At 59.3% G+C, this 115,343-nt stretch carries 97 protein-coding genes (1 of these 97 running past the window's edge); 57 read left to right on the top strand and 40 right to left on the bottom strand.

The genetic code is table 11. The features are described 5' to 3' along the window. From SIAM614_RS22285 to SIAM614_RS22200, 18 genes are all read left to right on the top strand, one after another. Window positions 1-115, top strand: partial view of an extracellular solute-binding protein gene (locus tag SIAM614_RS22285; protein WP_040440841.1) — the final stretch only. It extends 914 nt beyond the left edge of the window; only the last 115 of its 1,029 coding nucleotides appear in the window; its start codon lies beyond the left edge, outside the window; its stop codon occupies window positions 113-115. Between the two features lie 20 nt (window positions 116-135). Further along, on the top strand, window positions 136-912 hold the full coding sequence (locus SIAM614_RS22280) for a carbon-nitrogen hydrolase family protein (protein WP_006938117.1): 777 nt from the start codon (window positions 136-138) through the stop codon (window positions 910-912). Continuing rightward, window positions 909-2,273 (top strand): aminotransferase class III-fold pyridoxal phosphate-dependent enzyme, encoded by a 1,365-nt coding sequence (locus SIAM614_RS22275; RefSeq protein WP_006938114.1) that lies wholly within the window; start codon window positions 909-911, stop codon window positions 2,271-2,273. Before SIAM614_RS22280 ends, SIAM614_RS22275 begins: the two co-directional genes overlap by 4 nt. Window positions 2,274-2,348: 75 nt before the next feature. Next, the gene (gene argE / locus SIAM614_RS22270; protein ID WP_006938113.1) at window positions 2,349-3,500 is read left to right on the top strand and encodes an acetylornithine deacetylase; all 1,152 of its coding nucleotides are present in this window, start codon (window positions 2,349-2,351) and stop codon (window positions 3,498-3,500) included. A 47-nt stretch (window positions 3,501-3,547) separates the two neighbouring features. Further along, on the top strand, window positions 3,548-4,798 hold the full coding sequence (locus SIAM614_RS22265; RefSeq protein WP_006938112.1) for a flavin-containing monooxygenase: 1,251 nt from the start codon (window positions 3,548-3,550) through the stop codon (window positions 4,796-4,798). Window positions 4,799-4,830: 32 nt separating this feature from the next. After that, on the top strand, window positions 4,831-5,247 hold the full coding sequence (locus tag SIAM614_RS22260) for a RidA family protein (protein WP_006938111.1): 417 nt from the start codon (window positions 4,831-4,833) through the stop codon (window positions 5,245-5,247). A gap of 34 nt (window positions 5,248-5,281) precedes the next feature. Continuing rightward, window positions 5,282-5,956 carry a DUF1028 domain-containing protein gene (locus SIAM614_RS22255; RefSeq protein WP_006938110.1) on the top strand — a complete coding sequence of 225 codons (675 nt, stop codon included), beginning with the start codon at window positions 5,282-5,284 and terminating at the stop codon, window positions 5,954-5,956. A gap of 68 nt (window positions 5,957-6,024) precedes the next feature. Further along, window positions 6,025-6,978: a LysR substrate-binding domain-containing protein gene (locus SIAM614_RS22250; protein ID WP_324294004.1), complete on the top strand. Its 954-nt coding sequence runs from the start codon at window positions 6,025-6,027 to the stop codon at window positions 6,976-6,978. 417 nt (window positions 6,979-7,395) lie between these two features. Further along, on the top strand, window positions 7,396-8,556 hold the full coding sequence (locus SIAM614_RS22245) for an acyl-CoA dehydrogenase family protein (protein ID WP_006938108.1): 1,161 nt from the start codon (window positions 7,396-7,398) through the stop codon (window positions 8,554-8,556). Window positions 8,557-8,559: 3 nt separating this feature from the next. After that, entirely contained in the window at window positions 8,560-10,611 is a 2,052-nt protein-coding gene (locus tag SIAM614_RS22240; RefSeq protein ID WP_006938107.1) for an acetate--CoA ligase family protein, read from the top strand. Then, window positions 10,608-11,393, top strand: coding sequence for a carnitinyl-CoA dehydratase (locus tag SIAM614_RS22235; protein WP_006938106.1), 786 nt, complete (start codon window positions 10,608-10,610; stop codon window positions 11,391-11,393). Before SIAM614_RS22240 ends, SIAM614_RS22235 begins: the two co-directional genes overlap by 4 nt. Window positions 11,394-11,410: 17 nt before the next feature. Then, window positions 11,411-12,328 (top strand): BKACE family enzyme, encoded by a 918-nt coding sequence (locus SIAM614_RS22230; RefSeq protein WP_040440840.1) that lies wholly within the window; start codon window positions 11,411-11,413, stop codon window positions 12,326-12,328. Next, window positions 12,325-13,758, top strand: a complete 1,434-nt coding sequence (locus SIAM614_RS22225; RefSeq protein ID WP_006938104.1) for a carnitine 3-dehydrogenase — start codon at window positions 12,325-12,327, stop codon at window positions 13,756-13,758. Before SIAM614_RS22230 ends, SIAM614_RS22225 begins: the two co-directional genes overlap by 4 nt. 15 nt (window positions 13,759-13,773) lie before the next feature. Next, a complete protein-coding gene (locus SIAM614_RS22220) occupies window positions 13,774-14,508 on the top strand; it encodes a class II aldolase/adducin family protein (RefSeq protein WP_006938103.1) in 735 nt (244 codons plus the stop codon). A 99-nt stretch (window positions 14,509-14,607) separates the two neighbouring features. Next, complete coding sequence (locus SIAM614_RS22215) at window positions 14,608-15,000, top strand: hypothetical protein (protein WP_006938102.1); 393 nt, start codon at window positions 14,608-14,610, stop codon at window positions 14,998-15,000. 284 nt (window positions 15,001-15,284) lie between these two features. Next, the gene (locus SIAM614_RS22210) at window positions 15,285-16,640 is read left to right on the top strand and encodes a PepSY-associated TM helix domain-containing protein (RefSeq protein ID WP_006938101.1); all 1,356 of its coding nucleotides are present in this window, start codon (window positions 15,285-15,287) and stop codon (window positions 16,638-16,640) included. Window positions 16,641-16,940: 300 nt separating this feature from the next. Further along, window positions 16,941-20,192, top strand: a complete 3,252-nt coding sequence (locus SIAM614_RS22205) for an AAA family ATPase (RefSeq protein ID WP_157140016.1) — start codon at window positions 16,941-16,943, stop codon at window positions 20,190-20,192. A gap of 196 nt (window positions 20,193-20,388) precedes the next feature. Continuing rightward, the gene (locus SIAM614_RS22200; RefSeq protein ID WP_006938091.1) at window positions 20,389-21,000 is read left to right on the top strand and encodes a LysE family translocator; all 612 of its coding nucleotides are present in this window, start codon (window positions 20,389-20,391) and stop codon (window positions 20,998-21,000) included. Between the two features lie 254 nt (window positions 21,001-21,254). Here the strand turns inward: SIAM614_RS22200 and SIAM614_RS22195 are convergent, their stop codons facing one another. After that, the gene (locus SIAM614_RS22195; RefSeq protein WP_006938089.1) at window positions 21,255-21,959 is read right to left on the bottom strand and encodes a Crp/Fnr family transcriptional regulator; all 705 of its coding nucleotides are present in this window, start codon (window positions 21,957-21,959) and stop codon (window positions 21,255-21,257) included. 1,019 nt (window positions 21,960-22,978) lie between these two features. On the opposite strand from SIAM614_RS22195, the gene SIAM614_RS22190 reads away from it, so the two are divergent. Beyond that, window positions 22,979-23,395 carry a GlcG/HbpS family heme-binding protein gene (locus SIAM614_RS22190; RefSeq protein ID WP_006938087.1) on the top strand — a complete coding sequence of 139 codons (417 nt, stop codon included), beginning with the start codon at window positions 22,979-22,981 and terminating at the stop codon, window positions 23,393-23,395. Between the two features lie 111 nt (window positions 23,396-23,506). On the opposite strand, the gene SIAM614_RS22185 is transcribed toward SIAM614_RS22190, so the two are convergent. Further along, window positions 23,507-24,538, bottom strand: a complete 1,032-nt coding sequence (locus tag SIAM614_RS22185) for an L-idonate 5-dehydrogenase (RefSeq protein ID WP_006938086.1) — start codon at window positions 24,536-24,538, stop codon at window positions 23,507-23,509. A 7-nt stretch (window positions 24,539-24,545) separates the two neighbouring features. Continuing rightward, entirely contained in the window at window positions 24,546-25,493 is a 948-nt protein-coding gene (locus SIAM614_RS22180) for a 2-hydroxyacid dehydrogenase (protein ID WP_006938084.1), read from the bottom strand. Window positions 25,494-25,577: 84 nt separating this feature from the next. Here SIAM614_RS22180 and SIAM614_RS22175 point away from each other — a divergent pair, with 84 nt between their 5' ends. From SIAM614_RS22175 to SIAM614_RS22155, 5 genes are all read left to right on the top strand, one after another. Further along, a complete protein-coding gene (locus SIAM614_RS22175; protein WP_006938081.1) occupies window positions 25,578-26,345 on the top strand; it encodes an SDR family oxidoreductase in 768 nt (255 codons plus the stop codon). After that, on the top strand, window positions 26,345-26,845 hold the full coding sequence (locus SIAM614_RS22170; RefSeq protein WP_006938077.1) for a gluconokinase: 501 nt from the start codon (window positions 26,345-26,347) through the stop codon (window positions 26,843-26,845). Before SIAM614_RS22175 ends, SIAM614_RS22170 begins: the two co-directional genes overlap by 1 nt. Further along, window positions 26,842-27,729, top strand: a complete 888-nt coding sequence (locus SIAM614_RS22165) for an NAD(P)-dependent oxidoreductase (protein WP_006938075.1) — start codon at window positions 26,842-26,844, stop codon at window positions 27,727-27,729. The genes SIAM614_RS22170 and SIAM614_RS22165 overlap by 4 nt, the downstream gene beginning before the upstream one ends. Next, window positions 27,726-28,058 carry a hypothetical protein gene (locus SIAM614_RS22160; RefSeq protein ID WP_006938074.1) on the top strand — a complete coding sequence of 111 codons (333 nt, stop codon included), beginning with the start codon at window positions 27,726-27,728 and terminating at the stop codon, window positions 28,056-28,058. Before SIAM614_RS22165 ends, SIAM614_RS22160 begins: the two co-directional genes overlap by 4 nt. 104 nt (window positions 28,059-28,162) lie before the next feature. Beyond that, a complete protein-coding gene (locus SIAM614_RS22155) occupies window positions 28,163-29,179 on the top strand; it encodes a LacI family DNA-binding transcriptional regulator (RefSeq protein WP_040440863.1) in 1,017 nt (338 codons plus the stop codon). 11 nt (window positions 29,180-29,190) lie between these two features. Here SIAM614_RS22155 and SIAM614_RS22150 read toward each other — a convergent pair whose 3' ends face one another. Beyond that, window positions 29,191-30,165 carry a LacI family DNA-binding transcriptional regulator gene (locus tag SIAM614_RS22150; protein WP_006938071.1) on the bottom strand — a complete coding sequence of 325 codons (975 nt, stop codon included), beginning with the start codon at window positions 30,163-30,165 and terminating at the stop codon, window positions 29,191-29,193. A 188-nt stretch (window positions 30,166-30,353) separates the two neighbouring features. Here SIAM614_RS22150 and SIAM614_RS22145 point away from each other — a divergent pair, with 188 nt between their 5' ends. The 6 genes from SIAM614_RS22145 to SIAM614_RS22120 all read left to right on the top strand — a co-directional run bounded on the left by SIAM614_RS22145 (window position 30,354) and on the right by SIAM614_RS22120 (window position 37,065). After that, the gene (locus SIAM614_RS22145) at window positions 30,354-31,862 is read left to right on the top strand and encodes a sugar ABC transporter ATP-binding protein (RefSeq protein ID WP_006938069.1); all 1,509 of its coding nucleotides are present in this window, start codon (window positions 30,354-30,356) and stop codon (window positions 31,860-31,862) included. 11 nt (window positions 31,863-31,873) lie between these two features. Further along, complete coding sequence (locus SIAM614_RS22140; protein WP_006938067.1) at window positions 31,874-32,896, top strand: ABC transporter permease; 1,023 nt, start codon at window positions 31,874-31,876, stop codon at window positions 32,894-32,896. Between the two features lie 23 nt (window positions 32,897-32,919). Further along, window positions 32,920-33,969 carry a substrate-binding domain-containing protein gene (locus tag SIAM614_RS22135; protein ID WP_006938065.1) on the top strand — a complete coding sequence of 350 codons (1,050 nt, stop codon included), beginning with the start codon at window positions 32,920-32,922 and terminating at the stop codon, window positions 33,967-33,969. Window positions 33,970-34,272: 303 nt separating this feature from the next. Beyond that, on the top strand, window positions 34,273-35,001 hold the full coding sequence (locus SIAM614_RS22130; protein WP_006938060.1) for a cytochrome b561 domain-containing protein: 729 nt from the start codon (window positions 34,273-34,275) through the stop codon (window positions 34,999-35,001). Further along, window positions 35,001-35,927 carry an SMP-30/gluconolactonase/LRE family protein gene (locus SIAM614_RS22125; protein ID WP_006938059.1) on the top strand — a complete coding sequence of 309 codons (927 nt, stop codon included), beginning with the start codon at window positions 35,001-35,003 and terminating at the stop codon, window positions 35,925-35,927. The genes SIAM614_RS22130 and SIAM614_RS22125 overlap by 1 nt, the downstream gene beginning before the upstream one ends. Before the next feature lie 259 nt (window positions 35,928-36,186). Further along, a complete protein-coding gene (locus SIAM614_RS22120; protein WP_040440833.1) occupies window positions 36,187-37,065 on the top strand; it encodes a GNAT family N-acetyltransferase in 879 nt (292 codons plus the stop codon). A 111-nt stretch (window positions 37,066-37,176) separates the two neighbouring features. On the opposite strand, the gene SIAM614_RS22115 is transcribed toward SIAM614_RS22120, so the two are convergent. Continuing rightward, window positions 37,177-38,496 (bottom strand): NAD(P)/FAD-dependent oxidoreductase, encoded by a 1,320-nt coding sequence (locus SIAM614_RS22115; RefSeq protein ID WP_006938057.1) that lies wholly within the window; start codon window positions 38,494-38,496, stop codon window positions 37,177-37,179. Window positions 38,497-38,703: 207 nt separating this feature from the next. Between SIAM614_RS22115 and SIAM614_RS22110 the strand changes: the two genes are divergently transcribed. After that, window positions 38,704-39,180, top strand: coding sequence for an Lrp/AsnC family transcriptional regulator (locus tag SIAM614_RS22110; protein WP_006938056.1), 477 nt, complete (start codon window positions 38,704-38,706; stop codon window positions 39,178-39,180). A gap of 136 nt (window positions 39,181-39,316) precedes the next feature. Here the strand turns inward: SIAM614_RS22110 and SIAM614_RS22105 are convergent, their stop codons facing one another. The 7 genes from SIAM614_RS22105 to SIAM614_RS22075 form a co-directional block, all read right to left on the bottom strand. Further along, on the bottom strand, window positions 39,317-41,020 hold the full coding sequence (locus tag SIAM614_RS22105; RefSeq protein WP_006938055.1) for an ABC transporter ATP-binding protein: 1,704 nt from the start codon (window positions 41,018-41,020) through the stop codon (window positions 39,317-39,319). After that, window positions 41,020-41,856 (bottom strand): ABC transporter permease, encoded by an 837-nt coding sequence (locus SIAM614_RS22100; RefSeq protein WP_006938054.1) that lies wholly within the window; start codon window positions 41,854-41,856, stop codon window positions 41,020-41,022. The genes SIAM614_RS22105 and SIAM614_RS22100 overlap by 1 nt, the downstream gene beginning before the upstream one ends. Continuing rightward, window positions 41,856-42,809, bottom strand: coding sequence for an ABC transporter permease (locus tag SIAM614_RS22095; RefSeq protein WP_006938053.1), 954 nt, complete (start codon window positions 42,807-42,809; stop codon window positions 41,856-41,858). The genes SIAM614_RS22100 and SIAM614_RS22095 overlap by 1 nt, the downstream gene beginning before the upstream one ends. Window positions 42,810-42,880: 71 nt before the next feature. Further along, window positions 42,881-44,494: an ABC transporter substrate-binding protein gene (locus tag SIAM614_RS22090; protein WP_006938052.1), complete on the bottom strand. Its 1,614-nt coding sequence runs from the start codon at window positions 44,492-44,494 to the stop codon at window positions 42,881-42,883. Between the two features lie 238 nt (window positions 44,495-44,732). Continuing rightward, a complete protein-coding gene (locus SIAM614_RS22085) occupies window positions 44,733-45,647 on the bottom strand; it encodes a 2-hydroxyacid dehydrogenase (protein ID WP_006938051.1) in 915 nt (304 codons plus the stop codon). Window positions 45,648-45,649: 2 nt separating this feature from the next. Beyond that, window positions 45,650-47,026, bottom strand: coding sequence for an aspartate aminotransferase family protein (locus tag SIAM614_RS22080; RefSeq protein ID WP_006938050.1), 1,377 nt, complete (start codon window positions 47,024-47,026; stop codon window positions 45,650-45,652). Window positions 47,027-47,038: 12 nt separating this feature from the next. After that, window positions 47,039-47,899 (bottom strand): GNAT family N-acetyltransferase, encoded by an 861-nt coding sequence (locus SIAM614_RS22075; RefSeq protein WP_040440832.1) that lies wholly within the window; start codon window positions 47,897-47,899, stop codon window positions 47,039-47,041. Window positions 47,900-48,230: 331 nt separating this feature from the next. Between SIAM614_RS22075 and SIAM614_RS22070 the strand changes: the two genes are divergently transcribed. Together SIAM614_RS22070 and SIAM614_RS22065 are read left to right on the top strand one after the other, a co-directional pair. Beyond that, window positions 48,231-48,896, top strand: a complete 666-nt coding sequence (locus SIAM614_RS22070; RefSeq protein ID WP_006938048.1) for a haloacid dehalogenase type II — start codon at window positions 48,231-48,233, stop codon at window positions 48,894-48,896. Between the two features lie 75 nt (window positions 48,897-48,971). Further along, entirely contained in the window at window positions 48,972-50,249 is a 1,278-nt protein-coding gene (locus SIAM614_RS22065; protein ID WP_040440859.1) for an NAD(P)/FAD-dependent oxidoreductase, read from the top strand. Between the two features lie 73 nt (window positions 50,250-50,322). Here the strand turns inward: SIAM614_RS22065 and SIAM614_RS22060 are convergent, their stop codons facing one another. Genes SIAM614_RS22060 through SIAM614_RS22050 form a run of 3 tightly spaced genes read right to left on the bottom strand, consistent with a single transcriptional unit; the run spans window position 50,323 to window position 54,315 of the window. Beyond that, entirely contained in the window at window positions 50,323-51,798 is a 1,476-nt protein-coding gene (locus tag SIAM614_RS22060) for an NAD-dependent succinate-semialdehyde dehydrogenase (RefSeq protein WP_040440830.1), read from the bottom strand. Between the two features lie 10 nt (window positions 51,799-51,808). Beyond that, window positions 51,809-52,843: a tartrate dehydrogenase gene (locus SIAM614_RS22055; RefSeq protein ID WP_006938045.1), complete on the bottom strand. Its 1,035-nt coding sequence runs from the start codon at window positions 52,841-52,843 to the stop codon at window positions 51,809-51,811. An 8-nt stretch (window positions 52,844-52,851) separates the two neighbouring features. Beyond that, window positions 52,852-54,315, bottom strand: a complete 1,464-nt coding sequence (locus SIAM614_RS22050; RefSeq protein WP_006938044.1) for an aldehyde dehydrogenase family protein — start codon at window positions 54,313-54,315, stop codon at window positions 52,852-52,854. 286 nt (window positions 54,316-54,601) lie between these two features. Here SIAM614_RS22050 and argE (SIAM614_RS22045) point away from each other — a divergent pair, with 286 nt between their 5' ends. Further along, window positions 54,602-55,792 (top strand): acetylornithine deacetylase, encoded by a 1,191-nt coding sequence (argE, locus tag SIAM614_RS22045; RefSeq protein ID WP_006938043.1) that lies wholly within the window; start codon window positions 54,602-54,604, stop codon window positions 55,790-55,792. A 32-nt stretch (window positions 55,793-55,824) separates the two neighbouring features. Continuing rightward, on the top strand, window positions 55,825-56,181 hold the full coding sequence (locus SIAM614_RS22040; RefSeq protein WP_006938041.1) for a cupin domain-containing protein: 357 nt from the start codon (window positions 55,825-55,827) through the stop codon (window positions 56,179-56,181). A 54-nt stretch (window positions 56,182-56,235) separates the two neighbouring features. On the opposite strand, the gene SIAM614_RS22035 is transcribed toward SIAM614_RS22040, so the two are convergent. From SIAM614_RS22035 to SIAM614_RS22020, 4 genes are read right to left on the bottom strand one after another with little or no spacing between them, the layout of a single operon-like run. Then, the gene (locus SIAM614_RS22035; RefSeq protein WP_006938039.1) at window positions 56,236-57,153 is read right to left on the bottom strand and encodes a LysR family transcriptional regulator; all 918 of its coding nucleotides are present in this window, start codon (window positions 57,151-57,153) and stop codon (window positions 56,236-56,238) included. A 4-nt stretch (window positions 57,154-57,157) separates the two neighbouring features. After that, a complete protein-coding gene (locus SIAM614_RS22030; RefSeq protein WP_006938038.1) occupies window positions 57,158-58,438 on the bottom strand; it encodes a TRAP transporter large permease in 1,281 nt (426 codons plus the stop codon). After that, window positions 58,435-58,929 carry a TRAP transporter small permease gene (locus SIAM614_RS22025; protein ID WP_006938034.1) on the bottom strand — a complete coding sequence of 165 codons (495 nt, stop codon included), beginning with the start codon at window positions 58,927-58,929 and terminating at the stop codon, window positions 58,435-58,437. The genes SIAM614_RS22030 and SIAM614_RS22025 overlap by 4 nt, the downstream gene beginning before the upstream one ends. 11 nt (window positions 58,930-58,940) lie before the next feature. Then, window positions 58,941-59,945: a TRAP transporter substrate-binding protein gene (locus SIAM614_RS22020; RefSeq protein ID WP_040440829.1), complete on the bottom strand. Its 1,005-nt coding sequence runs from the start codon at window positions 59,943-59,945 to the stop codon at window positions 58,941-58,943. A 295-nt stretch (window positions 59,946-60,240) separates the two neighbouring features. Here SIAM614_RS22020 and SIAM614_RS22015 point away from each other — a divergent pair, with 295 nt between their 5' ends. Then, the gene (locus tag SIAM614_RS22015) at window positions 60,241-61,071 is read left to right on the top strand and encodes a polysaccharide deacetylase family protein (RefSeq protein ID WP_208984074.1); all 831 of its coding nucleotides are present in this window, start codon (window positions 60,241-60,243) and stop codon (window positions 61,069-61,071) included. A 155-nt stretch (window positions 61,072-61,226) separates the two neighbouring features. On the opposite strand, the gene SIAM614_RS22010 is transcribed toward SIAM614_RS22015, so the two are convergent. From SIAM614_RS22010 to SIAM614_RS22000, 3 genes are all read right to left on the bottom strand, one after another. Then, complete coding sequence (locus SIAM614_RS22010; protein ID WP_006938027.1) at window positions 61,227-62,060, bottom strand: carbohydrate ABC transporter permease; 834 nt, start codon at window positions 62,058-62,060, stop codon at window positions 61,227-61,229. Beyond that, window positions 62,057-62,953, bottom strand: coding sequence for a carbohydrate ABC transporter permease (locus tag SIAM614_RS22005; RefSeq protein WP_006938026.1), 897 nt, complete (start codon window positions 62,951-62,953; stop codon window positions 62,057-62,059). The genes SIAM614_RS22010 and SIAM614_RS22005 overlap by 4 nt, the downstream gene beginning before the upstream one ends. A 142-nt stretch (window positions 62,954-63,095) precedes the next feature. Next, window positions 63,096-64,430, bottom strand: coding sequence for an extracellular solute-binding protein (locus tag SIAM614_RS22000; protein WP_040440827.1), 1,335 nt, complete (start codon window positions 64,428-64,430; stop codon window positions 63,096-63,098). A gap of 236 nt (window positions 64,431-64,666) precedes the next feature. Here SIAM614_RS22000 and SIAM614_RS21995 point away from each other — a divergent pair, with 236 nt between their 5' ends. Continuing rightward, window positions 64,667-65,281 (top strand): GNAT family N-acetyltransferase, encoded by a 615-nt coding sequence (locus SIAM614_RS21995; RefSeq protein WP_006938023.1) that lies wholly within the window; start codon window positions 64,667-64,669, stop codon window positions 65,279-65,281. A 74-nt stretch (window positions 65,282-65,355) separates the two neighbouring features. Here SIAM614_RS21995 and SIAM614_RS21990 read toward each other — a convergent pair whose 3' ends face one another. Further along, entirely contained in the window at window positions 65,356-67,107 is a 1,752-nt protein-coding gene (locus SIAM614_RS21990) for a glucosidase family protein (protein WP_407636312.1), read from the bottom strand. Between the two features lie 39 nt (window positions 67,108-67,146). Between SIAM614_RS21990 and SIAM614_RS32120 the strand changes: the two genes are divergently transcribed. From SIAM614_RS32120 to SIAM614_RS21955, 7 genes are all read left to right on the top strand, one after another. Next, window positions 67,147-67,449, top strand: a complete 303-nt coding sequence (locus SIAM614_RS32120) for a hypothetical protein (RefSeq protein WP_040440825.1) — start codon at window positions 67,147-67,149, stop codon at window positions 67,447-67,449. 75 nt (window positions 67,450-67,524) lie between these two features. Beyond that, a complete protein-coding gene (locus SIAM614_RS21980; RefSeq protein ID WP_006938021.1) occupies window positions 67,525-68,706 on the top strand; it encodes an ROK family transcriptional regulator in 1,182 nt (393 codons plus the stop codon). 97 nt (window positions 68,707-68,803) lie between these two features. Then, the gene (locus tag SIAM614_RS21975; RefSeq protein ID WP_006938020.1) at window positions 68,804-69,997 is read left to right on the top strand and encodes a Gfo/Idh/MocA family protein; all 1,194 of its coding nucleotides are present in this window, start codon (window positions 68,804-68,806) and stop codon (window positions 69,995-69,997) included. Between the two features lie 58 nt (window positions 69,998-70,055). Further along, window positions 70,056-71,192, top strand: a complete 1,137-nt coding sequence (locus SIAM614_RS21970; protein WP_006938019.1) for an ABC transporter ATP-binding protein — start codon at window positions 70,056-70,058, stop codon at window positions 71,190-71,192. A 62-nt stretch (window positions 71,193-71,254) separates the two neighbouring features. Then, window positions 71,255-72,043, top strand: a complete 789-nt coding sequence (gene nagB, locus SIAM614_RS21965; protein WP_006938018.1) for a glucosamine-6-phosphate deaminase — start codon at window positions 71,255-71,257, stop codon at window positions 72,041-72,043. 103 nt (window positions 72,044-72,146) lie between these two features. Then, window positions 72,147-73,481, top strand: coding sequence for a polygalacturonase PglB (pglB, locus tag SIAM614_RS21960; protein ID WP_006938017.1), 1,335 nt, complete (start codon window positions 72,147-72,149; stop codon window positions 73,479-73,481). A 323-nt stretch (window positions 73,482-73,804) separates the two neighbouring features. Next, window positions 73,805-74,152: a gamma-glutamyltransferase gene (locus SIAM614_RS21955; protein ID WP_006938016.1), complete on the top strand. Its 348-nt coding sequence runs from the start codon at window positions 73,805-73,807 to the stop codon at window positions 74,150-74,152. A 233-nt stretch (window positions 74,153-74,385) separates the two neighbouring features. On the opposite strand, the gene SIAM614_RS21950 is transcribed toward SIAM614_RS21955, so the two are convergent. The 3 genes from SIAM614_RS21950 to SIAM614_RS21940 all read right to left on the bottom strand — a co-directional run bounded on the left by SIAM614_RS21950 (window position 74,386) and on the right by SIAM614_RS21940 (window position 82,071). Next, window positions 74,386-75,711 carry an HlyD family type I secretion periplasmic adaptor subunit gene (locus tag SIAM614_RS21950; protein ID WP_006938015.1) on the bottom strand — a complete coding sequence of 442 codons (1,326 nt, stop codon included), beginning with the start codon at window positions 75,709-75,711 and terminating at the stop codon, window positions 74,386-74,388. Further along, window positions 75,711-77,483: a type I secretion system permease/ATPase gene (locus SIAM614_RS21945; RefSeq protein WP_006938014.1), complete on the bottom strand. Its 1,773-nt coding sequence runs from the start codon at window positions 77,481-77,483 to the stop codon at window positions 75,711-75,713. The genes SIAM614_RS21950 and SIAM614_RS21945 overlap by 1 nt, the downstream gene beginning before the upstream one ends. Window positions 77,484-77,550: 67 nt before the next feature. Further along, window positions 77,551-82,071: a VCBS domain-containing protein gene (locus SIAM614_RS21940; RefSeq protein ID WP_040440824.1), complete on the bottom strand. Its 4,521-nt coding sequence runs from the start codon at window positions 82,069-82,071 to the stop codon at window positions 77,551-77,553. 443 nt (window positions 82,072-82,514) lie between these two features. Here SIAM614_RS21940 and SIAM614_RS21935 point away from each other — a divergent pair, with 443 nt between their 5' ends. After that, a complete protein-coding gene (locus SIAM614_RS21935; RefSeq protein ID WP_157140015.1) occupies window positions 82,515-83,612 on the top strand; it encodes a helix-turn-helix transcriptional regulator in 1,098 nt (365 codons plus the stop codon). A gap of 146 nt (window positions 83,613-83,758) precedes the next feature. Here the strand turns inward: SIAM614_RS21935 and SIAM614_RS21930 are convergent, their stop codons facing one another. Further along, window positions 83,759-84,658 (bottom strand): alpha/beta hydrolase, encoded by a 900-nt coding sequence (locus SIAM614_RS21930; RefSeq protein WP_006938011.1) that lies wholly within the window; start codon window positions 84,656-84,658, stop codon window positions 83,759-83,761. A 234-nt stretch (window positions 84,659-84,892) separates the two neighbouring features. Between SIAM614_RS21930 and SIAM614_RS21925 the strand changes: the two genes are divergently transcribed. Together SIAM614_RS21925 and speB are read left to right on the top strand one after the other, a co-directional pair. Further along, window positions 84,893-85,831, top strand: coding sequence for an AraC-like ligand-binding domain-containing protein (locus SIAM614_RS21925; RefSeq protein WP_006938010.1), 939 nt, complete (start codon window positions 84,893-84,895; stop codon window positions 85,829-85,831). A gap of 359 nt (window positions 85,832-86,190) precedes the next feature. Beyond that, entirely contained in the window at window positions 86,191-87,243 is a 1,053-nt protein-coding gene (gene speB / locus SIAM614_RS21920; protein WP_006938008.1) for an agmatinase, read from the top strand. A gap of 108 nt (window positions 87,244-87,351) precedes the next feature. On the opposite strand, the gene SIAM614_RS30765 is transcribed toward speB, so the two are convergent. Continuing rightward, on the bottom strand, window positions 87,352-87,699 hold the full coding sequence (locus SIAM614_RS30765) for a hypothetical protein (protein WP_006938006.1): 348 nt from the start codon (window positions 87,697-87,699) through the stop codon (window positions 87,352-87,354). 817 nt (window positions 87,700-88,516) lie between these two features. On the opposite strand from SIAM614_RS30765, the gene SIAM614_RS21910 reads away from it, so the two are divergent. From SIAM614_RS21910 to SIAM614_RS21875, 8 genes are all read left to right on the top strand, one after another. Continuing rightward, window positions 88,517-89,668, top strand: a complete 1,152-nt coding sequence (locus tag SIAM614_RS21910) for an amidohydrolase (protein WP_040440821.1) — start codon at window positions 88,517-88,519, stop codon at window positions 89,666-89,668. A gap of 179 nt (window positions 89,669-89,847) precedes the next feature. Further along, entirely contained in the window at window positions 89,848-90,585 is a 738-nt protein-coding gene (locus tag SIAM614_RS21905; RefSeq protein ID WP_006938002.1) for an IclR family transcriptional regulator, read from the top strand. A gap of 16 nt (window positions 90,586-90,601) precedes the next feature. Further along, window positions 90,602-94,456 carry a hydantoinase B/oxoprolinase family protein gene (locus tag SIAM614_RS21900; protein ID WP_006938001.1) on the top strand — a complete coding sequence of 1,285 codons (3,855 nt, stop codon included), beginning with the start codon at window positions 90,602-90,604 and terminating at the stop codon, window positions 94,454-94,456. 53 nt (window positions 94,457-94,509) lie between these two features. Continuing rightward, window positions 94,510-96,084, top strand: a complete 1,575-nt coding sequence (locus SIAM614_RS21895; protein ID WP_006938000.1) for an ABC transporter substrate-binding protein — start codon at window positions 94,510-94,512, stop codon at window positions 96,082-96,084. A 66-nt stretch (window positions 96,085-96,150) separates the two neighbouring features. Then, the gene (locus SIAM614_RS21890; RefSeq protein ID WP_006937999.1) at window positions 96,151-97,158 is read left to right on the top strand and encodes an ABC transporter permease; all 1,008 of its coding nucleotides are present in this window, start codon (window positions 96,151-96,153) and stop codon (window positions 97,156-97,158) included. Further along, complete coding sequence (locus SIAM614_RS21885; protein WP_006937998.1) at window positions 97,155-98,051, top strand: ABC transporter permease; 897 nt, start codon at window positions 97,155-97,157, stop codon at window positions 98,049-98,051. The genes SIAM614_RS21890 and SIAM614_RS21885 overlap by 4 nt, the downstream gene beginning before the upstream one ends. A gap of 1 nt (window position 98,052) precedes the next feature. Beyond that, window positions 98,053-99,090 (top strand): ABC transporter ATP-binding protein, encoded by a 1,038-nt coding sequence (locus tag SIAM614_RS21880; protein ID WP_006937997.1) that lies wholly within the window; start codon window positions 98,053-98,055, stop codon window positions 99,088-99,090. Beyond that, a complete protein-coding gene (locus SIAM614_RS21875; protein ID WP_006937996.1) occupies window positions 99,083-99,898 on the top strand; it encodes an ATP-binding cassette domain-containing protein in 816 nt (271 codons plus the stop codon). The genes SIAM614_RS21880 and SIAM614_RS21875 overlap by 8 nt, the downstream gene beginning before the upstream one ends. A 143-nt stretch (window positions 99,899-100,041) precedes the next feature. Here SIAM614_RS21875 and SIAM614_RS21870 read toward each other — a convergent pair whose 3' ends face one another. The 9 genes from SIAM614_RS21870 to SIAM614_RS21830 form a co-directional block, all read right to left on the bottom strand. Then, window positions 100,042-101,721, bottom strand: a complete 1,680-nt coding sequence (locus tag SIAM614_RS21870; protein ID WP_208984073.1) for a methyl-accepting chemotaxis protein — start codon at window positions 101,719-101,721, stop codon at window positions 100,042-100,044. A 533-nt stretch (window positions 101,722-102,254) separates the two neighbouring features. Next, window positions 102,255-103,457: a glycosyl hydrolase family 8 gene (locus SIAM614_RS21865; protein WP_006937994.1), complete on the bottom strand. Its 1,203-nt coding sequence runs from the start codon at window positions 103,455-103,457 to the stop codon at window positions 102,255-102,257. Between the two features lie 224 nt (window positions 103,458-103,681). Continuing rightward, entirely contained in the window at window positions 103,682-104,494 is an 813-nt protein-coding gene (locus tag SIAM614_RS21860) for a PfkB family carbohydrate kinase (protein ID WP_006937993.1), read from the bottom strand. Between the two features lie 66 nt (window positions 104,495-104,560). Then, window positions 104,561-105,574, bottom strand: coding sequence for an SIS domain-containing protein (locus SIAM614_RS21855; protein ID WP_040440852.1), 1,014 nt, complete (start codon window positions 105,572-105,574; stop codon window positions 104,561-104,563). A 95-nt stretch (window positions 105,575-105,669) separates the two neighbouring features. Beyond that, the gene (argH, locus tag SIAM614_RS21850; RefSeq protein ID WP_006937991.1) at window positions 105,670-107,169 is read right to left on the bottom strand and encodes an argininosuccinate lyase; all 1,500 of its coding nucleotides are present in this window, start codon (window positions 107,167-107,169) and stop codon (window positions 105,670-105,672) included. Between the two features lie 234 nt (window positions 107,170-107,403). Further along, window positions 107,404-108,138, bottom strand: a complete 735-nt coding sequence (locus SIAM614_RS21845; protein ID WP_006937990.1) for an amino acid ABC transporter permease — start codon at window positions 108,136-108,138, stop codon at window positions 107,404-107,406. A 3-nt stretch (window positions 108,139-108,141) separates the two neighbouring features. Further along, entirely contained in the window at window positions 108,142-108,810 is a 669-nt protein-coding gene (locus SIAM614_RS21840) for an amino acid ABC transporter permease (RefSeq protein ID WP_006937989.1), read from the bottom strand. Between the two features lie 64 nt (window positions 108,811-108,874). After that, complete coding sequence (locus SIAM614_RS21835) at window positions 108,875-109,708, bottom strand: transporter substrate-binding domain-containing protein (protein WP_006937988.1); 834 nt, start codon at window positions 109,706-109,708, stop codon at window positions 108,875-108,877. Window positions 109,709-109,791: 83 nt separating this feature from the next. Next, on the bottom strand, window positions 109,792-110,544 hold the full coding sequence (locus SIAM614_RS21830) for an amino acid ABC transporter ATP-binding protein (RefSeq protein ID WP_006937987.1): 753 nt from the start codon (window positions 110,542-110,544) through the stop codon (window positions 109,792-109,794). Between the two features lie 290 nt (window positions 110,545-110,834). Here SIAM614_RS21830 and SIAM614_RS21825 point away from each other — a divergent pair, with 290 nt between their 5' ends. Beyond that, entirely contained in the window at window positions 110,835-111,854 is a 1,020-nt protein-coding gene (locus tag SIAM614_RS21825) for an asparaginase (RefSeq protein ID WP_006937986.1), read from the top strand. Between the two features lie 8 nt (window positions 111,855-111,862). Next, complete coding sequence (locus SIAM614_RS21820) at window positions 111,863-112,588, top strand: GntR family transcriptional regulator (protein WP_006937985.1); 726 nt, start codon at window positions 111,863-111,865, stop codon at window positions 112,586-112,588. 73 nt (window positions 112,589-112,661) lie between these two features. Here SIAM614_RS21820 and SIAM614_RS21815 read toward each other — a convergent pair whose 3' ends face one another. From SIAM614_RS21815 to SIAM614_RS21805, 3 genes are all read right to left on the bottom strand, one after another. Next, on the bottom strand, window positions 112,662-113,948 hold the full coding sequence (locus SIAM614_RS21815; protein ID WP_006937984.1) for a TRAP transporter large permease: 1,287 nt from the start codon (window positions 113,946-113,948) through the stop codon (window positions 112,662-112,664). After that, on the bottom strand, window positions 113,941-114,432 hold the full coding sequence (locus SIAM614_RS21810; protein ID WP_006937983.1) for a TRAP transporter small permease: 492 nt from the start codon (window positions 114,430-114,432) through the stop codon (window positions 113,941-113,943). Before SIAM614_RS21810 ends, SIAM614_RS21815 begins: the two co-directional genes overlap by 8 nt. Then, window positions 114,429-115,343: TRAP transporter substrate-binding protein (locus SIAM614_RS21805; RefSeq protein ID WP_006937982.1), on the bottom strand; the 915-nt coding region annotated here is incomplete at its 5' end. The genes SIAM614_RS21805 and SIAM614_RS21810, both read right to left, overlap by 4 nt.

The raw sequence follows: 115,343 nt of genomic DNA, 5'->3' as shown, positions 1-115,343 counted from the left end.
GGCCAACTCGCCTGAATCTAATCCGCCGGCAGACCAGAAGGGTGTCTTCGTCGAGGCCTGTCCGCAAGACGTCCAGGTTCTTTACGACGCCATCTGGACCAACCTGAAAAAGTAGAAACAAGGTATCGGAAGACCATGAAACTGGCGCTTTATCAGGGTCCTGCCACCTGCGGGGACATCGAGGCGGGCTTCAGCCGGCTCGAAACCCAGTTGACGGCAGCCGCCATGGCTGGCGCCAGTATGGTCGTCTTCCCCGAACTTTTTCTGCCCGGGTACAATCGCCCGGACATGCACCAATCCCTCGCCCAGCCTCTGGGCGGGGAGTGGTGTGAGCGACTGTCGAAACTGGCTCAAAAAGCCGGGTGCGGTCTGACGGTCGGTTGGAGCGAACGCTGCGATGAAGCCGTCTATAATGCCGCCACGGCCTTCGGCACCAGCGGCGAACAGCTTGGTCACTATCGAAAGATACAGCTTTTCGGCGAGATGGAAAAAGCCAGCTTCAACTTCGGGACGCAGTACACGGTGTTCGAGTTCGGTGGCCGCAAGACAGCACTCCTGATTTGCTACGATGTCGAGTTTCCGCAGCATTGCCGGCGACTGGCGGAGCAGGGGGTTTCCCTGGTGCTGGTGCCGACTGCCAATCCGCAGCGTTTCGAGCATGTGTCCCACACTTTCGTGCCAGCGCGTGCGGCCGAAGCCGGGCTGACCATCGTCTATGCCAATTTCTTCGGTGCCGATGGTGACATCACCTTTGGCGGCCACTCCCTGATTGCCGGTCCCGATGCGCGGGTTCTGGCAAGCGCTGGGGTCGGTGAAACTCTTCTGGTGGCGGACCTCGCGCCAGTTTCAGACATCCCGCGGGACCTTCTGTCCCGGCAAGACCAGGATTATCGGGAGGGAAATTTCCAATGAATATTAAAACGGATATCAGCACAGATGCGGTTTTGACCGCCGACACCCACCTGATTCAGTCCTTTGCTGACTTGAACCTGCTCAAACAGGACGGTGCCCGCACGGTGATCGTCGGTGCTGAAGGCGCCATGGTGCGTGACAGCGAAGGCAATGAGCTGATCGATGGTATCGGTGGGCTCTGGTGTTCCAACGTCGGTCACGGACGACGGGAAATTATCGACGCGATTACGAAGCAGTTGAATGAACTGGACTTTTATTCAACGTTCTACAACTTCACCCACCCGACGGCCGCGGCCTTGGCGGAAAAACTCGCCGAGTTGGCACCCGGCCAGCTCAACAAGGTCTATTTCGGCAATTCGGGTTCTGTCGCAAATGACAGCGCTGTGCGCATCCTGCACCATTACAACAATCGGCTGGGGCGCCCGAAAAAGAAAAAGATCCTGAGCCGCATCGGGGCCTACCACGGCTCGACCCATCTTGCGATTGCAATGACGACACCGGCCTATTCCGTGGGATGGGATCATGTGGAGGGCCTCGTTCACCACCTGAAAAGCCCGCATTACTGGCGCGAAGGCGACGGGATGACCGAAGCCGAATTCTGCGATGCGCTGGTTGAGGACCTGAAGGACACCATCGAGCGTCTGGGGGCGGAGAACATTGCCGCCTTTGTTGCCGAGCCTATCCAGGGGGCCGGAGGCGTCGTCGTGCCGCCTGAGGGGTATCACGCGCGCATGGCGAAAGTCTGCGCGGACAATGACATCAAGTATATTGCGGACGAGGTGGTAACCGCCTTTGGCCGCCTTGGCCATTTCTTCGCCTCGCAGGACGTCTTTGGTCACACGCCGGACATCATCAATACGGCAAAGGGTCTGACGTCAGGCTACCAACCCCTGTCGGCCACCATCGTGTCGGACGAAATCCATGAAGTCATTTCGCGCCCTGGCGGAATGTTCCTGCATGGCATGACGTATTCCGGTCATCCGGCGGCCGCTGCCGCGGGTCTTGCCAATATCGCTCTCATGGAAAAGGAGCAGATACCCGAGAAGGCACGTGTCACCGGCAAGTTGTTCGAGAACACCCTGCGGGGTCTGGCGGATCTCGACATCGTCGGCGAGGTGCGGGGCAGTCACTTCATGATGGGCGTTGAGTTCGTCAGGGACAAGGAGACCCGGGAAAGTTTCGCTCCCGAGGATGCCATCGGGTTGAAACTCGCCCGGGCCGCGCAGAAACGGGGGCTGATTGCCCGCCCGCTCGGGAATATTCTGATCCTCTCGCCAACGTTGATCCTCACCGAGGCACAAATCGGCCAGATTGGCGACATCTTGCGTGAGAGTATCGCAGACGTCAGTCGAAACTTGTGACACCTTCGAGCCGGGGCACCTTGAACAAAGGTGCCCCGCACCGTTCAAAGTGGGATTGTTTGCAAGTTTCAACTCATGTCCAACGCCTTCGCATTGCTGGAAAAACTCATCGCCTTTCCGACCGTGAGCCGGGATGGAAATATCGACCTGATCAGATGGGTGCAGGAGCTGCTGAGCCAGGCAGGGATCAGGTCCAGGCTTCTGCCGTCGGAAAGCGGTGACCGCGCCAACCTGTTTGCAACCGTCGGCCCGGAAGGGCCGGGCGGCGTCGTGCTTTCGGGGCACACGGACGTCGTTCCTGTGGATGGTCAAAGCTGGACCAGTGATGCCTTTTGCCTGCAGGAGCGGGACGGCCTGTTCTATGGTCGCGGCACTGCCGACATGAAGGGCTTCGTCGCCTGTGCCATCGAGGCCGTTCTTGGTGCTGTCCGCAAACCGCTCCACATCCCGCTTCATCTTGCGCTTTCCTATGACGAGGAAATCGGCTGCGTCGGTGTAAGGCCCATGCTGGAGGATCTGGCAAAAGCCGGACTGAAACCGGACTGGGTATTGATCGGCGAGCCGACCTCCATGAGTGTTGCCACCGGCCATAAAGGCAAACTGGCGGCGCGCGCGACCTGCTGCGGTCACACGGTTCATTCGGCCCTGGCGCCCACCGGACTGAACGCGCTTCACATGGCCGCGGATTTTCTGTCGGAAATCCGCGCCCTTCAGGAAGAGACCCAGGAAAAAGGGGTAAGGGACCAAGCCTTTGACATTCCCTACACCACCTTGCATGCGGGCATTCTGAAAGGAGGCACGGCTTTGAACATCGTGCCGGATAGCTGTGTGCTCGACTTTGAAATTCGCAATGTTGCAGAAGAAGATGCGCAGAGCTTTCTGGAGCAATTGCTTGAAAAAGCCACGCATCAGGAACGACGCCTCAAAGAGCGGTTTCCGGACGCGCGTATCCGGATAGATGTTCTGAACACCTATCCGGGACTGGAGACAAGAGCCGACAGTCCGCAGGTCTCCAAGGCGCGCGCCCTATCAGGAAGCAACGCACCGCTGAAGGTCGCTTTCGGCACGGAAGGCGGACTGTTCCAACAGCATTTGGGTGTCTCCGTTGTCGTTTGCGGACCAGGGTCCATGGATCAGGGGCACAAAGCCGATGAATTCATTGCCCGCGACCAGATGGAGCGCTGCCGGCAGATGCTGGCGCGGCTCGTCGAGACCCATATCGAATGACCGGCAATAACCGCATGACACGATAATCCGGAGAGGACCTGACCAAGATGGCGATCGAAAAGGTGGATGCACTGGTGGTAGGGGGTGGACAGGCTGGCATCGCGATGAGTGAGCACCTCGGCCTTGCAGGCCTGTCTCATCTTGTGCTGGAGAAAAATCGGATAGCCGAACGCTGGCGGTCCGAACGCTGGGATTCTCTGGTCGCCAACGGTCCTGCGTGGCACGATCGTTTTCCGGGTCTGACCTTCGATGACGCACCGGATGCTTTTGTCCATAAAGAGGCTGTGGCAGACTATTTCGAGGCCTACGCCCGTAAGATCAACGCTCCTGTCAGGACCGGTCTTGAAGTCACAAGAGTGACGCCACTTGAGCGCCGCCACGGCTTCCGCGCGGAAACGTCCGAAGGCATCATAGAGGCGGAAACGATTGTCGCGGCAACCGGTGCTTTCCAGGTTCCGGTCTTCCCCAAACTGATACCCGAAACGCCCGGGCTCACGCAGATCCATTCAACGGCCTACCGCAATCCGGAGCAGTTGGACGACGGCGCGGTGCTCGTTATCGGAGCAGGGTCTTCCGGTGTGCAGATAGCGGAAGAACTGATGAATTCCGGCCGCAAGACCTATCTTTCCGTTGGATCTCACAATCGGCCACCGCGTTCCTATCGCGGCCGGGATTTCTGCTGGTGGCTGGGTGTGCTGAACAAATGGGACGCCGAGTTTGTTCCCGGGTCCGAGCATGTCACCATCGCCGTCTCCGGCGCCAACGGTGGACACACGATCGATTTCCGCAAGCTCGCGGATCGTGGCATGACGCTGCTTGGCATGACCAGATCCTGCGAGAATGGCGTGCTGGCCTTTTCCGACGACCTTGCTGAAAACATCAACGCAGGTGACGAAAATTACCTGTCGCTGCTGGACGAAGCCGATGCCTATATCGAGGCCTACGGTCTCGATTTGCCACCTGAGCCGGAAGCCAAAATCATCGGTCCGGATCCGGAGTGCGTGGCGAACCCTCTTCTTGAACTGAATCTGAAAGAGGCAGGCATCAGCACCGTTATCTGGGCAACAGGGTTTGTCCGGGACTACAGTTGGCTGGAGGTGAATGCCTTTGATGAAACCGGTGCGCCGATCCATCAGCGCGGCGTTTCCTCTGTGCCGGGCGTCTATTTTCTCGGCCTGCCCTGGCAGACGCGGCGCGGCTCGTCGTTCATCTGGGGTGTCTGGTATGACGCTAAATACCTGACCGATCATATTGTCAAACAGCGAAACTACAGGCTCTTCGAACCCGCAGCCCAATAGCTTTCTTCATCCCTTCGAACATGGAGCCCGCAATGGCCCACACCCGTATCCGCAAATTCAATACCAAGGACACGTACCCGGAACAGAACCTGGACAACGACCTGTGTCAGGTCGTCTTGGCCAGAGGCACGATGGTGTTCGTCCGCGGCCAGATCGGTCAGGACCTGGACACCTCCGCGAATGTCGGCGTCGGTGACGTGAAAGCCCAGACAGAACAGGCGATGGCCAACATCAAGATGCTTCTCGAAGAGGCGGGATCGGAGCTCGATCACATCACGAAGATTACCATCTACCTCATCGACCCGCGCTACCGGGAGGATGTCTACCGCATCGTCGGCAAGTGGCTGAAAGGTGTCTACCCGGTCTCCACCGGTATCGTGGTTTCAGCTCTTGCCCGCCCTGAATGGCTGGTTGAAATCGACGCCACCGCCGTTATTCCAGATGCCTGACCCTGCACCCTGCCGATTTGATTGAGTACACAAGATGACCTTTTCCATCGCCGCCCGCTGCCCCGAAACGGGGACGATGGGCATCGCCATTTCCTCATCCTCACCGGCGGTCGCAGCACGCTGCGCCCATGCGCGCGCCAAGGTCGGCGTCGTGGCGAGCCAGAATATTACCGATCCGTCTCTTGGAAGCCGGGGACTGGACCTGCTTGAACAGGGTCTTGATGCTGACGCGGCCCTTGCTGCGTTGCTCAAGGATTATCCCACTGCCGACTGGCGCCAGGTAGTCATTCTCGACAGAACGGGAAAAGCTGCATTTCATTCCGGGCGGGAAACTCTCGGTGTCCATGCAACTGCCGCCGGGCAGGACTGCGTCGCTGCCGGAAACCTGCTTGCGAATACGGGTGTTCCAGCCGCAATGGTCGCAGGCTTCGAGGCTGCCCGGGGCGATCTGGGGGACCGGCTGATTGCGGCCATGGAAGCAGGATCAAAGGCCGGTGGTGAGGCGGGACCGGTCCATTCCGCCGGTCTTTACATGGTGCGTGACGTCAGCTGGCCAATTGCTGACCTGCGCGTTGACTGGATCGAAGAAGATCCCATTCAGGCCCTTGGAAACCTCTGGCGTCTCTACAAGCCGCAACTGGAGGACTATGTGACACGCGCGCTCGATCCGACGGCTGCACCCAGTTACGGCGTGCCAGGTGACGAGTAAAGACAGCCGCATTCGGACAAACGCACAAGCACCGTCGGCGGGGAGGCCGTCTTGATCGTCCAACCGCGCTGCGATATTCAGCGGGGGTAACCCGTTCTTTCTGTGAGGGCGCTATCAACCGTTATCCGTCGATCCAGGCCCTCAGGGCGATTGAGAGCGTCGCGCGCAATGGTGCACTGTGGCGTGCCGCTGCGGAGTTGAATGTCACCCGCAGTGCGATCAGTCATCAGCTCCGCCTTCTGGAGCGCGATCTGGGCTTCAAGATCATTGTGCGCAATGGCAACCAGACCGAGATCACGCCGCGCGCCATCGTCTATGCCGAGGAGGTGCGCCGCGCTCTCAGCATGATTGCCTCCTCGACGGCTCGTGTTTCGGAACACGGCTTGACGGGGCGATTGACCATCAGCGCGCCACCCGGCTTCGTCGCCGCCTGGCTGTGTCTGCACATGGGGGACTTTCTGGCGCAGAACCCGGAGGTGCTGGTGAATGTGATCAGCTCTCAGAACCTTGCCAGCACAGCCAACCCGGAGGTCGATACATTTATCACCTTCGGCAGAGAAACCCGTGCAAATGTGGTCGTCGAGCCGATGATGTCGGTCGACTTCACGCCGCTTTGCAGCCCGGCATATCTGAGCCGGTTCAAGACCTTCAACGACCTCAGCATCTTGAAGAACGCGACCCTGCTGCACATGCTGGATTTCAGCGACTGGGAAGACTGGATGCAATTGTCCGGCCTGCCGGCGAAAGATGCGCATCGCGGCATATGCTACTCGGACATGAATATCGTCCTCACGGCCATTCTTGCGGGCGAGGGCATTGCAATCGGCGACACGGTCCTGTGGCACAAGGAGTTGCAGGAAGGCAGGCTCATGCGCCCGTTTGCCCAGTCGCTGCACACGGATACGGGTTATTTCATTTGTACGCCGGAAGAGAATTTCGAAAACCCGATTGTGGTCGAATTTCACAAGTGGTTGAAAACCCGACTGGAAATAAGCCGCTTTCACCCAAAAAGCGAAGCGTGACAAATTTTGTTTGTCGGTGCACCCAATAAGTTTCATTTGCGGACGACCTCATCTCCTTTCTAACCTCGTGCCAAGAGTTACTCGATTGGAAAGGCGTAGCGATTGTGGCCAGCACAGCGCAGATTGAAGCACGTTCGGTCGGTAAGACGTCCGGCGCGTTCACTGCGTCTGACGATAATTCCCTGGACATTGCCGAAGGCGAGTTTCCGACGCTGCTGGGGCCTTCAGGGCAATGCGTAAATTCCCCATCTCACGGTCCCGCCCCATCTCACCGCCCCAGCGGCACACCGCGTTTCCGCTCAAGGCGCTGATGCGCCAGGCGCGCTGGGCTGGCTGACCTGCTTCTGAACCGGCTGCGCGGAACCTGTGCGGTCATGCTCGCTTGAAAAATTCAAGACTGAACGAAAAGGGTGCTCCATGCATTTTGGTCTGACCGAAGAACAGGAGATGATCGTCTCCACCGTTCGCAGCTTCGTGGAAAAAGAAATCTACCCGCATGAAGCTGAAGTCGAGCGCACCGGTGAAGTGCCGGCTGAGATCGCACAGGAAATCAAGCAGAAGGTCATCGACCTGGGGTTCTATGCGTCGAACTTCCCGGAAAGCGTCGGCGGTCCTGGCCTGAGCCATCTGGAGTTTGCGCTGGTCGAGCGGGAACTGGGCCGTGGCTCCATGGCACTCACCCACTTCTTCGGCCGTCCGCAGAACATCCTGATGGCCTGCAAGGGCGATCAGATCGAGCGGTATCTGATGCCGGCTGTGCGCGGGGAAAAGATGGATGCGCTGGCGATGACCGAACCGGATGCGGGGTCGGACGTGCGCGGCATGAAGTGCACGGCAGTGCGCGATGGCGGCGACTGGGTCGTCAACGGGTCGAAGCACTTCATTTCCGGGGCTGATCACGCGGACTTTGTTATCGTTTTCATCGCGACCGGTGTCGATGAAACACCGCGCGGTCCGAAAAAGCGGATCACCTGTTTCCTCGTTGATCGCGGAACGCCGGGCTTTGAGATCGCGAAGGGCTACAATTCGGTCTCGCACCGCGGTTACAAGAATTCCATCCTCTACTTCAACAACTGCCGCCTGTCGGACGCGCAGGTGCTGGGTGAAGTCGATGGTGGCTTCGACGTGATGAACGAGTGGCTTTATGCCACCCGCATCACCGTCGCGACGAATTCCGTTGGCCGCGCCCGCCGGGTTTTCGAGCATGCCCTGAACTATGCGGCAGAGCGCCAGCAGTTCGGACAGCCCATCGGCAAGTTCCAGGGTGTCAGCTTCCAGATCGCCGACATGATCACCGAAATCGATGCTGCCGACCTTCTCACCCTGTCGGCCGCATGGCGTCTCGACCAGGGGCTGCCCGCCAACCGCGAGATTGCGTCTGCCAAGGTCTATGCCTCGGAAATGCTGGCGCGCGTGACCGATGCCGCCCTGCAGATTCACGGGGGCATGGGGCTCATGGATGAGCTGCCGATCGAACGCTTCTGGCGCGATGCCCGCGTCGAGCGCATCTGGGACGGCACATCGGAAATCCAGCGACACATCATCAGCCGGGAACTCTTCCGGCCGCTGGGGGCCTGATTTATGACAGCATTCCGCCGCTTCTTTTCTCCCAGGAGCATCGTCGTGATCGGCGGCGGGGCCTGGTGTGAGAGCGTCGTGCGGCAGTGCCGTGCAACCGGTTTCGCCGGAGAGATCTGGCCAGTGCACCCGAAAAAGCCCGTTATCGGAGGCCTTCCGGCTTATCCGGATCTGAACTCTCTTCCCGGTGTACCGGATGCCGCCTTCATCGGGGTCAACCGGGAGCTGACGGTTCAGGTGGCCGGACAGCTTTCCGCTCTTGGCTGCGGCGGCGCGGTCTGCTTTGCGGCTGGCTTCAGCGAAGCTGTGTCCGAACTGTCCGACGGTGGCGTGCTGCAAGCCCGCCTTGTCGAGGCCGCGGGCGAGATGCTTGTTCTCGGGCCGAACTGCTACGGGATGGTCAATGCTCTTGACGGCGTGTCCCTGTGGCCCGACCGACATGGGCTCGACCCTGTGGAGACCGGGGTTGCCATCATCGGCCAATCTTCGAACGTGCTGGTCAATCTGACCATGCAGCGTCGCAGACTGCCTCTTGCCGCAGTGCTGGCGGCCGGCAATCAGGCGCAGACCTCGATCGGTGACCTGGGGATCGCACTCCTGGAAGACCCGCGCATCACGGCACTGGGGCTTCACATCGAGGGGATCAGCGATCTTGCGGCTTTCGAAGCGCTTGCCGCCCGCGCGGCAGAGCTGCAAAAGCCGATCGTGGCCCTGCGGGTGGGATCTTCCGAACAGGCGCAGGCGGCAGCGGTCTCGCATACCGCGTCGCTGACAGGCAGTAATGCCGGCGCGGTGGCGCTCCTCAAGCGGCTGGGGATCGCCCAGGTTGATACGCCGACGGAACTGATCGAGACGCTCAAGATTTTGCACGTCACGGGAGGGTTGACGTCCAGCCGGATTGCCTCTGCCTCCTGTTCCGGCGGTGAAGCCTCCCTGATGGCGGATATGGGGGACGTCGCCGGTGTTTCCTTTCCCGCACTGACCGAAGACCAGAGGTCCGGTCTCAGAGCGGCGCTCGGTCCCAAGGTCGCCCTGGCGAACCCGCTGGACTACAACACCTATATCTGGGGTGACGAGAAAGCGTTGGCAGCAACGTTCATAGCCCTGTGCACGGCCGACATAGGCCTTGGGTGCGTTGTTCTGGATTATCCGCGTGATGATCGCTTCGAGGCGCCGGACTACGATCAGGTGCTGCGGGCAGTTGCCCGCACCCGGGAACTTACCGGCACCCCGATGGCGTTGATCTCGCTCGTGTCCGAAGGTCTGCCTGAGCCTGTCGCCCGGCAGGCCATCGGGTTCGGCATCACGCCTCTCTGCGGCATGGGCGACGCTCTCAGAGCCATTCGGGCGGCTGCTCAGGTCGGGCTTGCCAGGAACACGAGCACCCGTCCCGTGCCGGTGATCCAGCCGAAGGCCGGGCAGGGGGCACCCCGTGTTTTCTCCGAGGCTGAAGCCAAGGAACTTCTTTCCGGCTTCGGGATACGTGTGCCGCGGTCCAGCCGTTCCTGCGCGGCTCAAGAAGCTGGAGAATGTGCTGCGCAGATCGGCTTTCCCGTTGTGCTGAAAGGCGAGGGCATCGCTCACAAGACTGAAGCCGGTGCCGTTGTCCTGAACCTTTCCAGCGCTGAAGCCGTGGCTGAGGCTGCCGCCGCGATGCCTGCGGAGCGATTTCTGGTCGAAGAGATGATCACCGGTTCCCTGGCCGAATTGATCGTCGGGGTGACCCGCGATCCGGCTCATGGTTTTGTGCTGACCCTGGGACTTGGGGGCATATTGACTGAATTGATCCGCGATACGGTTTCGGTTCTGGTGCCTTCTTCCCGGGACGAGGTACGCGAGGCACTGTCGGGCCTGAGGACCAGTGCCTTGTTGAACGGCTATCGCGGCCGGCCGGCTGCCGATATGGATGCCGTTCTGGATACGGTCATGGCCCTGCAGGACCTGGTGCGCACGCATGCGGATGCCCTGCACGAGGCCGAAATTAACCCGCTGATCTGCCGCGCCTCCGGCGCCATTGCAGCAGATGCGCTCATCAGAATGGATGAACGAGCATGACTTTTGAAAACGTACTGACAGAGCGCCGCGGAGCGGTGCTGGAAGTCACTCTGAACCGCCCCAAGGCCAATGCCATCGACATGGCCACAAGCCAGGAACTGGGCGAAATCTTCACCCAGTTCCGGGACGACCCCGACCTGCGGGTGGCCATCATCACCGGTCAGGGCGAAAAGTTCTTCTGCCCCGGTTGGGACCTGAAAGCCGCTGCTGACGGCGAAGCGGCCGATGCGGATTACGGCAAAGGCGGTTTCGGCGGTTTGCAGGAATTGCGCGGCCTGAACAAGCCGGTGATTGCCGCCGTCAATGGCATTGCCTGCGGGGGTGGACTGGAGCTGGCGATATCAGCCGACATCATCCTGGCGGCCGAACACGCCACTTTCGCCCTGCCGGAGATCCGGTCCGGCACGGTGGCGGATGCGGCAACGATCAAGCTGCCCAAGCGCATCCCGTATCACATCGCCATGGAGCTGCTGTTCACCGGGCGCTGGTTCGATGCGGAGGAAGCCAATCGCTGGGGCCTCGTCAACCGGATCATTCCTTCCGCCGACCTGATGAGCCAAGCGCGCAAGTTGGCCGACGAGCTGGCCAGTGGCCCGCCGCTGGTGTTTGCAGCCATCAAGGAAGTTGTCCGCGAGGCCGAGGACATGAAGTTCCTCGATGCGCTCAACCGGATCACCCGCAGCCAGTTTGAAACCGTAGAGCGGCTTTACCGTTCTGAAGACCAGCAGGAAGGCGCCCGCGCCTTTGCCGAAAAACGCGACCCGGTCTGGAAGGGCCGGTAAGACGAAAAGAGGGACCCATGCCACTTCAGATGAACCGAAACGTCTTTATCACAGCTGCCATAACCGGGGCAGGTGCCACCCAGGACAAGAGCCGCCTCGTGCCGCGCTCGCCGCAGGAAATTGCCGATGCCGCCATTGATGCCGCCAAGGCAGGCGCGGCTATCGTTCATTGCCATGTGCGCGATCCGGAAACCGGGGCGCCGTGCCGCGACCTCGGCTATTTCCGGGAGCTGACGGATCGTATTCGCTCTTCCGAGGTCGATGTCGTGCTCAACCTGACCGCCGGGATCGGGGGGGACCTGACGCTCGGCGAACCGGAAACGCCCATGGCCCTGGATGACGCCAACACCGACATGGCCGGCGCCACCGAGCGCATGGCCCATGTGCGCGAATGCCTGCCCGAGATTTGCACGCTGGATTGCGGTTCGATGAATTTCGGCGATGGCGATTACGTCATGATGAACACCACCAACATGCTGCGTGCCATGGGCACCATGATGACGCAACTCGGCGTGAAACCGGAAATCGAGGCCTTCGATACCGGTCATCTCTGGTTCGCAACCCAATTGGTGAAGGAAGGCGTGCTGGAGGATCCCGCCCTGGTGCAGCTTTGCATGGGGATCCCCTGGGGTGCGCCGAACGATCTGAACACCTTCATGGCCATGGTCAACAATGTGCCCGCCGGTTGGGCCTGGTCGGCCTTCAGCCTTGGCCGGGACCAGATGCCCTATGTGGCTGCTTCCGCCCTTGCCGGTGGCAATGTGCGTGTCGGCCTGGAGGACAATCTCTATCTTGAACGCGGCGTGATGGCGACCAACGCCCAACTCGTCGAAAAGGCGGCCAACCTGCTGTCCACCATGGGGGCGAACCTGATGGGCCCGCAGGAGGTGCGCGACCAGTTGGGTCTCGTCAAGCGCGCGCCGGCCTCCGCATGAGCGCGAGCCGCAAACGCGTTGCCGTCATCGGTGGTGGTGTCATCGGCGGCGGTTGGGCCGGCCGGTTCCTCCTGAACGGGTGGGACGTCGCAGTCTTCGATCCGGCTCCGGAAGCGGAGCGCCGGATCGGGACGGTGCTGGATCGCGCCAGGGCCTCGCTGCCCGCGCTTTATGATCGCCCGCTTCCGGCTGAAGGGACACTGACGTTCTGTTCCAGCATCGCCGAGGCGGTTGAAGGTGCTGACTGGGTGCAGGAAAGCGTCTCGGAGCGGCTGGAGCTGAAACACAAGGTTTATGTGGAGATTGCTGCGCATCTGCCCGAAGGCGGCTTCATTGCCTCTTCGACCTCCGGCTTCAAGGCATCGGATCTGGCCGCCAAGGGCGCGCCCGTTGTTGTGGTGCACCCGTTCAATCCGGTCTACCTCCTGCCGCTGGTGGAAATCTCCGGTGAACCGGCCTTGCGCCAGAAAGCAATTCCGGTCGTCACCTCTATCGGCATGCATCCGCTCGAGATGAAAACCGAGATCGACGCCTTCATCGGCAATCGTTTTCAGGAATCGGTCTGGCGCGAAGCGCTCTGGATGCTGAAAGACGGTATCGCCACGACGGCGGAAATCGATGACGCGATCCGCATGGGGTTTGGCCTCAGATGGGCCCAGATGGGTCTGTTCGAGACCTACAGGATTGCCGGCGGTGAAGCGGGTATGGAGAGTTACATCGAGCAATTCGGCCCGACGCTGCAGTGGCCCTGGTCGAAGCTGACAGATGTGCCCGAGCTCGATGCCGCACTGATCAAGGCGATAGGCGATCAGTCCGACGCCCAGTCCGGCCATATGACGATCGCCGAGCTGGAAACCCTGCGCGATGACAATCTGGTTGCCATCCTGAGAGGCCTGCGCCGCACCGGAAGCGGGGCTGGCGGTGTCATAACCCGCCATGAAGCACATCTGCAGACCGGCGGCGAGATCGACGGGCTTCCCATTACCCTCCGCCGGGTGGTGCCGGTCACATGGACCGATTACAACGGCCATATGAACGAGGCTGCCTATCTGGAGCTGGGCACCTGGGCAACCGATGGATTGATGCACCTTGTCGGGGCGGATGAAGCCTATATTGCCTCCGGAAAGAGCTATTTTACAGTCGACACCCGCATTCGCTACCTCGATGAGGTGCATCGCGACGAGCCGTTGACCGTGACGACGCAGGTGCTCGACGGGAGCGGCAAGAAGATGAAGCTGTTCCACAGGGTGCTGAAGCAGGACGGCGGGCTGTGCGCTACTCTGGAAACCTTGCTGTTGCACACAGATCTCACCACGCGCCGGGCCTGTGCTCCGGAAGCTCATGTTGCCGAAGTTCTGGAAAAGCTCGCCGCGGATCATGCCGGACGACCCGCCGAAGGGGCCGGCGGGGCCGTGGGAGACCGGGGTTGAAAACTGGAGAAGACGATGTCGCCTGAAGAAAGACAAACCCGTGAAGAGCTTGCTGCCTGTTACCGCCTTGCGGCGCTCCACAGGTTGACGGATCTGATCTACACCCACATCACCGCGCGTGTGCCCGGAGAAGACGGGCATTTTCTGATTAATCCATATGGCTGGCGCTGGGAAGAAATCACCGCCTCGTCGCTGGTAAAGATCGACTTGGATGGCAACAAGGTGGACGGCAGTTCGCACAGGGTCAATCCGGCGGGCTTCACCATTCATTCAGCCGTTCACATGAACCGGCACGATGCCGCCTGGATCATGCACACCCACACACGCGCCGGGGTGGCCGTGTCCTGCATGGAAGAAGGGCTGTTGCCACTGAACCAGATCTCCCTGCAGTTCCACAACCGGATCGCCTACCACGATTTCGAGGGCATCGCGCTGGACCTTGAAGAGCGCGAGCGCATCGTGAAGGCTTTCGGCAATCACCCGGTTCTGATCCTGCGCAATCATGGCCTGATCGCAACAGGCCGCAGCGCTGCCGAGATGTTCAACAATATGTTCTATCTGGAGCGGTCCTGCGAGATCCAGGTGGCTGCCACGTCCAGTGGCCGGAGCCTGCGTTTGGTGGACGACGAAATCGCCTCCCGTGTTCACAAACAATATGTCCAGATGAATGAGGAAGACGGCGATCTGGCGTTGGAATGGGCGGCCCACTTGCGCTCTATTGAAGGATTGGGCACAGACTACCGTGCCTGAACCATTGCGCCCGCGGCCGGATCGACCCTTGAGACTTAAAGGGCCAATAAGGGATTGCCAATGAGCTCGAATCCTTCATAAGAAGGCGAGGAGATTCACTTGGCCAGAGTCAGCGCAAAAAGCAGCAAAATACGTGAGGTCGGTCTGCCGTTGGCAGCACTGGCCATCTGGTTGCTGTGTCTCCTGGCGCCCTTGCACATGGCCGCCGGCGCTCTCCGGGGCCTCGCCGACGCCGGTGTCCAGATTACCACTTCATGGTCCATCTGCACCACCCTCGCCACCGGCAAGAACGATCCTGACAACTCGGTCCCGAATTGTGCCGTACAGTCCCTTGCCAAGATGGGACTGGCGCTTCCAGCGGTTCCCGCATCGATTGCGGTCGCCTTGCGGCAGATCGGGCGCATCGATGTTTCTGTCCGCGACAGGTCGGTTCATCGCCTTCAAGCCTTCAGGCCGAACCAGCCTCGCGCGCCACCGTTCAGGCTGGCGTAGCCGACCCCTTTTGCCCGTCCAAAAAACGCCAGACCCGCTCGATTGAGCGGAGGCATTGCGTGTGCGCGGACAACGGCTGAGACCCCGTAACCTTGCCCCCAATCGAGCTTCTGCCCAGCTTCGAAAGCGTGCGAGGCCTGTCAGGGCGGAGGCGCGGTCCTCCAGGCAATTCTCAAGATCCTCAGGGCGGAGATGACGCGGCATCGCGCAACGTCCCGCCTTTCCATTCATGCGGCCAGCGACGTCCAGGGAAGACGAGCGCGGCGCAAACTCTGGACTCATCCATGTCAGAACAGGTCAAACGCGGGGGAAACTCCGCACTCTATCGCGCCGTTTGGCGATGGCACTTCGTAGCGGGTCTTCTGATCCTCCCCTTTGTCATCATACTTGCCGTCACGGGCGGGATTTATCTCTTCAAGGACGAGATCAACGACGTTGCCTACAGTGAGCTTCGTTTCGTCACCCCGAGCAAGGAAGAGATGCTCGCTCCCTCTCAAATCACGAGCGCGGCTCTTGCGGTTCACCCGGGAACGCTGAAGGCCTATGGACCGCCCGCTTCATCCAACCGGAGTGCCGAGGTCAAGATCGTCGGCGATGACGGGCTGAAAGACACCGTCTACGTCAATCCCTATGACGCCACGGTTATCGGAAGCCTGTGGGATGGGGGCGCGGCCGGAAGTCCGGCCATGTATGAGGTGCGCAAACTTCATTCCCTGGAATATGTCGGCTGGCTCGGAAACCGTATCATCGAGGCGACCGCAGGCTGGATGGTGCTTCTGGTCGGCACCGGCATCTACCTGTGGCTGCCGCGTGGACGCAAGGTGGGCACCGTGTCGATCAAAGCAACGCGCGGTCGGCCCTGGTGGCGAGACCTCCACGCGGTCACAGGGCTTTATACCGGCCTGTTCATCGTGTTCCTGGCCATGACAGGGCTGCCCTGGTCGTCCGTCTGGGGTGGCAAGTTCTACGACTACGCCTATCAGCTTGGTCTCGGCATGCCGGATGGCTACTGGTCGAACAAACCGGTCTCGACCGTCCCGGTTGCCGATGCGGTGGACCGGGCACCCTGGATCATGGAAAAGCAGCCCATGCCGCTTTCCGAGGCCAGTGCAGGTGTGCCCCAGGCACTTGATGCCGTGGTTGCGACCGTCGAGGACCTGGGCATCGTTCCAGGCTACGCCATCTCCATGCCGAATGGCCCTGAAGGCGTTTTCACCGCTTCGGTCTATCCCGATGATATCACCGGCGAGCGCGTGATCCATCTGGATCAATACACCGGACAAGTGCTGTACGATGCCGGTCTGAACGACCTGGGTACGCTCGGCTGGGCCGCGGAATGGGGCATCAGCATTCACATGGGACAGGCCTGGGGTCTGACCAACCAGATCGTTCTGCTCCTGGCCTGTGCTGCGATGATCGGGCTGTGTGTCTCCGCAGCCGTCATGTGGTGGAAGCGTCGTCCGGTCGGCGGCATTGGCGCCCCGCAACTCCCCGTCGACTGGCGGGTCCCCAGAACGCTGCTTGTGATGGCAATAGCAGCGGGCATCTTCTTTCCCTTGGTGGGGCTTTCGATGCTGGTTATCGCCATGGTTGAGATCGTCATCTACCTTTCAAGGAGACAGCGCTTTCAGGCAACCTGACCGAACCGAAACGCCGGGCCTGTCCCGGCGTTTCCTTTTCTGTGGCGGGAGAAGATCGCCAGAGACATTCGGAACGAGAGGACGTCTGGAAGGGGGGCTGCCAGAGCGCCCTCTTCACAGGCTTCGTCGCCACCAATCCGCCCGAACCGTCTTCCGCAACGGCAATTTATATGGCCAGTCTGACTGTCTGGCGCGGAGCAACCTCAAGCTTTGCCTTTCACAAGTTGCCGATAGATCCTACAATTGAGGATATTTATTTCGTATTGCCCATGCCATTTGAAAAACCGGAGACAATTCCGCGTGCCATTGTTGAGCTGGTTGGAAGAAAGAGGGCTTGGTGATTACGGCGCTTTGCTGGAAAAGCACGGCGTCGACATGGATGTTTTGCCTCATCTGGAATACGCGCATCTGGCCGAGATGGGATTGTCCATCGGGGCACGCCTGAAACTGCTCAAGGAAATCGACAAGGGCCTGCGTGAAACGCAGCACCAGGACGCGAAAAAGCCGTCCGGACCCAGCGCAGAGCGACGCCAATTGACGGCGATGTTCTGTGACATCGTCGGGTACACGAGGCTTTCAGCCGATTTGGACCCCGAAGAAACCCGCCGGTTGCTGCGCGAGTACTGGAAAGCCGTCAAATCCATCACCGCGCGCTTTGGCGGACATATCGCCCAATATCTGGGCGACGGAGCTCTCATATATTTCGGCTATCCCGCCGCCCTAGAAGACGACGCCGAAAGGGCCGTCAACGCTGCCCTGGCTTTGCTGGCGCACAATCAGGAGGCGGAGGGTCATGGCGCTGCCGATCTGCACATGCGGATCGGCATTGCAACCGGTCCGGTTGTCGTTGGTCTGCCGTCGCAGCTCAAGAGCAGGCCGGAGGATGCGCTCGCAGTAGGATCGAATGTCAATTTGGCAGCCCGATTGCAGGCGATGGCAGCGCCCGACAGTCTCCTGATCGACGATGTCACCCGAAAGCTGGTGGGAGATCTGTTCGTTCTCGAACCGCTTGGCGAACAGACGATTGCCGGCCTCGAAAAGCCGAAGCTCGTCTTTCAGGTCATTGCGTCGCGGCTCGCGCGAAGCCGTTTCGAAGCGAAAAGCCGTTCCCGGAGTGGCATTTTTCTGGGGCGTGGAACTGAAACCACCCTGGCAATTGACGCTTGGCGCAAGGTGCAGGCAGGAGCGTGTCATGTCGTTTCGGTGAGGGGAGAGCCGGGTATCGGCAAATCTCACTTCGTTTGGCAATTGACCGATACGATCGCATCCGAGGGCTTTGAAGTGATCCAGCTTCAATGCACTCCCGGCCAGGCCAACACACCCTTTTTCCCCCTGGCTGAGGCGATCATGGAGCAGGCAGACGTGTCTCCTGGCGCCACAGACGAGGAGAAAGCCAGAAAGCTCAGAAAGCTTGTCGGTTCGCAGCTTGATCTTTCGAGCGAGCAACTGGTTGTCTTGGGTGGGCTTGTCGGCTCGGCAAGCAACAAGGTGGCGGCGCCTATGGCGAACCCCGCAGTGTGGCGCAAGCAGGCCTTCCAGATCCTGCGTCGTTTCTTTGTCGAAAAAGCAGCGGTGCGGCCGCTTGTTCTGGTTGTCGAGGATATGCATTGGTGCGATCCGACGTCGCTCGAGTTTCTGCAGAGCATTGTCTCCGATAGTGCACCGGCTCCCATCTTGATGATCACGACCTCACGGCCGGATGGCTGGCAGGCCCTGAATGCGCCTTCCGGAAAAGACACGAAGCTTTTCCTTGAGCGGCTGACTGCGGATGACACAACGGGCTTCGTCAAGGAACTGCTCGGGCGCGACGCCCCCAAAGCGATCGTCGACCTGATTTTTGAGCGGACCGATGGTGTTCCGCTTTTTGTTGAAGAGCTGACGAATGTCATTCTGGAAAAGGATTTGCTGCTGCGCACCGGGCACGGCGTCGAACTGAGCCGGCAACTCGACATGGGCGACATACCGAGCAACCTCCAGAGCATTTTGCTGGCACGTCTCGACCGGCTTGGAGAGCACAAGCGCCTGGCGCAGGTTGCCTCGTGTATCGGACGCAGCTTTTCCATTGATGTCCTGGCCGGCGTTGCCGATGTTGGCGAGACAGCTTTCAAGGAAGGGCTTGAGGTTCTTCAGTCTGCCGAGCTGATCCACTCTTCCGGGGGCTTGCCCAGCCGGCAATTCACGTTTCGCCATGCACTCATCCGCGACGCGGCTTACGGCACCCTTCTGGCTGCCGACCGGCGGGACATTCACGCCCGCATTGCCGAGGTGATGCCCGAGCTTCCGAATTTCGACAGCTTGCTGCGGCCGGAGGACATGGCTTTCCATCTCGCGCGTGCCGAACGCTTTGAGGAAGCGATCGTACGATGGCATGAAGCAGCGGTGGTTGCGAATTATCGCTCTGCCAGCGAGGAAGCGATTGCCTACCTGAAGAAGGGCCTGGAGCTACTTGAGCACGTGGAAGGCAAATCGCGCCGCGAAGCGCTTGAGTTCCTCCTCTTGATCGAACTGGTAGCGCCCTATCGGTCCGTGCGCGGCTTTGCAGCACCCGAAGTGGGGGAAACAACCCGGCGCGCCATTCAGCTTGCCGACCAGGCGCAGGACGTGGATGCAATTCTGCCTCTGCTCTACAATCAGTGGGTTTATGTATTCGTGACCGGGCACCGGGATGACGGGGATGCCCTCATCGATGAACTGTTCGCGCGTTGCTCATACGACCAGGGGAATTTGCTGCGCATGACGGCGCATCGCGCCAAGGCAGCCAATGAGTTTCTCCGTGGGCGGTTCTCCTCTGCAAGGCAGAACTTCGAGATCTCAGTTGGCTTGTATGACCCGAAATATCAGGCATCCGTCACCTATTCGATAGGGCTGGACGCACTGGTGGCCGCATCAGGCTACAACGCCCTGGTTTGCTGGTGTCTTGGTGACAGCGAGGCGGCGGAAGAGAACATGGACAGGGCACTTGCCCATTCCGCAAGACTGGATCTGGCCGGCAGCCGAGCCTTTGCGACCTATCATGAGGCGTTGTTGCGCGGTGTGCTGATGGAGCAGCAGGACATTCTGGTGAAAAATGGCCGCCTGCTGCAAAAGGTCGGGCTCGAGCATCACTACAACATGTGGCTGGCCTGCGGGCGGCTGCTCGAAGCAATGGGGATCTGCTGCCAGAAGCCGTCGGAACACTCCATCAAGCTGGTGGACAAGCGGCTTGAAGAGTTTCGCGACATGGGAGTGGTTTACCTGCCAACATACGAGACCTTCATCGCCAGGCGCTGGCTGGACCTTGGCAAGGCGCGCGAAGGTCTCGCGCACATTAAAAATGCCCGCATGCTGATGGAGCAGTTCGGGGAGGTCTGGAACGAGCCGGAAGTCGGCCGCGTGGAAGCGCAACTGCGGCTCTTCGAAGGCTGCGAGCCTGAGGTTGCCGAAGCAATTCTGCGCCAGGCAGTTGGCGTCGCGAAGCGCCAACAATCCCGGTCTTTCGGCAATCGCATCGAGAGTGATCATCGTGCGCTTCAGGAGAAAATAGTCTCCACGCGCAACGATTTATTCGCCTGAAGCAAGCAGCGCCCTTCTGTTTCAGACGGCACCCTTCCTGTCTTTATTACCCCACTTCATTTTCACGAGAACCTGATCCCGGCAGGGCCGCATATTCCGTGTGCCTCTCGGGCTCCGAATAATGCGCCCGATGTGAATACGTTCACATCACCCAGCGGAAATATTTGTTACGCCACTCCCAATACTGGGAGGAAAAATGTCTACCGAAATATGGTTTGCTCTTGCGGCGACAAATTTTGCTGCGTCGATAGCGCCCGGGCAGAACGTTGCCTTTGTCAGCGCTGCGACAACGCGTTCAGGTTTTTTAGGCGGTGTTGCTTCACTTGCCGGCATTCTTTTCGCCGAGCTCGTGTGGGTGGTTTTGGCTATTCTGTTTGCTATCGGACTGCTGGAGGTCAGTCCTCTTTTCATTCACGCCATGCAGTTGGCAGGCGGCTGTATTCTTGCGTATTTCGGTTTCAGCATATTGCGGGAAATGAAATTCAGTAAGATGGAGCAAGCTCCTGCTTTCCGCTTCACACACTACGCTGCCAAGGGTGCGTGGATCGGCCTGGCAAACCCTCTTGCTCTTATGTTTTTTGTTGCGCTTTTTCCCGGGTTCTTGCTTGAACTGACGGATAATTCCTACGCGACCACTTTGATGTTATGCGTCCCCGTTATCCTGCTTTCTTCAGCCTGTGGCCTCATCCCCTGGATGGCGGCCACCAGAGTGCTGACGGTGCACAAGGGCATCGCCAACGTTGTGAATTGTGTTTCCGGCACGACACTGTTGGTTATGGGTGCGCTAGTTTTTCTGCAACTCTTCTAGAGGCATGAATTTTACTTAACAAAGTCGCCGCAATATTTGGCGCGATCTTACAATTTTAGTCTGGGACAGACTGCGAGAAAATCGTCGAATGACGTGGTTAGGGCTGGATGGGACGGGCCGCATTTGAACGGACAAGAGTTTAAAGCGGTGCCCCAGTCCTCTCTCAATCGGTCAAAATTCAAGCAAAATCCGGTTTTGGAACCCGGTATGCGGAGCGCGGCGCGCTGTTGCATCCAGAAGTCACGCTGCAATTTTCATCGCCCTCGATTGAGCCTTTCAGCGGCTCTTGCGCGTGTTGCCAGGGCTTCCAGGTTGGGTATCGAAATCAGGCCGTTTGTCAGTGTGATCAACCCGTCATGAGCCAAGGCATTGAGCCTCTTGTTGAGCGCTTCGCGAGTAACACCCAGCATGTGCGCCAGTTCATTCTGAGAGAATTTTCGTTTGAACTTCGCCCCGTCGTCTTTCAGGTCCGCATATGACAGCGCGAGATCCAGAAGCTTTTGAGCAAGCCGGCCGTCGAGGCCAAGAAAGGCGAAAGCTCCCATCGCTTCCGTGTTGCGTCGCAGGATCTCACATAAGAGCTGGATGAGGTGATGGGCAAATTGCGGGCTTTTATCCAGCGCTATTTCCATAGCGTCCTTGGGCAAAAACAGACATTCGGAGTTTGCGAGAGCTGACGCATTTGCGGTTCGTGGCAGTTTGTCCAACACTGAAATTTCGCCAAACGGATCGCCTGGTTCCAGGAGCGCAAGGGTGAGTTCACGGCCTTCCGCATCGGAGATCCATATGCGAATTGAGCCTGTGATGATGACGCGAAGTCCGTCCGGTTCATCGCCGGCTGCGAAGATTGCGCTTTCCGCTTCGTAACGAGCGATGGTGCTCAGGCGGGTAAGCAGATCCAGACTGCCTTCGTCAATATTTGAAAAAAGATAACACTCTCGGATGACGTCTCTCAGCATGGGAGGCCTCAATCGGATTGCCGGCATGTGCCGAAGTTATTAAACGAAACGAATGTCTTGATTGAACTTCCAGTTCTCTGGAAATCCAAAAAATAGACTAGGAAAGATGTGTGGCGTCACATGGATAGAAAACGTGTGTAATTCATCTAATGTATTACGTAAAAATTTTTTGGAAATAGTGCGATCTGACTGGTTTCTCCTTTTTCAGAAAATTCGTTCCCGACACATGAGGCGCGGTCGAATTAGGAGCGCCTCCAGCGTCCGCTCAGTATGATGGGCAATATCCGATCTCTGTTGCAAGTGTCTTTTGAGTGCAAAATGAAGGAATTTTCAGAAAAAACTCTGCTGGTGTGAATTGGTTCACATACCTTTGGGTCCGATATTGGGAATATTCCTCTGCGTCATATGTCGAGAAAATTGAATCAGAAGGGATTAATTCTATGAATTATCTGATTTATCGCAGTATTTTCCACGATGGGGCGAGGCTGGCAGAACCGCATGCTCCTTGCGATCTCGTTTATCGTGGATGCCGTCACCATGGTGTGACCTCACCACGGGCTGCGAAGAAGACTGCAACTCCCATGTGCTACAGGAGTGTAAGCTACAATCTGTATTCGGGTGCGCCTGCGGTTGAAACACCGAGTGCCATATCTTCGGCCTCAACCAGACTGGCAGGCAGTGACACTGCCGCTCTGATGCGCGCCGTTTAAGCGGCTTCAGCGGAGCCGGGTTTCGCATTCTTCCATGCGGTCACGAAGTACGAAACGACGGAAGCACCGATGACGCAGTGTCTCGGTGCTCTGTTGCTGATGTGCAGACGGTGTCCACCGTCAAGCGGGACAAAGAAGGTCGTCCGGCTCGGAATTTGCCGGGATGCCAGATGCTTCTATTGCAAGTGGAACATGACATCCAGGGAGCTGTTTTTCCTAAATGATTGCCGGAAATGATTGCCATGAGAGATTGATTGTTGAGCATAGTTGTTTCAATATGTTATCGATAACTTTTTCGAAAGGCATTTCATGAACCTGGTCGAAACCTCAATGCAGCTTACCCATCGTGGCGCGCTGGCGATGATTGTTGCGGCGGTTGGAAAGGCTGAAGAAATCGGTCAACCGCAGTGTGTCGTCATTGTCGATGCAAGTGGCGTGGCCCTGGCTGAAATCCGTATGTCCGGTGCCAAGTTCCTGAGCCTGAAAAGCGCGAAGGCCAAGGCGCGGACAGCGGCCTCCATCGGAGCAAAAACGACGTCTATTCCGGAAGCCGTTCGTCCGCTGATTGGCCTGGCAACCGATGGAAATGTCACTGGCCTGGAAGGCGGCTTGCCAATTGTGGTGGACGGGCACCTCCTTGGAGGGATCGGAGTGGGGTCCGGCAGCGGCGATCAGGACACTGAGGTTGCCCGTGCCGGTCTTGCGGCCATTGGGGCGGACCTTTGAAAATGGCCTCTCGGGGAATGTGCCAGTTTATTGCCCAGTGATCCGGCGACCTGGGTGAAAGCAGTGAAGGCGGAGGGCAAGAGCACTCTGCCTCTTTCATGTGCTTGAGCCTCAGGCAAAGGCAATCTGGGCCTTGACGGCCCTGGACCGGTCCCCTGCAGTTTCGAACGCCTTAATGGCATCATTCAGCCGAAAGGTCTGCGTTATGAAGGGTTTGACGTCAATCAATCCCTTTTGCATCAGGCTGACACCGGTGAAGAATTCCTGATGGAACCGGAAAGATCCCTTCAGGCAGAGCTCCTTGGATGTCAGCGCCATCATGGGGACTGACATATCGCCACCCAGGCCCAGTTGAACAATGGTGCCACCCGGGCGGATGGCTGCGATTCCGGCAGAAAGGGCAGGGGCCGCGCCGGAGCATTCATAAAGGACATCGAAGGTTCCCTTGTCAGCGGAAAAGCGTTCCAGTGCCGAGGGGGCATTAGCCATGTTCACCGTTTCATCAGCACCTGCGGTTCTGGCCATCTCAAGCGTGAAGTCACTGAGATCCGTTGCAACGATGAAGTCGGCACCAGCCCTGCGGGCGGCAACGATGCACAGAATGCCGATCGGACCGCAGCCCGTGACGAGCACGGATTTGCCCAGCAGGTTTCCTGCGTGACGTGTCGCGTGCAGGCAGACCGCCAGTGGTTCGGCCATTGCAGCTTCGCCCGGTGTCAGGCCGTCGGCCGGCGCGCACTGGAGCGCATCGGCAACCAGGACCTCGCGAAAGGCCCCCTGAATGTGCGGAAACGGCATCGCGCTTCCGTAAAAGCGCATGTTGAGACACTGGTTGAAGGACCCTTCGTTGCAGAACCGGCATTGCCGGCAGGGCCTCGAAGGCGAAATGGCAACAAGCTGTCCAAGCGCGAGACCCGACACACCTTCCCCAAGTGCGGTGATGTGACCGGAAACCTCATGTCCGAGGATCATGGGTTCTTTCAGGCGCACGGGTCCAAAGCCGCCGTGATTGAAATAATGCAGGTCCGAACCGCAGATGCCTCCGGTCGACAGCTTGATTTGAACTTCGCCGGGGCCGGGTTGCTCTTCCTGCTGCTCTTCAATGCGCAGGTCCTTGGCAGCGTGAATGACGATTGACTTCATGGCTGCCTCACAGAACAGGGGTCGGAAGGTTGTTGCCGGCAAAATGCGCGGACAGATTGTCCCTGACGAGCTGGCCCATGGCCTTTCTCGTTTCGAAGGTTCCCGAAGCGTGATGCGGTTGCAGAAGAACATTATCCAGCTTCAGGAAACGGGGGTTGAGTGCCGGTTCTCCTTCGAACACATCAAGGGCTGCCGACCCAAGACGGCCGGTCTCAAGGGCGTCCAGCAGGGCGTCCTCATCGATATTCGACGCTCTGCTGATATTGATGATCATGCCTTCCGGCCCGACGGCTTCGATCACGCTGCGGCTGACGATATGACGTGTCTGTGCGGACGCTGCGAGGGTCACGAACAAGAAGTCGGAGTGAAGCGCGAGTTCGACCGGATCGGCAACAAAGGACCAGTCGGGTGCGTACTCCTTGGCAGCTACATCGCAATAAGCGATGTCAAGATCGAAACCGACCAGACGCTTTGCGACTTCAAAGCCGATACGTCCGAGGCCAAGCACACCCGCTTTCTTGCCCCAGACGCGGCTTTTGAGCGGGTAGAGGCCCTTTGCGGACCAGCTTCCGTCCCGCACCCAGCTCTCGGCACCGGTCATGCCGCGCGACTGGACGAGCATCATGGCAACACCGAGATCGGCAACGTCGTTGGTCAGAACATCCGGTGTGTTGGTCACCCGGATGCCACGCTCACGGCAGGCATTCAGGTCCACCGCATCAAAACCGACGCCATAGACCGAGATGATTTCCAGGTTCGGGCAGGCCTCGATCAGGGTGCGGTCTGCCCCCAGCTCGCCGCGTGTTGCGATAGCGCGAATGCGCTCACCGATCGAAGAGAGAAAGGCAGGCTTGTCGGGAGCCTCAAAATATTTGTGCATGGTAAAGCCGGCTTCCAGCGGAACCTGATCCCATTCGGGGTAGGGGCCGATTTGGAGAATATCGGGTTTGCTCATTTTGGGGCTCCGAGACTTGACAATATTTGTTATCGATAACATAAGAATGGGAGCTGTCAATCGCCATCTGAAAAGGAAGCCTGAATGAGCCTTGCCCTGTTCGACCTGTCCGGTAAGCGGGCCCTGGTCACCGGTTCCTCGCAAGGGATCGGCCTGGCCCTTGCTCGCGGCCTAGCGCGCGCCGGGGCAGAAATCGTTTTGAATGGCCGGGATCCGGAAAAACTCAAGAGTGCGGCAGAGGGACTGCGGGCCGAGGGGCTGACCGTCGCGGAGCTGGTGTTCGACGTGACCGACCATGAGGCTGTCCGCAAGGCCGTGGACTCGTTCGAAACATCCACAGGTGGCATCGACATCCTGGTCAACAATGCCGGCATGCAGCACAGAACGCCGCTGGAAGACTTTCCGGCAGACGCGTTCGAGCGCCTTCTTCAAACGAATATCGCCTCTGTTTTTCATGTCGGTCAGGCGGTCGCCCGTCACATGATCAAGCGCGGGGCAGGCAAGATTGTGAACATCTGCTCGGTACAGACCGCGCTCGCCCGTCCGGGAATTGCGCCCTACACCGCCACCAAGGGCGCGGTTGCGAATCTGACCAAGGGCATGGCGACGGACTGGGCAAAATACGGCCTGCAATGCAACGGCCTGGCCCCGGGGTATTTCGATACGCCCTTGAACGCGGCGCTGGTCAACGATCCCGACTTCAGCGCCTGGCTGGAAAAGCGCACCCCGGCGGGGCGATGGGGCAACGTGGAAGAGCTGGTGGGCACCTGCATCTTCCTGTCGTCCGATGCATCCTCTTTCGTCAACGGAACCACAATCTTTGTGGACGGCGGCATATCGGCGTGCCTGTGATGCCGGTTTTTGTTGTCATGGGCGTCTCGGGCTGCGGCAAGTCCCAAATCGGCAGGAAACTGGCGGAAGCCGTCGGCGGTCGCTTCATCGATGGCGATGACCTTCATCCGCAGGAAAACATCGAGAAGATGAGCAAAGGGATCCCTCTGACCGACGCCGACCGTCTGCCGTGGCTGGCACAGGTCGGTGAGGCCTTGCGGGATGTTTCGGACGTGACCTTCATCGCCTGCTCGGCTTTGAAGAGAAGCTACCGCGAGCTGATCATTGCCCATGCGCATCGTCCCGTTACCTTTCTGTTCCTTAAAGGAACGCGTGAGCTGCTGCGCGAGCGGATGGCGCACAGGGAAGGACATTTCATGCCAACGGCTCTGCTGGACAGTCAGCTTGAGACGCTTGAGCCGCCGGAGCCGGACGAGCGCGCTTTTGCCGTTTCAATCGACCAGACGCCGGACCAGATCGTCGCGGCGCTGCAGACATTCGTTCGGAAGGAAATCGCATGAGCGTGAACGTGGCCCTGATCGGGGCCGGAGCTATGGGCGGGGCAATCGGAACACGCCTCGCGGAAACAGGCAACACTCTCCGTGTCTTCGACCTCGATCCGGAAAAGGTCTCGGCACTTGTTTCAAAAGGCGCCATCAGCGCAGCTTCTGCTGCGGAAGCTGCCTCTGCTTCCGACTATGTCATCACAAGCCTCAACGCCCCGCATATCGTGGAGAAGGCGGTCTTCGGGGAAAACGGAGTTGCCGATGGCGCTCGTGCGGGAACCTTGATTATCGACATGTCGTCAATCGATCCCGGCGCGACCAAGGACCTTGCCGCAAAGGCGGAAGTCAGGGGATTGCGCTGGGTGGACAGCCCTCTGTCGGGAGGTGCGCCCAAGGCACTTGTCGGCGAATTGACGCTGATGGCAGGCGGCTCGGAAAAGGACGTCGCGGATGCGCATAACGTCCTGAAATTCGTCAGCTCCAATTACACCCACATGGGGCCGGTCGGTGCGGGCCAGACGACCAAGTTGATCAACCAGGTGCTGTGCGGCCTTGGCTTTCTTGCGGTGGCCGAAGCAACGCAGCTTGCACTCGATGCAGGCGTCGATGCCGCAAAGATACCGGCAGCGCTGAAGGGAGGACGCGCGGACAGCGCTATCCTGCAGGAATACATGCCCCGCTTCGTGTCGCGCGACTATCGGCGCACAGGCCGGATCGACAACATGGTAAAAGACCTGAACGGCGCCCAGGATCTGGCGCGGAAAACCAACACCGCCATGCCACTGACGGCTGTCTGCGCCGAAGTTCACAGAATGCTCACGGCAGCGGGTTTGGGCGGCGAGGACCAGGCTGCGCTGATGGAATACTTCAAGGGTCCTGACAAGGAGAAATTCGAATGATCACCCGTTTCGCGCTATTCGAAGGCAGCGTAAAGCCCGGCAAGACGGAGCAATTTCGCACGGCCGTGACAGACCGGCTGGTTCCGCTCTGGAGGCAGTTTCCCGGCAACAGCGATGTCAGGGTGATGTTCGGTGAGGAACGCGATGAAGGTGCACCCGAATTTCCGCTGATTTTGGCGATCACTTATCCGGACCGGGACACCATGGAAGGCGCTCTCGGCAGCGATGTCCGCAGCAGATCACGGGATGTCACCGGAGATATTGTCGCGGAGTTCTTCGATGGGCGGATTCACCATCACGTCACGCAGGCAAACCAGTACGAGGGATGAGCCTTCTAAATTGATCTGTTTGAAATTCCCGACGGTGGGCTCCGGCAATTGCGAATGCCGACCCGTATTGCGTATGTAAGCGCATGGTCAAAGGTGGGTTCAGCATGCAGCGAACGGTGACGATGAAGGATGTGGCGGACAAGGCGGGTGTCTCCGTCATGACCGTCAGCCGCGCTTTCAAACAGCATGCTTCCGTGGGTGAGGAAACGAGGAAACGTATTCTGCAGATAGCCGAAGAGCTCGGTTATGTGTTCGACAGCACGGCGGCCAACCTCCGCTCGCAGCGCACAGGCTTTGTTGCCGTATCCATCCCTTCAATCAACAATGCCAACTTCGCCGACACGGTTGGTGCCTTGTCGGAAAGCCTCAAGCTGGCCGACTTGCAGGTCCTCCTCGGATACAGCAATTACGACATCCACAAAGAGGAAGAGATCGTCGAGCAGTTCCTCCGGCGCCGTCCGGAAGCCATCGTTCTGACGGGTGGACGGCACACCGACCGGACCCGGCAGTTGCTCACCAGAGCGAATATTCCGGTCGTTGAAACATGGGATCTGCCCGAGAACCCGATTGGGCATGTGGTTGGGTTTTCCAATGCGGCCACGATGCATGACCTGGTCAAGCACCTGGTCGGGACAGGGCGAAAGCGCATTGCCTTCATCGGCGGCGACACGGATGGTGACACGCGCGGTGCGGATCGCCGCCGCGGGTTCATCCGGGCAATGTCGGACCTGGGCCTGTCGACGGAGCGCCTGATCGGGGCGGGCGAGCCTCCGATTTCCATGCGCGAGGGGGCCGACGCCATGGCCAGGCTGCTGCAGGACTTCCCGGATACGGGAGCGGTTATTTGCGTTTCCGATCTTTCCGCCTTCGGGGCGTTAACGGAATGCGCGCGCAAGGGCGTGAAGGTTCCCGAAGATATCGCCATAGCCGGTTTCGGGGCCTATGACATTTCCTCGATCTGCCTGCCGACCCTCACCACGATTGATCCTCACCCGGCGGATATCGGACGGCGGGCTGGCGAATTGATCGTCTCCCTGCTGAGGGGCGAGGGGAAGACGGAAAGGGACCCTGTCCATATTTCGATCGAGCCGAACTTGAGCGTGGGGGGATCGACCGCCTAGGCGCGTCCGGCTCAAACCGTTTCCCCTTCTATCAGCCGGAACCCCACATCCGTGACTTTCCTGGCGCTGTCGCCATTGATCCGCATCAGAAGTTTTTCAGAGGCGATCTGGCCGATCCGCAAGTGGTTCACCTGCACCGTGGTCAGCCGGTAGGGAAGAACGGAAGCAATGGGAAGTTCTCCCCACCCGGCAATGCCGAGATCCCTGGGCACCGAAATCTTCTGACTTTCGCAGAAGTGGATCGCTCCAACAGCCATGTTGTCATTCTGGAAAAACACGACCTCGGTTTCCGGAGCGCCGGAAAGCAGTTGTTCGATGCCGTAGTACCCGGTGTAAAAGCCCGGTACGTCCTTCAACAGAACCTGCTTCTTCAGAGAAGCCGAGCCGTCGGCTATCGCACGGTCGAAGCCGTTGAGGCGAGCGGCCGCCGCATTTGCCGCGTCGTGAGAGGTGCCGACATAGCCGAACCGGGTGTAGCCCTTGGTAAGCAGGTACCGGCCCATCTGGTAGCCGCTGTCAAAATGGTTGAGGCCGACGCACATGTCGAACGGGCTTGAGTTCAAATCCCAGATTTCGACGACGGGAATTTTTGCGTTTTCCAGGAGCTGAAGCGATCGGTTCGTATGAGCTCTGCCTGTCAGGATCAGTCCTGCAGGTTGCCAGGCGAGAACGGTTTCAATCCATTTCTCTTCTTCGCCCGCAGCCCGCTGTGTCATGCCCAGAACAGTCTGATGTCCGAAAGAACAAAGCTTCCGGTCGATGCCCTCCAGAACGTGCGTGAAGACCTCATTGCCAAGGTCCGGAATGCTGACGCCGATGAAGGTGGATTTCTGGTCACCGGAGAAGACGGTGGCAAGGCGGTTCGGCAGATAGCCCAGACGTGCGACCTCGGCCAGAACCCTTTCTCTGGTCTGCTCGGAGAACCCGCCTTCGTTTCGGAGGACCCGACTGGCCGTCATTTTCGAAACGCCCGCTGCTTCCGCCACTTCAGACAGGCTTATCTTTTTGTTTTTATTACTCAAAACACATTCCGCGCCGTAAAAAGTTATCGATAACTTTTTCGTTGACTTTCGAGTTTTTCGGACGGATGATATCTCTACGTTACCGGTAACTCAATCCTTGCCTTGTGGAGGAGGCGTACTGCGGGAAGCCGGTGACGACTGGGAGGAACACAGTGGCAGGTAATCTGAAAAACCGTCTGTTTTTCGACGGCATTCAGAAGCATTTCGGCGGAACTTATGCCGTCCGGGACGTTTCGTTGGCGGTCGACCGAGGCGAGATCGTTGCGCTTCTGGGTGAAAACGGCGCCGGTAAGTCGACACTCATCAAGATTCTCGGGGGCATTCACAAGCCGGATGCCGGCCGCGTGCTGATCAACGGTGAACCTTACGAGCATCGGCCGGGCGGCTTCGGTCAGCACCAGGCGGTCGCCTTCATCCATCAGGACCTCGGCATGATCGAATGGATGACCGTTGCCGAGAACATGTCGCTGGCGCTCGGATTCAAGAAACGGTTCGGCCTGATCGATTGGCAGGACGCCGAGGCGTTCGCCGCTGAGGCACTGCGCAGGGTTGGCTGCGATTTCTGTCCCACCACACGGGTGCAGGATTTGTCGCGAACGGAAAAATCGCTGGTGGCGATTGCCCGTGCGCTGGCTGTCGATAGCGATTTCCTGGTGCTCGATGAGCCGACCGCGTCTCTGCCGGCGGATGAAGTCGCGCGTTTGTTCGAAGCCTTGCGGCCGCTGAGGGATGCCGGGGTTGGCATGATCTATGTGTCCCACCGGCTCGACGAGATCTTTCAGATCGCAGACCGCGTGGCGGTTCTCAGGGACGGTGAACTCGTTGGGGTCCGGGCAATCCAGCACACCAACGCCGAAGAGCTGGTGCACATGATCGTCGGGCGCAAGACCAGGCAGGTGACCAAGCTGTCGGAGACGCCCGGAGCGCCGGTCCTGTCTGTAAAAGGTCTCGCGACCCGGGTCGCCGGTCCGGTCGACTTTACGCTTCACCGCAACGAGATCGTCGGTCTCGTGGGCTTGCGCGGGGCAGGGCACGAGACAATCGCGCGGGCGCTTTACGGACTGGAACCGCACGAAGGCGAAATAGAGCTCACTGGCATCGGCGCCCCGGATCTGCGCTCTCCCAAGACTGCGCTCGACAGCGGGATCGGTCTGGTGGCGCGGGATCGGACGGAGGAATCCGTCGCCATGCCGTTGACCATTCGCGAAAACACCTTCCTCAATCCCGCTGCCGTCGGCCGTAGCCTTTTTTCCTTCATGTCACCGGACACGGAATCCAGGGAAGCTGAAAGGATCGGCCGCGAAGTGGCGTTGTCCCCGAACGATCAGACACTCGCCATCGAGGCCCTTTCCGGTGGCAACCAGCAAAAGGTTGTGATTGCGCGCTGGCTGGCGACCAGACGCAAGCTTCTGATCTGCGAGGATCCGACCGCGGGCGTCGATGTGGGCGCGAAGGCGGAAATCTATGAGCTTTTGAACAAGGCGCTGCGGGAAGGCGTCGGCATCCTGCTGGTTTCGACCGATTTCGAGGAAGTCGCAACGATTTGCCAGCGCGCCATCGTCTTCAGTCAGGGCGCGATCGTCGGTGAGCTTTCTGGGGCGAAACTCTCGACGGAAAACCTCATTCAGGCCGCTTCGGCCAGCAACGTTGCCGCCGCTTAAGGGTAAGAACCATGCAGTCACTTGAATCCACCGCGCTTGAGCCGACCAAAACGGAAATGCAGGGCTTGACCACGCGCGCCAGACTTGTGCGCCTGCTGCCGGTCTATGGTCTCGTCATCTTGACGCTGCTGCTGATCCTGCTGTTCTCGATCCTGCTGCCGAAGACCTTTCCGACACTCCTGAACCTTCGGGCAATCGTATCGGACAAGGCGATCATCGCGCTGCTGTCCCTTGGGGCAATGATCCCCATGGCAGCAGGGCGGATCGATCTGACGGTCGGCTACGGCATCGTGCTCTGGCATATTCTTGCCATCAGTTTGCAGACCCTTCTGGGCATTCCCTGGCCAATGGCCGTCATGATCGTCCTGCTGCTCGGCGCGTTCACCGGATTCCTGAACGGGCTCCTGGTGGAAGTCGCCAAGATCGACAGCTTCATCGCGACGCTCGGCACAGGCACAGTTCTTTATGCGATAGCCCTTTGGCACACGGGCGGCCGCCAGATGGTGGGGGTCTTGCCGGATGGTTTCTTTTCACTCAGCACAACCTTCGTCTTCGGTCTGCCGATCACCGGGTACTATCTGATCGCGATCACCGTCATCTTGTGGCTGACGCTCGAATATACGCCGGTCGGACGGTATCTCTATGCAATCGGCGCGAACCAGCGCGCGGCCCATCTGAACGGCATTCCCACCCGCAAATATGTGATCGGCGCTTTCATGGCATCGGGCACCATGACAGCGCTTGCCGGTGTGCTTCTGGCGTCGAAGCTCCGCATCGGCCAGGCAAGCGTCGGGCTGGAGTTCCTGCTGCCCGCGCTTGTGGGTGCTTTCCTGGGCTCAACGACCATCAAGCCCGGCCGGGTCAATGTCTGGGGCACCATCGTAGGCGTCATGATCCTGGCAGTAGGTATTTCCGGAATTCAGCAGTTCGGAGGCTCTTTCTGGGTCGAGCCGCTCTTCAACGGCGTCACGCTGCTGATTGCAATCGGTATTGCGGGTTACGCGCAGCGCCGCAAGGGGGCGGTGAAAAAGTAACGTTGGATGCAATGGAGGAGACTATGCAAAAACGTACATTCCTGAAGACAATTCTGGCCACGACGATGCTGGCAACAGCCGGGATCCCGGCTCTTGCGGAAACGCCATGGGACGGGCCGACCACCGGTCCGGCCGGTGCGCCGGACAAGTCGATCGTCGTCGTTGCCGCCGACATGAAGAATGGCGGTATTCTGGGCGTATCGAAGGGCGTTGAGGAGGCGGCTTCGCAGATCGGCTGGACCATTCGTGTTCTCGACGGTGCAGGCTCCATTCAGGGCCGCACGGCGGCAATCGGTCAGGCCCTGGCCTTGCAGCCTGACGGGATCGTCATCAACGGCTTCGATGCTGTCGAACAACAGGCAGCGCTCGAAGACGTGGCGGCCGCGAACATTCCCATCGTTGCCTGGCACTCCGGGCCGAAGATCGGGTGCGACGCGCCAGGCGGGATCTTCGCCAACGTGTCGACCGACGCCATGACCGTGTCGGAAGTGGCAGCCAACTGGGCGCTTGAAGACGGTGGCAAGGACATCGGAGCGGTTATCTTCACCGATTCCACCTACCAGATTGCCATCGACAAGGCTGACCGGATCAAGGAAACGATCGAGGCTGGCGGCGGCAAGGTGCTGGAATATGTCGATACGCCGATTGCCGATACCTCCAGCCGCATGGGGCCGCTGACCACCAGCTTGCTGCAGAAATACGGTGACGACTGGACCCATGCACTGGCCATCAACGACCTTTACTTCGACTTCATGGGCCCCGCACTGGCAGCAGCCGGGATATCCAGCGAAGATGGTCCGCAGGCAGGATCGGCGGGCGACGGCTCGGAAGCAGCTTTCTTTCGCATCAAGACCGGCGCCTATCAGGCGATCACGGTTGCCGAACCCTTGAACCTGCAAGGTTGGCAGCTCGTGGACGAACTCAACCGGGCGATCCAGGGCGAACCGTGCTCCGGCTACGTCACGTCTCCGGCTCTCGTGACCAAGGAAGGGGTGGAAAGAATGGGTGACGCAACGGCCTTTGATCCCGATACTCCGTATCGCGACGCCTATTCGGCGATCTGGAAACAGTAATAGCCGATCACTGTGTTGGCGGGCCGCGCGGCGGGATAGCCGTGCGGCTCCACCTTTTTTGATCTGTTCGCCAACTCTGCTCGCCTGAAATGAACACGAAATGGCTTCACTACGTTTCTTCAGTGGCTCGACCAGCCGGAAGGCCCGCTCCACCCATTTCAATCGTGCTATCGCCAGTTTTCATGCGCATTGGGCTCCAAATATGGAGCCGGACCTGAGTATCGGCCGGGCGATGATTGGAAACTTGATCATCAAAGACGACGTTGTTTGCGGGCCGATCAGGACGGCCGGGACGGTCAACCAATGATGCTGGAGTGGCTGATCTCTCCGATGGACCCGGACCGGGTCCATGATGTCGGGCTTGCCCTGTCCTGGCACGCCCGCACCATGGTGCTCGGCTGGGGGATCCTTGCACCGTTGGCGATCCTGACAGCGCGCTATCTCAAAGTCCTGCCTTCGCAGAACTGGCCCCGGGAGCTGGATAACAAGACGTGGTGGCGCTGTCACTGGATGGGGCAAAGCGTGGTTCTGGTTCTGTCGGCAGTCGGCCTCTGCCTCGTCCTGCTGTCCAGTCAGAACACGGGCCATGAACAGATGCACCGTTCATTCGGTTATTGCGTGCTTGCACTCGGGTGCTTTCAAGGCCTGTCGGGCCTCTTGCGTGGCACCAAAGGCGGCCCGACCAGCCCGGTGCCGGACGGTTCCCTCCGCGGGGATCATTATGACATGACGCTCCGACGGCAGCTTTTTGAAAGTTTTCACAAAATCTTCGGCTACCTTGCTCTGGTCATGATGATGGGAGCAGTCGGCAGCGGACTCTGGGCAACAAATGCGCCGCGATGGATGTGGTTCGTGTTGTCGCTCTGGTGGACGGGATTGACGGCCGCCGCGCTTGTGCTGCAACGCAATGGGTGGGCCGTCGATACTTACCAGGCGATCTGGGGCCCTGACCCGGTCCATCCGGGTAACCGTACTGGAAAGTCCGCTCAAGCAGCCACCACGGCAATCTGCAGCAAGAAACGGGATATGTGATGTTTGGTGTTTTGGAAGGCACAGGCTTTGAGGTCATCGAGCCGGAATTCGAAGACTGCTTCATCGGTCATGCGCGAGTGGAGCGCCTCTGGACCGGCGCGCGCTGGTCGGAGGGACCTGCCTGGTTTCCGGCCGGACGATATCTGGTCTGGTCCGACATTCCCAACAACCGGCTGATGAGGTGGGACGAGACGGATGGCTCTGTGTCGGTGTTTCGCTCCCCCTCCAACAACGCCAACGGCAATACGGTCGACACGCAAGGACGGCTGGTTTCGTGTGAGCACCTGACGCGGCGTGTGACACGAACAGATCATGACGGTTCCCTCAGCGTGATTGCGTCGCACTGGAACGGAAAGCGCCTCAACTCACCAAATGATGTCGTTGTGAAGTCAGACGGCTCCGTCTGGTTCACGGATCCCTCCTACGGGATCATGATGGACTATGAGGGCGATCGTGCGGAGAGCGAAATTGGCGCATGCCACGTCTATCGCGCAGATCCCACGACGGGAGACGTGACAGCCGTCGCGACGGATTTCGTCAAGCCGAACGGCCTGGCGTTCTCAGCCGACGAGCAGCACCTCTTCATTGCGGACACTGGCGGTACCCACCAGAAAAACGGGCCGGCCCACATTCGCAAGTTTGAGGTTGCCGATGACGGCAAGAGTCTGCGAGGGGGCGACGTACTGGCGACCTGCACGAACGGTTTCTTCGATGGATTTCGATTGGACCGGTCCGGCCGCATATGGACCTCGGCGGCCGATGGCGTGCACTGCCTGAATCGTCAGGGAACCTTGATCGGCAAGGTGCATATCCCGGAAATCGTCAGCAATGTCTGCTTTGGCGGGGCCAAGCTCAACCGGCTTTTCATCACCGGGACGACATCTCTTTATTCTGTTTTTCTCAATGTAAATGGCGTTTCCAGATAGGCGCTATGTGCTCACACGCGTAAGTGTTCGCGTCATCTGACCCATCTGGAAAGTGTTTGTCGTCTGCCGCGCGATTGGTTTTCTCCAGATTTGCGCGCAGACGTATGTGATGAAGCGGTATCTGTTCCCGCTGCTTCCGCATGCCACACAGCAGTAAGTTGCAGATTTCAAAGGAAATCAGGTTATTGTGCTGCAGGATGGCACGTATGCTGAATATATGTGCAGAACCGAGACGAAACGACAGATAGGGAGGCCGGACTTGCAGGCCGACGCATCCATCATTCTGGATAGTTATCAGCTCACCCTGTCTCCGATGACTCTTGAAGACATACCGAAGCTTCATGAACTGTCCATCGGGGTGAACTGGCCCCATCGCCCCCATGACTGGGCTCTGCTCATTCAGCTTGGCAACGGATATGTGGCGCGGGACGAGATCGGCAGGGTCGCGGGATCGGCCATGTGGTTCCCCATGGGCTCTCACCGGGCCTCGGTCGCAATGGTCATCACGTCACCTCGGTTCCAGGACCATGGGGCTGGCAGTTGGCTTATGGGTCATATCCTTCGGGAAACCGGCAGCCGCGAGAAAATTCTGAATGCGACGAAGGCGGCCTACCGACTTTATATTTCGCTCGGGTTCACACCGCTGAAGACGGTATTCCAACAGAACGGGGTCGCCGTTCGTGTTCCCGATGCGCCTGATACGGCCACGCCGATGCGGGCAGAGCATCGTGATGAGATCGTCCGGCTGGACGCAAACGCCTATGGCGCAGACCGTGGGCACATCTTCGAGCGACTGTTTCAGGTCTCGCAGGGCACTGTCATTGAAAGAGGAGGACGTCTGGTTGGATTTGCCCTTTGCCGCGAATTCGGACGCGGGCGGCAAATGGGACCGGTCGTTGCAGAAACGGAAGAAGACGCAATCGCCCTGATCCATCCCTTTGTCAAAGAGTACAAGGACACATTCCTGCGCATGGACACCCGGGCAACCGACGGGCCGCTGCGGACCTATCTCACAGAAGCCGGCATTGTGCTTTACGACACGGTTACAACCATGACCCGTGATTTTGCAGGTGCAGCCGCCTTCATCGAAAAGGACGGGCCGATCACCTTCGGTCTCGTCAACCAGGCTCTCGGCTAATCCGAATTTCCCAACGCTTCCGTCTCGATTGCCAGCCACCGGTCGGGGGCGGCAGTCGACGGTCAAAGGCACGGCCTTACCAAAAAATGGCGAGGTGTTGATGATCCGGCGTCAGAATTCCGCGACCTTGCCCCAGGAGCTTTCGGCAAAGCGGGACGGGCGATAGTCCGTTGCGTCCATCACAGGCTCATGCCCCATGACAAGATCGGCGATCAGCTCGCCCGCGCCGGGGCCGATACCGAACCCGTGGCCACTGAAGCCGGCAGCCAGGACAAAGCCCGGAACCTCCGTTTCACCGATTGCGGGCACACCGTCGGGCGTGCTGTCGATGTAACCGGCCCACGATGCGGTCACTCTGCTCGACCCGAGATCTGGTATCAGCTGCTGCGCACGCTTCAGGGTATCCCGGATCTGCTTGTTGTCTGGATTCGGGTCAAGTATGCGCGTCCGTTCCATCGGCGTTTCGCCGTCGAGCCGCCAGCGGGCGAGGCTTTCATGGCCACTGCGCACGCCTTCCATTCCGCCCAGGGCAAGCGACCGATGGCGCTTGAGAAACATCGGAATGAAACTCGTTCCGAACCGTAACATCTGGGCAGTGGGATCGACCCTGGCCTTTCCGGAAATCGCCAGCGTATGTCCGCCGTCACCTCTGGCTGTCAGGGAAACTTGGGAGGTGTGCAGGGCAGGGGGAATGCCCGCCGCTCCGCTCACCGACAGAATGGATGAGCGCACCGAGGCCTGCGGGAACCGGATACCAAGCTGCCGGCAGAAACTTGAGGCCCAGGCGCCGCCCGCCATGATGGCTGTCTTGGTTCGGATTGTACCGCGCTCGGTGACAACGCCACTGACCTTGCCGGCAGACAGCTCCAGTCCGCGGACGGCGCAATTCTGGATGACATGGCCGCCGAGTGCGGGAATGGCATTGGCAATCGCCGGTGCTGCGCTGGAGGGGTCAGCTATACCGTCGGTCGGTGAGAAAACGCCGCCTTTCCAGTGTTTGCCCGTCGCTCTCCCATGTTCTGTGGCTTCTTGCGCTGTCAGCACATGGGTCGTGACACCCCTCTCACGGGCAAAATCCCGCCAGCGGGCCCAGCCCTCAAGCTCCGCATCATCGTTGGAGAGGTAGAGCAGGCCACAGCGGCGAAAACCCAACTCCGCACCTACGGAGGCGGCGAGTTCGTCCCAAAGCGCAAGGCTGCGTGTCGCCATGGGCAACTCCCGGGCATCTCGGTTTTGCTGACGGCACCAGCCCCAGTTTCGGCTCGACTGTTCAGCCCCGACACGGCCCTTCTCCAGAAGAGCGACCTTCAAGCCGCGTCTGGCAAGGAAATAGGCGGTGCAGGTGCCGACAATACCAGCGCCGATAACAACCACATCGGCTTCTTCGGGCAACGCGTTTGATGTCTCGATCATGCGGAGGGGCGCAGGCATATCAGTCTCCTTTTCAGCCGATATTATCCGCAGGTGTCAGGGAAATGATGCCGGAACAAGCGAGATTGCAGCATAAAATGCCGTGAGTGAGCCACTTCAATTTACCTGAAGAACTGTAGTAATTTCACGAAAGGGGAAAACGAACGTGTTTTCCATTGTGAATGCAGAATTTTGTGCTTATCGTTGATGCGGTCTACAGAGGTCTCAATGAAACTGGATCGTATCGATATCCGCATCCTGTACGAGCTGCAGAAAAACGGGCGGATCACAAATGTCGAATTGGCGGAGCTCGTCCACCTGTCGCCCAGCCCGTGCCTGATGCGCGTGAAGAAGCTGCAGCAGGCAGGCTACATCACAGGCTATTCGGCCCAGGTCGCCCTAGCGAAGCTCGGACCCACGATCACGGTATTCACCGAAGTCACGCTCAAAAATCACCGCAAGATGGATTTCGACCGGTTCCAGCAGGCGGCGGAAAAGGTGGAGGAGATCATCGAATGCCACCTGATCTCTGGCGGGTATGATTATCTGCTGAAATTCGTCACCGGCAGCATTGGCGATTATCAGGCGATCATGGAACGCCTGATCGATATGGATATCGGCATCGACAAATATTTCAGCTTTGTGGTCATGAAGTCGCCATTCATAAAACCGCATCTGCCGCTGAAGACAATGTTCCCGATGTAATCGTCCGACGCACCTTGTTGCGTGCGCTGAGCCGGGGCGCGGCGAAGAGGCTTCGCGTCGTCCGGGCGCACAGCTGCACCGGACCGTGTTTCAGGCGCTAGATCAGGTTCGCTGGCAAGTTCTGCGTATCAACCCTTCACGAATTGGCACGAAGCCGCGCGTCGTGCGCATTTTCAGTTGGGCTCCCCATTCCCGCGATATCTTCCGGCAATCCGTCGAGCCAGCCGGTGTCGAGTTGTGGCACAGAGGCGAACAGGAGCTTGGAATAAGGATGCCGGGCGCCATCCGGAAGCTGACTATTGCTCAAAAGCTCGACCATCTCACCGCTCTGCATCACCATCACCTGATCGCAGATTGACCTGACCGTCGACAGGTCATGGCTGATGAACACATAGGAAAGGTTCAACTCCTTCTGGAGGTCTTTCAAAAGATCCATCACGGCGGCAGCAACCACAGTGTCCAGGGCAGAGGTGATTTCATCGCAGAGGATGACGTCGGGGTTCGCGGCGAGCGCTCTGGCAAGGTTGACCCGCTGCTTTTGTCCACCTGACAATTCCCGCGGCAGCCGATGAAGCAATCCTTTTGGAAGCCGGACCATATCAAGCAGTTCGATGACCCGGTTTTCGCGGTTTGCGCCCTTCAGGCCGTGATAGAAGGTAAGTGGCCGGCCGACAATGTCTGCGATGGAGCGGGACGGGTTCAGGGCCGTGTCCGCAAGCTGGAACACGATCTGCATTCGCCTGAGCTCTTCCTTGCTGCGTGCGTTCGCCTGTGGCGCCAGTTCCCGGCCGTCGAAACTGACCCAACCGCGAGCATGCGGCAGCAGACCGGCCATCACGCGGGCAAGCGTCGACTTGCCTGACCCGCTTTCACCGATGACGCCAAGATTCTGCCCGCGTTCCAGTTTGCAGCTCACATCTTTCAGAACGAGCGCGGAGGGCAGACCGTCCCGACCAGTCGAACCGTATCCGGCATAAATGTTGCTGACTTCGAGAACCGGCCCTTTTTTCCGGTCATCCTTCTTTGCCGTGCTGTCGAGCGAGGCGAAGACCGCTGGCTGAAATGCTGAAAGCAGTTCCCTGGTGTAGGGATGTTGGGCGTTGTGCAGGATCTCTTCTGTCGTCCCTTGTTCCTGTATTACGCCGTCCTTCAGAACGATGATCCGGTCGGCGATCTGCGCGACGACCGCAAGATCGTGCGATACGTAGACCCCGGCCATTCCGCCTTTGCGCATCACGGACTTGAAGGCGCGGAGAACTTCGATCTGCGTCGTGACATCCAGCGCCGTCGTCGGTTCATCGAAGATGACAACCTGTGGGCCGCCGATGAGAGCCATTGCAGCGGAAAGGCGTTGCAGCTGGCCGCCTGAGACCTGGTGGGGATAGCCGTCGCCGATGTGCTCCGGGTCGGGCAGAGCAAGGGCACGGAACAGGTCCACTGCCTTTGCACGCGCTTCCGATCTTGGCATCAGCTTGTGAATGTCGGAAACTTCGATCACCTGGTCGATAAGGCGCTGGGACGGGTCGAAGGCAGCAGCGGCACTTTGGGGCACATAGGCGACGTCCGTTCCCCGCAATTTCTGGCGGTCCTTTTCCGACATTGAAACAACGTCTCGCTCACCCACGCAGACTTTGCCGCCCGTGATCGAGCAGCCCGGCCGGGCATATCCCATCAGGGTAAGGGCAATCGTGGTCTTTCCGGAGCCGCTTTCGCCAATCAGCGCAACGATCTCGCCCGGATCGACCGTAAAGCTCACACCCTTGATGATCTTCACGCGGCGTCCTGAGTCCGTCTCGGCTCCAACCGTCAGGTTACTTATGTCGACAAGTGGTTTGGTCATCAGCCGCGGTCCCGGATCTTGATAGGCAGATTGTCGATCAGCAGATTGACGCTGATTGTCAGACTGGCGATGGCAAGGCAGGGAGCGATCACCGCCGGGGCGGCGAAGGGCAGACCGCCGATGTTTTCCTTCACAAGCGATCCCCAGTCGGCATTGGGCGGCTGTACGCCGAGGCCAAGGAAGGACAGGCCGGACAGAAGCAGCACGATGAAGACGAAGCGCAGGCCAAAGTCAGCCAGAACGGGACCGATGATGTTCGGGAAAATCTCGTCGAGAATGATATAGGGCGTGCGTTCCCCCCGGGCGCGGGCCACCGCGATGTAATCCATGGTGTTGCAGTTGACGGCAAGAGCCCGTGCAAAGCGGTAGGAGCCTGGAGCATAGATGACGGCCAGAAGGCCGATAAGCACCGGAATGGAGGAGCCGATGGCCGCCACCATGACAAGGCCGAACAGCTTGGAGGGGATAGACAGAAGTGCATCCATCAGACGGCTCAGGATCCTGTCAAACCAACCGCCGAGGGCCGCGGCAGTCATGCCGAGGATGACCCCTGTGAAACAGGCAATGGTGACGGCCGCAAACGAGATGCCGACCGTGTAGCGCGCGCCCAGAAGAATGCGAGAGAAAATATCCCGGCCCAGGTAGTCCGACCCCAGCCAGAGTTTGGCAGACATCGGTCCGTAGAAATCGAAGTCAACGATGTCACCCGGCGCGTAGGGTGCGAATGCAGGGCCGGCGATTGCAACAACGACCCAGAACAGGATGACGAGGCCTGCAAGCAAACCGGTTGAGTTGATATGCAGGCCGTGGCTTGCGGGAGAAAAAGCCTTCAGCATTACGTCCTCAGCCTCGGATTGGACACGATGGCGATGATGTCTGCCACGGTGGTCAGGGTCAGGAAGCCGACGCAGAAGATCATCGCGCAGCTCTGGATCAGCGGCAGATCGCGGGTGGCGACGGAATCCACCATGAGCTTTGCAACGCCTGGATAGTTGAAGATCGTCTCGACGATGATCACCCCACCCAGGAGGTAGGACAGGGACAGGGCTATCGCATTGGCGATGGGGCCGATCGAATTCGGCAGCGCGTGCCGCAGAACAACTCGTGTTTTCGAGGCACCCTTGAGGATCGCCATTTCCACATAGGACATGTTCAGGGCATCGATCATCGCGGCGCGGGTCATGCGGATCATTTGCGCCGCAATCACGAAGCTCAGAGTGATCACCGGCATGGCAAAGGCCTTCAACAACTGGCCGAAGCTGCTGAGATCCGTCGTAAACGAAAGCGCTGGCAGCCAGCGCAGCCAGACGGCGAAAACGAGCACTGCCAGCGTCGCGATGAGAAACTCGGGCACCGAAACGATTGAAACAACGATTGTCGTGATGACACGGTCATAGAGTGAACCGCGATACATCGCTGTCGTGATGCCCAGGAGCAGCGCAATCGGAACGGCAATGATCGTGGTCGCGGCTGCAAGACGCAGAGTATTGGCAAGCCGTCCGGCGACCATGTCTGCAACCGGCATGTTGTTGGCATAGGAAACGCCAAGGTCTCCCTGAAGCAGGCCAAAAAGCCATTGGCCGTAACGGACGAGAGCCGGGGAATCGAGATGCATCGCCTCGCGCAGACCCGCGACGGCCTCCGGCGTCGCAGCCTGGCCCAGAAGGATCTCGACCACGTCGCCCGGCAGGAGCAGCGTTGCTCCAAAAACGACAAAAGACACGATCAATAGGGTGAGAAACGTCACACCGAGCCGGCTCACGACCAGCAGAGGAATTTGTCCTGACATTCAGACCGGCCTCTCAGAAACGGAAAGGATTGACTGGAGGCAGAGCCACCTCCAGTCCCTAGTTTAATGTATCAGGCTTCGATCCAGACGTATTCCGCCATGGCATAACCCATCTGGCCACCAAGCGGATTTGGCTCCAGTCCCTTCACCTTCGACTGTTTCGCGTCGACGTTGGAAAGATAGACAGGAATGGCGGTACCGGCTTCTTCCGAGATCATGACCTGCATCTCGTCATAGATCGCCTTGCGCTTTTCGAAGTCCAGCTCGCCGCGGGCTTCCAGCAGCATCGTGTCGAATTTTTCGGACTCGTAGCGGCTTTCATTCCACGGCGCGGTGGCGGCATAAAGCAGAGAGAACAGGATGTCCGGGGTCGGGCGCGGGTTGATGTTACCGAAATGGACCGGTGCCTTCAGCCAGTAGTTGGACCAGTAGCCATCGGACGGCACGCGCTGAACGTCAAAGTTCATACCGATGTCGCTACCGGCCTGTTGCAGCAGCGTTGCCATTTCAACCGACGCGTTGGCAGCTTCGGATGCCACCACCGGAATGGACTGGCCGAGAAGGCCGGCCTTTTCGAAGTGATGTTTGGCCTTTTCAGGATCGAAATCCCGCGGCTTCAGGTCCTTGTTGTGATAGGCGTTGCTCGGTGAAATCGGCTGATCGTTTGCGATCTCCGCCAGGCCGCGCATCACGGATTTCTGGATGAGCTCGCGGTTCAGAAGGTATTTGACCCCTTCGATGAAATCGGCTTTTTCGCCAGGCGCCATGTCCTTGCGCATGTTGAGGTTGGTGTAGTTACCAGAGGTGGACTTCACCAGATCAACGCCGGTCTGGCTTTCCAGAAGCCGCATGGATTGCGGTTTGACCGATGCGCCAACATGAATATCGCCGGAAATCACCGCGTTGACGCGGGCAATTTCGTCGGAGATCGCGAAATACTCGAAGCTGTCGACATTGGGGCCGCCCGGCTTGAAGTAGTTCTCGTTGCGGTTCATCAGCGAGCGGACACCCGGTTCGAAGTTTTCCAGCTTGAAGGCGCCGGTCCCGATACCCTTACTGAAATCTATCGTGCCGTCCTGAACGATCATGAAATGATGCATCGCCAGGATCGTCGGCAGATCTGCATTTGGCGCTTCCAGAGTGATCTGCACGGTCAACAGATCGATTGCCTTGATCTCCTCCATCTGCTTGGCAACGGAGTTGACCTTGGAACCGGTTTCCTTGTCGAGGTGGCGCTTCAGCGAATAGACCACATCGTCCGCGGTCAGTGTCTTGCCGTCGTGGAAGGTGACGCCGGACTTCAGTTTGACGGTCCAGGTCTTGGCGTCGGAACTGTCGACGGCCTCTGCCAACTCCATCTGCAGCTTGCCGCCATCGGCCAGAAACGTCAGACGGTTATAAAGCGCGCAGCAGCGCACGTAATCGGTAGAAAGGGACGCTTTTGCCGGGTCCAGAGTATCGGATGTGGACGACGACCAGCCGGCCGCCTTGAAGTGGCCGCCCTTCACGGGACTGGCTGCAAGGGCCGCGGTGGCACGGGTGAAAACGGAACTGCCCGCTGCAAGGCTGGCGCCACCTGCCAGAAACAGTCGCAGCACATCGCGCCGGCTTGCGCCGCGGCGGATCGCCTCTTCAACCTGCGCATCATCGGCGCTGGTCCAGTTGGTAATATCGTATTTGCTCATTGTTTTCCCCTTTCTGGAAGCCGGCTCGCTCTCGCGTCCGGGGCAGGCTGAAAACTAAATCGGCATTTTATGCCATTTATCGTTGTGCCGGTTTTTCCGGCTTTTTTGTTTGCTTCACCGGCTATTGCCTGCCTGATGACAATCAGTTTGCTCTTCTTCCCGATCGAATATTCTCCGAATTACGTTTCGTGGCGGCAGAATGTGCTGAATCTTGGCCGTTGCCCGTTGGTTCTGCCTCTCAGTAACCGCGTTCCCTCTCGACAAGGCCCGGTATCGGCGTGCCCGCCAGAAAGGCCTGAATGCCGGAAATAACGTGATCTGCCCCCTCCGTGGCCCTGGTCTGGCTGGCTATGTGCGGCGTCAGCACGATCTGCGGGTGCGCCCAGAAAGCATGATCTGCGGGCAGGGGCTCCGGGTGGGTGACGTCCAGCCAGGCGGATGCCAACTGCCCTTCGTCGAGTGCATCCACCAGCGCCTGGTGATCCAGTTGCCTGCCGCGTCCGGCATGTACCAAAGATGCGCCGCGCGGCAGGGTGGAGAACAGTTTCGCGTCGAGGATCGCCGTCGTTGCTGGGGTCAGCGGGAGCAGGCAAACCAGAATGTCCGTTCCGGCCAGAAAGGCGCCGAGATCGGTGAACGTTTCCACACCTGGAATGTCGTGCTGGCGCCGGGCCCAGCCCTTAAGCTGAAAGCCGAACGGCGACAGCGCCTCCAGCACGGCCTTTCCAAGCTGACCAAGGCCCATGACACCGACGCGGCGGCTTTTGGCGGCCACGTTCCGTCCGACCAGCCACTGAGCCCCGGCCTGCTGGTTGATGTAGCGCGGTAGATCCCGGTGAAGGCCGAGCACTGCCAACGTCACATACTCCCGCATTTGCTCGGCAATACCCGGCTCCAGCATCCGCACCACGCTGACGCGATCGGGTAGTGCGGCAAGATCGAACTGGTCGACACCTGCCCCCACCGAAAAGATCAGCTTCAGGTTCGGATAAAGCTTGTCCACATTGCCGGGAACCGTCCAGGTAACGAGAAACTCGACATCTTCCGGCCGGGGGGCCTCGCTCTGGTAGAAGGGCAGATCTGGGAAAACGGCGGCAAAGCGTTCCGCAAACACCGCACCGCGCGTTTCATCGGACGTGTAAAGAACTGCCACGATCAGGCCATCGCCGCGCGAACGTCGGGATCTTCCAGTGTCTGATCAAGCGTGAGGCGCGTGCGGCTGACGATCTCGTCGATTTCTTCTGCCGTGCAGCAGAGCGGCGGGGCATAGCCGAGAACGCCATGCGCGAAGGCTCTGATAACGAGGCCATTGTCCCAGGCCCGGTCGAAGATGCGCGAGGCGGCCTTGGCTTCAGCCGGAAGCGGGGTCTTGGCCGCCTTGTCCGTAACCAGCTCGACCGCTGCCAGCATGCCTCGGCCGCGTACGTCTCCAACCAGTGGGTGGTCAGACAGTTCGGCAAGCCCGGCCTGCAAACGCTCACCCATCTTGCGGCCGTTCTCCAGAAGCCCGCCCTCGTAAAGATCCAGAACGGCGAGGCCAACGGCGGCACTGACCGGATGTGCAGAGTAGGTAAAGCCATGGCCGACGGGCGCGGCGCCCGCGGCATCCGCCATCACCTGATACATCCGGTCGGAGAGGAAGACGGCACCCATGGGAACGTACCCGGAAGTCAGCCCCTTTGCTGTCGTCATCATGTCCGGAACAATCTCCTCCTCCTCGCAGGCGAACATCGGTCCGGTGCGGCCGAACCCGGTGATCACCTCGTCGGCGATAAAGAGAATGTCCATCTCCTCGCAAGCCTGCCGCATGGCCCTGATCCAGCCCTTGGGCGGCACGATGACACCTCCGGAGCCCTGGATGGGTTCGGCATAGAAAGCGGCAACCCGGTCCGGACCGCCCAATTCCTCGACCTTCGCCTTCAGGGCTGCCAGCGAAGCCGCGATGATTGCGTCGTCATTGTCGCCGGCCGGATTGCGATAGCGTTCGTGGGACGGAATTTTGTGCTGCCAGTCGAAAGGCAGTCCGAAACCGGCATGGAAGGCGGGCAGGGCGGTCAGTCCGGCACCGGTGGAGCTGGAGCCGTGATAGCCCTGTTCGATGGAAATGAACTGGTCCTTCTTCGTTTGCCCCTTTGCATGCCAGTAGTAGCGAACGAAACGGATCGTGGTATCGACCGCATCAGATCCGCCGAGCGTGAAATAGACATGGGAGAGATCGCCGGGCGCATGTTCGGCAAGCCGGGAGGCCAGCCTGATCGCCGGTTCTGATCCCAGACCGAAATAGCCGGTTGCGTAGGGCAGTTCCCGAAGCTGTTTCGCCGCGGCTTCGACAATGCTCTCGTGGCCGTAACCTGCATTGACACACCACAGACCAGCAAAGCCGTCCAGCAGGGTCTTGCCGGTCGCATCGGTGACGGTCGCGCCTTTTGCCGATTTCAGCAGCCGGACGCCAGCGGCTTCATGTCCGCGCCAACTTGCGACCGGATGGATGAGGTGGGCACGATCGAGTTCGACCAGTGAATTGGCGAGCATGGTAATCTCCAGTTAGCCGAGCGCCTGGGCGGCGAGTGTGTATGTCTGCGGGCCGGAGCTCGCGATCTTTGTCGTTTTTCCAAGCCGCATGGCTGTGCCGCCACCTGCATGAGCAAGGCCTTGTTCTGTCAGCCAGGGGCCAAGGCCTGTTTTGGTGTCGGTGTCGACACGCAGGAACTGGCCTTCACATCTCTTCAGGACATGGGTCAAAAGCCGTTTTGCGTCTTCAGGGCTGGATGCAACGACCGGACCAACAACCTTGCCGCGGCCAAATTCGCGCAGCGCGGCAAATGCGGTGATCTTGCCTTGCTCTTCCAGCACGAAAACCTGGCCGGCCTGAAACAGTGCATCGACAAGAACCCGGCGAGCCATGCCCGAGGCTGCCTGGTCGAGGGCTGCAAGTTCGGCTGCATCCGACGCTGAGCCGATCCTCAAGTCGGCTGCGCCGTCCCCATCGGGCTGTTGACCCCTGCTTTTCGATTTGACGATGCCCTGGTGTTGCACGATGTCCGAAACGGCCTTGAAGCCAAGTTTTTCATAAAGCGGCAGGCCTTCCGCTGTGGCGATGAGGCGCCACTCGTCCGGTTCGGCTTTTCGCATCACCTCATTCATGACCCGCCGGCCCAGACCCTGTCCGCGCATGGCTTCGTCGACAATGATCATGTTGAGTGTGGCGACGGAACCGAAAGGCGTTGTGAGGGCGGTGGCAACAACCCTGTCGTTGTCCAGCACCACCACCCCGCGCGACAGTTTCTGAATAAGAGCCCAATCTTCCACTCTGTGCGGCCAATTCGCAGCCCGGGAGAGACTGAGGGCGCCTTCTATATGCTCCGGGCCGAATGATTGAAGCGAGAGTGTCTCGTTGATTGGCATGTTTGCCTGCCTTCAGTTGATCGTCATTCACTCCACCATAGGTGCCCTGCCGGCGAAGATGCCGCCCTTGGTACCGCGCCAAAAGTTTTTCCGGCCGTTGGCGGGGTGCCCAGAAGCAGAATCTGCTGTCGTGGTGGCTGGCCGGTTACCGGCATGAGTATCAAGGCACTCGTCCGGCGCAATATGGTGCCGTCGCGGGGCGGTGAAACGGCGGAATGTGCTCTCAAGGCCGCGTGAATCCGTCCGGGTGTCTTTTCAGGTCCGGTTACGATGATTTGCGCTCTCCAGAGGGCCTTGCGTTTCAACTTACGCTCTACAGACGGGAAACAAGATGACCTTCCGCCCGAAATACATCACCTTCGACTGCTATGGCACGCTGACCAATTTCGACATGGCTGGTGCTGCACGGCGCCTTTATGGGGAGAAGCTCAGCGAAGAAAAGATGACCACTTTCATCCGCAACTTCGCCGCCTACCGTATGGATGAGGTGCTGGGCGCCTGGAAACCCTATGTGGAAGTCGTCCACAACGCTCTTGAGCGGGCATGCAAGCTGAATGGTGTTGTGTTCCGCGAGGAGGACGCGCTGCAGGTCTATAATGAGGTCCCGACATGGGGACCGCACCCGGATGTGCCGGAGGGGCTTGCAAAAACGGCAAAGGAAATTCCGCTCGTCATCCTCTCAAATGCGATGAAGAGCCAGATCATGTCCAACGTGGAAAAGCTCGGCGCTCCCTTTTTCAAGGTCATCACGGCGGAAGAAACGGGCACTTACAAGCCGCAGATGAACGGTTTCGAATACATGCTCGACGTGCTCGGCTGCGGCCCGGAAGACATCACCCACGTTTCCTCGTCGTTCCGCTACGACCTGATGACGGCCTACGATCTCGGCATCAAATCCAAGGTCTGGGTCAATCGTGGTCATGAACCTGCAAATCCGTTCTACGAATACACCGAAATCAGCGGCATCGCCGGTCTTCCGGGCGTTTTCGGGATCTAGATCACCGTTTGAAGATCAGTTCCGTTGGCTCGGGTGAAACTGCCCGGGTTCAGGATGGATCCAGGAGCACTTCCGATGAAACTTGCATCCTATTGGCAGGAAACGGCGCCCGCCTTCACGGGGGGCGCTTCCTCTCCTCCGTCCGGTCGCTATGACGTTGCAGTAATTGGAGCAGGCTTTACCGGCCTGGGCGCTGCCCGGCGTCTCGCGAAGGAGGGACGGCGGGTGATCGTGCTGGAGGCCCAATCCGTCGGCTTCGGCGCCTCGGGGCGCAACGGTGGCCATCTGAACAACGGCATCGCCCACAGCTTTACCCATGCCGTTTCGACCTATGGCCTTGAAACGGCAAGGGCCATGTACCGTGCCTTCGATGACGGCATCGACACCATCGAGCGTATCATCGCCGAAGAGGGTATTGCTTGCGACTTTCGCCGGTCCGGCAAACTGAAGCTTGCGGCAAAACCCGCTCACTATGAAAGCCTTGCCCGGAACCAGGAAGCGATCAGCCGCAACGTGGATCCAGACACGGCCATGCTGTCGAAAGACGACCTGCGGCGGGAAATCGGCTCCGAAGTTTTCCATGGCGCCATGCTGCAATCAAAAAGTGCCATGATGCATATGGGCCGTTTTGTTGTCGGACTTGCAGGGGCAGCCGCGCGCCATGGCGCCGAGATACACGAGAACACACCCGTTACGGGTCGGCGTCAGACAGGCGGCGGTCACGAATTGACCACGCCGCAGGGTGTTGTTCAGGCTGACAATGTGCTGCTGGCAACCGGTGCCTACACGCCGAAGGCCTTCGGTTATTTCCGTCGGCGGATTATACCCGTCGGCAGTTTCCTGCTTGCGACCCGGCCTCTCAGCGAAGAGGAGGCCGCTGCGGTGATGCCGGGCAATCGCACGTGCGTGACGTCGCTCAACGTCGGCAATTACTTTCGGCTTGCACCGGATCGACGCCTGATCTTCGGAGGCCGGGCAAGGTTTTCGGCCATCTCCGACCACCGCTCCGATGAAAAGAGCGGCCGGATTCTGAAGGCTGCCTTGTCGGATATCTTTCCGCAGCTCTCCGATACGGCGATCGACTACTGCTGGGGCGGCCTCGTTGACATGTCACAGGATCGGTTTCCAAGAGCCGGGCAAGCCGACGGCGTCTATTTCGCCATGGGCTATTCGGGCCACGGTGCCCAGATTGCCACCCATATGGGGGAGATGACGGCAGATCTCATTCTTGGCCGCGCCAGCCGCAATCCGTGGATGGATCTGCCCTGGAACGCGATACCCGGCCACGCCGGACAACCCTGGTTTCTGCCGCTGGTGGGGGCCTATTACAGGTTCAAGGACAAGATCAGCTAGTCAGTCGAAACGACCTTCAGAGTAAAAAAAGCCGGGTCATGACCCGGCTTTTTTGCGCTTGTTGCCGGTCGCTTTAGAGGCCGCCCATATGGAAGGTCTTGGTTTCCAGGTATTCCTCGATCCCGGTCCGGGCGCCTTCACGCCCAAGGCCGGACTGCTTGATACCGCCAAAGGGCGAGATCGCCATGGACATGGCACCGGCGTTGAGGCAAACCATGCCCGCTTCCAGACCCTCGCCAACCCGCCAGGCACGGGCCATGTCCCGGGTGTAGAAATAAGCTGCCAGGCCAAAGGGCGTCGCGTTGGCGATGGCGATTGCTTCCTCTTCCGTTTCGAAGCGGAACAGCGGGGCGATGGGGCCGAAGGTTTCCTCTTCCGCCAGTTGCATCTGCGTGGTGCAGCCGGTCAGAACCATCGGGGCGGCATATTGGCCGCTTGAGGGCGAGGTCGCCTGCGCCGCGACCTGTGCGCCGTTTTCGAGTGCATCCTTCACGTGCCGTTCGATTTTCCCGATCGCGGCAGCGTTGATCATCGGTCCGATGTCCACGCCCTGGTCAAGGCCAGGTCCAACCTTCATTGCCGTCACCTTTTCCGAAAGTCTGGCAGCGAACGCGTCATAGATGCCGGCCTGAACCAGGATACGGTTTGCGCACACGCAGGTCTGACCGCCGTTGCGGAATTTAGATGCGATCACGCCGTCTATGGCGGCATCAAGATCCGCGTCATTGAAGACGAGGAACGGCGCGTTGCCGCCAAGTTCCAGGCTGAGGCGCTTCACTGTCGGGGCACACTGGGCCATCAGCAGCGAGCCGATACGGGTGGAGCCGGTAAAGGACAGCTTGCGAACGATCGGGTTTGAGGTCAGTTCCGCGCCGATCTCAACAGGCAAGCCAGTGACGATGTTGATCACGCCATTCGGAATGCCGGCTCTTTCGGCAAGAACCCCAAGGGCGAGCGCGGAGTAGGGTGTGAAATCCGAGGGCTTGATCACAACGGTGCAACCGGCGGCCAGCGCCGGAGCCACCTTGCGGGTGATCATGGCATTGGGGAAGTTCCAAGGCGTAATGATGGCGGAGACGCCAACGGGCTCCTTGAGGGCGAGGATCTTGCGGTCGTTCGCCGGGGCCTCGATGATGGTGCCTTCGATCCGGCGCGCTTCCTCGGCAAACCATTTGACAAAGGAAGCGCCATAACCGATCTCGCCGCGTGCTTCAGCAAGTGGCTTGCCCTGTTCCAGGGTCAGAATGAGCGCCAGGTCCTCTGCGTGGGTCTCCATCAGGTCGAACCAGCGTTCCAGACATTTCGCGCGCTCGGCGCTCGGTACCTTGCGCCAGCTTTTGCCGGCAGCTTCGGCCGCATCGATGGCCCGGCGGGTGTCCTCGGCAGACATGTCCGGGACAACACCGATTGCTTTGCCGGTCGCAGGGTCCGTAACCTCTATGGTCTTGCCGGTGGAGGCGTTGCACCAGTCGCCTCCGATGAGGCCTTGCTGGCGGAACAGGTCAGCATCGGTCAAGACAGGAACGGGTGAAGAGGGCTGAACGGTCATAGGTATCTCCTCAGTCGAGTGCGGCAAGCACGCGAGCGGTTATCTGTTCGGTACGGTCACGGCCCGGAACAGTGCCGATCCCCGCTCCAGTGGTTTCTTCCATCGCTTCCAGGATCCGGTTTGCCGCTTCGCTTTCGCCGAAGTGCTGCAGCATCATCGCTGCGGACCAGATGGCGGCGAGCGGATTGGCGATGCCGAGATGAGCGATATCGGGGGCGGAGCCGTGAACCGGTTCGAACATCGACGGTGCCGTTCGGCCCGGGTTGATATTGGCGGACGCGGCAAACCCGAGACCGCCCTGAATGGCAGCGCCAAGGTCAGTCAGAATGTCGCCGAAAAGATTAGAGGCGACGATCACGTCCAGGCTTTCGGGGGCCATTACCATACGCGCGGCTATGGCATCGATATGATATTGGGTCACTGACACATCGGGATATTCCGATGCCAGTTCCCGGGTGACTTCGTCCCAGAACACCATGGAATGCTTCTGGGCGTTCGATTTGGTAACCGATGCGAGACGCCCGCTTCGCTTGCGGGCCTGTTCGAAACCGAAACGCAGAATGCGCTCCACCCCGGCGCGGGTGAAGATCGCAGTTTCGACCGCCACCTCGTTCGGGGTTCCCTGATGAACACGGCCACCGGCGCCGGAATATTCCCCTTCCGTGTTTTCGCGAATGCACAAGATATCGAAACCGGACTTGCGCAACGGACCTTCGACACCCGGTAGGAGCCTGTGTGGCCGGATATTGGCATATTGCACGAAAGCCTTGCGGATCGGCAGAAGCAGCCCGTGCAGGGAAACGGCATCAGGGACCTTTTTCGGCCAGCCGACCGCGCCGAGGAAGACGGCATCAAAGCCGCGCAGTGTTTCGATGCCATCTTCCGGCATCATGCGGCCAGTCTGCAGATAGTGATCACAGGACCAGGGAAAGGTGGTGGTTTCCAGTTTGCCTGGAAGCGCCTTCTGGGCCACTTCCAGGGCGGCTTCGGTCACGGGCAGGCCAATGCCGTCGCCCGGTATGACGGCTATGCGGTAAGGTGCCATTTTGTCTCTCACAGGTCGATGAGCACGCTCTTGGAGCGGCGGTTGGCTTGATAGGCTTCGCGTCCCAGATCCTTTCCGATACCGGAGGACTTGTAACCACCTGTCGGCAGGATGTGATCGCGCGAGCGTCCGTAACGATTGATCCAGATCGTTCCGGCTTCAATGGCGTTCAGGCTCTTCAAGGCTCTTCCCATATCCCTTGTGTAGAGACCGGCGGCAAGGCCATAGGTCGGGTGGTCCGCAAGCGCGAAGGCTTCCTCGTCGGTCTCGAACGTCTGCAGCGTCATCACCGGCCCGAAGATTTCTTCCCGTATGGCTGTCGACTGCTGGTTCACGTTCGTGAGCAGTGTCGGAGCATAGAAGTAACCCGGCCGATCCAGGGGCTGACCGCCGAACATCACCTCAGCGCCGTCCCCCACTGCTGCGTCCACCAGCCCCTGAATCCGCGTACGCTGCGTTTGGGAGATGATGGGCGAATAGGTGGTTTCTTCCTTCCAGGCCGGGCCGGGCAGCAAGCCGACCGTTTTTTCCTTGAGAGCTTTGATCAAGGCTTCCGCGATGCTGGCATGAACGATGATGCGGCTACCGGCGACACAGGCTTGCCCGCCGTTGAAAAGGATCGATCGGGAGATGCAGTCAGCCGCAAGGGCAACGTCCGCATCCGCAAAGACGATCTGAGGGCTCTTGCCGCCGAGTTCAAGCGTCATCGGCTTGATGCCCGTTCTGGCGATATTCGCCATGATCGCCGATCCGGCGCGCGTTGAACCGGTGAAGCTGACCTTGGCGATGTTCGGATGACCGGTCAGGGCGTTGCCCGTCACAGGCCCATCGCCAAGTACGATATTGACCAGTCCTTCGGGTATACCGGCCGCGACGGATAGTTCCGCCATCCGAAGAGTGGAAAACGGAGTCAGCTCGGACGGCTTGAGCACCACGGCATTTCCTGCTGCCAGGGCGGGGGCCAGTTTCCATCCTGCCATGGAGATCGGAAAATTCCAGGGTGTGATTGCCCCGACGACGCCATAGGGTTCGGTGACGATAAGACCCAATTGGGAGCTGGCCGTTGGAACGACGTCGCCGCCTTCCTTGTCCGCCAGCTCTGCGAAAAAGCGGATCTGTTCTGCCGTGACCGCGATATCGCCCGCAAACGTCTGGCTGATAAGGCGTGTGGAAGGCACCGTTTCCAGCCGGGCGAGGTCTTCTGCATTGGTTTCGATCAGATCGGCCCACTTGAGCAGAGCATTGGTGCGCTCGCGCGGCCGACACGTTCCCCAGCCACTCTGCTTGAGTGCCTGCCCGGCCGCCCTGACAGCGCGATCCACTGTATCGGCATCAGCAATCGGACATCCGGCGAATTCCGCACCGTCCGAAGGCCGGTGCATTGCCATTTGCGGCTCGTCGGCAACGAATTCGCCGGCGATGAAGTGGCCGGACCGGAAATTCGGCGATGCCGGGTCAAACGAAAGGCTCATCTTGAAAGTTCCCCGTGATCAAGCGCCAAGGCTAGAACTTTCGACACGCAAGCATGCGCCATTTTTCCGCATCAAGCGGCCGAATGCTCTGTTGAGGACCAGACTGGCGCAATTCTGTGCGGTGACAGGAGGAGGGTCGGCTTCCTCACATGCGGATTTGCCTCAGAACGAAGAGGTCTGAGGGCGAAAGCTGAGGGTATTGCGGCAGATTATCCTGCCGGGATGCGCGACTTCGGCACGAACTGCCCGGCGAATTGGCAATGATGCGTCCAACTGGAGATGACCAATGACCGTTGCCACCTCTCAAGAGGTTCCGGGCGCCCGTCGCGCCGAAGCCATTCTTGCGGATCTTGTCGCAATTGCGGGCCTTCCCGGCGCGCCCAATCATCAGATCGCGGAGTATGTCCGCAACTTTCTTGCAGGCCATGGTGTCGAATGCGCCGTTCTGCCCGGTCCGGAAGGCGACCGGGTCAATCTCTTTGCGACCATCGGGCCGAAGGAAGTGCCGGGATACGTGCTTTCCGGCCATATGGACGTGGTGCCGGTGGACGGTCAGGTGTGGACGGCGGATCCGTTCCGGCTTTCGGATCTCGGCGGCCGGCTAACAGGTCGCGGTACAAGCGACATGAAAGGCTTTCTTGCCTGCGTTCTCGCGATGGTGCCCGAGTTCCGGAAGTCAGAGCTGAAACGGCCGGTGCATATCGCCTTTTCCTATGACGAGGAGATCGGATGCCGGGGCGTGCCGCATCTGATTGCCGAATTGCCGAAGCTGTGTGCGCTGCCGGCGGGGTGCATCGTCGGCGAACCATCGGACATGCATCCGGTGCTGTCTCACAAGGGGAAGCAGGCAATGGAGATCACGTTTACTGGCAAGGCCGCGCACAGTTCTCAGCCCGCGCTTGGCGAGAACGCCCTCTATGCAGCCGCCGAACTGTTGCTTTTCATCCGCGATCTCTCAGTCCGTATGGAACGCAATGGCCCCTTCGATACCCGTTTCGACCCGCCGTCCTCTACCGTCGTTGCCGGATTGCTGTCCGGCGGCACGGCGGTCAACATCATCCCGGACCAGTGCCGCCTTTCTTTCGAGGTTCGATCTGTGCCCGGCATTGCTCCGCAGGATGTCAGTGCCAGGGTCCTGGAGCGGATGGACCTTCTGGTGACGGCAAGCACGTCTGCAGGTGGACAGCTTGCTGCCACGCATAGAGAACTTGCGAGCTATCCAGCGTTGCCGCCCTCTTCAGATGCTCAGTTCATTCAGCTCATTGAGGGCTTGTCCTGCAAAAAGAGCATTCAATCGGTCAGCTACGGCACGGAAGCCGGGCTCTTTCACGCTGCCGGTATCCCATCGATTGTCTGCGGACCCGGCTCAATCACGCGTGCGCATCGCCCAGATGAATACATCCTTCGCGAAGAGCTCGCGGAGTGTACCGCCATGCTGGCCCGCCTGTCGCAGGCGCTCGAAAGCCCTGCGATCTGAAGACCATCAGCAATTCAACAAGGACACACCCCATGTCACTTCTGATCACAATCGACCCCAATCCGGACTTTGCCCCCAAGACAGCCGAGCCCCTCCCGGAGCAACTCATTTCGGGCAGCCCGTCGTTCAAGACCTGGGCTCAGGACGCGTCAAAAGCCGACAAGGTCCTCACGGGTGTCTGGGAAGCCACCCCTGGTGAATCCCACTCGATCAAGGGAACAACATACGAGTTCTGCCATATCCTGTCGGGAGTCATAGAAATCGAGGAAAAGGGTGGTGAGGCAAGGACGTTTCGGGCGGGCGACAGCTTCGTGATGAAGCCTGGATTCGTCGGCATCTGGCGGACCATCGAAACGGTGCGCAAGATTTACGTCTGCGTCTACGACTGAGCCGGCTACGTTCCTCTTCCGGTAGGCGGGGAGCGTGGCACTCAGGGGCTTAGATCAAACCTCTCGTACGACCTCTTCAAACATTTCGACGATAAGCTGCCGCAGCCATTTCTGTCCCGGTTCGCGTTCCTTTCTCAGGTCCCAGCAAAGGTCGAAGGAAAACACGACCTCGTCGAGGGGAAGGGGTGCGGAATGGAGTTTGCCGAGCCTTGGATCAAGCGAGAGAAGACGCTGCGGAGCAATCGCGATCAGGTCAGACCTGGCAACGATGTCGGGAATCTCGAACCAGCTTGCGACCGTCATGGCCATATGGCGCTTCAAACCGCGGGCAGCCAACGCGTCTTCGATGACCGTGGTTCCGGTGGCCGATTGCGACAGCTTCACGTGTGGCAGCTCGGCATAGAGTTCGGCTGTCATGGGCTCGTCCACACGAGGATGGCCACGGCGCATCAGAACAACGATCTCATCTGCCAGAAGACGCTGCGAGCGCACCATTTCCGGCTGCAGCCGTCCAGGTGTCAGACGAACCTGCATGTCGACCCGATCCCAGACGCTCTCTGGGGAGATCGAGAAGGGCAGAATATCAATCGTTATTCCCGGAGCTTCCGACTGAAGCCGCTTCGCCAGACGCGGCAGCAGGAAACCGGCAACATAGTCGGCCACCTGCATGGTGAAGACGCGGTTTGTTTCCGCTGGCACAAACTGGTGTTGCAGCGAAATCGCGGTCGAGATGAAGCTGAGACCGCGTTCGATATCGACGCTGAGCTCGCGTGCTCTTTCCGTTGGGCTGACGCCTTCGGCCGTCCGGAAAAAAAGCTCGTCGTTCAGCATGACCCGAAGGCGTGCGAGCGCATGACTTACTGCGGAGGGCGACAGGCCGATCTCGTTGGCCGCCCCTGAAATCGAGCCGCGTTGCATGATGGCGCGGAAGATGACCAGAAGGTTGAGGTCAAAACTGCGCAGGTTCACCATCGGCTCACCTCAGTAGCTGAACGATTGACAAGGTGACCTGGGGAACGAACGCCACCAGCAGCAATACGGCAATCATCAAGCCCAGCATCGGCAGGAGAGGCCGAGCGATCTGGCCTATGCGAAGGCCGCTGATCGCTGCGCCCACGAAGATGGTGTAGCCAAAGGGCGGTGTGGCCATGCCGATCGTAAAGTTGATCGCCACCATCGCACCGAACTGCACCGGATCCATGCCGAGTTGCTGGCCGATGGGCACAAGAAAAGAGGCGAGGATGATCATCGCGGCAAGGTTATCCATCACGCAACCGATTACAAGCAGCAGAAGGTTGATCATCAGGATGTAGAGCACCGGTGTGCCGGCAAATCCTTCAAGCGACTGCGTGACCTGCCCCGGAATGCGCTCGAACGCCATGACCCAGCCGAAACCGTTGGCAAGTGCGATGATGAACATGACGATGGTCGTGGTCTTGAGCGCTCCAAGCGTGACTGGAACAATGTTCTTGAAGGTCAGCTCGCGATAGACCGTTGAGCCCAGTATCAGCGCGAAAACCGTTGCGACGACCGCAGCCTCGGTTGGGGTGACGATACCGCCATAGATGCCGCCGAGCACGATCAACGGACCCGAAAGCGCCCATTTGGCTTCATTGAAGGCGGCCCAGACCTCCGCCCGGCTGGCTTTGGGCTGAGGGGCGATTTCATGTTTGCGCGCGTGCAGCCAGCAAAGTGCCATCAGGCCGAGCGCCAGCAGCAGTCCGGGTACGATGCCTGCGAGAAAGAGCTGGCTGATTGATGTCTCCGACATCACGCCCCAGACAACCATGGGAATGGACGGTGGCAACATCGGCCCGATGATGCCGCCCGCCACGGCGAGGGCGGTTGCAAACGGGCGCGAGTAGCCGCGCTTTTCCATCTCGGGGATCATGATTGAGCCGATGGCGGCGGTCGTTGCTGGTGCGGAGCCGGAGAGGGCGGCAAAGAAGGCTGCGGCAAGCACTGCGACCATGCCTAATCCGCCCTTGTGCTGCCGGACAAGAACGTCGGCAAATCCGACCAGACGGCGCGAAATGCCGCCGGCCGTCATCAGGTCTCCGGCGAGCACGAAGAAGGGGATTGCCAGCAGGGAAAACGATTGCGTGCCTGCAACCATCCGCTGGGCAAAGATCATCATGTCGATATCGGCAATCCAGAGAGCGCCGATGGTGGCAAGCCCGATCGCAAAGGCCAGGGGAACGCGCAACAGCAGCATCACCGGCAGGCCGAGAGCCAGGACCATCATAGTGGCGTTCATGACAGGTCCTCATCGGGCCTTGCTGGCGTCAGCAGCAGCGCAACCCCGTGCAGAATGAAAAGCGCCCCGCAAACCGGCACGCAGAGATAAAGGGTTTCGATGGGCATTTGTAACGCGGCTGTTTTCTGCCCCGAGGTGCGCTCGACGTAAGCGATGCCGGCAATCACCGTGATCCAGCCAAACAGAATTGTCAGCGAAGCGACCAGCGTGCCCGTCCATCGGTTCAACCAGGCGAGCTTCTGCGGCAGGATGTCAATGCCGACGTGAAACCCCTCACGCAGGCCAACCGTTGCAAAGAGAAGAACCAGCCAGGCAAAGAGAATGATGGCCAGCTCTTCTGTCCAGCTTGGTGGAGCGCCAAGGAAGTAGCGCATGAGCACCTGCGTCACCAGCAGGCCCAGCATCACGAAAATGATTGCCACGCAAACATAGCCCACGAGCCGGGATATCTTTCGGCTCGTGGTGTCGATGAGGGAGATTAGAGCCTGCATTGCGCCCTGCGTCAGTCGGATTGAACTGAAACCGAGTCGAGTGCCTGTTGCAAGAGCTCTGCACCGATTGCCGGCCGGAACTGGTCATAAACCGGTTTGACCTTGCTGCGGAACGCGCCCACGTCGTCAATGTCGTTGATTTCCATACCCTTGCTCTCGAGTGCGGCCACGACATCGGCCTCGGCTGCTGCCACAGCCTTGCGCTCCTGAGCGATGGCCGCCGTGCCTGCCTCTAGCACACCCTGCTGAACATCTTCCGGCAACTTGTCGAAGCTGCGCTCGGAAATCAGCAGGTGGATGGCCGAGTAGGTATGACGGGTAAAGCTGAGGTATTTCGTGACCTCTGCATAATTGTTCGAATTCACGACCGAGGCCGGAATTTCCAGCCCGTCGACCGCGCCTTGCTGCATGGCCGTGTAGACCTCGCCCCAGGCCATTGGAACCGGGCTGCCACCGAGCGACGAAAACATCTCGATGAAGACCGGGTTCTGCATTGTCCGGTACTTCACACCCTCTACGTCTTCGGGTGTGCGTACAGGACGGACGTTGTTGATCATGTTGCGGAAACCGCCTTCCGCAGCTCCCAGCGAAATGACCCCGTCATCGCGCAAATTGGCTGCAAGCTGCTTGCCGACAGGACCGTCCAGCACCGTGTGCGCCTGTTCAGAGCTGCCGAACAGGAAGGGCAGATCGACAAGCTGATAGGAAGGCTCCAGGTTTGCGACGACAGCGTTGGTTATGACGCCCATGTCGATGGTGCCGAATTGCATGCCTTCGAGGATTTCCTTGTCGTCGCCAAGCTGGCGGTTCGGAAACAGCTGCACTTCAACCCGGCCCGGGAAAGCAGCTTCCAGCTCCTTCTTGAAGGAATGCGCGGTAATCGCATAGGGATCGGTTTCGCTGTCGGAGGTCAGCCAGGCAAGTTTCAACTCGATCTCGGCAGCATGCGCAGCTCCTGTCAGCGCCACCGTCGTTACGAGGGCAAAGAACACTCTGCGGCTAAAATTCAAGGTCATCTGGTTTCCTCCCTGTGACATCTGTCCGGCCCGCATTGATCCGGCGAGCTGACATCTGAGCGGCAGCCTACACACAAGAGATCGAGTGAAAAAAGCGCATAACCTGCACTATAACCTGCACGCCGTGCAGTATGTTGCCTGCAGCGCGTGCAGTACAGGCTGAAGGAATTGAAATTGCCTCATCTTGATGCCGTTTCTAGAGTTCCGGCCTCAAGGAGCCGAACAATCGGACGGACAAAGCAGAGTAGGGCGCATGCCGGAGGCACGATCCAAAACCCCGTCACCGGAGACAGAATTGGTCTGGCCATCGGGCCGCCGTATTGCCGTTGTCTTCAATCTCGCGTTCGAAATGTGGTCTCCGGGCGTAACGTCAGGTGTCGGGCCCATGGGTAATGTGCTGCAGGAAGGCATTTTCGACCCCAATGCTGATAGCTACGGCCGCTACAATGCGACCCACGGCATACCGCGTCTCGTCTCGATGCTCGAACGTCATGGTATTCCCGCAAGCCTGATGACCAACGGCCTGGTGGCAGAGGCCTTTCCAGACGTGTTGCGGGGCTATGCAAACGCAGGTCATGACGTCGTTGCCCATGGCATGGCTCAGAACCTGATTTTCCCGACGTTGTCGGACGAGGATGCGGAACGCTCAATCGTTGAAACGACAGAGCGGATTGAAGCTGCCATCGGGAGAAGGCCAAAAGGCTGGATCAGCCCGCGTGTGACCTCCGGCGTTGATGTTCACAGAAGCCTCGCAGAAAACGGCTACCACTGGCATGGCGACGCTATTGACGCGGACCTGCCTTACCCTCAGGCCTTTGGCGCTCATACGATCCTGGCCATACCCATGTCGGTCGAATTCAACGATTTGCCTCATGCCATGCGCTTCGGGCGCACACCCGGCCAGTTTGTCGACATCTTCCGCGAAGCGCTCGCCGGCATCCAGCAGCAGCCTGCGGAAACCCTGATCCTGGATATCTTTGCCCACGGCCATTGCTACGGACGCCCAGCTGCAGCTTGGGCGATCGGCGAGATCGCCAGGATCTGCAAGGAAAACGAGGCGCTCTGGGTGACGACACGCTCTGAGATCGCAGCACATTGCAGCGAATTGGTGAAACACGCGGCGTAAGGCGGATAGCCTCTCCCGCAAGCTGGATCATCACGGCAAACGTCCAGCTCAGAACGCTCTGGAAATTCAGGCGGTGCGTCTTTCGTGGCGGAAAGCTTTTGCCCACCTGGTTTCCGAGCGTTCTGACTCAAAAATCGATGACTGCGTTGTGTCCTCTACTTGGTCGCGCCTGCTGTCAGGCCTGAAATGAATTTCCGCTGGAAAATCAGATAGGCGAGGATCAGCGGTGCGATCACGATGACCGCGCCTGCGGTCAGCACCGGGGTGTTCACCGTGTAGCGGCCCTGGAAGAACAGCATGCCGATGGGCAAGGTCCGGAAACTGTCGTCGTTGACCAGGATCAGCGGAATGAGAAACTCGTTCCAGGTCCAGATGAAGAGGAACAGCGCGAGCGTCGACATCGCCGGCACCATCAGGGGCAGGATGACCCGGCGCAGAATATAGCTGCGCTTTGCGCCGTCGAGCACGGCTGCCTCCAGGATTTCCTGCGGCAATTGCCGCATGGCGCTGGCCATGAAGATGGTCGCAAATGGTATCGACATTGCGATTTGCGGCAGGATCAGCGCCGCGTAGGTGTTGATGAGGCCCGTGTAGCGCATCTCGTAGTAGAGCGGGATGATGAAGGCTTCTGTCGGCACCATCATGCCGATCGTCATCATCACGAAGAGGGTGCGCTTGAACGGAAAACTGAGAAAGGCGAAGCCGAAGCCTGTCAGGGTTCCAAGAGCGATGCTGATGGTGACGACAGGCAAGACGACGAGCACGGAGTTCTGGAAGTAGACGTTGAAATGTCCGTCGATCCAGGCGCTGACGTAGTTCTCGAAATGGGGATATTCGGGAAGGACGAACGCGCCTTGCAAGAGGTCCGGCCGGCTCTTCAGCGACGTCAGGATCAGAAGGCCGAAGGGGATCACCGTCATCAGCGCGAACAGCCACAGGATGATGCGCATCGGCCAGGCGGTTGTGTTGAGACCCGATGACTGGCTCATGACGCATCTCCTCCGTGATTGGGTCGAACCAGCCGGTGGACCGCATAATTGACAAGGAAAATCAGGATTGCGCCAACGATGGCGACTGCCGCCGCATATCCGTAGCGATTGAGCTGAAAGCCGAGCTGATACATGTAGATATTCGGAACAAGCGTTGCGTTGGCGGGCCCGCCACGGGTCATCGTGAAGATCAGATCGAAGCTCTTGATTGAGGAGATGATCGTGAGCAGAAGCGCGATGCGGATCTCCGGAAGCAGCAGCGGCAGGGTGATGAAGAAGAAGGTGCGGATGCCCTTGGCGCCGTCCACCTTGGCGGCTTCGAACAGTGAGGGGTCGATCCTCTGCATGCCGGACAGGAACAGCACCATGCAGAAGCCGAAGAAATACCAGCTTGCAACGACGCCAACCGCCGGAAGAACGAAGGTGAAGTCACCGAGCCAGGGAAGGGCATAGTCGCCGAGGCCGACAAGCTTCAGGGCCTGATTGAAGGGACCGAACGCGGGGTTGTAGAGCCAGTGCCAGATGATGCCGAGCACGGCGGTCGGCATGATATAGGGCAGAAACAGAAGTGTGCGCAGCGCGAGCTGTTCCTTCTGTTTGAGGTTCCATACCAGCGCCGCCAGCGCGACGCCGAGGCAGACCGGAACGGCGCAGTAGAAAATCATCAAGAGGGCGTTGTTCTTCAGTGACTTGAAGAAAACCTCGTCTGCGATCAGGCTGATATAGTTGCCAAATCCGATCCATTCCGGAGCGCTGATACCATTCCAGCTTGTCAGGCTGAGAACGAGTGCCGCGATGATGGGGCCAAAAACCAGGGATCCATAAATCAGCAGTCCCGGCAGAATGAAGACGAGATTGCTGCTGACTTTGGAATCGAGCGGTGAGCGCGACATTCAGGCGTTCCAATGCAGTGACGATTAGCTGGCGGGGCTCCCGTCGCGTCCATCCGATAGACAAACGCGGCGGGAACGAGTGGTTTGGTTGCTGGGCCTGTTCAAGCCATGGAGAGGCTTGCAAGGTCCGCAGCTTCCGGCATTATTTGCTCTTCATGTATGCCTGATAGTCGGCATCGAGTTTGTCGATCAACTCTTGCGGGGTCTGTTGACCGGCGAGCAGCAACGGCGTGTTGTCGTCGAAGGTCTTCAGCATGGTCGGGCTCGCCCAATCCGGGTAGTGACCGATCGCGTTGTTCTCGTTGAGCGATTTCCAGATTTTGATGCCTTCCGACAGCAGTGGCGTGACCTCGATGTCGGCATCGGCGGGAACGGAGGATGCAGGCAGATAGCCGGCCTTCGCCCATGTGACCGCTGCGTCCTCGGACACCATGTAGTTGATGTACTCGCCAGCGAGCGCCTTCGTGTCGTCATCCTTGGCGATGCTGGTGATTGCCCAGGCAAGGTCGACACCACCGACGGAGAGAGGATGCTCTACGCCCTCGGGTCCCGGGATCGGCATGAAATGGATGTCCGGATTGGCTTTCATGTCGCCAAAGTACCAGGTGCCCGAAATCAGGAAAGCGCCTTCGCCGGAGACGAAGAGCTGAACGGCATCATCGCCCGAAATGCCCTGATAACCGTTGAAGAAATAGCCGTCCTGTGCCCAATCCTGGACAATCTTGGCCGATTCCACATTGCCGGGCGTGTTGAAGGTGCCGCCATGGCCGTAAACCAGATCGTCGAGCGCCTCGCGATCGGAAGCATCGATATGTGCCTGGGTGATGCCGGCAAGCATGTGCAGTGTCAGATGGCCCTTGGCCGTGCCGATCATGAAGGGCGTCTTGCCGGCGTCCTTGATCTTGTCGGCGGCGGCCATGAGGTCTTCAAAGGAGGTCAGCGGCAGCTCGACGCCGGCGTCTGCAAGCACTTTTTCGTTGTAGTAAAGACCAACGATTTCAGCGAGGGACGAGATGCCGTAGGTCGGGCCGACACCGAATTCGCCCTTGTCCGACCAACGGTCGCGGGCAAGAAGGCTGTCCGACTGGTTCTTGTCCCAGCCGTATTCGGTGATGAAGTCATCTACCGGGACGAGGAGGTTTTCCTTGACCATGAGACCCATGGCGCCGGCGCCCTGGTTCACCTTCGTCACATCCGGGCCATCGCCTGAGGAAACCGCCAGCTTCAGGGTCATGTTCAGGTCGGCGAAGTCGCGGATCGTGTGGTCAAGCGTGATGTCCGGATGGGCTTCCTTGAAGCGACCGTTCAGTTCGGCCATCACTGCGGCGCGTGATTCAGAATCATGGTCGTCCCAGACCGTCAGCGTTTCAGCGTGGACCATTCCCGAAAGGCTGAAGCCGATAACGGCAGCTCCGGCCAGCACTGCTGATCTTCGGACTGCTGGTGACATACTGCAGGATATTATACGTCGAAACATGGGATTGTCCTCTCCGGTTGTTATTGCGATTGGCTTGCTTCCCCCGATCGGCCTGGCCTTGTCGTACAGTGCCGAACGTCCTGTTCTGCCGGAGCTTTACCGCTCTGGCGAATTCATGTAGTGCTCTGCCACACTCCTTTTGCACTTCCGCATTCCTCGGTCCGAGGGCATCCGCTTGGGGCCCCCAAATCGATGATGCGAGCTGGCCGAGAGCCGGCAATGAGGTCGACGACACCATGAACGCCACAGCCGACAACCGCCTCATCCGTCCGGCGACGGAGGGTGACCTCGACGCCCTCTTCGACATCTGTCTGAAGACTGCAGACGGCGGCACCGATGGCAGCGCGTTTTTCAGCGACAAGCGCCTGCCGGGCTACGTCTGGTCCGTGCCCTACTTCAAGTTCGAGCCGGAGTGCGCCTTCGTGCTTGTCGAGAACGGGCGAACCATCGGTTACGTGCTCGGAGCGCCGGACACTGCCCGTTTCGAGGAAACGCTGGAGCAGCACTGGTGGCCGGACATTCGCCGCATGATCGCGGATATGACGCCGAAGCTGCGGGATGACGCGAAAGCCTTTCACCGGATCAACCATCCGGAAAGAACGCCGCAATGGCTGCTGGCGGACTATCCTGCCCATCTCCATATCAACATTCTGCCGGGTGCCCAGTCTTCCGGCTGGGGTCGGAGAATGATCGACACGGTGCTGGATGCGCTGGCGAAAGCCGGAGCGCCGGGTGTTCATCTCGGACTTCATCCGCAGAACGAGCGGGCGAAAGGCTTCTACAGCCACCTGGGCTTTGAAGACATCAGCCGCGACGGCCACGTGCTGTTTGCCCGCCGTCTTGACCGCTGAGGCTCTCTGCTGAGGCAGCGGTTGCTTCAGCAGGAAGTCCAGGCCCTTGCCGGATGCGATAGGCGCACTGAGGATCATGAGCCCTCCGCATTGGCGGCTTCAAGGCCGTGTTTGAGAACGGTGGCGGCGGGCATGGCGCTCCATCCCTGAAGCAGGGAACCGCGGCCATAGGGCGGCGCGAAATATTCCACCGCCCCGGCCCAGCCGTTGGCAAGGCAGGTTTCCCACCACCGCGTCAGAGCATACCGCGCACCGCCAAGGCCATGATGCAGCCGCTCTTCCGCATAGGCACCATCCCAATAGGGCCAGTCCGAACCGTTGTGATAGCGGAAGGCAAAAGCGGTCTTTGAGCGCGTGTCCCGCGCCCGCTTGAAGGGGGGATACGCACACATGACGCCCCAGTCGCCATAGGGCTGTTCCTTGTTATTCCTGGTCTCCAGGTTATTTTCAAAAGCCTTCAGAAGGCCTTTTGCCCGGTCCGCGGAAATTACGTCAAACCGGGAGAGCGTCAGGCTGTCGAGAACGAGGTGATCTTCGATGAACCCGTCTGGCGTCTTGTAGTCGGCATAGCCGTTGCGTTCGGCAACGAAGAGACCATCCTCGATCTCGGCGCGGGCCTTTTTCGCAGTTTCACGCGCTCTTTCGGCCAGTTCCGGATCGTGTTCCTTGCCGAGCGTGGCAACCGCATCGAGTGCGCCGACGAACAGGCCAAGGTCATAGGAAACGAGGCCTTCGCGGAATACGTTGTCCGCCCAGTCGCGGTCGTTGCGCGGCTTCAGGGGCAGCACGCTTCCCGGCGCTGCAAAGCCGAGATAGCGATTGATGATGGCGGTGACGATCGGCCAATGCATGTGTGCCTCGGCGATGTCACCGGTCGCGTCCACATATTCGCTTATGAAGAGAATGAAGAACAGCGGGCTGTCGAAATGGTCGCTCCACCAGTCCCCGGGACGATTGTGATGTTCGGGGAAGGCTTTTCCGCGCCTTTGAGGATTAGCCCGGCACTCGGCGACGAACCGCTGCCAGGCTTTGGATTGCGCGGGGCCTGTCAGGATAACGCCGCTCGGGGCTTCGCCGTCAGGCTGGACACCCTTTGCGAGCAGGCGAATTTCCTCTCGCACTGCTTCCGGGGCAAGTGTCAGAAGCGGCTGCATGGTCCAGTAGCCGTCGCGGTAATATGTACGCGCCGGTGCGCTGTAGGCCTGTCCCGCAGCAAGACCGGCAAAAGCGCCCTTTTCGTCCTGCCGGATGCTGGAAAGAGCCGCATGTACGCCCTGTATCACCATGCTGCGCATCAGAGGATCTGCCTCCGGAACGGCGTCGCATCGCTTCGCATAGGCCTCGGCTTCGGCAATGATCTCGTCATTGGAAAGAGCGAGTGCGTCCTTCGCCTCGTCCATCGAGGCGCCCACGGCAATCCGAAGGTCGTTTTCGCCCGTTTCGATGACGACGACACCCCAATCGAGTTCGATGGTGCGCTGGGCTTTTGTCTTTGTGACCTTGGCCTTCAAGCCTTTGCCATCCAGTTCGTGCCACCAGGCGCAGCGGCGTGCCGGGTGAACGGTCTTCAGCTTGACGTTCTGCAAAAGCATGATCGGCTTTGACTGGGCGACGTAGCCACCGCCCGACTTCGCGACCAGCCGGTTCGGTCCATAGACATAGGGGCCGGGCATAGCCGAGAACCGAACCCGGCCCAGGCTGCCGGAGCCCCACAGTGCGAGATCGACATAGCCATCCGGATGCAGGTCGGCCTGCAGGCGCGGTGCCATGATCGGCAGGAGAACAGGTTGCTGGGTGGCGATTTCACCCTGTGGCGTCGGCGTCATCATGATGGGGTCGCTGGTGCTCTGACGTTGGATGGAGGATTGGCTGAGCCGGCGGCAGTCGCTGACTGTTTGAGCGCGGACGCAAGAGGGCTGGCCTCGGTCGCCGCCGGCAAACGGGAAGTCATGCCCAATGCAGCGGTGCATGCGCCGTTTGCTGGCGCATTGACCGGTGCAGAAGCTCTGACGTCTCTCATTGCCTGCATGGCGAACCTCGTCGCGTTGCAAAAGAACGAGGAGAGCCTAGCGAATTGGGAATTAATTTGTCAAGGCAGTGGACAAATAGAATCAAAAACGCTAGCCAATATTGAAGAAACCCGTTTGAGGCAGTTTGAAAATTGCTGATTTTGGTGAAATTTTAGGTACTCATATCTGAGTTAGGTATAGGTTCTGGACTAATTGGGAGATCACCACAGAACGATGGCCATCACGTCTTCTGTTGCGCAGACACCGATTGCGCGCAAAATTTCGACCAATGCGGTGATCAGGACCGTTCTGGCGCAGGGCCCGATTTCCCGGGCCGATATCGCCAAGTTCACCGGTCTTTCCAAACAGACGATTTCCGATGTCGTGCGCGATCTGGAGACAGACGGTTGGCTGAAGCCGGTTGGCAAGACCGATGGACGCCCCGGACGCACCGCCATCACCTACGAGCTGAACGCCAGCGCGGGGCTTGCCATTTCCATCGATCTGGGTGGGACAAAGATCGCGGCGGCGATCGGCGATCTTCTTGGAAACATCATCGCCGAGACGAAAGTACCAACCGATGCGCGCGGCGGTATCCATCTGGTCGATCAGTTCCAGGCTGTGGTCAACGACCTTACGGAGATGGCGGGCGTTGAAATGGCCAAGGTCCGGATGGTCGTCCTCGGGACGCCGGGTGTGCTCGATCCCGCCACGGGCCACATTCATGTTGCGCCCAATATTGCCGGAATCGAGGATATCGATCTGCGCCAGTTGCTGACAGACAGGCTCGGCATTCCGGCGATCATCGAAAACGATGTCAATCTTGCTGCGGAAGGCGAGCGCTGGAAGGGACATGGCGTCGATGTCGGCAACTTTGCTTTTATCGCGCTTGGTACCGGAACGGGCATGGGCATCATCGCCAACGGGTCGCTGTTGCGGGGCGGACGCGGGGCCGCGGGCGAAATCTCCTACCTTCCTATCGGCGGCGATCCGTTCGACCCTGGCGGCTTTCATCTCGGCACGTTCGAAAGTGCGGTCGGCAGCGTGGCGATGGCCCGGCGCTACGTCGGTTTCGGCGGACAGGAAGGGGCAAGCGTCGCCGACCTCTTCGTCGCCTTCGAGAAGGGCGATCACAGTGCCATAGCAGCGGTCGAGGAAACAGCGCGGTTGACCGCGCTTGCCATTGCCGCCGTTGGTGCGACGCTCGATCCGCAACTGGTGATCATGGGCGGCAGCATTGGCGCGCGACCGGAGCTGGTGGCGGCCATCCGCCGCTATCTGCCGCGCTGCACTCCCTATCCGACCCGTATCGAAATCAGCCGTTTCGGCAACCGGGCTGCTCTCATCGGCGGCATGGGGATTGCAGTTGCACACATGCATGAAGAGCTTTTCGGGGTAGACCTCGGAGAGGCGTAGACCAATCAGACTTGCATCCGGGGCGGCACGCATTCCCTTTAAGAGCGCGGGAATCGTGGCCTTGGTCTAAAGCGCAAAGCACTGGGAATAGGGACAAATGAAAGTCGGTATCGTCGGCCTGGGATCGCGAATGTCACACGTGGCACGCTGCCTGAAGGCGCAGAAAGCTGATCTGGAATTCGCCGCATACGCCGATCCCGCGCCGGCAGGGCTCTCCTTTCTGGAGACCAGCTTAGGGACCACGCTGAACGGCTATGAAACCCTTGAGGAGATGCTCGACGGCGAAGCGCTGGACATGTTGATGATCGGCTCGCCGAACCACATGCATATCGGACACCTGCGGACAGCGCTCAAATCCTCGGTTCCCTACATCTTTACCGAGAAGCCCGTTGTTATCAGCGAGGCGGAAACCTTCGAACTTCTGGAACTGATGCGCGCTCACGACGGCATGCAGCGCCTCATGATCGGCCTCGTCCTGCGATATGCTCCGCTCTACCAGATGCTGAAGGATGCCCAGGCCAAAGGCCAGCTTGGAAAGATTGTCTCGATAGAGGCCTCGGAACACATCGCTCCCTATCACGGCAGTTTCTTCATGCGGGACTGGCGCCGTTACGTGAAGTATTCCGGCGGTTTCATGCTGGAAAAGTGCTGCCATGACCTCGACCTTTATCAGGGAGTTGTCGGCAGGCGCGCAAAATTTGTCTCAAGCTTCGGCGGCCGAAAAAGCTTCCTTCCCGAGAACAAGCCGGATGAACTTCCGGATTACCGGGCGCTTGCGCTGCGCGCTGAGCCTTCGCGCGGCAATCGGGTCTACCCGTTCGAACCGCGCTGGGGCGGCACGTCCTCCGAATTCGAGAGCGACGCGGACATCATCGATTACCAGACGGCGCTGATCGAATACGAGGACGGCGCGACCATGGCCTTCCACACCAACATGAACGTGCCCGACGAGTTCCGCCGGTTCGCAGTTATCGGCACAAGGGGCATGGCGGAGGGCGATTTTGTCCGCTGCACCTTCAAGCTGACCGATGCCCTGACATCACAGACACTTTTCGAAGATCCGAGCGTCGGTACGGGCAGAGACAACCATTCCGGCGCAGACGACCAGATGGCGGTCGACATCGCGGCTTTTCTCGACCGGGGCGTGCCGTTGAAGGTGACCGTGCGCGATGCGCTCGAGGCGGGGCTAACGGCGATCAAGATTGACGAGGCACGCCGCAATCGTTCGGTCGTCGACATGGGTGCGGTCTGGGACCAATTCGACAGCTACGGGCTGACAGCGAAGAGCTGATGCCAATCGCCTCTGGAAAGAGCGCGCCTGCATCATGAAACAATGACGGAGTTGAGTCATGGGAATGCTTGAAATGGTTGATGTGCGCAAAGCCTTCAGCAAGTTCGAAGTCATAAAAGGCGTCTCGATGGCGATCAACCACGGCGAATTCGTCGTTTTCGTGGGGCCGTCCGGCTGCGGCAAGTCGACTTTGTTGCGCATGATCGCGGGCCTGGAAGAAATCACCTCGGGTGATGTGAAGATCGACGGCAAGGTGGTCAACGGACTTGAACCGGCCAAGCGCGGCATTGCGATGGTGTTCCAGTCCTATGCGCTTTATCCGCATATGTCTGTCTATGAGAACATCGCCTTTCCGCTGCGCGTCGACAAGCTGCCGAAAGACGAGATCGACCGCAAGGTGCGCCGCGTTTCGGCCATCCTGAAGCTTGACGAGCGGCTCAAGCACAAGCCCGGCCAGCTTTCGGGCGGACAGCGGCAGCGCGTCGCCATCGGCCGGGCGATCGTGCGAGAGCCTTCCGTCTTTCTCTTCGACGAGCCGCTTTCCAATCTCGATGCGGCGCTCCGGGCCGAGATGCGCATCGAGCTTTCCAAGCTCCACAACGACCTTGGCGCGACGATGATCTACGTCACGCACGATCAGGTCGAGGCGATGACCATGGCGGACCGGATCGTCGTTCTCGACCAGGGCTCGATCAGTCAGGTTGGGTCGCCGCTAGAGCTTTACCACAAGCCTGCCAATCTCTTCGTTGCGCAGTTCATCGGCAATCCGAAGATGAACCTTCTGCCGGTCACCTGCACGGCTTGCGACGAAAACGGTGCAACCGTGGCACTTGCCAACGGCTCGAAGCTCACGGTTCCGGTAGAGGTCAGTGGCGACCTGCAGGGTGCATCGCTGACCCTGGGCATCCGGCCGGAACATCTGTTGCTGGGGCAGGGGGAGGCTGAGCTTCAGGTCATGCCGACCGTGATCGAGCATCTCGGCATCCACACGCTTGTCTATGCGTCCATCGAAGGCAGCGATGAGACCTTCACCTCGCTCTTCCACAGCATGGTGCCGGCGAAGGCCGGCGTGCCGCAGACCGTGGGTCTCAGGGGGCGTGACTGTCATCTCTTCGATGGCGATGGCATGGCCCTGGAACGCCGCGTCGATGCGAGTGAAATGGATCCGTCCTTGCCCGTTGCCGGAGCCGTCTGACACCCCCGGGCGGATTGCAGAAGTCACCCGGCTCCAGCCGGAGCCGGCCAAGAGGATCTTGAATGAAAGTCCTGATTTTTCCTGACGCCAAGGATGCCATCGCGGCAGCAGCACGCCTTGTGCTTGACCAGGTGCGGCTGAAGCCTGATGCGGTTCTTGGTCTTGCCACGGGCGGCACGATGGAAGCCGTTTACGACCAGGTGGCAGATGGCGTGCGGAAGACGGGTGTCTCCTTCGCAGGTGTCAGCAGTTTCAACCTCGACGAATATCTCGGCCTGCCGCCAGCGCATCCGGCGAGCTATCACACTTACATGCGTCAGCGTCTGTTCAGCCGGGTCGGCATCGATCTGGCGAAAACACATCTGCCGAAAGGGGACTGTGAAGACGCCGAGGCGGAATGCAGGCGCTATGAGACAGCTATCGCGGCCTCTGGTGGAATTGATCTTCAGTTGCTGGGGATCGGTCGAAACGGACACATCGGCTTCAACGAACCGACGTCGAGCCTATCCTCCCGCACGAGAGTGAAAACCCTGACGGCGGATACGCGAGAGGCGAATGCGCCGTTTTTCGACAGACTGGAAGACGTGCCGCATTACGCGCTGACCATGGGGATCGGGACAATCCTGGACGCAAGGCACTGTGTTCTTCTGGCAATCGGGGCGTCAAAAGCGGAGCCGGTTGCAAAGGCTATCGAGGGGCCACTTGCGGCGACCTGTCCGGCGTCCGCACTACAACTGCACAGGCACGCGACCATGCTGCTCGACCGGGAGGCGGCGGCCAGTTTGCAGCTTTTCGACTATTATCAAAGGGTTCACCCCGATGGAGCCCCGGCCCAGATAGAACCCCGTTGAACCGGGTCTTGAAAAGAGCACTGCGCGCGGCCGTGAGGCTGCAACGTGCTTGATGAACCGAATGTGCCTGCGGGCGCCATAGCTGCACGGAACCCCATTCATCATGACGCATGACATCATGTTCACTTCAGAGGAAGGCGATGCGACGGCTCGCCTTCAGGCTGCTCTCGACCAGGCCAGCGAGAGCGGTCAGCGTCTCGTTCTGAAAGCCGGCGTTTATCAGACCGGCGGCCTCGTGTTGCGCAGCGGAGTGCATCTTCATCTTTGCGAAGGTGCTGTCCTCAAACCATCCGGCGACTATGTCGCTTATGCCTCCACCACGGTCGATGTCATTGCCGAGGACTCGGACAGGGCAATGCTGGTTGCCAAGGACGTCAAGGGCATTCGCATTACCGGCAAGGGTGTCATCGAGGCACCGGGTGCCGACTTCATTGCCGGCGAGCTTGACGACGTGGGAACGCATCTGCCCGCGCGTCTGCGCCCCCGTGTGATGGTGTTCGATGGCTGCCGGGATGTGCACATCGAAGACATCACCATTCGCAATTCGCCGATGTGGACGCTGCATTTCATCGCCTGCGAGCAGGTTGGCATAGCTCGGGTCACCATTGAAAACGACCGGTTGATGCCGAACACGGATGGCATCGTCATCGATTCCTGCAGCAACGTGGACATCGAGAACACCAACATCGCGACTGCTGACGACGGCATCGTGCTGAAGACAACCCGGCGGGCGAGCGGTGTTCCCACCGGGCCATGCCGGTCCATTCGCATTCGGAAATGCCGGATTGAGAGCCAAAGCTGCGCTCTGAAAATCGGGACGGAATCCTTTTCCGATTTCAAAGACATAGAATTCGCGGATTGCGACGTCGTTTCCTCCAACCGGGCATTGGGCATTTTCTCGCGCGACGGCGGTGAGATCGACGGTGTTGCGTTCCGGCGCATAACGGTCGAGTGCCATGAAACTCGGGACGGCTTCTGGGGCTCCGGCGAGGCGATTACCGTCAATGTTCTCGATCGTCGACCCGAAGCGCCCGCCGGGGCGGTCTCTGACGTTCTTTTTGAAGATATTTCCGGCACCATGGAAGGTGCTATCAATCTTGCCGCGCTCTGTAATGCCGGAATCAAAGGCCTTGTGTTGCGCCGGATCAACCTTCAGCAGCGGCCCGGTCTGCTTGGCACCGGCGAACGCTACGATTTGCGCCCGACCGCGCATGATCTTGCGCCGGCGAAAGACGTCAGCGGCCGGGCCAATGCCTACGTCAAGGACGCTTTGGGAGCGGTGCTCGGCCTTTTCGCCTATCCGGACGGTCTGCCGGGCCTTTTTGCGCTCAATGTGGACAGCCTTCAGTGCGAGGATGTCCGGATCGAGCGGCCCGAGCCCTTGCCTGCGGGATGGAACCGGCAACAACAGGTTACGGCTTCGAAAACGCCGCTCTAGGTTGGATGTGGCTCGCGGTAGCGCATATCTTGGCCGACTTATATCAGGCGACCTCTGTCAGAGAGACACTTGCGGGGCGTCTGACCACGCTCCGCGAAAGCCTTCGTTACATTCCGGCAGCTCCGCGGAACTTCGCTCGCTTTCAAACCATCTGATTGATCATCTGCCTCTCTAACAGCCGCTTTTGCGGTGATCCCCGGTCTGACGTTTCAGTTTCGGGGCAGACGCCTTGTGCTTAAGGGCCAGACGCAGGCTCAGCTTATCAATTGCTGGAAGCCGGGCCTGAATTAGCTTGACAGACTGCTAGACACGCCAGTCCCGGCATGGTCACCCGCGACGGCCGCACCGAAATGTCCTTCGGCGTCATGGGCGGCTACTATCAGGCCATGGGCCACGCTCATCTTGTGTCCAAGATATTCGACTACGGCATGGACCTGCAGGAGGCCATTGATCTGCCCCGGCTTATTCCGGTCGGAGGCAACGACACGCGCGTTGAAGCCGAGCACACCGTTCCGCCGGCGGTCGCTACGGAACTTGAGCGCCGGGGTTTCAAGCTGGTTCCGTCTCCGGATCCTATCGGGGGCGCTCAGGTTATCCGGATCGACTGGGAAAACGGCACTCTCACCGGTGCCTCGGAATCCCGCAAGGACGGTATCGCACTGGGGTTCTAGATAGAAACGTCCCGACTTGGCCTTGAGCGTCCTGCTGCTTTGGACTTTTAACCGCTGCCACGGCAAGGCATCCAGATCTTGTGGCCCATATACAGCTCCGGGTTTTTACGAAAATCACGCCGGCGGCATGCCCCCGGCGTGATTTTCCTCGAGCGATGTTGTGTCCTGACACTGAGACTTGTGCTCGCGCCAGGACTGACAACCGTCAGCCTCAACTGCTCGACGCTTTCCTGTTACAGAACACGTTCTTCCCGGAAAGCTCGTCCGAAGGACTGCAGCACAGGATCCAGGAGATAGCGCATCGGTGTATGGGCTCCTGTCTGGATGAAGACCTGCGCGGGCATGCCCGGCACCAGCTCAAAGCCGCCTCCGGCCGCCAGGATGTCGTCGGATGTGACCCGGACCCGCACCGTGTAGTACTGCTCTCCCGTCTGATCGTCGGTTTCAGCATCGGCGCCGACCTGGAAGACGTGCCCTTTCAAGGGCTTCATGTGCCGCCCCATGAAGGACGTGAGCTGAACCTTGGCACCCATCCCGATCATGACGTTGTCGATGTCGGATGTCCGCAGGCGCGTATCGAGGATCAGTTCCTCGTTTTCAGGAACGATGGTGATGATTGGTTCGCCCGGACGTACGACACCGCCAACCGTCTTGTAGTTGACCTTGAGCACCCGTCCTTCGATCGGGGAGATGATCTCCGTACGGCTCAGAATGTCGGAAGTTGCAGAAAGCGCCTCGTCGGCCTGAGCGATCTCGGCGTTGATCTCCGACAGTTCCTTGGCAACCTTCTCACGTTCCTCGCTGACGGACGTCAGCTCTGCAATCTTGATTTCCTCGATCTTCTGCCGGGCACGGGCGATCGTTGATCCGATGGCATTGCGCTCTGACCACAACTCTGCCCGCTTGCGTTGCAAAGCCAGAAGTTCAGGCTGCCGCATGAGACCCTTTTTCATCAGGACTTTCTTGCTTTCAAGCTCCTGATCCAGCAGCACGATCTGCTCGTCCATGCCGTCGATCTGAGCCTCAAGACTTTTGATCTCCGCTTCAACCTGGCCAGCCTGCACGCGATAGGTCTTGGTCTGTCTATCGAGAAGCTCGCGCCGTACCTTGAATTTCGTAATCTCGTTGTCGACGAACTGCCTGTAACTTTTGTCCACTGACATCACCGACGGCATCTTCACCTCGAAGTATTCATCGCCGCGCTCCTGCGCCAGCAACCGGTCTCTGGTCACCGAATAACGCTGGTGCTTGCGATAGATCGACAGGTAGTTCGCCGTCGCCAGGGCCTGGTCAAGAACCATGAGCACCTGACCGTCCTTGACGAAATCACCCTCTTTGACATTGAGCTCGCGCACTATGCCGCCTTCGAGATGCTGCACCACGCGCAAACTTCCGTCCGGGCTGACCTTGCCGGCAGCGATAGCGGCCGACGACAGTTCCGCGAGACTTGCCCAGATCCCCGTGCCGAAGAAACAAATTGCGACGACGAGGAAACCCAGGGCCCAATGAAATCGAATGGAGCGGCGGAGCAACGACGCCGGGTTAGGTTGCTTGTTCATCACTGACCTCCCTGTGTATCGGTGGCTGGTGAAGCGCCTTTTGCTTTCGCTGGCTGGATCTTGCCAAGTTTCTGCAGGATATCGCTGACCGGACGAATGGCGTGCTTCATGAACTCCTCGCCGGTTTGGGTCTTCTGAATTGCGCCGTCCGCGAGGGTGATAATCAGATCGACCTTCGAAAGAGCCGACGGCCTGTGGCTGACGATGATGACCGTGCAACCTTTTTCCCGAAGGAGAACGAGACACTCCTGAAGCGACGCTTCGCCCTCGCTGTCCAGGTTGGAGTTCGGTTCATCGAGAATGATCAGCTTTGGCAGGTTGTAGATCGCCCTGGCCAGACCGACCCGCTGAGCCTGCCCCCCGGACAGGCGAAGTCCGCCCGGGCCGATCATGGTTTCGTAGCCGTTCGGTAATCCGTTGATCATGTCGTGGCAGCCAGCAAGCCGCGCGGCAGCCACAACCTTTTCGTCGTCCGGCTCGCCCATCCGGGCGATGTTTTCCTTCACGGTGCCGTGGAGCAGTTCCACGGACTGCGACAGGTAGCCGATATTCCGACCAAGCTGTTGCGGGTCCCAGTTGCCCATGGCAACACCGTCAAGACGCACTGAACCGGAACTCGGATCCATCGCGCCGATAAGCAATTTGCACAAGGTGCTCTTGCCAGACCCGGAATGGCCAACGATTGCGTTCAGGGTAGCCGGCTTGATGTCGATCGTGATGTTGCGCAGCAACGGCCGTTCCTGGCCTGAAACGAGCAGATTGACACCTTTGAGCTGCAGGCGGCCGCTGGGGTTTGGCTGCTGGGTCTTCTCGAAGTGGAGCGGGGCCGCCAGGAAAATATCTCTCAGTCGGCGATGAGACTGCATAGCGCCGACGATGCCTCGCCAGGCGCCGATAGCCTGCTCGGCAGGTGCAAGCGCGCGCCCCATGATGATTGACGCTGCAATCATGCCACCCGGCGTAATTTCACCGAGCGTTGCAAAATAGGCCCCGAGACCCAAGACGCTGATCTGCGCGGTGAAGCGGATGAACTTGGTGACAGCGGCGGTCTTCGCTGAAAAGGAGGCGACGCTGAAAGTCGAGTTGGCCACCAGTTCGTTGTCGTTCCGGTAGCGGGCGAGAACGCCAGGCAGCATGCCCATGCAGTAGACGCTTTCCGCGTGCTGCGTGGCGATGTCAATTGTCTGCTGTGCCCGCACGCGAGCCGCCGCAGCGCCGGCCATCCGGCGGCGGGTGACCGTGTCGTTTATACCTGCGATTATCACAAGCAGCACACCTGCCGCGATGGCGACGAAGCCAAGGGCAGGGTGTATGAGAATGATAGCGCCGACAAAGAAGGGAACCCATGGCCCGTCGAAGAAAGGCAGTACGCTTGAACTGCCGACGAACTGGCGAATGGTTGCCAGGTCGTTCATGGCATGAGAGTGGGATCTGCCGGTGGACCTTGCCGTCTGGATGACGGCATGCAGCAGATCGGCGTGGACGGTTTCGTCCCACCATTTCGCAATGCTGGCGAGGATGGACCCCCGGATTGCATCAAGAACGGCAATCACTGCCAGAAAGAAAATCACGATCATTGTCAGAAAGACGAGGGTCTCGATGTGGCCGCTCTGCATCACCCGGTCGAAGATCTGCTGCATGTAGAGAGGTGAAGCGAGGGTGCCGAGATTGACAAAGATCGAAAAGAAACCAACGGCAAAAAAGCCGGCCCAGGAAGAGCGATAGACCTTGAGAGCGGGATAAACGCTTTCCCTTGCGCTGCGCACAGCCATGAAGACTCTCCAAAAAATAAATAAAAGGGAGGAGAGGGCGCTTGCGCCCTCTCCAGCAATCTCAGGATCAGACGATCACTGGACCGTGATCGCCGTCTTCACCAAATGTCGGGACGAGCATCTCGGGGATCTCACCGGCACCGTCCGCAGTGGTCCAGTCGTCACCACCGAAGGTGTTCGTCTTGTCCGGATCCACCGACAGTTCGATATCGAAGTCCGCGGAGTTGGAGACGGCGTCATGGACATCCTTGACGGTGACAGTGCCGGACATGTTGGCGGTTTCGCCCTTGTCCATCACCTGGGCCATAATACGTTCCAGGTTCTGGGTGAAGGTGACACTGCCATCAGCCTCGCCGATATTCAGAAGGCCGGCAGCTTCCAGATCGGCAATGTCGAGGGTCACCTGATGGCCTGCAATTGCCAGGCTCAAAGTACCGGTGATCTCGTCGATCTGGAGCGTTTCAGTCTCGCCATCGTCAACGTCATTGGCATTCAGCAGCTCGAGAAGATTGAAGCTGCTTTCCTCGTTGTCTGTGTTGCTGTGCACCACAGTGAACGAGCCCGTGTAATTCTCAATGGTCGGGGCGTCGTTCGTGCCGTTGATGGTGATGGTTACGTCCGTGGTGACGGTGCCGCCGTTGTTGTCGGAAACCGTTACCGTGTAGACTTCCTCAACACTGTCGCCTTCGTTGAGTGCCTGAACATTGGCGTTGGACTGGTCAATGGTGTAGGTCCATTCACCGGTGTCCTCATCAATGCTGAAGTGACCCAGTGCTCCGTCTACAACAGAGGCGGAGTAGGTCAGAACGTCCCGGATGTCGACATCTGCGCCGACAATCTGGCCAGAAGTGACATCGGTCCCTGCTTCGTCGACACCGGCTTCCGTCACCTCGCCCAGGATATCCGCAGAGACGATTGTCGGATCATCGTTGGTGCCGGTGACGACAACCATGACTTCCCGAGTATCCGTCTCTCCGCTGTCGTCCGTAACGGTCAAGAGGTACTTGACTTCCAGCTGTTCGCCTTGGGCGAGGAAGTCGAGTGCCGTTGCGGCGATTGCAAAGGTCCAGGTGGCGCTTCCGTTGTTGGTGGAACCGCCCGCTTGCTGCACCGTCAGTGCATTCGCGAAGGCAACCTTCTGGTCTTCGGTCAGCGTGAAGCCACTGCCCGCGACGGGTTCGACAGAGGTGAACTGAGCGGTCACTTCCGGCGTGTCGGACAGGTCGAGGTCGGAGAAGAAGACTTCACCGGATGTCTCGAGTTCTGCCGGCGAATTGGCTTCCTCGATCGCACCTTCGAAGACACCGCCAGAGAAGACCGGTCCGTCATTGGTACCGGTGATCGTGATGGTGATCTGGGTGGTGTCGGTGCCTTCCGGGAACCAGTTCCGGTCACTGACCTTCACGTCGAACGTCAGGGTCAGCGTTTCGCCGTCCGCCAGCCAGTCGAGATTGGCCGAGCCGTTGTAGGCATAGGTGAACTCGACGTTGCCGTCTTCGCCCTTCGGTACGGAGAAGATGTTGTCCAGTGCCGTTCCGCTGGTGAAGTCGAAGTTGCCGGCCGTCAGAAGGCTACTTATGTCGACGCCATCGGGAATATCGCCTTCCGAATAGGCCGGCGAACCGTTGCCTTCGACCGAGATGTAGAGCGTGTCGCCCAGATCCGGATCATCGACGACGATGTTGCCGGTCAGCTCGCCGATATTTTGCGGATTGGCGTTGAGGTCTTCATCAACCGCGAAGTCAAGAACGCTCTGCTCGACGAGGATTTCCGGCTGGTCGTTGGTGCCGATGATGGTCACGGTGACCGGGCGCTCGACGAAAGAGTCCGGGTCATTCTTGTCCTGGACCGTAAGCGTGTACTCGATGGTCAGAGCGTCGCCTTCGGCAAGGAAGTCGATGGCCTTGTCCTGAACCTTGTACGAATAGGTTACCCGGCCCTCGTCGTCGAACTGATCGAACGTCCAGATAAAGAAATTCGAGTCCTTGGCCGTGAGGGAGGCGTAGATATCGCCCGGCATTTCCAGAATGTCACCGGCACCGGAGGCCAGGGTAAGGTTCGGTTCGCTGATGATGACTTGAAAATTGTCCGGATTGACGACCGTGTCCGGATCGTGGACTTCAAAGACACCACTGCGGGAATGGACGTAACCTGCGTCCTCTGTGCCCGGCCATTCAACGATGGGCAGGAAGTTCAGGGACAGGTCGTTGCCGATCGTCGGAGCGTCGTTTGTGCCCGTGATCGTGATGGTGACATCCTGATCCACGACACCGCCGTTGCCGTCATCGACCGTAACGGTGTAGACGACTTCGACCTTTTCACCTGCGGCGAGGAAGTCGAGATGCTCCTCCGCGACGCTGTAAGACCAGTTGATCGTGCCGTTGTTCGCGTTGCCCGGGTCAGCGGACAGTCCGAAGCCGGCCTGAATGTTCGCGATCTGGCTTGGGGTGAGGCCGACACCATCAAGACCTTCAACGCTCTTGACCGCGAAAGTTGCCGTTGGCGTATCGGAGAGGTCGAGATCGGTGAACTCGATTGAGCCGGTGTCGGACAGGGTCGACGGATCGCCTTCAACGATGGAACCGCTCACGTCGACCGCAGTCAGCGTCGGAACGTCATTGGTACCGGTGATGGTGATGGTGATCTGGGTGGTGTCGGTGCCTTCCGGGAACCAGTTCCGGTCACTGACCTTCACGTCGAACGTCAGGGTCAGCGTTTCGCCGTCCGCCAGCCAGTCGAGATTGGCCGAGCCGTTGTAGGCATAGGTGAACTCGACGTTGCCGTCTTCGCCCTTCGGTACGGAGAAGATGTTGTCCAGTGCCGTTCCGCTGGTGAAGTCGAAGTTGCCGGCCGTCAGAAGGCTACTTATGTCGACGCCATCGGGAATATCGCCTTCCGAATAGGCCGGCGAACCGTTGCCTTCGACCGAGATGTAGAGCGTGTCGCCCAGATCCGGATCATCGACGACGATGTTGCCGGTCAGCTCGCCGATATTTTGCGGATTGGCGTTGAGGTCTTCATCAACCGCGAAGTCAAGAACGCTCTGCTCGACGAGGATTTCCGGCTGGTCGTTGGTGCCGATGATGGTCACGGTGACCGGGCGCTCGACGAAAGAGTCCGGGTCATTCTTGTCCTGGACCGTAAGCGTGTACTCGATGGTCAGAGCGTCGCCTTCGGCAAGGAAGTCGATGGCCTTGTCCTGAACCTTGTACGAATAGGTTACCCGGCCCTCGTCGTCGAACTGATCGAACGTCCAGATAAAGAAATTCGAGTCCTTGGCCGTGAGGGAGGCGTAGATATCGCCCGGCATTTCCAGAATGTCACCGGCACCGGAGGCCAGGGTAAGGTTCGGTTCGCTGATGATGACTTGAAAATTGTCCGGATTGACGACCGTGTCCGGATCGTGGACTTCAAAGACACCACTGCGGGAATGGACGTAGCCTGCGTCCTCTGTGCCTGGCCACTCAACGATGGGCACGAAGTTCAGGGAGATGTCGTCGCCGATCGTCGGAGCATCGTTGCTACCGGTAACCGTGACCTTGAATTCGGCCTTGTCGCCACCGACAACCTGATAAACGAAGGTATCGACACCCTTCTGGCCATCTGCAAGGCGGTTTGCTTCTTCGGAATAGACGTAGCTGGCTTCGCCCGTTTCGACGTTCAGCAACAAGGTGCCGTATTTGCCCTCGACCTCCAGCATGCCATCTGCATCAGCGACGGCATCGACGTTGATTATCGCGCCACCGGCCGTTTTGAAAGCCAGCTGGGTGATGACCTGGCCACCGGTTTCGCCGATTTCGTCGTCATTGCCGAGAACGTTGAAGGTTGCCGCAACTTCCGATTCGTCGTCGTCAGTGGTTTCGGTGACGTCGATTGCATCGTTATGAGCGACGAGAGCGCCATCCGTGACGCTGAAGAGATGGATGTCACCGACTTCACTGCCTTCGCCGAACTGAACCAGTTCGATGTTGTAAAGGGTGGTCGTGTCGCCGTCTTTGGTGATGCTGACGGAACCGTCTTCGTTGGTCTTGATGTCGTAATCTTCAGCCTTGCCAACAAACTGGGCAACGTCCTTGTTACCGCCGCGGCCATCGATGATGTCGCTGCCGCCATTACCGAAGAAAATGTTGTTCAGGCCGTTGCCGAGCATTACGTCGTCATTGACCGTACCGATGGCGTTTTCGATGGACGACAGCAGATCGATGTCACCGCCCTTGCTGACGGCGATACCGCTGCGCAGGTCGATGAAGATGCCGTTTTCCGTGTCGTTCAGGTAGGAGTAGTCGATCGTATCGACATCGTCACTGCCAAGCAGGATATCGATGCTGCCGTAACCGACGAGCATGTCGTTACCGCTTCTGGCAAGAACGAGGTCAAGACCCTCTGAGCCATTGAGAGGGACATCATCGCCTGTTGTTCCGTTAACAAAATTGATGCTGGAAACATCCGGCGCCGGGTCACTGCCATCTTCTTCGATGTAGGTACCCACGACTTCAATGTCGTTTACCGAGGAAGTATTGCTCTTGATCTCGGCCAGAGTAGCGCGGATTGAGTCAAAAAATTCCGAAAGATTTACGTTATTAGGCATTATTCCATTCCTCACTCATTCCACCGGCTAAATGCGAGAGACAACCGGTGATTAAAGAATGGGTGTAAAAATCACCCTTGCTGAAATGCGCGAGCAGGATTGCCAGACTGTTTCAATATGAGCCATTCCCCAAATGGGGGCTGTGCCTTTTTTAAAAATTGTTAACTCTGACTTCAGAGGCCGTTTCGAAAAAGCCGCAGCGTAAACAAGGACTAGGAGAAAGGCTTAGAGTTTCAATGCGTTGCGCTGGGTTAATATGACGTCTGGTCAGTTTTCTAGGCAGAATTAACTAATTATTAATTTTTTCGATAGGCGAGAAAAATATTTGTTCCCGGGTCGCGGGATTGATTCCCTTTTGGGTTGTGTGTACGATTGCATGGTTTTCATGCTGCTTTTCTTGATTTTATTAGTGTTGAATCAGATGTTGCTACTTAGAAATGTGCGTGAAATTTGATAAACTTATCTCAGATTTATATGAGGCTGTCGAAACTAAGGAGTTGTTTTCTTTAACTCTTTCGGAAATCGTTTCTCATCTTGGAGCTGCCCAATCTCACCTGTGTCTTCTTGGTGAGGGCAACTCGTCGATTGGACTGAATTTTACTGCAAACATGGACCCGGAATTTCTCGACGAATACCACGAGCACTATGTCAATCACGATTATCGGCTGAAGCTCATTTCCAGGGCGCGCGTAGGGGAGGTCTTGATGGACGATCAGCTAAATACACCGGAAGGGTTGCGTTCCAGCCCGATCCACAACGACCTGTTTCCCCGGTACGGGGTGAACAGGATTATGGGCAGCAACATCTCGGTTGACGGTGGATTGGGGTGGTTCGGCGTCACGAGCCTCCGCAAGGACGGGGACTTCTCGAAAGAGGCGGTGGAGGATTTCTCCAGACTGGTCGTGCACGCCAGAAAGGCGCTTCATCTTCGACAATTGAGGAGTGAGATGGCAGAGCGGGAGCTGGTTCACAGGTCCGCCAACGACTCGCAGACATACGCAATCATCATGCTTGCCAATGGTGAAATCGAATATGCGAACCAGTTGGCGCGGGATATGCTCGACCTGGGTTTTATTCGAATTCAGAATGGCAGACTGGTCTGCCGTGATCCGGCGGAGCAGAAGAAGGTGGAGGCAGTCCACCGGCGCGTGCGCAACGGTGAAGCACCTCTGGTGCGTCTTCTCGACAAGAAGTCGAATGCGACTTACGCCGTTCAGGTGTTCAACCCGCTTCCCCGTTTCATTGATGGACGGCTGGAACCGGCGCGCTGGGTGACCTACAAGATCGTGCAGCTGAACCCCCAGGACGTGCTGTCGTCGCGGACGCTGGAGCGTATCACCCAGTTTTATGGGCTGAGCGTAGGAGAAAGCGCCACAATTGCGGCGGTCATTGCAATGGAACCGCTTGCGGAATTTTCCCGCAGCAAAGGCGTTCAGCAGGACACTGTTCGAAAACAATTGAAAGCAGCGATGACCAAGATGGGGGTCAATTCGCAGAAACAACTTTTTCAGCTTTATGAGCGTTTCAAGGTCTTCGAATAAAGGCCCTCGCCGACGACTTCGGCACAACGTAGCCAATTGATGTTCGGGTGCGCCCCTATAAGCTCCGAGTGAAGAACTTGGGGAGTTTCTGAAGGACGCACGCAAGACAGATCCGAACGGCCCGAAGGCCGTCCGGGGAGATTTTGTCATGGCTTCAGGTGTTCGCAGAACCATTTGACCGCCGGTTCGGATGAGGCGTCGAAATCATCCGTATAGGCGTCGAAATGACCGCCGCTCAGCGTCACAAGCCGCTTGGGACCGAGCGCCTCTTCGTAGGCTTCCAATGCCAGGTCCGACACTGTCAGCACGTCGCCCAGTGCCACGACAATCATCATCGGCGTCGGGCTGACGTATTTGGCATAGCTGATCGGCTCGTATTCGGTGAACATCTCAACGGAGCGCAAGGTCACCTCGTTGTGCCAGGATGGCGCACGGGTCTTTCCGGTCTCGGTGAACCAGGTCCAGCTATCGGGTGTGGGCAGGGCGGAGGGGGCTGCCGGATCCTCGGCAACCACCGGGATCATCGCTGGCGGTTCACCGATCATCCGGGCACGGCGATCATCATCGAACATTGCCTGCACACCGGCGAGATAATCAGCGCGGATAAGCCGGCGCGCATTGCGGTGTCCGCTGGCGAGAGGCACTTGTGCGACGACGCATTTTACCCGCCGATCCAGCGCTCCCACCACCATCACGTGACCGCCGCTATAGCTTGACCCCCATATACCGATCCGTTTGGCATCGGTTTCCGGCAGGGTTTCAGCCCAGGTGATAGCATCCCGATAGTCGCGAACCTGTTGCCAGGGGTCGATCTCATAGCGCGGCTCGCCTTCGCTGGCTCCGAAATTGCGGTTGTCGAAAACAACCGCGGCGAGCCCGGCGGCGGCAAAAACCTCGGCGAAGCGGTCGAGGTACATTTCCTTCACCGCCGAAAACCCGTGTGCCATCACGATGGTTGGCACCGGGCCGGATGTGTTGTCGGGCACATAGTGCCAGCCACGCAATGTCACGCCGTCTTCTGTCTTGAACTCGATGTCCTTGCGCATGTGTCTGCGTCCTCCCTTGCAGCTTCGATGCCGGGTGCTAAGGCGGGCTTGCCTGCCAATGCACCGGCATCTGGTAAATTTCCCCGGTTCGCCTAAACTCGAAGCGCAGGCGAGACGTCGGAATGAGCAATTGTTGTACGAGGGTGGACGTCCGGTCTTGCCAGCGGATGCGCCGGGATTTGACCATCCGCGCACAAAGAGCGTCGAGGCACGCTCACGGGAGGAGACAAGACATTGGATGCCGAGACCTGGTCGACGCAATCCCTCCATGGCGCTGCTCAATTCGAGGCCTGGCGCCATGCCTTGAGCAGAACGCACCTGGATTGGGATCTCAGACCTTCCGAGACGTCGGAATTTCATGCAGACATTCGCGAGCGCATTCTCGACGGCATCCGTGTGGTCGAATGCTCTTGCGATCCCTGCGAGGGCTCACGTCGCAAACCCGAACTGCGCCACAGCGACGAGGCCTATTTCGGCGTGCTTTTCGAACTCAGCGGCCATGAGATCATTCGTCAGGGAGACCGTCAGGCCGAGCTGTCGGCGGGCGACTTCGTGCTGTGGGACAGCGAGCGTGAAATGGATTTCAAGGTCACGAGCCGGCTGCACAAGCTCACGTTGCTGATCCCGAAGTTCCGGGCCAAGCGCCTGGAGTGGGACGTCGAGCGGTTTGCCGGAACGGTGGTCAAGAATTTGAGCGCGGTCAGCGGCATTTCAGCCGAAGCGCTTCGGCGGCTGGCGCGCGATTTCACGACAATCGAGGAAAAAGACGCTGAAGCGGTCATGCAGCCGATACTGAGCCTCTTGATGGCAACGCTCACCACGCGGCAGGAGCCGGCGTCGGCATCGATGGCGCACCGGGACCACTTTTCCGCCTTTTGCCGGTTCATCCGCAACAACCTGGAAGACGGCCGCCTCGATCCCAGGACGGTGGCCGAGGCGCATGGCGTCTCGCTGCGATATCTCCATACGGTGTTCGCGCACAACAACGACACCTGCTGCAACTTCATGCGGCGCGAGCGGCTGCGCCGCTGCCACGCGGATCTCGCGCGGCCGCATTGCCGCGACACGATCACCGAAATTGCGTTCCGATGGGGGTTCAACGACGCCGCCCATTTCAGCCGTGCCTTCAAGGCGGAGTTCGGCATCGCCCCCAAGACACTGCGCAGGAAATGAGGCCGAGGCATTTGTTGTGCTTATGCACAGAAGGAGAAGTGTCAAAAGCCTTTCTGCTCTGGCGTTGAAAGACTTAGAAAAAAATCCGCGCCTTGTGTGGCGGTGCCCTGAGGCTGGATTGCGTCTCAAAAGAACTTTTTCGGAGCAGCCCCTGTGCTTCGACTTCTTACGTTGCTTGGGACGCTTTGCCTCTGCAAATCATATATCGAATTGCGGTATTGGCCATGTTGTGGGCTTCGAGGAACTCCTCTGGCCGCATGGAAACATAAGAATATCGGCGCGATCACTTCGGAAAAATCCGAAGCACATCCAGTCCGCGGCCCATTAAGGTCGTGCGCGTTCATGAGGAGAATTTCAGTATGGTCGACAAAGCGCATCTGGATGCCCTTCGCGACAAATATGGCAATGCGGCCGGCGGTGATATTTTTGAGCCGCATTTTCAGGAAGTGGCCCGTTCCCAGTTCAGTGGCGGCGACAAGCGCAAATGGCCCTTCGCGGGCATACCGACATTTCTGGATGCACGGGGCTTTCCGGAGGCTCAGGACGCCGACGATTTCGGTGGTCTGGACATCGCATTGCTGGGTGTGCCAATGGATCTGGGTGTGACCAACCGCAACGGCACCCGCTTTGGCCCGCGGGCCCTGCGCACCATCGAGCGTATCGGTCCATACGACCACGTGCTCAGGACCTCTCCGATGGGCAAGGCGAAAATCGCGGATATCGGCGATGTTCCCTTGCTCAGCCGTTTCGATCTTGCCCAGTGCCACAAGGATATCGAGGCTTTCTATCGCCGCCTTGTTGCCGCTGGCGTGCGGCCGCTCAGCGTGGGTGGCGATCATTCCATCACGGCGTCCATTCTCAAGGCACTCGGCGAAAAGGAGCCTGTGGGCCTCATTCACATCGACGCTCACTGCGATACAGCTGGTCCCTACGAGGGGACCAAGTTCCAGCACGGTGGACCTTTCCGGCTTGCTGTTCTGGACGGTGTGCTCGACCCGCACCGCACGATCCAGATCGGTATTCGTGGTCCGGCCGAATATCTCTGGGAGTTCTCCTATGAAAGCGGCATGACCGTGGTTCACGCCGAAGACGTGGGCGAGGCGAGCATCCCCCGTTTGATCGAAAAGGCGCGCGAGATCGTCGGCGACCGACCAACTTATGTCTCCTTCGATATCGACAGTGTGGATCCGGGCTTTGCGCCGGGAACCGGAACGCCTGAGGTGGGCGGCCTGCAGCCGAGAGAGGTGTTGCAGATCTTGCGCGGCCTGAACGGGCTCAACATCATCGGCGGCGACGTGGTGGAGGTAGCACCGCAATACGATCCGACCAGCAACACGGCTCAGATTGCTGCGCAGGTCCTGCACACGATCCTTTGTCTCATGGTGAACAGCGGTCATTTTGATCGGGACTGATACCGGAGAGCGGTCGCCGTCTCCCTGTCAGCGAAGGCTCGTCCGACTACTGCAGGCTTTTGGCCATGCGGGATGAGCCGCCGCCTGCGCTCTGTCGAATGGCAAGGCTCAAGACAAAGAAACCCCTCCAGATTGCTCGGCCTGCCCGCTGGAGAAGGACAGATGCGCGGTCTTTTCCCAATCCATCCGGGCTTCGATCATCAGGAGTACGGCATCTGTGAAAAAGCAGAGGGCACCCGTGAACAGATTGGCGTTCGACATCTGGCCGATCCACACCGGCTCTGCGCCCTTCGGGATGAAGGCAATCGTTGACGCGACCATGAACGCGATGCAGCCCAGAAAATTGATGAAGACAATCCACCATTCCATTTCCAAAGGCTTGAACGACCAGTGCGCGTGGCCTGCCTCGATATAGGCGAGATAGCCGGAGATCAGAAACAAAACGGATCCAATCATTCCGGGCACCCAGATGACGAGATCCTGAGCATACCAGGCCGCCGGCGCATGGATCGCGTCGAAGGTGTTGAAGTTGAACGCGACGGTTCCGACAAACTTGGTCAGCGTACACCACCAGCCAGCGTTTGCCAGCTGTCAGCCAATGAACCGGATGGGTTCATCAGAGGTGGCCGGGGGCGTTGTGCCGGTGAACTCTGCCGTGTTGGCTGACTGGAAATGCTGCAGGTAGCCAGCGATGTGTGACGGCAGGAGCCTGCCTGAGCCTGTCAGACGGCTGGCGTTCAGATGTCGGCCTTCGGGATATCGCAGGTTGTGTCCCGCTGGACAGGCCGTCTTTTTCCACCCGAAACCGCTGCCTTTTGCCAGCCCGAAATGTTGCTTTTCCGCCGTAAAATATCTTGCCACGAGATTCCATCTGAAATTGAGGTGTCCTGTGCAGACAATATGAAAGAACGAAACAACCCCGATGATGGCATTCGCCCGTCCGTTTTCCAACCCGCAGATCGGCAACTTGAGGTTTATGGTTGAAAGACCGCTGACGTTCGCCTCATGGGATTGGCTTTCAGTTGCTGGGGATCATGGTCGACTTCGAGTTGAAGGGTGTTCACTTCACCCCGTCTTGCACCTGCTCGTCTACTGAACAGGGCCGGTTAAAACGGAAATTGGCGGCTATGCCAAACGGTCCGAATGTTGTACCCAGCATCGCGTTTGGAAATCGTGCCCAGGTGACAGGCTCCCACCCGTCCTATCCACTTTCCAAGGTCTCAAGCTGTCAAAATACCGAGCGTCGGGTGCCCGTGAACAGGAGGATCCAGCCATTCCCGTCCTAGATCTCATTTCAAGTTATGCCGATGACCTCACTGCGATCCGGCGGGATTTTCATGAATTTCCCGAGATCGGATTTTGCGAGGAAAGAACCTCGGCCAACGTTGCAAGGTTCCTGGAAAGCTGGGGCATCGAGGTTACGCGTGGTGTCGGGGGAACCGGTGTCGTCGGCGTCCTGGAAGGGGCGCGTCCAGGCCGGACGATCGGGCTCAGGGCAGATATGGATGCCTTGCCGATGGAAGAGCAGACGAACCTTCCTTATAGCTCCAAGAACCCGGGTGTCTTCCACGGCTGTGGCCATGACGGGCACATGACGATGCTGCTCGGTGCTGCACGCTATCTGGCTGAAACCCGTAATTTTGCGGGCCGCGTGGTGTTTATCTTTCAACCCGCGGAAGAAGGGCTCGGCGGGGCAAGGGCGATGCTGGCGGACGGATTGTTCGAGCGGTTTCCCTGCGATGAGCTCTACGGTCTTCACAATTCTCCCTACAACTCCCATTCACAGGTCAGCATCCGGCCGGGAAGGGCGCAGGCGGGCGCTGCCTTTTTCGATGTCGAAGTTCACGGCCGGGGCAGTCATGGCGCCATGCCTCAGATGGGGGCGGACCCGATCGCGGTCGGTGCAGGACTGATCAACGAACTTCAGAAGATCGTGTCGCGCAACACCGATCCGACCCACGCCGCTGTGGTGTCGGTGACGGAATTTCACGCAGGCTCCGCCTACAATGTCATTCCCTCCGAAGCTGTCCTGCGCGGAACCTTCCGGTTCATGGAAGCGACCGACGGCGACATGATCGAGCACCGGCTTCGCGCGATCTGCAGCGGCGTTGCCACTGCCCATGACGTGCGGATCGACGTTGATGTGCGCCGTGTCTTCGATGTGCTCATCAACGATCCGGATCGCGCCGCGGATGCCATCCGTGCCGCACGCGATGTCGTTGGCGACAGCGCGGCGGCGGATGCGGAGGTGACCATGGGATCGGAAGATATGGCCGATTTGCTGCGGGTGGTTCCGGGAGCTTTCTTCAACCTCGGCCACAATGGCGACGTACCGCTGCACAATCCCGGCTTTGTCTTCGACGACACGATACTGCCTGTCGGCGCAAGTATTTTTGCGCGCATCGTTGAAACGCGCGGCGGCTGATCCGCCGAACATTTCTCTTTCCGATTTCAGTTCCTTGTCGCGGCCGGCCCTCTCTGGGGCCGGCCGTTTGCGTTCGCACGGTTGGATGATGGGTATCCAGATTCCGGTTGACAAAATTTCTCAACGCAACATAGTGACAAAAAATGGAACACTAGATCCATAAAATGGAACTTTGACTGATGTCGATCCTCAAGAATGCTGCTGATGTGCTGAGGCTCTTCGGAGCAGACTGCACCGACCTGACGGTGTCGGAAGTGACGACGCGCCTGGATATGCCCAAGGCGAATGCGTCCCGGCTTCTGAAGGCAATGCGTGAGGCCGGCATGCTGGAAACCATCGGTGACACCCGCCGCCACAGGCCGGGCCGCCTTATGCTCGACCTTGCGGCGGCTTTTCGCCGGTCTTCGGGCCTGATCGGCCGCGCAAGCGAAGTCATGAGCGAGGTCGGACTGCGCTTTGGGCACACCGGTTACATCACGCTGCGCGTAGGCCGGGAGGTGACTGCAGTCGCGGATTTTCCCGGTACCAACGCCCTGCGGGTTGTCAGCAACATCGGCCGACGTCTTCCCGCCGCGATGAGCGCCACCGGCCGGTCGCTGCTGGCGCGGCTGACGGACGAAGAGGTGCGGGCGCTTTATGAAGGCGACGCCGCACTTGATGTCCTTCTTGAAAAACTCTCCGAAGTACGGGCCACGGGCTACGCAACCTCCAGTCAGGAAGCGACACCCGGCGTCGATTCAATTGCCATTGCGGTTGCTGACCCGGCCACCGACGAGGCTGTCAGCCTCTGCATCGTCTACCCGTACGCGGTCGTCGATCAGAGCGGCCACAACGAAATGCTTGCCGCACTTGCCGCAGGAGCGACGCGGATAGCCGAAGAACTGGGTGACACCGGCTTTGTCACCCCGAAGATTTGATGAAAGGACGACTGGAATGACCACTTCCGAACCCCGCTGGCGCGTCGGCTTCGACATTGGCGGGACCTTCACGGACTTCGTTCTCTATGATCGGCAGACGGCTTCGGTCACGCTGCACAAGCGCCTGACCACCCCGCACGATCCATCCGAGGCGGCCCTGAAGGGGCTGGAAGAAATCCTGGAAATGCGTGGCATCAGCCATGCCGATCTGTCCGAGATCGTTCACGGCACCACGCTCGTCACCAACGCGGTGATCGAGCGCAAGGGCGCGCCGGTCGGGCTGATCACCACTCAGGGTTTCCGGGACATTCTGGAAATGGGCACGGAACAGCGGTACGACATTTACGACCTGTTCGTCTCCTTCCCGGATCCGATCGTCAGCCGCGACCTACGTCTGGAAGTGGATGAGCGCGTTACCGCCGCCGGCGATGTCGTGACCCCGCTCGATGAAGCCGCAGTTCTGTCCGCGGCAAAGGCACTTGTGGCCGAAGGGTGCGAGGCAATCGCAATCGTCTTCATGCATTCCTATGCCAATTCCGCGCATGAGCGCCGCGCCGCCGAAATCGTGCGCGAGGCCTTCCCGGATCTGGCGGTTTCGATTTCGAGCGACGTTGTCGCTGAAATGGGAGAATACCAGCGCACCGTAACGAGCTGCGCGAATGCCTTCGTTCAGCCCCTGATGCACCGTTACCTCACCCGGCTGGAAGAGGCGCTGAGAGCGCGCGGCTTTGCCGGCCCCCTGCGGCTGATGCATTCCGCCGGGGGTCTTGTTTCGCTGGAAACTGCACGCGACTTCCCGATCCGGCTTCTCGAAAGCGGTCCCGCCGGTGGCGGACTGGCGACGGCGCTGTTCGCTGAAGGGGCTGGTCTGAAGGACGTCATCTCCTTCGATATGGGCGGCACCACCGCCAAGGCCTGCATGATTGAGGACGGCCGCGCAGAAGTGGCGCCGATGATGGAAGCCGCCCGTGTGCACCGTTTCACCAAGGGCTCCGGCCTTCCGATCAAGGCTCCGGTGATCGAAATGATCGAGATCGGTGCGGGCGGCGGTTCTATCGCTGCAATCGATGAAGTGGGCCTCCTGAAAGTCGGGCCGCACTCGGCCAGTTCCGATCCAGGTCCGGCCTGTTATGGCCTTGGCGGAAAGCAGCCCACGGTTACGGACGCCAACCTTGTGCTTGGCTACTACGATCCGGGCTTCTTCCTCGGCGGTCGCATGAAGCTCGACCTTGACGCGGCACGCTCGGCCATTGCCAGCGTGGCGGAGCCGCTCGGTCTGTCTGTGGAAGAGGCGGCGCTCGGCATTCACAAGGTTGTCGTGGAAAGCATGGCCTCGGCCGCGCGCGTTCACCTTGTGGAACGCGGCAAGGATCCACGTGAATATGCGATGGTCGGCTTCGGTGGCGCAGGTCCTGCCCATGCGGTGGACGTCGCCCGTGTCATGGGTGTCAGCTCCGTTCTGATCCCGCCGGCGTCCGGTGCCGCATCGGCCCTCGGCTTCCTTGCCGCGCCCCTGTCCTTCGAGGATGTGCGTTCGCTAAGAGTGGAGCTTGCGCCTGGCTTCGACGCAGCGGGTGTCAACGCGCTTCTGCACGAGCTTGAAGAAGAAGGACTGCGTCACCTGGAGCGGGCTGGCATTGGCCGCGGCGATGCGATCATCGAACGCAGTGCGGACATGCGGCTTGTCGGTCAGATGCACGACATCTCCGTGCCGCTGCCGGTCAACGACCTCAGCGAGTCCGACTTGCCGGATATCCGGGCAGCCTTTGTGCGTGCCTATTCGGCCCGCTACGCGGAACCTTTCGAAGGCGCGCGTTTCGAAGCGGTCAACTTCCGCGTCCGGGTCGCTGGCCCGACCCCGAAACCGGCGCTGACCGGCGCTGCTGGGGGCGGCGACGTTGCCACACGGATCAAGGGATACCGTCAGTGCTGGTTCGACGAAGGCGCGTTCGAGACCGCCGTCTACGACCGATACGCTCTTCAGTCCGGCGACGAGATCAAGGGGCCGGCGATTATCGAGGAACGCGAGTCCACGACCGTCATCGGACCTTCCGACAGCGTTTCCATCGACAATGGCCTGAACCTTTGCGTGACGCTTGGCACCATGAAGGCCGCCGATGCGCTGGTGACCGTCGATATGTCGCGTGCAGATGCCGTGGCACGCATTCAGTCCGATCCGATTGGTCTGGAAATCATGTGGTCCCGCCTCGTCAACGTGGTGGAGGAAATGTGGCTCACCGTCTGCCGCACGGCCTTCTCGCTGGTCATCGCCGAAGCTCAGGATTTTGCCTGCGAACTCCTGGACAAGGACGGCGAGACCCTGGCGCATTCCCCGCGCGCAATGCCGGTCTTCAATCTGACGCTGCCGCGTGCGGTCAAGGCGCTGCTCAAGGCCTATCCGGCCGAGACGCTGAAGCCGGGCGACGTGCTGATCACGAACGATCCCTGGCTGTGTGCGGGCCACCTCTTCGATATCGCCATCGTCACTCCGGCGTTCCGGGATGGCCGTCTCGTCGGGCTGATGGGCACGGTTGGCCATGTCTCCGACATCGGCGGTACCAAGGACTCGCTCCGCGCCCGTGAGATTTACGAAGAGGGCCTGCAGATCCCGCCGATGAAGCTTTTCGATGCGGGTGTTCCCAACGAAACGCTGATCCACCTCATCAAGCAGAACGTGCGCAACGGTGAACAGGTGCTGGGCGACATCTTCTCCTTCGTCGCGGCAAACAAGCTGGGCGTCGAGCGGCTGGATGCCTTCATGCATGACTACGGCATGCATGACCTCGGCGCTCTGGCGGAAGTGGTGCAGGGTCTGTCCGAAAAGGCGATGCGCGATGCCATTCGTGCCTTGCCGGATGGCGAGTACCGCTCGACCATCACCAACAATCCGCTGGGAGAAACGATCACCTATCCGGTGCTGGTGAAGGTCGAGGACGACAGCATCACCGTCGATTTCGACGGGGCTCCGCCGCAACTGCCGCAAGGTGGCCTCAACGCCACGCTGAACTACACGGCAGCGCATGCCACCTATCCGCTGAAATGCATGCTGACACCTTCGGTGCGGGGTAACGCGGGGTGCTATCGTCCATTCACGGTAAAGGCACCGGAGGGGTCGATCCTGAACCCGACCTATCCGGCGGCGGTGAACCTGCGGACACGTACCGGCTGGTATCTTGCGCCGAACATCTTCCGGGCGCTGGCACAGGCGGCCCCGGACAAGGTGCAATCCTTCACCGGGCTGGCAGTGGCAGCCAATATTTATGGCCAGGACCGTGACGGTCAGTTCTATTCCGACATGCTGTTCTGCGGCGGCGGACAGGGCGGCTCCGAGCGCAAGGACGGTCATTCCTCGCTGCTCTGGCCAACCTCGGCAGCAAATACATCCATTGAATTGATGGAGAGCCGCGTTCCCGTGCTGGTGCTGGAAAAGACCTTCCTGGCCGACAGCGGCGGCGCCGGCAAGAGCCGGGGCGGGCTTGGCCAGATGGTCCGCTTCCGCAAGCGCGATGAGGATGGCCTGGAGATGCTTGTCTCGGTCTATCCGGAAGGCGTCGACAACCCGATCCCGGGTCTGTTCGGCGGCGAAGCAGGCGGTGGGGCACGCGGTCTTGTGCAAGGCAGCGACGGCAAATTGCTGCGCGACTGCGGCACCGGCGCGCTGGTGTCCCTGCACACGACCGACCAGATCGTCGAACTTGTGCTCGGCGGTGGAGCCGGCTTCGGCAACCCGGACGAGCGCGACCAGGCCGCCGTGGCCCGCGACCTGGCCCATGGTTACGTGACACCGGAGCACGTGCGGCAGCACTACCAGAACACTGCGGTGCCCGAACAGGCACGCGCGGAAAAGGAACTAGGGAAGGTAGGGGCCTGAGGGCTCAAGATAAAAAGAAAAGAAAACAGACCGATCCAGTAAGGAGCAAACTGATGACCGTATCCAAGCAGTTCAATGTCTCCCGCCGTGGCCTTCTGGCCATGGCCGGGGCGGGCCTCGCCGCGGCGAGTTTCCCCACGCAGCTTTTTGCCCAGTCGGGCAGCAACATTCTCATCATCGCATCGGGTCAGGACATTCCGAACTTCGATCCGCATACTGCGACGGGCTACTCCGCTTCATTCTTCCTGCGCAACGTCTACGACCCGCTCGTCCGCGTTGCCGGCAATCCGCCCGAGCCGGTTCCCGGGCTGGCCGAAAGCTGGGACATGAGCGAAGACGGCCTGACCTACACGTTCAAACTGAACCCGGCTGCAAAGTTTCACAGCGGCAATCCGGTAACCGCCGACGACGTGGTGTATTCCTTCCAGCGCGCGCTGGAACTCGCCAAGGGCAATTCCTGGATGATCCGCGGAATTGTGACCCCGGAAGGCGTCAGCGCAGTGGATGCAGGCACGGTCGAATTCAAGCTGGAAACACCATTTGCGGCCTTCCTGCAGGTTCTGCCGTGGATCTTCGTGGTGGAGAAAGCTGCCGTTGAAGCAAACCTCGGTGACGATCAGGGCCAGAGCTGGCTTCTGACCAACATTGCCGGGTCCGGCCCCTTCCAGGTCGCTCGCTTCGAGGTCGGCACGCTCTATCACCTTGCGCGCGTGGCCGACGCCTGGCAGCCGGCTGGCGGCAACCTGGATGGCGTCATCTGGCAGATCGTGCGTGAAACGGCAACGCAGCGGCTGATGCTGCAGCGGGGCGAGGCACATATCGCGGTGGATCTGACCTCGGAAGACATGGACTCGCTGAAGGACGCACCAGGCGTGGTGCGGGTGATCGAACCGGAATATCGTACCTTCTCGATCAAGATGAACACGGAAAAGGGACCTCTTGCCGACGTCAATCTGCGCAAGGCGATTTCCTACGCCACCAACTATCAGGCTATCCTCGACGCGGCCGGCTACGCCGATCTTATGACGGGTCCGCTGCCGAACGGCATTCTGGGCTTCAATCCGGATCTGGAGGTCTACCGGACCGATCTCGACAAGGCCAAGGAATATCTGGCCAAGACCGAGTATCCCGAAGGTGGCCTGACGCTCAAGATGGTTCATGTTTCGGGCCTGGAGCAGCAACGCCGTTGGGCGCTGATCATGCTGGACAGCCTCAAGAAACTGAACATCGACCTGGAAATCCAGCCGCTGAAATGGCCGGACATGGTGGCTGCCTGCAAGTCACCGGAAACCTTCCCGGATCTCTTCCCGGTCTATCAGACCGCCAACTACGGCGATCCCGACAACATCGCCTTTGCCGCCTATCACTCCTCGCGCAATGGCGGCTGGCAGAACGCGGTCTATCACAATCCGGAGGTCGACGCCCTCATCGAGGCCGGCCGTGCGGAGATCGACCCGGCCAAACGGGTCGAGATCTACGGAGAGTTCCAGAAGAAGGTGGTTGCCGACGCGCCGGACATCTTCGGCGTGCTTGAACGCCGCAAGCTTGGCATGCGCGACAACGTGAAGGGCTACCACTTCACTCCGGTTGCCTCTAACGCGATCGAGGCCTGGCCGCTGTCGCTCTGACCTTCCCGATGAGGCCGGGCGCGCAACTACCTGCGCCCGGCCGTTCCCAATCAAAGGGCGTCTGAGATGCTGTATTTCATCCTGCGGCGGATCCTGCTGCTTATACCCGTTGTCATCGGGCTGACGGTGATCATGTTCGCCATCGCGCGGCTGTTGCCTGGCGACCCGGTTTCTCTGGCTGCAGGGCCGAACGCCACCCAGTCCGAAATCGACGCCCTGGCGCGCGAGTTTGGACTGGATCAGCCGATCTGGACGCAATACTTCGATTACCTGTCCGGACTTCTGCACGGCGACCTCGGCACCTCGCTTCTGACCCGGCGCCCGGTGGCAGCTGACATCGCGGCCTACCTGCCGGCAACGCTGGAACTCGTCATCGCCGCGATGCTGATTGCCGTATGCATCGGCATTCCGCTTGGCCTGGCAACCGCTGTCTGGCGCAACCGCTGGCCGGATTACCTGTCGCAGGTCGTTGCCATCGGCGCGATCTCCATGCCCCGTTTCTTTCTCGGGCTCTTGCTGCAACTGTGCTTTGCGATGTGGCTGATGTGGCTGCCGCTCGGCGGCCGTCTGCCGATCATCGTCATTCCGCCGCCAACCGTAACCGGCTTTCTGACGATCGATTCCCTGCTGGCAGGCGACATGCACACCTTCGTGACCGCCCTTCGGCATCTGGCAATGCCCGCCATTGCCATGTCCCTCTCACCGCTGGCCACGATCATGCGCATGATGCGCGCCTCAACCATCGAGGTGATGAGCCAGGACTATGTCACGACTGCCCGCGCGCTCGGCCTGCCACGCGCCAAGATCATCCTGAAATACATCGCCCGCAACGCCGTTTCCGCAACGCTGACGGTCATCGGCCTTTACTTCGGCTGGCTTCTGGGCGGAACCGTGCTGGTGGAAACTGTGTTCGATTGGCCGGGTCTTGGACTTTACGCAACAAAGGCGATCATCTCACAGGACATGATGCCCGTCATCGGTGTGGCACTCGTCATCGGCCTGATGTTTGTTGCCGCCAACCTTGTTATCGACCTGCTGTACGGGGTCATCAACCCGAAGGTACGCTACTCATGAGCGAGATTGCCCAGACTTCTGAGGCCGAGATCCCGCGTCCTGCCGATGATCGCCTGCGTCGTGCGCTGTTTCGCTTTCGGCAAAGCAAGCTGTCCATGCTTGGTGCGGCTGTCGTTGCCATCGTGCTGTTCTTCACCGCTTTCGGCACCGTCCTGGCGCCTTATCCCGAGCATATAGCCGGAGCCGTCGACACCGCCAATCGCTTCCAGCCACCTTCGCTCACCCATCCCTTCGGGACGAACGAGCTTGGTCAGGATGTTCTGTCTCTCGTGATGGCAGGGGCAACGGTCTCGGTTCTCGCCGGGTTCGGTGTCGTCCTCATCGGTACGCTGATCGGCACACTCGTCGGAGCGGTGGCGGGGTTTGTCGGCGGCTGGACCGACGAAGGCCTGATGCGGCTGACCGACCTCACGCTGACAATCCCCAGCCTGATTCTGGCCATGGCGATTGCCGCGGCGCTCGGTCCTGGCTTCACCAACATGGTGATCGCGATCTCGCTCTCCTGGTGGCCGGGATATGCGCGCCTGGTCCGTGGTGAGGTGCTGGCCGCGCGTGAAGAAGTTTACGTGACGGCCGCACGGGCCATCGGGGCCAATCCCTCGCGCATCCTCTTCCGACATATCCTGCCCAATGTCGTCTCGCCGATCATCGTGAAGATGTCGCTCGACATGGGCTTCGCGATCCTGACGGTGGCCGGTCTCGGCTTCATCGGGATCGGTGTGCGCCCGCCCACCCCGGAATGGGGCACCCTTCTGTCACTCTCGCGCTCCTACATGCCCGACTACTGGTGGACGGCGATGGCTCCCGGCATGGCGATGTTCTTCGCGGTGTTCGGGTTCAACCTGCTTGGCGACGGCCTGCGCGACATCCTCGACCCGAAAGCGAGGCGCTGAGATGACCCACCCACTGCTTGATATCCGCAACCTGCATCTGACGATGACCAGTTTCGACGGGGCGGCGCACGTTTTGAACGGCATCGACCTGACGGTCAATCGCGGTGAGATCTGGGGCCTTGTCGGGGAATCCGGCTGCGGCAAGTCGCTGACGGGATTGTCTATCTCGCGGCTCGTCTCCACGCCGCCCGCGCGCTACATCGACGGCGAGATCCTGTTCGAGGGCCGCGATATTCTGAGCCTTCCGGCAAAAGAGGTGCAGAGCCTGCGCGGCAAGCGGATCGGGATGATCTTCCAGGACCCGACCACCAATCTCAACCCGTCTTACCGCATCGGCGAGCAACTTGTTGATGTCGCTCTCGCGGCTGCACGCCACGATGCGTCGATCCTCGATTGCCCGCCGAACGCAAGCCGCCGCGAGCGCCGACGTGCGGCGCGGCGCCTGGCGGGGGACATGCTGGATCGTGTCGGCATACCCAACGCCGAGGCGCGGCTTGACAACTATCCGCACGAGTTTTCCGGCGGCATGCGCCAACGCGTGCTGATCGCGATGGCCCTGATCGGCCGTCCGGATCTACTGATCGCCGACGAGCCGACGACCGCACTTGATGTTTCGGTTCAGGCGCAGATCCTGAAGTTGCTCAAGGGGACAGTGGCCGACCATTTTATCGGTGTCATCCTGATCACGCATAACCTCGGCGTTGTGGCCGAAACCTGCTCTCATGTCGCGGTGATGTATGCGGGCAATATCGTTGAAAGCGGTCCTGTCGCCGAAGTGATCGAGCGCCCGGCGCACCCTTACACCAAGGCTCTGATGGCGTCGATCCCGACCAAGCATTCGAAGCGGGGCTCGCTGAACGGTCTCGGCGGGTCGGTGCCGAACCTCATCTCTGCCCCGCCGGGCTGTCGGTTCGCGCCACGCTGCCCACACGCCGTCGAGGCCTGTACGCAGACGCTGCCAAAACCCGTTCAAGTTGGCGGCACGCATCATGCCGCCTGTATCCGCCTGACCGAAACGGAGGATCTCGTCGATGCCTGAGCCGATCCTGCAGATTGAGAATGTCTCCAAAATCTACGGTGCCAGGCGCACGCTCTTCGGACGTACCGCCGAGGTGCAGGCGCTCAACAACGTTTCGATCTCGGTGCAGAAGGGGGAAAGCTTCGGGCTGGTCGGCGAAAGCGGGTCGGGCAAGACGACGCTGACCCGCTCCATTCTGCATCTGGAAACGCCGACCGCGGGCCGCATTCTGTTCGAGGGGCAGGATCTTGCCCTTCTTTCGTCCGCCGAACTACGCCGCCTGCGGGCTCGCGTTCAGATTGTTTTTCAGGACCCCTATGCGTCGCTGAACCCGCGCATGTCGGTGCGCGACATCGTTACCGAACCGATGCTCGTTCATAACGACATTCTGAACCTGAGCCGTGTCCAGCGCACCGATCGTGCGGCCGAACTGCTTTCGCTCGTCGGCCTTGGACCCCAGCACCTCTCGCGCTTTCCGCACGAATTTTCCGGGGGGCAGCGCCAGCGCATCTGTATCGCCCGTGCACTTGCCTCGGGTCCTGAACTCTTGTTGCTTGACGAGCCGACATCTGCGCTCGACGTGTCAGTCCAGGCCCAGGTGCTGAACCTCTTGTGCGATTTGCAGGACCGGCTCGGGCTCACCTATTTCTTCATCAGTCACGACCTTGCCGTGGTGCGCTACCTGTGCGACCGGGTTGCCCTCATCTATCGCGGCGAGCTTGTCGAAGAGGGCGAGACCGACGAGATCTTCGACGCGCCGAAGAGCGACTACGCCAAGATGCTGATCGGGGCGATGCCGGAAGTAAAGGTTCGGGGCAACGCAGCCTGAGGGCTTGGTGGTGTTTCCCGGTTCTTTTCGAAACAGGAAGACCGGTAAAGCTCATCAGGTTTTGACTGTTGCGGGACAAAAAAGGCGATGGCAGCCGGGCCGCCATCGCCTGTCAAATATCTGAAAGTCCGTTTGGTCGTGGATCAGGCAGCCCGGATGGTGGCCAGGAACCTGCTCAGTTCGGACTGCAGGAACTCCGACTGCTTGGCAAGGTCTCCGGAAGCCTGAAGGACTTCGTTCGCGGTCGCACTCGATTTCGTAGCCGCTTCGGTGACGGTGCCAATCGAGCGCGAGACTTCCATGGTGCCCATGGCGGCCTGCTGTATGTTGTGCGCGATTTCCTGTGTTGCCGCAGCCTGCTGCTCTACCGAGGCGGCAACCGCAGTGCTGATTTCCTTGACCTTGCCGATCGTCGTTGCAACGCCGTTGATGGCAGTTGCGGATTCGTCGGTCGAGCTCTGGATTTCCGCGATCTGATCGGCAATCTCGGTGGTTGCGCGGGCTGTCTGGTCCGCAAGTTCCTTGACCTCGGCAGCAACCACGGCAAAGCCCTTGCCGGCATCGCCGGCGCGGGCGGCCTCGATGGTCGCGTTGAGGGCAAGAAGATTTGTCTGTGCAGCGATGCCGCTGATCAGCTCGACGATGTCGCCGATCTTCTGTGCGGCGCTGGACAGGCCGTGCACCTTGCTGGCCGCAGAATCCGCGTCTCTGACAGCTTCGTCGGAAATGCTGTTGGAGCGGTCGACCTGACCGGAGATCTCCTGCACCGACGCGGTCAGTTCCTCAGTCGCGGAGGCGACGGTTTCAACGTTGGAGGAGGCTTCTTCGGAAGCGGTTGCCACCGTGCCGGACCGTTCGGAGGTTACATTTGCGGTCTCATACATCTCGCGAGCAAAGGTTTCGAGCTGGGACGCCGCCGCGGAAACCGACTGGACGATGCCGCCGACAGCTTCCTCGAACTGGGCGGCCATCTTGTTCAGTTCCGCCTGGCGTTTTTCTTCCGCACGCGCTTTTTCGTCCTCGTTCTCCAGGGCAAGGCGGGCGTTTTCCCCGGCCTGTTCCCGGAAATAATGCGCTGTTTTTGCCAGATCGCCGATTTCATCCGTACGCTCTGTTCCGTCGATGGCAACGTCGAGGTTCCCCCGTGCGAGTTCCTTGAACGTGTCCACGATACGCGAGATCGGCTTTGCGATGCCGAAGCGGGAAATCCAGATGCCCAGTGCAATGGAGAAGATAACAGCCAGTGCCGCAATGATCACCAGGCTGGATGCGGCCGACCGGGCGTTCTCGCTGGCGCTTTCCCGCAGCGTTGCCATCTTCGCAGAGGAGTAATTGCTGTAGACCTTCACATTGTCGGTCACCGTCTTCTGGCCCTGCAAGGCAACGTCGAGCGCCGCATTGATGGCCGCGCTGTCTTCCGGTGAGCGTTCCGCAACATCGATCATCTGCTCGATCTTGGCGAAGTAGGATTTGAGCGAGGTCCGTACAGTGTCGAGCTGTCTGATTTCCTCTGCGTCGGCAACAGCTTCCAGCTTCGGCAGCCGGTCGAGCATTTCGTCGACGCGGCGCTTGTTCTGGTCGCGGTAATCGGCGGCATTTTCCGCGTTGAGCGCAAGCTGATAGGTCATCCGGCTGATGGCAACGATATCGATGCGCAGGTCCATCGCCTCGCGGGCAGCTTCTTCCGAAAGCCCGACATTGTTGAATGTCTGCGTGACACCGGTCAACTGGCTGTAAGCCAGCCAGGTGGTTCCCGCAGCTGCGAAACTTAAAAGCATGATGACGCCAAGCATTTTCTTGACGATGGAAATATTCTTCAGCACCTGACCGATCTCCGCAGACAAGGAGTAAGGGTTGCTCCGCGTGGTGAACCTTGTAGCTAAGCCTTTACATGAGAGGGCGTTGCGAAAAGGTTTATGTGCGCTGCACAAAGTTGTGCGTCGGGCAATTTCATCAATATCGTGGCGCAAGGTAAGGCAAAGTCATCTCTTCCTTCCTCTGTACCGATACAGTTCTGGAAGGTTTGACCTTTCTGCCCCTGATCTCAGAGTGCGCATATTTACGCAGTGAGGTCTCTGGATGCGGTCGAAAGTGAGCGTCCGTCGGAGCTGGCCTGACAACTTGCATTGTTTTCGGTTCTCCTGCTTTCGCATCGCAACATGAGAGCGAAACTGAAAAGGGGCGCCCGCCGGATGCTACCTTTCTTTCGAGAGTCTGCTCTGTTTGGTCTCGTGATGAACGGCCCGTGCTGTAGGGTCGGAAGCGTTGGCGCAAGAACTCTTGGATGCCGCGAAACAGAAGCCGTGACGCCCCGCAACACCTCTTCAAGCAACAACCGCGGTTCGGCACGGATGAATCAGTTTTCCTGCCACTGCCCTGAGAGCTCAATCATCGCCAACAATTTGAGTGTATTGCCATAATAGTCCTCATCGGCAAGCGGAATACTGATCAGGGCTGACCACAGAGCATCAAGCCAGACCTGATCTCCATCGGGGTCACCGCTACCGGCAATTGCGGCAGCGGCAAACATGGCGATAAAGGCTGCGGAGCCGGTCGACTGATCCTCCGGGATGCTTCCGTCGAGCCGGTATGTCGTCGCGATCCGGAACGGGTCTTCTTTTGCCGCGCCGCGAATCCAGCGGTTGATCACCATGAGATGGTCTGCAGCACGCGTATCGTCTGTCTCAAGAAGATCGAGTGAAAGTCGCCAGGGAAATCTGAGGGCGTTCCAGGAATACTGGCCGTCGCCAGCGCCTTCCAGAAAGTCGGCTTCTGCTGGCCTTGGGTGTTCAGGAAGCCCGACCAGAAAATCCGGAACCAAACCGGTGTTTCCCGCGTAGTTCTCGGCGATATCACCCCACACCCGGTAGCCGCGATCGCGAATGGATGTCCAGCGTGGCGACAAATCGTCGGCGGCTTTTGCAAAGGCCGCGAAACTTGCCGGCATGAAGTCAGAAGACCGGGATGTCCCGGAGTAGTCCTCATCAACCGCCCAGTCGCCGAGGCGCATCATGCCGTCAGCCGTGACTTCTCGCTCCAGAATTGCCTGCTGGGCCTGATCGAAGGCCTCTCGGTAACCTCCCCATTTCTTGTCGGCCAGAAGAAGCGCCAAGGCCGTATCGAGATCGCCATCAGTTGCCGACATGTCGCCCCCGTTCGGTGCATCCTTGCAATCGCGGGTCTGGTTCCAGGCCATCAGGCCGGGGCCGGAGGCTGCCTGGTGCGCGTGATAGAAGGCAACCATGCTTGCGAAGTTTTCCTGCGCCTCCGGATCACGTGACGCCATTTTGACGAGCGTCAGCATGCCATATCCGTGTGCCTCGGAAACGGTGAGCGTGCCGGTGGCACTGCCGCCCCACGTTGGCTTCTCATCCCCCGACGTGTCGACGTAGGCGCCGCCGCACCCCTCATGGAGGTAGGTTTTCTTCCAGTCAGCCCAGAACCTGTCCAGAGCCGCCAGACGCTCCGCCTGCGGTTGCGATGGAAACAGGGGACGGGCTGCAACGGGCAGGAGCAGAAGAAGACACCAGACGAGCGTTGCAAGAAAACGGAACAACATATTTTCTCCTTGAAAACTGGAGTGCGCGATCTGTTCTACGACATGTCAAAGCTGCCCAGAAGCACAACAGCTTGGGGCAGCTTGAAATACACACACTGCGATCTGCGAACTGACGGTCTTCTTTCATTCCTGAGCGTTCGGAAATGAATGTGCCAAGTCATTCTGCCGTCCGCTTTTGAAGGTCCTGTGTGCCTTTAAACTCTCAAAGTCAGGGATTTTAAACATCAGTCCGAACTGGGCGGGCTCCTGCCAATCATCCGATCGTCCTGCGGGAAACCACCATAATGCAGACATGTCTCGGTTGCTGCGCCGATGCCTTTCCTGAGGGCTGCCGCGACATCTCCATATATTTTCCAATGCACCAGGAAGTTGGCGATGAAGGTGTCACCGGCGCCAGTCGTGTCGAGCGGTTCGATCCGTTCAGCGTCCTCGCTCCAGATTTCGCCGCCCTTGCTGGCAATTGCGCCTTTTGCGCCGCGCGTCACCACAACAAGCTTGTGGCCTCTGTTCAACAGCCGGCTCAATTCCGTTTCCGGCGAAACGTCCTCGCCTGCCGAGCTGAAGGCTACATCCATCGGTAATGAGGCATCATTCACCGCACAATCGATCGAACGTGTCGGTAAGGCACTGTTCAGACCGTGCAAACGGTCCGTCCCGTTCAGAAGGCCGAAGTGGATGTGATCCACGCGAGACAGCGCGGCGACGGCCGCGGCAGACGGAAAATAGGTGCCGCTCGCGCCGAATTCTTCAAATAGAAACTGGCGATCGCCAGACGCAGTGTGACCGATGTCGGTATACGCGGTGATTTCCGGACGGATTTCCAAGTGATCTGCGTTTACGCCGTTGGCAAGCAGGGTCTCGCGTGTCCAGGCGCCATCCTCGTCGTCACCGACTGCGCCGAAATAGGCTGAAGCCTGTCCTGCCTTTGCGAAATGGACAGCAACATTCAGTGCGTTTCCGCCAACTCTGGCGACGCCCTTCGAGACGTATCTGTCTATGCAATTGTCGCCAGCCGCGGCGAAGCGTAGTTTTTTCATCAAGGACTCCATTGAAACCCGGCAGTCCCGGGCAGGGCCCGGGCTTTGCCCGGGCCGCAACCGGCTTCAGTAGGCGACGCGCTTGTAATAACGTCGCGTTACCAACGGATGGTCGCGCATCACCTCAAGATGTGCGCTCAGCCGCTCGAGCAATGTCGCCATTACCGCAGGCGACAGCAATGCACGCATTTCAGGAGATAGCGAGCGGGGGGCGTAATCAGCGGTGTTGATGACGGTAAACCGGTCCGTATAGCCCGGAGCGAAAGCGGCAACGCGTTCCGCGAGAGCATCATAATCGTCCTCGCCGCGGAACAGAATGAGGCTCACCCCTTTTTCGATCAGTTCGAGCGGCCCATGAAAGAAGTCGGAGGCATGGACCGGACGCGTACGGATCCACTGCATCTCTTCAAGGATACAGGTGGCATAATACAGAGCTTCCGGCCACATGTTACCTGCGCCGGTGAACATATGATAGTCAGAGCCGGCGATGATTGAAGCGAATTCCTTGGCTTTAGGTTCAAAGGCGCGCTTGGCTTCAAGCAAGGCGTTGGGAACGGTCTGCATTTCCTCAACGAGCGCATCGTAGTTGTCGATTTCGCCGCGCGCCTTCATCACGGATAGTGCCACCAGAAGGGACTGGATGTAGAAGGATTCAGAAGACGTGTCGTCTTCGGCGAAGTTGACCAGCGCCGGATTGCCGCCGATGCCGAGCGGCGTATCGGCATGGCCCACCAGAGTGATGACGGTACAGCCTACTTCCTTGAGCTTGGTCAGCATCGCCACGCTCTCCTTCGTCGTGCCGGACAGCGACGGCATGACGACGATAGAATTGGCATTGAGGTTCACTCCGCCCGTGATCACGAGTTCGGCTGGATAGTCCTTAAAAACCGGGAACTGCGATCGGCGATGCAACAGTTGCACGGCCGGTTCCATCAGATAGGCAACGCCTCCGGTGCCGAGAAAGTAGAGGTTGGTCGCTCCTGCTTCGATTGCCGAGGCAATGGTCTTGTCGATGCTGGGGGCGAGGTCCACAGCACCTTTTTGTATGCCGACAAACCGGGTTTCATCGAAGTTGAACATGAGACAGTCCTTTGTGTTGGGCACGAGCAAGGTCATTCGCCAGCGCTTGCGCGTGGCGGTGAGGTCTCCGGGGAGACGAGATGGAGGTGCGCTTCTCAGCCGGTGAAAGCCGAGAGTCGCTCCGAAAGTTTTTTCGCACTCAGGCGCAGGTGGTCGCGGTGGCTTTCGAGCTCAGACGTATCCGATGCATGCCGTTGCTTCATTTCGGTGATCATGGCGCGCGTGGACGCCGGAGCCGGCCCTCCTTGTGTGTTCCGGCTGTTTACGGCCGAGACCGGATCCGTCCAGCTTTTCAGGGTATCGTCGGAGAGATCGAAGGTCCTGCCGATTTCCGCGTCCGCTGCGGTGTTGACCACGGTGGCGGTCAGACCGCTCGCGTCTTCGCCGCGGGCAATCACCATCTGCACAGCGCGACCGATGATATGATGAGCCTCCCGGAACGAGATCCCGTGTTCGCGAACAAGACCATCTGCGACATCCGTGGCGGTCGAGAAATTCTCCGAGCAGCGGGCCAGCAGCTTGTCGGCGTCCGGTTTTATCGTTTCAAAGACGAGCCGCAACAGTGGCAAGGCTTCTGCGAAGCGGGCGAAGGCAGGCCAGGAATCGGCCAGGCCTTCGCGCACGCTGTCGAGCCCGATCGAGTAGTTGGAACCCTTGACCGAAGACAGCGCACCTGCCAGGGCGCCGATGCTGCGACCTGCTTCGGCCCGGAAGTATTCCAGCGGCAGCATGTTTTTCTTCTGCGGCATGATGGAGGAGGTGCCGGCGACCCGATCAGGGAACGAGAAAGAGCCGAATTCCCAGGTGGTGAACGTATAGAGGTCCTGCGCCACCCTCGACAAAAGTACCTGACAGCTTGTCACCGCCCACAACAGTTCCGTCACGAAGTCTCGCGAGGCGACGGCATCCAGCCCCGGCGTGGCGACTCTGGAGAAACCGAGGAGCTCCGCCGTAAGCTGCCGGTCGATCGGGAAGGAGGTTCCGGCAAAAGCCGCAGAACCGAGTGGGCAGGCATCTGCGCGCGGGTAGACCGCAGCCAAGCGTTCGTATTCGCGTTCGAGACCGCGCGCGACATTGGCGAGATAGTAGCCGAAGGTGATCGGTTGGGCAGGCTGCAGATGGGTGTAACCCGGCATGACCGTATCGGCATATCGCTCAGCGGCATCGAGGCATGCATTGCGCGCGGCGAGGAGGTGTCCAAGCAGGTGCGAACACCAATCGCGCGTCAGCATGCGATCGAGGGTGGAGCCGATATCATTGCGGCTTCTGCCGATGTGCAACCAGCCTGCCAAAGACTTGCCGGTCACTTCGCCCAGCCGGTTTTCGAATGCGAAATAGCTATCCTCGAACCGCGGATCGAGATCGATCTTGTCCGGGCCATCTTCGCGCACCCTGGCGATGCCGCGCAGGAGGGAGGCGGCCGTGTCGCGGTCGATCAGCCCGCATTCCGCGAGCATAAGCGCATGCGCCTCGTTGAGCGCGCACATCCGGTCGAGGGCTGCGACGTCGAAGCTGCCCAGGGACGGCGCATAGATCGCGGTCGCAACTTCCGGCGCTGTCGCTTCGGCCAGTCTTGAACTTACGGAGTTCTGCATGATTGTGAACCTCGGAATTGAATAATTGTCTGGCCAGTGTTGGAAATTCGGCCGGACAGGAAGCGTAATGTCGGCCGTTGCCAACCTGATTTGGCCGTCATCGAAATCCGATTCCTGAGCACAACATTCGAAATCGGGCGAAGGGCCGGGTTGCGCCGGTCTCCCTGCCGGCAAGAGGGCAAATCGGGATCTCCCGGTTACACGTCGCGACGCTTGGCAAGAAAACGGACTTGATCATGCGCTTGTCTGCACCGTGGCTTCGATGTCGTGGATACGGGATTCTATTCGGTCTTCGTTGGCATCTCCGCGATAGGGCCGCTTGTAAAAGGCTTCGAGGCGCCCGCCGGCAAACGAGATCAGGCTGCACAGGATGAAATAGACCACCAGTATCGAGCCGTAGACCAGGTAAGCGGGGCTGCCGCCGCGCATGATGGTCGTCTGCTCGATGAGGATCTGTCCGCTGCGCAGCAACTCCTGCGCGCCGACCACGGCGCCGAGCGATGTCGCCTGCACGACGGCAGTCATGAGGCCGACATAGGGGGGGATGATGACCGGCATCGCCTGCGGGAGAACGATGAGAAGGAGTGTCTTGGCGGGACCGAAGTTGAACGCGGCTGCGGCTTCGCGCTGTCCGTTGCCGACAGAATTCAGGCCGGCGCGCAGGATCTGCGCGCCATTGGCGCCGCCCCAGACAGATATGGCGATACAAGCCGACCAGAACGGACCGAAACCCAGACCGACCAGTGGCAGCATGAAATAGACCATCAGGACATTCACCATCAGAGGAATGTCCCTGAGGACTTCGACCAGTGTGTATCCGGCGATCCGTATGACACGCTGCCTGGATCGCACTGCGATCACGAGGACGATGGCGACCATGGTCGTTCCCGCTGCGACGACCAGCGACATCAACAGCGTCTGGATGAACCCCGAAAACAGAAAAACGCGGTATTCGTAGAGAAGGGACATTGCTTATCTTCCCTCATAAGGCCGGTTGAGCCGGCGCTCGAGACGATGTCCGAGGCCGGACACGGCGAGCACGATGACCAGGTAGATCACGCAGATGCTGAGGAACATTTCGGTCGCGCGAAACTCATAGGCGATCCGGTCCACCGCCACGAAAGTCAGTTCGACGAGGCCGATGGCCTGCAGATAGGCCGAATTCTTGATCGTGCTGACGACGGTGTTGAGTGTCGAGGGGAGGGCGGAGCGTGCCGCTATCGGAAGCACGACGAGCAGTGCGTGCTGCCATCGGCGCAGGCCGAGCGAGGCGGACGTATTGTGGATGTCCTTGCTGACTGAACTCAGCCCGGCACGGAAGCTCTCGATATGAAACACGCTCGCCCAGATAGACAACGCAACCACACCGGACCAGAACACCGAAAGCGTAAGCCCCAGGTTCGGCAGGCCGTAGAAGACGAAAAAGACCTGAACCAGGTACGGCGTGCCGCGAATGAACTCGACATAGGCCGCGACTGCGTAGCCGACGATTTTCAGTGGCGACATGCGCAAGGCGCAGCCGATCAGGCCCATCAGGAGAGACAAAAGGATGGCGAGGACACTCACCAAGAGAGTCATTTTGAGACCTTGAAGGAGGTCCGGAACAGCATCCCAGATATATCCCCAGTCGATGATAGTCATGTGCGTTCCATGCTGTGCTGATCAAACCGGATGAGGCGGGGGAAGCCCCCGCCTCGCTGCTCGATTACAGTTGCGGCGCTTCTTCCAGGAAGCCACGCTTCATGACGTCCACGACGGCCGGCTCCTCCACGAACTCCGGGATAACGGTTTCGTAGAAATTGTCCGCGCGCAGCTTGTCGAGAGCCGCGTTGACGAAAGCCTTGAGTTCCGGTTCTCCCTTGCGCAAGCCGATGCCGTTGACGCCAAGGTCCAGACCTTCTTCGACAACACGAAGATCTTCGTAGTTGCCACCGAGCGTGTAGATAAGGCCGCCGTCGCCGACGAAGCCTTCGGCGCGGCCCTGGATAAGAGCCTGCACGCCATCAGCCGTGGTATTCAACTGCATCATCTCGATGTCGGGGATGTTCTCTTCCAGCCACTTGATCTGCGAGCCGCCCTTGACGATCAGCAGTGTCTTGCCTTCTAGATCAGAAAGTTTCTGGACGGGGCTGTCTTTTTGAACAAGCACGTTGGACGTGCCCCAGAAATAGATGTTGGAGAAATCGATCACCTCTTCCCGTGCCGGGAACCGGCCGAGGGTGGCGAGGATCAGGTCGAGCTTGCCGGAGTTGAGGGAGGAAATACGCGCCTCGCTCGTGACGCAGGACAGTTCCGCGCCATCTTCCGAACCGAATGCGAATTCACCGATCTTCTTGGCCATCTCCACTTCGATGCCCATCGGCTTGCCGTCGACACCGGTCGCACCGAATGGCGGGCTGTCACACTTCACACCAATGCGGATCTTACCCTGTTCCTTGATCATCTCCGGCAGAGGAGGAAACTCCTGTGCCATCGCCGGAACAGCGCTGCCTGCAATAGTTGCGGCAATAAGCAGTGCGCCAACGGATCTCAATGTCATTCTCATGGCATTCTCCTTTCCCTGGGACTAATTTCAATAATCGCGGGTCCATCGCCCCCTCTGGGACCCGAAACCCTATGGGGTCAGTGCAGGATCTGGCTCAGGAAGCGGCGCGTCCGCTCCTCTTTCGGATTGTCGAAGAACTCTTCTGGCGAAGCGCTCTCGATAACGGTGCCCTGGTCCATGAAGATGACGCGGTCGGCGACCTGCCGGGCAAATCCCATTTCGTGGGTGACACAAATCATGGTCATGCCTTCGCTGGCGAGCTCCGCCATTGTGTCGAGAACCTCGCGGACCAGCTCCGGATCAAGTGCGGACGTCGGCTCGTCGAACAGCATGATGTCTGGCGCCATGCATAAAGAGCGTGCGATCGCGACGCGCTGCTGCTGACCGCCCGAAAGCTGGCTCGGATATTTGTTGACCTGATCGGGAATGCGCACACGCTCGAGATAGTGCAGGGCGCGCTCTTCCGCCTCTTTGCGGGAACGCCCGCTCACCCATCGCTGGGCCAGGGTGCAATTGTCGAGGATTGTCAGGTGCGGATAGAGGTTGAAGTTCTGAAACACCATTCCGACCCTGCGCCGCACAAGGTCGATGTTCTGACGCGTGCCGTCGACCTCGATTCCATCCACCACGATCGTGCCGGATTGATGCTCTTCCAGCCGGTTGACGCACCGGATCAGTGTGGATTTGCCGGATCCGGATGGGCCGCAAACGACGACCTTTTCGCCGCCGGCCACTTTCAGGTCAATGTCGCGAAGGACGTGCAGCGCGCCGTACCATTTGTTGACCTTGCTGAACGTAATTCCCTGCTGATCCGTAGGCGAATTCGCCATCCGTCTCCCCCTTGGCTGGCTTGTGCCGATGTGGCACCTCAACTTGTTTGACAACTGTGCGCCTTGTTGTGGTTTTCTGTCAATCCATGTGACGTAAATTTTTCAATGAATTTATAAATACCTGAAAATTAACAGTTTTATGTTATTTATCAATCTCTCGTTTGACGTTAGTTGTTAGACAATATAGACTTTTAGCTCGGGTGTGAGCAGACAGGCAGCGTTGTGTGACACTTCAGTTTCGTCCGCTGCACCGGAGTGTGCCGCGAAGGCATCAGGGGATGTGAAAAGGCATGATGGAGCATCGGGAAATCGAAACGGAGGGTGGTGAGAAGCCCGCGGTCGGACTGATCGTGGCGGGCGGGACGCTCAACGCGATTGCAGAAGACCCTTTCGAAGTGTGCGATTACGGGCAAGTTCCCGCGCTGGACGCAAAAGCCCTGCTGCGCCGCTTCGGTGACTATCGGGACGTTGTCGCGCTGCCCTGCGATCCATTGCCTAGCTTCGACATGGGGCCGGCTTCCTGGCAGGCAATCTGCCGCACCTGCACGGAAGCCTATGCTTCCCGGCCGGGCATGAAGGGTTTCGTGCTGACGCATGGCACCGGCTCGCTGGAGGAAGCCGCATACTATCTGTCGCTCGCATGGGAGCTTGACGTGCCGTTGGTGATAACCGGAGCGCAGCGTCCCGCATCGGCCGCCAGCAGCGACGGACCGATGAACCTTCATCACGCAATTGCCACCGCCAGAGACGAACGTTTGCGTGACGCGAATGTTGTCGTTGCCGTAGACGCTGAACTGCACGATCCGGTCGATGTAACCAAGACATCGAATACCCGCCTCGATACATTTCAATCGCCGTGGGCCGGGCCGATAGGCCGCTTCACCGGAGCGCGGCTAGACTTCTTTCGCCGCCCGCTCTCGCCCGGGATCAAGATTGGAGGGGCGACCGGTCGCGACCTGCCGCGTGTCGATATTCTTTATTGCCACAGCGGCGGCGACGCGGCCGCTGTTGAGGCTTTTGCAGCAGCTGGGGCACAGGGAATTGTGATCGCCGGCTTCGCGCCCGGCTACGCGACCAGCACACAGGCGCAAGCTTTGGCAAACTGGTCGCGTGAGCGGGGTGGCGTCGTCGTCAGCGCCTCAAGGGGGGGCGGCCGTGTTCCGCATAACAGCCGCAACTCGGCCTACGGGTTCCTCCCTGCGGGTGTTCTCTCGCCCGTGAAAGCACGAATTCTGTTGCAATCGGCTCTTTCACAACAAAAAACTCAACGCGAGATTGCGGAATTGTTCGACACGCTGGGAGAGGACTAGAACAAGGCATGGAGAAGCCAAAAAACGGCGGTATCGAAAACCTGCGCATGGCAGTTCTGGATATGATTCAGAGTGAAGGACTTGCGCTCGGGGACAAACTTCCCACTGAGAAGGCGATGGCGGAACGCTTTCAGGTGTCGCGCCCAACGCTGCGCGAGGCGTTGAAGCTTCTGGAGCGCGATGCGGTCATCGAGGCGCAGCAAGGAAAAGGCAGGTTCATTGCGGCCGGCGCAGCATTGAGTATCGCCCGACCCATCACCAAGTTCGAGAGTGTATCGGACATGGTGCGAAGTCATGGATATAACGCGCAAACCACGGTTTTGGGCTTTTCCACACTCCCTGCGGACGAGGAGATTGCTGTCGCGCTCAGTCTGGAAACAGGTTCGCCGGTTCTCCGGGTTGAACGTCTACGCCATGCAAAAGGCGAACCGCTTGTCTATTCGGTCGATTGGATACCGCAGAAACTGTTCGGCAACGGTGTTCATGGCGAGGCGGACTGGGCGGGCTCGATCGTAGATTTGCTTGCCGATATCGACAAGCGGCCGGTTGCATCAACGGCAACGGTCAAATCGGTGATGTTGCCCGACATGGTCGTTCGAATGCACAATCTGGAGACTTTCGGTTCCGCCTTGCTGATCGAGGAGATCTGCTATTCGGCGGACGGCTCAAGAGTCATATTCGCGCAGGACTATCACCGCGGTTCCGCGTTTTCGTTCAGTTTTGTCAGAAAATAGTTCATCGTCTGAAAACGAAGCCCGGGGAAGGTCACTTCCCCGGGCTTCGTGTCGTTACGGCGTCTTGTCCTGCTCACATCATGCTGGGGATGAAGAGCACGATGGCCGGAAACGCCAGGATGATGGCGACCCGTGCCACATCCACCAGCAGAAAGGCCCAGAGCCCGCGGAAGATGGTGGCCAGTGACACGTCTTTCAGAACTGATTTCAGCACGAAGGCATTCAGTCCGACCGGGGGCGTGATGTAGCTGAGCTCGGTGACGATAACCACATAGATGCCGAACCAGATCAGATCGTAGCCGAGATGGGCGACGATCGGATAGAAGATGGGCACGGTGAGCGTGATCATCGACAGCCCCTCCAGCACGCAGCCCAGCACGAGATAGATGGCCGTGATCAGGAGCAGCGCCAGAAGCGGGTTGCCCACGCCGGTCACCAGTGTCTGGATTTCTCCACCCATGCCGGAAATATTGACGTAATTGGCGAAGGTCAGCGCCCCGAACAGGATCAGGAACATGCTGGCTGTCGTTTTCGCTGTGTCGTAAAGGGTCTTGAGCAACTCCGCCATCGTCATCCGGCGCTGCAGAACGACCAGCAGAAACGCTCCACCGGCCCCCATGCCCGCGCTTTCGGTCGGCGTGAAGATCCCGAGATAGATCCCTCCCATCACGAAGATGAAGAGGCCGAGAGCTCCGACGATGCCCTTGAGTGCCCGCAAGCGTTCCTTCAGCGGCAGCTTCGGTTCGGTTTCCAGATCGACATGACGTGAGGCAACCGAAATGCGCACGGCGACAACATAAAGCAGCACGCCGATGATGCCCGGAACGATACCGGCCAGAAACAGCTTGCCGATATCCTGCTGGGTCATGATGCCGTAGAACACGAGAATGACCGACGGCGGTATCAGAATGCCGAGGGTGCCACCGGCTGCGATCGAAGCTGTCGAGAGCGAGTCCGGATAGTGAAAGCGGCGCATGGACGGCATGGCGATTTTAGCCATGGTCGAGGCCGTTGCCAGCGATGAGCCGCAGACCGAGGAGAAGCCGCCGCAGGCAACCACGGTTGCCATCGCCAGCCCGCCCTTGCGGTGCCGCAACCAGGCATAAGCGGCCGCATAAAGATCGTTGGCGATCCCGGACTGCACGACGAAGTTACCCATCATCAGGAACAGCGGCAGGATCGACAGCGAATAGGCCCGGCTGTTGTCGAAGAAGGTTTGCCCGAGCAGCGCGAAGGAGGGTTCGATCCCGATAAGCGCTGCCGTTCCGACAACGCCAACCAGAGCCAACGCCAGGCCGATTGGAATGTTGAGGAACAAGAGCGCGAACAGGACCGCGATACCTATATGCCAGTCACCCAACGTCTTTCCTCCGAACAATATCAGCAAGGCAGATGAGTGCCGCGATCATGCACAGAACCGATACTAGGTATCCAAGCGGTGCGAGGGGCAGCTTGAGCGTTGGGGTGATCCCGTTGTAACTGGCGAACTGGTCGCCGATGATCCAGAGCCGCCATGAAACCATGACCAGCACGCCCGCAGACACCAGCGCCACCAGCTTGGAAAGAAGCGCTGCCGCGGGGCTGCTCAGTCTTTCCGCAACGATATCCACAGAGACGTGGTCGCCATCGAGGCTGGCGGCCGGCAGACCTGTGAAAATGACGGCTGCGAGAATGAGTTCCGTCAGTTCCGAGGCACCGGGTACCGGCGAATTGAACAGGTAACGGCCCAGGACGTCGGCGATCGTCAGGCCCATCATCGTAAGCAAGAGCACGGCGCAGACGAGCGCAATGCCCCTGCGAAGCCAGCGGTCGATGCCGCTGGCTTCCATATTGGCCAGGCTCATTCGGCTTCCAACTTCGAGATTTCCTGGAGGAGCATCTCGTAAGCTGCGGCACCATCGACGCCCGCTTCCGTTACCAGAGCGATATTGGCATCCACGACCGGCTTGAAACGCTCGCGCAACTGCTCGATTTCCGCGTCGCTGGCCTGATAGATGTTGATCTTTTCCTGCAAGGCTTCCTTGCCGACCGCATCGGCCTGATTCCACATTTCGCCGGCACGGCGTGCAAGCGGCTCACCGAGAAGGGTTGAAATGGCTGCCCTGTCTTCTTCCGGCAAAGAGTTCCACTTGTCCTCGTTCATGACCATCATGAACGCAGTGTTGTAGACGCCGCCTTCGGCGACGAAAGCCGAGCTCAACAGGTCGTTGAGACGGAAGAAGTTGACGGTCTCCCAGGGGAAGAAGATCCCGTCGGCAATACGCTGGCTCAGAAGTTCGTAGGACTTCGAGGACGGCCCCTCGATGGGAACGGCATCAAGCAGCTCGGCAAGGTCATGGGCAACAACGCTGCCGACGCGGATCTTCTGGCCGGCGATGTCGTCGACGCTCTTGATCTCGGAGGATGAGAAGATTTCGCCCGGACCATGGGTGTGGACCGCCAGAACCTTGACGCCTTCGTATTCGCCGGCCTGTTGCAGCATCGCTTCATGGACACGCCAATAGGCGACGGAGGTGACGACGGCATCGTCGCTGAGGAACGGCATTTCGGCGATAGCCGAGGTCTTGAAGCGGCCCGGAGTGTATCCCTGAACCGAGTAGCCCATGTCCACGATGCCGTTCTTCACCAGATCGAAGGTTGCGGGAGGCGGGGCGAGCGGGGCAGGCAGCATATTCACCTTCACCCGGCCTTCGGTCACCCGTTCGATGTCCTTTGCAAAAGGGACGATCAGTTCTGAAACCTGCGGGTGGGACGG

Source organism: Roseibium aggregatum IAM 12614 (assembly GCF_000168975.1).
GTDB lineage: Bacteria > Pseudomonadota > Alphaproteobacteria > Rhizobiales > Stappiaceae > Roseibium > Roseibium aggregatum.
This window is presented reverse-complemented; position numbering and strand designations above follow the sequence as displayed.

What these genes read in the sequence shown, in the direction of transcription:
- SIAM614_RS21825 (WP_006937986.1), top strand. Translation starts at nt 110,835, where the DNA reads ATGATGGAGCATCGGGAAATCGAAACGGAGGGTGGTGAGAAGCCCGCG.
- SIAM614_RS22005 (WP_006938026.1), bottom strand. Translation starts at nt 62,953, where the DNA reads ATGTCGCGCTCACCGCTCGATTCCAAAGTCAGCAGCAATCTCGTCTTC.
- SIAM614_RS21885 (WP_006937998.1), top strand. Translation starts at nt 97,155, where the DNA reads ATGAGCGAGATTGCCCAGACTTCTGAGGCCGAGATCCCGCGTCCTGCC.
- SIAM614_RS22165 (WP_006938075.1), top strand. Translation starts at nt 26,842, where the DNA reads ATGAGCGTGAACGTGGCCCTGATCGGGGCCGGAGCTATGGGCGGGGCA.
- SIAM614_RS22080 (WP_006938050.1), bottom strand. Translation starts at nt 47,026, where the DNA reads ATGCTCGCCAATTCACTGGTCGAACTCGATCGTGCCCACCTCATCCAT.
- SIAM614_RS21845 (WP_006937990.1), bottom strand. Translation starts at nt 108,138, where the DNA reads ATGTCCCTTCTCTACGAATACCGCGTTTTTCTGTTTTCGGGGTTCATC.
- SIAM614_RS22185 (WP_006938086.1), bottom strand. Translation starts at nt 24,538, where the DNA reads ATGAAGTCAATCGTCATTCACGCTGCCAAGGACCTGCGCATTGAAGAG.
- SIAM614_RS22070 (WP_006938048.1), top strand. Translation starts at nt 48,231, where the DNA reads ATGACCTTCCGCCCGAAATACATCACCTTCGACTGCTATGGCACGCTG.
- SIAM614_RS30765 (WP_006938006.1), bottom strand. Translation starts at nt 87,699, where the DNA reads ATGATTGGATCCGTTTTGTTTCTGATCTCCGGCTATCTCGCCTATATC.
- SIAM614_RS22180 (WP_006938084.1), bottom strand. Translation starts at nt 25,493, where the DNA reads ATGAGCAAACCCGATATTCTCCAAATCGGCCCCTACCCCGAATGGGAT.
- SIAM614_RS22160 (WP_006938074.1), top strand. Translation starts at nt 27,726, where the DNA reads ATGATCACCCGTTTCGCGCTATTCGAAGGCAGCGTAAAGCCCGGCAAG.
- SIAM614_RS21995 (WP_006938023.1), top strand. Translation starts at nt 64,667, where the DNA reads ATGAACGCCACAGCCGACAACCGCCTCATCCGTCCGGCGACGGAGGGT.
- SIAM614_RS21820 (WP_006937985.1), top strand. Translation starts at nt 111,863, where the DNA reads ATGGAGAAGCCAAAAAACGGCGGTATCGAAAACCTGCGCATGGCAGTT.
- SIAM614_RS22275 (WP_006938114.1), top strand. Translation starts at nt 909, where the DNA reads ATGAATATTAAAACGGATATCAGCACAGATGCGGTTTTGACCGCCGAC.
- SIAM614_RS22115 (WP_006938057.1), bottom strand. Translation starts at nt 38,496, where the DNA reads ATGCCTGCGCCCCTCCGCATGATCGAGACATCAAACGCGTTGCCCGAA.
- SIAM614_RS21945 (WP_006938014.1), bottom strand. Translation starts at nt 77,483, where the DNA reads ATGGCTGTGCGCAGCGCAAGGGAAAGCGTTTATCCCGCTCTCAAGGTC.
- SIAM614_RS22200 (WP_006938091.1), top strand. Translation starts at nt 20,389, where the DNA reads ATGTCTACCGAAATATGGTTTGCTCTTGCGGCGACAAATTTTGCTGCG.
- SIAM614_RS21810 (WP_006937983.1), bottom strand. Translation starts at nt 114,432, where the DNA reads ATGAGCCTGGCCAATATGGAAGCCAGCGGCATCGACCGCTGGCTTCGC.
- SIAM614_RS21835 (WP_006937988.1), bottom strand. Translation starts at nt 109,708, where the DNA reads ATGACATTGAGATCCGTTGGCGCACTGCTTATTGCCGCAACTATTGCA.
- SIAM614_RS21860 (WP_006937993.1), bottom strand. Translation starts at nt 104,494, where the DNA reads ATGAAAAAACTACGCTTCGCCGCGGCTGGCGACAATTGCATAGACAGA.
- SIAM614_RS22175 (WP_006938081.1), top strand. Translation starts at nt 25,578, where the DNA reads ATGAGCCTTGCCCTGTTCGACCTGTCCGGTAAGCGGGCCCTGGTCACC.
- SIAM614_RS21950 (WP_006938015.1), bottom strand. Translation starts at nt 75,711, where the DNA reads ATGAACAAGCAACCTAACCCGGCGTCGTTGCTCCGCCGCTCCATTCGA.
- SIAM614_RS22255 (WP_006938110.1), top strand. Translation starts at nt 5,282, where the DNA reads ATGACCTTTTCCATCGCCGCCCGCTGCCCCGAAACGGGGACGATGGGC.
- SIAM614_RS22260 (WP_006938111.1), top strand. Translation starts at nt 4,831, where the DNA reads ATGGCCCACACCCGTATCCGCAAATTCAATACCAAGGACACGTACCCG.
- pglB (WP_006938017.1), top strand. Translation starts at nt 72,147, where the DNA reads ATGACGCATGACATCATGTTCACTTCAGAGGAAGGCGATGCGACGGCT.
- SIAM614_RS21830 (WP_006937987.1), bottom strand. Translation starts at nt 110,544, where the DNA reads ATGGCGAATTCGCCTACGGATCAGCAGGGAATTACGTTCAGCAAGGTC.
- SIAM614_RS22030 (WP_006938038.1), bottom strand. Translation starts at nt 58,438, where the DNA reads ATGAACGCCACTATGATGGTCCTGGCTCTCGGCCTGCCGGTGATGCTG.
- SIAM614_RS22170 (WP_006938077.1), top strand. Translation starts at nt 26,345, where the DNA reads ATGCCGGTTTTTGTTGTCATGGGCGTCTCGGGCTGCGGCAAGTCCCAA.
- SIAM614_RS22060 (WP_040440830.1), bottom strand. Translation starts at nt 51,798, where the DNA reads ATGACCGTTCAGCCCTCTTCACCCGTTCCTGTCTTGACCGATGCTGAC.
- SIAM614_RS22105 (WP_006938055.1), bottom strand. Translation starts at nt 41,020, where the DNA reads ATGACCAAACCACTTGTCGACATAAGTAACCTGACGGTTGGAGCCGAG.
- SIAM614_RS22065 (WP_040440859.1), top strand. Translation starts at nt 48,972, where the DNA reads ATGAAACTTGCATCCTATTGGCAGGAAACGGCGCCCGCCTTCACGGGG.
- SIAM614_RS22140 (WP_006938067.1), top strand. Translation starts at nt 31,874, where the DNA reads ATGCAGTCACTTGAATCCACCGCGCTTGAGCCGACCAAAACGGAAATG.
- SIAM614_RS22055 (WP_006938045.1), bottom strand. Translation starts at nt 52,843, where the DNA reads ATGGCACCTTACCGCATAGCCGTCATACCGGGCGACGGCATTGGCCTG.
- SIAM614_RS22110 (WP_006938056.1), top strand. Translation starts at nt 38,704, where the DNA reads ATGAAACTGGATCGTATCGATATCCGCATCCTGTACGAGCTGCAGAAA.
- SIAM614_RS22010 (WP_006938027.1), bottom strand. Translation starts at nt 62,060, where the DNA reads ATGAGCCAGTCATCGGGTCTCAACACAACCGCCTGGCCGATGCGCATC.
- SIAM614_RS21940 (WP_040440824.1), bottom strand. Translation starts at nt 82,071, where the DNA reads ATGCCTAATAACGTAAATCTTTCGGAATTTTTTGACTCAATCCGCGCT.
- SIAM614_RS22025 (WP_006938034.1), bottom strand. Translation starts at nt 58,929, where the DNA reads ATGCAGGCTCTAATCTCCCTCATCGACACCACGAGCCGAAAGATATCC.
- SIAM614_RS22265 (WP_006938112.1), top strand. Translation starts at nt 3,548, where the DNA reads ATGGCGATCGAAAAGGTGGATGCACTGGTGGTAGGGGGTGGACAGGCT.
- SIAM614_RS22195 (WP_006938089.1), bottom strand. Translation starts at nt 21,959, where the DNA reads ATGCTGAGAGACGTCATCCGAGAGTGTTATCTTTTTTCAAATATTGAC.
- SIAM614_RS22125 (WP_006938059.1), top strand. Translation starts at nt 35,001, where the DNA reads ATGTTTGGTGTTTTGGAAGGCACAGGCTTTGAGGTCATCGAGCCGGAA.
- SIAM614_RS22280 (WP_006938117.1), top strand. Translation starts at nt 136, where the DNA reads ATGAAACTGGCGCTTTATCAGGGTCCTGCCACCTGCGGGGACATCGAG.
- SIAM614_RS21840 (WP_006937989.1), bottom strand. Translation starts at nt 108,810, where the DNA reads ATGACTATCATCGACTGGGGATATATCTGGGATGCTGTTCCGGACCTC.
- SIAM614_RS22240 (WP_006938107.1), top strand. Translation starts at nt 8,560, where the DNA reads ATGACAGCATTCCGCCGCTTCTTTTCTCCCAGGAGCATCGTCGTGATC.
- SIAM614_RS22100 (WP_006938054.1), bottom strand. Translation starts at nt 41,856, where the DNA reads ATGCTGAAGGCTTTTTCTCCCGCAAGCCACGGCCTGCATATCAACTCA.
- SIAM614_RS21880 (WP_006937997.1), top strand. Translation starts at nt 98,053, where the DNA reads ATGACCCACCCACTGCTTGATATCCGCAACCTGCATCTGACGATGACC.
- SIAM614_RS21930 (WP_006938011.1), bottom strand. Translation starts at nt 84,658, where the DNA reads ATGCGCAAGGACATCGAGTTCAAGACAGAAGACGGCGTGACATTGCGT.
- SIAM614_RS22090 (WP_006938052.1), bottom strand. Translation starts at nt 44,494, where the DNA reads ATGAGCAAATACGATATTACCAACTGGACCAGCGCCGATGATGCGCAG.
- SIAM614_RS21900 (WP_006938001.1), top strand. Translation starts at nt 90,602, where the DNA reads ATGACCACTTCCGAACCCCGCTGGCGCGTCGGCTTCGACATTGGCGGG.
- SIAM614_RS21875 (WP_006937996.1), top strand. Translation starts at nt 99,083, where the DNA reads ATGCCTGAGCCGATCCTGCAGATTGAGAATGTCTCCAAAATCTACGGT.
- SIAM614_RS21990 (WP_407636312.1), bottom strand. Translation starts at nt 67,107, where the DNA reads ATGACGCCGACGCCACAGGGTGAAATCGCCACCCAGCAACCTGTTCTC.
- SIAM614_RS21855 (WP_040440852.1), bottom strand. Translation starts at nt 105,574, where the DNA reads ATGTTCAACTTCGATGAAACCCGGTTTGTCGGCATACAAAAAGGTGCT.
- SIAM614_RS22210 (WP_006938101.1), top strand. Translation starts at nt 15,285, where the DNA reads ATGTCAGAACAGGTCAAACGCGGGGGAAACTCCGCACTCTATCGCGCC.
- SIAM614_RS22040 (WP_006938041.1), top strand. Translation starts at nt 55,825, where the DNA reads ATGTCACTTCTGATCACAATCGACCCCAATCCGGACTTTGCCCCCAAG.
- SIAM614_RS22000 (WP_040440827.1), bottom strand. Translation starts at nt 64,430, where the DNA reads ATGTTTCGACGTATAATATCCTGCAGTATGTCACCAGCAGTCCGAAGA.
- SIAM614_RS21980 (WP_006938021.1), top strand. Translation starts at nt 67,525, where the DNA reads ATGGCCATCACGTCTTCTGTTGCGCAGACACCGATTGCGCGCAAAATT.
- SIAM614_RS21955 (WP_006938016.1), top strand. Translation starts at nt 73,805, where the DNA reads ATGGTCACCCGCGACGGCCGCACCGAAATGTCCTTCGGCGTCATGGGC.
- SIAM614_RS21975 (WP_006938020.1), top strand. Translation starts at nt 68,804, where the DNA reads ATGAAAGTCGGTATCGTCGGCCTGGGATCGCGAATGTCACACGTGGCA.
- SIAM614_RS22190 (WP_006938087.1), top strand. Translation starts at nt 22,979, where the DNA reads ATGAACCTGGTCGAAACCTCAATGCAGCTTACCCATCGTGGCGCGCTG.
- argE (WP_006938043.1), top strand. Translation starts at nt 54,602, where the DNA reads ATGACCGTTGCCACCTCTCAAGAGGTTCCGGGCGCCCGTCGCGCCGAA.
- speB (WP_006938008.1), top strand. Translation starts at nt 86,191, where the DNA reads ATGGTCGACAAAGCGCATCTGGATGCCCTTCGCGACAAATATGGCAAT.
- SIAM614_RS21895 (WP_006938000.1), top strand. Translation starts at nt 94,510, where the DNA reads ATGACCGTATCCAAGCAGTTCAATGTCTCCCGCCGTGGCCTTCTGGCC.
- SIAM614_RS21970 (WP_006938019.1), top strand. Translation starts at nt 70,056, where the DNA reads ATGGGAATGCTTGAAATGGTTGATGTGCGCAAAGCCTTCAGCAAGTTC.
- SIAM614_RS21865 (WP_006937994.1), bottom strand. Translation starts at nt 103,457, where the DNA reads ATGTTGTTCCGTTTTCTTGCAACGCTCGTCTGGTGTCTTCTTCTGCTC.
- SIAM614_RS22155 (WP_040440863.1), top strand. Translation starts at nt 28,163, where the DNA reads ATGCAGCGAACGGTGACGATGAAGGATGTGGCGGACAAGGCGGGTGTC.
- SIAM614_RS22130 (WP_006938060.1), top strand. Translation starts at nt 34,273, where the DNA reads ATGATGCTGGAGTGGCTGATCTCTCCGATGGACCCGGACCGGGTCCAT.
- SIAM614_RS22245 (WP_006938108.1), top strand. Translation starts at nt 7,396, where the DNA reads ATGCATTTTGGTCTGACCGAAGAACAGGAGATGATCGTCTCCACCGTT.
- SIAM614_RS22035 (WP_006938039.1), bottom strand. Translation starts at nt 57,153, where the DNA reads ATGGTGAACCTGCGCAGTTTTGACCTCAACCTTCTGGTCATCTTCCGC.
- SIAM614_RS22020 (WP_040440829.1), bottom strand. Translation starts at nt 59,945, where the DNA reads ATGACCTTGAATTTTAGCCGCAGAGTGTTCTTTGCCCTCGTAACGACG.
- SIAM614_RS22225 (WP_006938104.1), top strand. Translation starts at nt 12,325, where the DNA reads ATGAGCGCGAGCCGCAAACGCGTTGCCGTCATCGGTGGTGGTGTCATC.
- SIAM614_RS22230 (WP_040440840.1), top strand. Translation starts at nt 11,411, where the DNA reads ATGCCACTTCAGATGAACCGAAACGTCTTTATCACAGCTGCCATAACC.
- SIAM614_RS22220 (WP_006938103.1), top strand. Translation starts at nt 13,774, where the DNA reads ATGTCGCCTGAAGAAAGACAAACCCGTGAAGAGCTTGCTGCCTGTTAC.
- nagB (WP_006938018.1), top strand. Translation starts at nt 71,255, where the DNA reads ATGAAAGTCCTGATTTTTCCTGACGCCAAGGATGCCATCGCGGCAGCA.
- SIAM614_RS21905 (WP_006938002.1), top strand. Translation starts at nt 89,848, where the DNA reads ATGTCGATCCTCAAGAATGCTGCTGATGTGCTGAGGCTCTTCGGAGCA.
- SIAM614_RS22135 (WP_006938065.1), top strand. Translation starts at nt 32,920, where the DNA reads ATGCAAAAACGTACATTCCTGAAGACAATTCTGGCCACGACGATGCTG.
- argE (WP_006938113.1), top strand. Translation starts at nt 2,349, where the DNA reads ATGTCCAACGCCTTCGCATTGCTGGAAAAACTCATCGCCTTTCCGACC.
- SIAM614_RS22075 (WP_040440832.1), bottom strand. Translation starts at nt 47,899, where the DNA reads ATGCCAATCAACGAGACACTCTCGCTTCAATCATTCGGCCCGGAGCAT.
- SIAM614_RS22235 (WP_006938106.1), top strand. Translation starts at nt 10,608, where the DNA reads ATGACTTTTGAAAACGTACTGACAGAGCGCCGCGGAGCGGTGCTGGAA.
- SIAM614_RS21890 (WP_006937999.1), top strand. Translation starts at nt 96,151, where the DNA reads ATGCTGTATTTCATCCTGCGGCGGATCCTGCTGCTTATACCCGTTGTC.
- SIAM614_RS22095 (WP_006938053.1), bottom strand. Translation starts at nt 42,809, where the DNA reads ATGTCAGGACAAATTCCTCTGCTGGTCGTGAGCCGGCTCGGTGTGACG.
- SIAM614_RS22050 (WP_006938044.1), bottom strand. Translation starts at nt 54,315, where the DNA reads ATGAGCCTTTCGTTTGACCCGGCATCGCCGAATTTCCGGTCCGGCCAC.
- argH (WP_006937991.1), bottom strand. Translation starts at nt 107,169, where the DNA reads ATGCAGAACTCCGTAAGTTCAAGACTGGCCGAAGCGACAGCGCCGGAA.